The 110,718-nt window shown below is 69.1% G+C and carries 110 protein-coding genes and 1 tRNA gene (2 of these 111 cut by a window edge); 69 read left to right on the top strand and 42 right to left on the bottom strand.

The features are described 5' to 3' along the window. The 3 genes from GGQ96_RS15240 to GGQ96_RS15230 all read left to right on the top strand — a co-directional run. Positions 1–685 carry the 3' end of an MFS transporter gene (locus GGQ96_RS15240; protein WP_184116258.1) on the top strand. 767 nt of this gene lie to the left of the window's left edge, so 685 of the gene's 1,452 nt are visible here — the last part of the coding sequence; the start codon falls outside the window, past its left edge; its stop codon occupies positions 683–685. A 346-nt stretch (positions 686–1,031) separates the two neighbouring features. Further along, complete coding sequence (locus GGQ96_RS15235) at positions 1,032–2,285, top strand: arsenic transporter (RefSeq protein WP_184116256.1); 1,254 nt, start codon at positions 1,032–1,034, stop codon at positions 2,283–2,285. A 37-nt stretch (positions 2,286–2,322) separates the two neighbouring features. Beyond that, a complete protein-coding gene (locus GGQ96_RS15230) occupies positions 2,323–3,579 on the top strand; it encodes an MFS transporter (protein ID WP_184116255.1) in 1,257 nt (418 codons plus the stop codon). Between the two features lie 7 nt (positions 3,580–3,586). Here the strand turns inward: GGQ96_RS15230 and GGQ96_RS15225 are convergent, their stop codons facing one another. Genes GGQ96_RS15225 through serS form a run of 3 tightly spaced genes read right to left on the bottom strand, consistent with a single transcriptional unit; the run spans position 3,587 to position 6,763 of the window. After that, positions 3,587–4,708 carry a M23 family metallopeptidase gene (locus GGQ96_RS15225; RefSeq protein WP_184116253.1) on the bottom strand — a complete coding sequence of 374 codons (1,122 nt, stop codon included), beginning with the start codon at positions 4,706–4,708 and terminating at the stop codon, positions 3,587–3,589. 10 nt (positions 4,709–4,718) lie between these two features. Then, positions 4,719–5,483: a 5'/3'-nucleotidase SurE gene (gene surE, locus GGQ96_RS15220; protein WP_184116251.1), complete on the bottom strand. Its 765-nt coding sequence runs from the start codon at positions 5,481–5,483 to the stop codon at positions 4,719–4,721. Beyond that, complete coding sequence (gene serS, locus GGQ96_RS15215; protein WP_184116249.1) at positions 5,483–6,763, bottom strand: serine--tRNA ligase; 1,281 nt, start codon at positions 6,761–6,763, stop codon at positions 5,483–5,485. Before serS ends, surE begins: the two co-directional genes overlap by 1 nt. Positions 6,764–6,855: 92 nt before the next feature. Here serS and GGQ96_RS15210 point away from each other — a divergent pair, with 92 nt between their 5' ends. The 3 genes from GGQ96_RS15210 to GGQ96_RS15200 all read left to right on the top strand — a co-directional run bounded on the left by GGQ96_RS15210 (position 6,856) and on the right by GGQ96_RS15200 (position 8,824). Next, positions 6,856–7,371 carry a host attachment family protein gene (locus tag GGQ96_RS15210; protein ID WP_184116247.1) on the top strand — a complete coding sequence of 172 codons (516 nt, stop codon included), beginning with the start codon at positions 6,856–6,858 and terminating at the stop codon, positions 7,369–7,371. Between the two features lie 384 nt (positions 7,372–7,755). Beyond that, a complete protein-coding gene (dksA, locus tag GGQ96_RS15205) occupies positions 7,756–8,214 on the top strand; it encodes an RNA polymerase-binding protein DksA (protein WP_184116245.1) in 459 nt (152 codons plus the stop codon). A 232-nt stretch (positions 8,215–8,446) separates the two neighbouring features. Next, a complete protein-coding gene (locus GGQ96_RS15200) occupies positions 8,447–8,824 on the top strand; it encodes a PilZ domain-containing protein (protein WP_184116242.1) in 378 nt (125 codons plus the stop codon). 86 nt (positions 8,825–8,910) lie between these two features. On the opposite strand, the gene GGQ96_RS15195 is transcribed toward GGQ96_RS15200, so the two are convergent. After that, the gene (locus GGQ96_RS15195; RefSeq protein WP_184116241.1) at positions 8,911–9,069 is read right to left on the bottom strand and encodes a YdcH family protein; all 159 of its coding nucleotides are present in this window, start codon (positions 9,067–9,069) and stop codon (positions 8,911–8,913) included. A gap of 183 nt (positions 9,070–9,252) precedes the next feature. Between GGQ96_RS15195 and GGQ96_RS15190 the strand changes: the two genes are divergently transcribed. The 4 genes from GGQ96_RS15190 to GGQ96_RS15175 all read left to right on the top strand — a co-directional run bounded on the left by GGQ96_RS15190 (position 9,253) and on the right by GGQ96_RS15175 (position 12,162). Next, positions 9,253–9,450 carry a YdcH family protein gene (locus GGQ96_RS15190; protein WP_184116331.1) on the top strand — a complete coding sequence of 66 codons (198 nt, stop codon included), beginning with the start codon at positions 9,253–9,255 and terminating at the stop codon, positions 9,448–9,450. Between the two features lie 72 nt (positions 9,451–9,522). After that, on the top strand, positions 9,523–10,035 hold the full coding sequence (locus GGQ96_RS15185) for a DUF1465 family protein (protein WP_246360622.1): 513 nt from the start codon (positions 9,523–9,525) through the stop codon (positions 10,033–10,035). A gap of 32 nt (positions 10,036–10,067) precedes the next feature. Beyond that, positions 10,068–10,589: a peptide deformylase gene (def, locus tag GGQ96_RS15180; protein ID WP_184116240.1), complete on the top strand. Its 522-nt coding sequence runs from the start codon at positions 10,068–10,070 to the stop codon at positions 10,587–10,589. A gap of 136 nt (positions 10,590–10,725) precedes the next feature. Next, positions 10,726–12,162 (top strand): DNA recombination protein RmuC, encoded by a 1,437-nt coding sequence (locus GGQ96_RS15175; RefSeq protein WP_184116239.1) that lies wholly within the window; start codon positions 10,726–10,728, stop codon positions 12,160–12,162. A gap of 250 nt (positions 12,163–12,412) precedes the next feature. Here the strand turns inward: GGQ96_RS15175 and GGQ96_RS15170 are convergent, their stop codons facing one another. The 3 genes from GGQ96_RS15170 to GGQ96_RS15160 are packed head-to-tail and all read right to left on the bottom strand — an operon-like array spanning position 12,413 to position 14,979. After that, positions 12,413–12,793, bottom strand: a complete 381-nt coding sequence (locus GGQ96_RS15170; protein ID WP_184116238.1) for a hypothetical protein — start codon at positions 12,791–12,793, stop codon at positions 12,413–12,415. Between the two features lie 30 nt (positions 12,794–12,823). Next, positions 12,824–13,624, bottom strand: coding sequence for a TrmH family RNA methyltransferase (locus tag GGQ96_RS15165; RefSeq protein WP_184116237.1), 801 nt, complete (start codon positions 13,622–13,624; stop codon positions 12,824–12,826). A gap of 41 nt (positions 13,625–13,665) precedes the next feature. Further along, positions 13,666–14,979, bottom strand: a complete 1,314-nt coding sequence (locus GGQ96_RS15160; protein ID WP_184116327.1) for a replication-associated recombination protein A — start codon at positions 14,977–14,979, stop codon at positions 13,666–13,668. Positions 14,980–15,089: 110 nt separating this feature from the next. Here GGQ96_RS15160 and lipA point away from each other — a divergent pair, with 110 nt between their 5' ends. Beyond that, complete coding sequence (gene lipA, locus GGQ96_RS15155; RefSeq protein WP_184116325.1) at positions 15,090–16,034, top strand: lipoyl synthase; 945 nt, start codon at positions 15,090–15,092, stop codon at positions 16,032–16,034. 15 nt (positions 16,035–16,049) lie between these two features. Continuing rightward, positions 16,050–16,553, top strand: a complete 504-nt coding sequence (locus tag GGQ96_RS15150) for a type II toxin-antitoxin system RatA family toxin (protein ID WP_184116235.1) — start codon at positions 16,050–16,052, stop codon at positions 16,551–16,553. Here the strand turns inward: GGQ96_RS15150 and GGQ96_RS15145 are convergent. Genes GGQ96_RS15145 through GGQ96_RS15135 form a run of 3 tightly spaced genes read right to left on the bottom strand, consistent with a single transcriptional unit; the run spans position 16,469 to position 18,721 of the window. Next, complete coding sequence (locus GGQ96_RS15145) at positions 16,469–17,017, bottom strand: CinA family protein (protein ID WP_184116233.1); 549 nt, start codon at positions 17,015–17,017, stop codon at positions 16,469–16,471. The genes GGQ96_RS15150 and GGQ96_RS15145 overlap by 85 nt on opposite strands. A 10-nt stretch (positions 17,018–17,027) precedes the next feature. Continuing rightward, positions 17,028–17,570, bottom strand: coding sequence for a hypothetical protein (locus GGQ96_RS15140; protein WP_184116231.1), 543 nt, complete (start codon positions 17,568–17,570; stop codon positions 17,028–17,030). After that, positions 17,570–18,721 carry a bifunctional 2-C-methyl-D-erythritol 4-phosphate cytidylyltransferase/2-C-methyl-D-erythritol 2,4-cyclodiphosphate synthase gene (locus GGQ96_RS15135; protein ID WP_184116229.1) on the bottom strand — a complete coding sequence of 384 codons (1,152 nt, stop codon included), beginning with the start codon at positions 18,719–18,721 and terminating at the stop codon, positions 17,570–17,572. Before GGQ96_RS15135 ends, GGQ96_RS15140 begins: the two co-directional genes overlap by 1 nt. Before the next feature lie 88 nt (positions 18,722–18,809). Between GGQ96_RS15135 and dusB the strand changes: the two genes are divergently transcribed. The 9 genes from dusB (at position 18,810) to GGQ96_RS15090 (ending at position 28,317) form a co-directional block, all read left to right on the top strand. After that, positions 18,810–19,808, top strand: a complete 999-nt coding sequence (gene dusB / locus GGQ96_RS15130; RefSeq protein ID WP_184116227.1) for a tRNA dihydrouridine synthase DusB — start codon at positions 18,810–18,812, stop codon at positions 19,806–19,808. Further along, positions 19,795–20,859: an ATP-binding protein gene (locus tag GGQ96_RS15125; protein WP_184116225.1), complete on the top strand. Its 1,065-nt coding sequence runs from the start codon at positions 19,795–19,797 to the stop codon at positions 20,857–20,859. The genes dusB and GGQ96_RS15125 overlap by 14 nt, the downstream gene beginning before the upstream one ends. Next, entirely contained in the window at positions 20,856–22,283 is a 1,428-nt protein-coding gene (gene ntrC, locus GGQ96_RS15120; protein ID WP_184116216.1) for a nitrogen regulation protein NR(I), read from the top strand. Before GGQ96_RS15125 ends, ntrC begins: the two co-directional genes overlap by 4 nt. A 54-nt stretch (positions 22,284–22,337) precedes the next feature. Then, entirely contained in the window at positions 22,338–24,572 is a 2,235-nt protein-coding gene (locus tag GGQ96_RS15115; RefSeq protein WP_184116214.1) for a sensor histidine kinase NtrY-like, read from the top strand. 4 nt (positions 24,573–24,576) lie between these two features. Then, positions 24,577–25,950 (top strand): nitrogen assimilation response regulator NtrX, encoded by a 1,374-nt coding sequence (ntrX, locus tag GGQ96_RS15110; protein WP_184116212.1) that lies wholly within the window; start codon positions 24,577–24,579, stop codon positions 25,948–25,950. A 123-nt stretch (positions 25,951–26,073) separates the two neighbouring features. Continuing rightward, positions 26,074–26,565 carry an RNA chaperone Hfq gene (gene hfq, locus GGQ96_RS15105; RefSeq protein ID WP_184116210.1) on the top strand — a complete coding sequence of 164 codons (492 nt, stop codon included), beginning with the start codon at positions 26,074–26,076 and terminating at the stop codon, positions 26,563–26,565. Then, positions 26,562–27,848 (top strand): GTPase HflX, encoded by a 1,287-nt coding sequence (gene hflX, locus GGQ96_RS15100; RefSeq protein ID WP_184116208.1) that lies wholly within the window; start codon positions 26,562–26,564, stop codon positions 27,846–27,848. The genes hfq and hflX overlap by 4 nt, the downstream gene beginning before the upstream one ends. A 110-nt stretch (positions 27,849–27,958) precedes the next feature. Continuing rightward, positions 27,959–28,138: a hypothetical protein gene (locus GGQ96_RS15095; protein WP_184116206.1), complete on the top strand. Its 180-nt coding sequence runs from the start codon at positions 27,959–27,961 to the stop codon at positions 28,136–28,138. After that, complete coding sequence (locus GGQ96_RS15090; RefSeq protein WP_125993106.1) at positions 28,138–28,317, top strand: hypothetical protein; 180 nt, start codon at positions 28,138–28,140, stop codon at positions 28,315–28,317. The genes GGQ96_RS15095 and GGQ96_RS15090 overlap by 1 nt, the downstream gene beginning before the upstream one ends. A gap of 12 nt (positions 28,318–28,329) precedes the next feature. Here the strand turns inward: GGQ96_RS15090 and GGQ96_RS15085 are convergent, their stop codons facing one another. From GGQ96_RS15085 to GGQ96_RS15065, 5 genes are read right to left on the bottom strand one after another with little or no spacing between them, the layout of a single operon-like run. Then, positions 28,330–28,737, bottom strand: a complete 408-nt coding sequence (locus GGQ96_RS15085; RefSeq protein ID WP_184116204.1) for a hypothetical protein — start codon at positions 28,735–28,737, stop codon at positions 28,330–28,332. After that, positions 28,734–29,075 carry a hypothetical protein gene (locus tag GGQ96_RS15080; protein ID WP_184116202.1) on the bottom strand — a complete coding sequence of 114 codons (342 nt, stop codon included), beginning with the start codon at positions 29,073–29,075 and terminating at the stop codon, positions 28,734–28,736. The genes GGQ96_RS15085 and GGQ96_RS15080 overlap by 4 nt, the downstream gene beginning before the upstream one ends. 42 nt (positions 29,076–29,117) lie before the next feature. After that, positions 29,118–29,393 (bottom strand): hypothetical protein, encoded by a 276-nt coding sequence (locus tag GGQ96_RS15075; protein WP_184116200.1) that lies wholly within the window; start codon positions 29,391–29,393, stop codon positions 29,118–29,120. A 39-nt stretch (positions 29,394–29,432) separates the two neighbouring features. After that, entirely contained in the window at positions 29,433–29,870 is a 438-nt protein-coding gene (locus GGQ96_RS15070; RefSeq protein WP_184116198.1) for a CoA-binding protein, read from the bottom strand. Positions 29,871–29,908: 38 nt separating this feature from the next. After that, on the bottom strand, positions 29,909–30,850 hold the full coding sequence (locus GGQ96_RS15065) for an Mrp/NBP35 family ATP-binding protein (RefSeq protein ID WP_184116196.1): 942 nt from the start codon (positions 30,848–30,850) through the stop codon (positions 29,909–29,911). Between the two features lie 71 nt (positions 30,851–30,921). On the opposite strand from GGQ96_RS15065, the gene hflK reads away from it, so the two are divergent. The 5 genes from hflK (at position 30,922) to GGQ96_RS15040 (ending at position 37,548) form a co-directional block, all read left to right on the top strand. Continuing rightward, positions 30,922–32,049, top strand: a complete 1,128-nt coding sequence (hflK, locus tag GGQ96_RS15060) for a protease modulator HflK (protein ID WP_184116194.1) — start codon at positions 30,922–30,924, stop codon at positions 32,047–32,049. Next, entirely contained in the window at positions 32,046–32,912 is an 867-nt protein-coding gene (gene hflC, locus GGQ96_RS15055) for a protease modulator HflC (protein WP_343059080.1), read from the top strand. Before hflK ends, hflC begins: the two co-directional genes overlap by 4 nt. 107 nt (positions 32,913–33,019) lie before the next feature. Then, complete coding sequence (locus GGQ96_RS15050) at positions 33,020–34,558, top strand: Do family serine endopeptidase (RefSeq protein ID WP_184116193.1); 1,539 nt, start codon at positions 33,020–33,022, stop codon at positions 34,556–34,558. Positions 34,559–34,696: 138 nt separating this feature from the next. After that, positions 34,697–36,304, top strand: coding sequence for a helicase HerA-like domain-containing protein (locus GGQ96_RS15045; protein ID WP_184116191.1), 1,608 nt, complete (start codon positions 34,697–34,699; stop codon positions 36,302–36,304). Between the two features lie 14 nt (positions 36,305–36,318). Continuing rightward, positions 36,319–37,548 carry a M20 metallopeptidase family protein gene (locus GGQ96_RS15040; RefSeq protein WP_184116189.1) on the top strand — a complete coding sequence of 410 codons (1,230 nt, stop codon included), beginning with the start codon at positions 36,319–36,321 and terminating at the stop codon, positions 37,546–37,548. A 375-nt stretch (positions 37,549–37,923) separates the two neighbouring features. Here the strand turns inward: GGQ96_RS15040 and GGQ96_RS15035 are convergent, their stop codons facing one another. Genes GGQ96_RS15035 through GGQ96_RS15025 form a run of 3 tightly spaced genes read right to left on the bottom strand, consistent with a single transcriptional unit; the run spans position 37,924 to position 40,321 of the window. Then, positions 37,924–38,205: a CsbD family protein gene (locus tag GGQ96_RS15035; protein ID WP_184116187.1), complete on the bottom strand. Its 282-nt coding sequence runs from the start codon at positions 38,203–38,205 to the stop codon at positions 37,924–37,926. A 2-nt stretch (positions 38,206–38,207) separates the two neighbouring features. After that, a complete protein-coding gene (locus tag GGQ96_RS15030; RefSeq protein WP_343059079.1) occupies positions 38,208–39,356 on the bottom strand; it encodes an MBL fold metallo-hydrolase in 1,149 nt (382 codons plus the stop codon). Further along, on the bottom strand, positions 39,353–40,321 hold the full coding sequence (locus GGQ96_RS15025) for an isopenicillin N synthase family dioxygenase (protein WP_184116185.1): 969 nt from the start codon (positions 40,319–40,321) through the stop codon (positions 39,353–39,355). Before GGQ96_RS15025 ends, GGQ96_RS15030 begins: the two co-directional genes overlap by 4 nt. Before the next feature lie 105 nt (positions 40,322–40,426). Here GGQ96_RS15025 and GGQ96_RS15020 point away from each other — a divergent pair, with 105 nt between their 5' ends. After that, positions 40,427–41,656, top strand: coding sequence for a multidrug effflux MFS transporter (locus tag GGQ96_RS15020; RefSeq protein ID WP_184116183.1), 1,230 nt, complete (start codon positions 40,427–40,429; stop codon positions 41,654–41,656). Between the two features lie 58 nt (positions 41,657–41,714). Next, on the top strand, positions 41,715–42,059 hold the full coding sequence (locus GGQ96_RS15015; RefSeq protein WP_184116181.1) for a DNA primase: 345 nt from the start codon (positions 41,715–41,717) through the stop codon (positions 42,057–42,059). 60 nt (positions 42,060–42,119) lie between these two features. On the opposite strand, the gene GGQ96_RS15010 is transcribed toward GGQ96_RS15015, so the two are convergent. Continuing rightward, on the bottom strand, positions 42,120–43,412 hold the full coding sequence (locus GGQ96_RS15010) for a hypothetical protein (RefSeq protein WP_184116179.1): 1,293 nt from the start codon (positions 43,410–43,412) through the stop codon (positions 42,120–42,122). 149 nt (positions 43,413–43,561) lie between these two features. Between GGQ96_RS15010 and yaaA the strand changes: the two genes are divergently transcribed. From yaaA to GGQ96_RS14985, 5 genes are all read left to right on the top strand, one after another. After that, on the top strand, positions 43,562–44,302 hold the full coding sequence (gene yaaA / locus GGQ96_RS15005) for a peroxide stress protein YaaA (protein WP_184116177.1): 741 nt from the start codon (positions 43,562–43,564) through the stop codon (positions 44,300–44,302). Next, positions 44,299–44,979: an SDR family oxidoreductase gene (locus tag GGQ96_RS15000; RefSeq protein ID WP_184116175.1), complete on the top strand. Its 681-nt coding sequence runs from the start codon at positions 44,299–44,301 to the stop codon at positions 44,977–44,979. The genes yaaA and GGQ96_RS15000 overlap by 4 nt, the downstream gene beginning before the upstream one ends. A 125-nt stretch (positions 44,980–45,104) precedes the next feature. After that, the gene (locus tag GGQ96_RS14995) at positions 45,105–45,368 is read left to right on the top strand and encodes a hypothetical protein (protein WP_184116173.1); all 264 of its coding nucleotides are present in this window, start codon (positions 45,105–45,107) and stop codon (positions 45,366–45,368) included. Positions 45,369–45,507: 139 nt separating this feature from the next. Beyond that, entirely contained in the window at positions 45,508–48,309 is a 2,802-nt protein-coding gene (gene gyrA, locus GGQ96_RS14990; protein ID WP_184116171.1) for a DNA gyrase subunit A, read from the top strand. Then, entirely contained in the window at positions 48,309–48,662 is a 354-nt protein-coding gene (locus GGQ96_RS14985) for a DUF952 domain-containing protein (RefSeq protein WP_184116168.1), read from the top strand. The genes gyrA and GGQ96_RS14985 overlap by 1 nt, the downstream gene beginning before the upstream one ends. A gap of 52 nt (positions 48,663–48,714) precedes the next feature. Here the strand turns inward: GGQ96_RS14985 and GGQ96_RS14980 are convergent, their stop codons facing one another. After that, positions 48,715–49,179 carry an Lrp/AsnC family transcriptional regulator gene (locus GGQ96_RS14980; protein WP_184116166.1) on the bottom strand — a complete coding sequence of 155 codons (465 nt, stop codon included), beginning with the start codon at positions 49,177–49,179 and terminating at the stop codon, positions 48,715–48,717. A gap of 234 nt (positions 49,180–49,413) precedes the next feature. Here GGQ96_RS14980 and GGQ96_RS14975 point away from each other — a divergent pair, with 234 nt between their 5' ends. From GGQ96_RS14975 to GGQ96_RS14965, 3 genes are all read left to right on the top strand, one after another. Continuing rightward, positions 49,414–51,078, top strand: a complete 1,665-nt coding sequence (locus tag GGQ96_RS14975; protein WP_184116164.1) for a sensor histidine kinase — start codon at positions 49,414–49,416, stop codon at positions 51,076–51,078. Between the two features lie 83 nt (positions 51,079–51,161). Beyond that, on the top strand, positions 51,162–52,106 hold the full coding sequence (locus GGQ96_RS14970) for an NADP-dependent oxidoreductase (protein WP_184116162.1): 945 nt from the start codon (positions 51,162–51,164) through the stop codon (positions 52,104–52,106). 41 nt (positions 52,107–52,147) lie between these two features. After that, complete coding sequence (locus tag GGQ96_RS14965; protein ID WP_184116161.1) at positions 52,148–52,624, top strand: hypothetical protein; 477 nt, start codon at positions 52,148–52,150, stop codon at positions 52,622–52,624. On the opposite strand, the gene GGQ96_RS14960 is transcribed toward GGQ96_RS14965, so the two are convergent. Both GGQ96_RS14960 and GGQ96_RS14955 read right to left on the bottom strand, forming a co-directional pair. Continuing rightward, positions 52,625–53,137: a DUF2141 domain-containing protein gene (locus tag GGQ96_RS14960; RefSeq protein WP_184116159.1), complete on the bottom strand. Its 513-nt coding sequence runs from the start codon at positions 53,135–53,137 to the stop codon at positions 52,625–52,627. Then, positions 53,134–54,048 (bottom strand): hypothetical protein, encoded by a 915-nt coding sequence (locus GGQ96_RS14955; protein WP_184116157.1) that lies wholly within the window; start codon positions 54,046–54,048, stop codon positions 53,134–53,136. The genes GGQ96_RS14960 and GGQ96_RS14955 overlap by 4 nt, the downstream gene beginning before the upstream one ends. Positions 54,049–54,216: 168 nt before the next feature. Here GGQ96_RS14955 and GGQ96_RS14950 point away from each other — a divergent pair, with 168 nt between their 5' ends. Beyond that, complete coding sequence (locus tag GGQ96_RS14950) at positions 54,217–55,032, top strand: DUF2334 domain-containing protein (protein ID WP_246360620.1); 816 nt, start codon at positions 54,217–54,219, stop codon at positions 55,030–55,032. Then, complete coding sequence (locus GGQ96_RS14945; protein ID WP_184116154.1) at positions 55,029–56,186, top strand: glycosyltransferase; 1,158 nt, start codon at positions 55,029–55,031, stop codon at positions 56,184–56,186. Before GGQ96_RS14950 ends, GGQ96_RS14945 begins: the two co-directional genes overlap by 4 nt. Here the strand turns inward: GGQ96_RS14945 and GGQ96_RS14940 are convergent. The 3 genes from GGQ96_RS14940 to GGQ96_RS14930 form a co-directional block, all read right to left on the bottom strand. Beyond that, positions 56,176–56,424 carry a hypothetical protein gene (locus tag GGQ96_RS14940; RefSeq protein WP_184116153.1) on the bottom strand — a complete coding sequence of 83 codons (249 nt, stop codon included), beginning with the start codon at positions 56,422–56,424 and terminating at the stop codon, positions 56,176–56,178. The genes GGQ96_RS14945 and GGQ96_RS14940 overlap by 11 nt on opposite strands. 149 nt (positions 56,425–56,573) lie before the next feature. Further along, a complete protein-coding gene (gene ruvX, locus GGQ96_RS14935; RefSeq protein ID WP_184116152.1) occupies positions 56,574–57,044 on the bottom strand; it encodes a Holliday junction resolvase RuvX in 471 nt (156 codons plus the stop codon). Then, entirely contained in the window at positions 57,041–58,159 is a 1,119-nt protein-coding gene (locus GGQ96_RS14930) for a DUF3089 domain-containing protein (protein ID WP_184116151.1), read from the bottom strand. The genes ruvX and GGQ96_RS14930 overlap by 4 nt, the downstream gene beginning before the upstream one ends. A 118-nt stretch (positions 58,160–58,277) precedes the next feature. On the opposite strand from GGQ96_RS14930, the gene gatC reads away from it, so the two are divergent. The 8 genes from gatC (at position 58,278) to GGQ96_RS14890 (ending at position 65,052) form a co-directional block, all read left to right on the top strand. Then, on the top strand, positions 58,278–58,565 hold the full coding sequence (gene gatC, locus GGQ96_RS14925; protein WP_184116150.1) for an Asp-tRNA(Asn)/Glu-tRNA(Gln) amidotransferase subunit GatC: 288 nt from the start codon (positions 58,278–58,280) through the stop codon (positions 58,563–58,565). Continuing rightward, on the top strand, positions 58,565–60,049 hold the full coding sequence (gatA, locus tag GGQ96_RS14920; RefSeq protein ID WP_184116149.1) for an Asp-tRNA(Asn)/Glu-tRNA(Gln) amidotransferase subunit GatA: 1,485 nt from the start codon (positions 58,565–58,567) through the stop codon (positions 60,047–60,049). The genes gatC and gatA overlap by 1 nt, the downstream gene beginning before the upstream one ends. Further along, positions 60,043–60,561, top strand: a complete 519-nt coding sequence (locus tag GGQ96_RS21790) for a serine O-acetyltransferase (protein ID WP_246360618.1) — start codon at positions 60,043–60,045, stop codon at positions 60,559–60,561. The genes gatA and GGQ96_RS21790 overlap by 7 nt, the downstream gene beginning before the upstream one ends. Before the next feature lie 72 nt (positions 60,562–60,633). Continuing rightward, complete coding sequence (gatB, locus tag GGQ96_RS14910) at positions 60,634–62,100, top strand: Asp-tRNA(Asn)/Glu-tRNA(Gln) amidotransferase subunit GatB (protein WP_184116148.1); 1,467 nt, start codon at positions 60,634–60,636, stop codon at positions 62,098–62,100. 38 nt (positions 62,101–62,138) lie between these two features. Next, positions 62,139–62,432, top strand: a complete 294-nt coding sequence (locus tag GGQ96_RS14905) for a barstar family protein (RefSeq protein WP_184116147.1) — start codon at positions 62,139–62,141, stop codon at positions 62,430–62,432. Between the two features lie 99 nt (positions 62,433–62,531). Then, complete coding sequence (locus GGQ96_RS14900; RefSeq protein ID WP_343059078.1) at positions 62,532–63,269, top strand: hypothetical protein; 738 nt, start codon at positions 62,532–62,534, stop codon at positions 63,267–63,269. Next, complete coding sequence (locus tag GGQ96_RS14895) at positions 63,266–64,435, top strand: M48 family metallopeptidase (RefSeq protein ID WP_343059077.1); 1,170 nt, start codon at positions 63,266–63,268, stop codon at positions 64,433–64,435. The genes GGQ96_RS14900 and GGQ96_RS14895 overlap by 4 nt, the downstream gene beginning before the upstream one ends. An 11-nt stretch (positions 64,436–64,446) precedes the next feature. Then, a complete protein-coding gene (locus GGQ96_RS14890; RefSeq protein ID WP_246360617.1) occupies positions 64,447–65,052 on the top strand; it encodes a hypothetical protein in 606 nt (201 codons plus the stop codon). A 46-nt stretch (positions 65,053–65,098) separates the two neighbouring features. On the opposite strand, the gene GGQ96_RS14885 is transcribed toward GGQ96_RS14890, so the two are convergent. After that, a complete protein-coding gene (locus tag GGQ96_RS14885; RefSeq protein WP_221240016.1) occupies positions 65,099–65,356 on the bottom strand; it encodes a hypothetical protein in 258 nt (85 codons plus the stop codon). A gap of 1 nt (position 65,357) precedes the next feature. Beyond that, positions 65,358–65,519 carry a hypothetical protein gene (locus tag GGQ96_RS14880; protein WP_184116145.1) on the bottom strand — a complete coding sequence of 54 codons (162 nt, stop codon included), beginning with the start codon at positions 65,517–65,519 and terminating at the stop codon, positions 65,358–65,360. A 111-nt stretch (positions 65,520–65,630) separates the two neighbouring features. On the opposite strand from GGQ96_RS14880, the gene GGQ96_RS14875 reads away from it, so the two are divergent. The 5 genes from GGQ96_RS14875 (at position 65,631) to clpX (ending at position 70,573) form a co-directional block, all read left to right on the top strand. Continuing rightward, positions 65,631–65,715, top strand: a tRNA-Leu gene (locus GGQ96_RS14875). Between the two features lie 56 nt (positions 65,716–65,771). Further along, complete coding sequence (gene tig / locus GGQ96_RS14870; RefSeq protein WP_184116142.1) at positions 65,772–67,403, top strand: trigger factor; 1,632 nt, start codon at positions 65,772–65,774, stop codon at positions 67,401–67,403. A 72-nt stretch (positions 67,404–67,475) separates the two neighbouring features. Then, positions 67,476–68,408 (top strand): glycosyltransferase family 2 protein, encoded by a 933-nt coding sequence (locus GGQ96_RS14865; protein WP_184116140.1) that lies wholly within the window; start codon positions 67,476–67,478, stop codon positions 68,406–68,408. A 56-nt stretch (positions 68,409–68,464) separates the two neighbouring features. Beyond that, positions 68,465–69,166 (top strand): ATP-dependent Clp protease proteolytic subunit, encoded by a 702-nt coding sequence (locus tag GGQ96_RS14860; protein ID WP_281392667.1) that lies wholly within the window; start codon positions 68,465–68,467, stop codon positions 69,164–69,166. A gap of 141 nt (positions 69,167–69,307) precedes the next feature. Continuing rightward, positions 69,308–70,573, top strand: coding sequence for an ATP-dependent Clp protease ATP-binding subunit ClpX (gene clpX, locus GGQ96_RS14855; protein ID WP_184116138.1), 1,266 nt, complete (start codon positions 69,308–69,310; stop codon positions 70,571–70,573). A gap of 495 nt (positions 70,574–71,068) precedes the next feature. Here the strand turns inward: clpX and GGQ96_RS14850 are convergent, their stop codons facing one another. After that, positions 71,069–73,363: a glycoside hydrolase family 3 N-terminal domain-containing protein gene (locus GGQ96_RS14850; protein WP_184116136.1), complete on the bottom strand. Its 2,295-nt coding sequence runs from the start codon at positions 73,361–73,363 to the stop codon at positions 71,069–71,071. 161 nt (positions 73,364–73,524) lie between these two features. On the opposite strand from GGQ96_RS14850, the gene GGQ96_RS14845 reads away from it, so the two are divergent. Next, a complete protein-coding gene (locus GGQ96_RS14845) occupies positions 73,525–74,535 on the top strand; it encodes a LacI family DNA-binding transcriptional regulator (RefSeq protein WP_184116134.1) in 1,011 nt (336 codons plus the stop codon). Next, positions 74,532–75,941, top strand: a complete 1,410-nt coding sequence (locus GGQ96_RS14840; RefSeq protein ID WP_184116132.1) for a glucoamylase family protein — start codon at positions 74,532–74,534, stop codon at positions 75,939–75,941. The genes GGQ96_RS14845 and GGQ96_RS14840 overlap by 4 nt, the downstream gene beginning before the upstream one ends. Positions 75,942–76,079: 138 nt before the next feature. Here GGQ96_RS14840 and GGQ96_RS14835 read toward each other — a convergent pair whose 3' ends face one another. Next, positions 76,080–76,250 carry a hypothetical protein gene (locus GGQ96_RS14835; RefSeq protein ID WP_184116130.1) on the bottom strand — a complete coding sequence of 57 codons (171 nt, stop codon included), beginning with the start codon at positions 76,248–76,250 and terminating at the stop codon, positions 76,080–76,082. On the opposite strand from GGQ96_RS14835, the gene GGQ96_RS14830 reads away from it, so the two are divergent. Both GGQ96_RS14830 and GGQ96_RS14825 read left to right on the top strand, forming a co-directional pair. Further along, positions 76,249–79,341 (top strand): TonB-dependent receptor, encoded by a 3,093-nt coding sequence (locus tag GGQ96_RS14830; RefSeq protein WP_246360616.1) that lies wholly within the window; start codon positions 76,249–76,251, stop codon positions 79,339–79,341. The two genes, GGQ96_RS14835 and GGQ96_RS14830, sit on opposite strands and share 2 nt — an antisense overlap. Before the next feature lie 66 nt (positions 79,342–79,407). Then, positions 79,408–81,231, top strand: a complete 1,824-nt coding sequence (locus GGQ96_RS14825; protein ID WP_184116128.1) for a family 43 glycosylhydrolase — start codon at positions 79,408–79,410, stop codon at positions 81,229–81,231. A gap of 169 nt (positions 81,232–81,400) precedes the next feature. Here the strand turns inward: GGQ96_RS14825 and GGQ96_RS14820 are convergent, their stop codons facing one another. Next, positions 81,401–82,162, bottom strand: coding sequence for a class II aldolase/adducin family protein (locus GGQ96_RS14820; protein ID WP_184116126.1), 762 nt, complete (start codon positions 82,160–82,162; stop codon positions 81,401–81,403). A 105-nt stretch (positions 82,163–82,267) separates the two neighbouring features. On the opposite strand from GGQ96_RS14820, the gene GGQ96_RS14815 reads away from it, so the two are divergent. After that, a complete protein-coding gene (locus GGQ96_RS14815; RefSeq protein ID WP_184116124.1) occupies positions 82,268–83,560 on the top strand; it encodes a sugar MFS transporter in 1,293 nt (430 codons plus the stop codon). Here the strand turns inward: GGQ96_RS14815 and GGQ96_RS14810 are convergent. The 5 genes from GGQ96_RS14810 to GGQ96_RS14790 all read right to left on the bottom strand — a co-directional run bounded on the left by GGQ96_RS14810 (position 83,543) and on the right by GGQ96_RS14790 (position 88,788). After that, positions 83,543–84,697, bottom strand: coding sequence for a CaiB/BaiF CoA transferase family protein (locus tag GGQ96_RS14810; protein WP_184116122.1), 1,155 nt, complete (start codon positions 84,695–84,697; stop codon positions 83,543–83,545). The two genes, GGQ96_RS14815 and GGQ96_RS14810, sit on opposite strands and share 18 nt — an antisense overlap. After that, a complete protein-coding gene (locus GGQ96_RS14805; protein ID WP_184116120.1) occupies positions 84,697–85,881 on the bottom strand; it encodes an acyl-CoA dehydrogenase in 1,185 nt (394 codons plus the stop codon). Before GGQ96_RS14805 ends, GGQ96_RS14810 begins: the two co-directional genes overlap by 1 nt. 102 nt (positions 85,882–85,983) lie before the next feature. Further along, positions 85,984–88,173, bottom strand: coding sequence for a TonB-dependent receptor (locus tag GGQ96_RS14800; RefSeq protein ID WP_184116118.1), 2,190 nt, complete (start codon positions 88,171–88,173; stop codon positions 85,984–85,986). Between the two features lie 130 nt (positions 88,174–88,303). After that, on the bottom strand, positions 88,304–88,615 hold the full coding sequence (locus tag GGQ96_RS14795) for a hypothetical protein (RefSeq protein ID WP_184116116.1): 312 nt from the start codon (positions 88,613–88,615) through the stop codon (positions 88,304–88,306). Then, the gene (locus tag GGQ96_RS14790) at positions 88,612–88,788 is read right to left on the bottom strand and encodes a hypothetical protein (protein ID WP_184116114.1); all 177 of its coding nucleotides are present in this window, start codon (positions 88,786–88,788) and stop codon (positions 88,612–88,614) included. Before GGQ96_RS14790 ends, GGQ96_RS14795 begins: the two co-directional genes overlap by 4 nt. 91 nt (positions 88,789–88,879) lie before the next feature. On the opposite strand from GGQ96_RS14790, the gene GGQ96_RS14785 reads away from it, so the two are divergent. Further along, a complete protein-coding gene (locus GGQ96_RS14785; protein WP_343059075.1) occupies positions 88,880–89,503 on the top strand; it encodes a S24 family peptidase in 624 nt (207 codons plus the stop codon). A 42-nt stretch (positions 89,504–89,545) separates the two neighbouring features. Here GGQ96_RS14785 and GGQ96_RS14780 read toward each other — a convergent pair whose 3' ends face one another. Further along, a complete protein-coding gene (locus tag GGQ96_RS14780; RefSeq protein ID WP_184116110.1) occupies positions 89,546–89,908 on the bottom strand; it encodes a hypothetical protein in 363 nt (120 codons plus the stop codon). Between the two features lie 247 nt (positions 89,909–90,155). Further along, a complete protein-coding gene (locus tag GGQ96_RS14775) occupies positions 90,156–90,326 on the bottom strand; it encodes a hypothetical protein (RefSeq protein WP_184116108.1) in 171 nt (56 codons plus the stop codon). A 167-nt stretch (positions 90,327–90,493) separates the two neighbouring features. On the opposite strand from GGQ96_RS14775, the gene GGQ96_RS14770 reads away from it, so the two are divergent. The 7 genes from GGQ96_RS14770 to GGQ96_RS14740 all read left to right on the top strand — a co-directional run bounded on the left by GGQ96_RS14770 (position 90,494) and on the right by GGQ96_RS14740 (position 100,085). Continuing rightward, complete coding sequence (locus tag GGQ96_RS14770; RefSeq protein WP_246360615.1) at positions 90,494–90,730, top strand: hypothetical protein; 237 nt, start codon at positions 90,494–90,496, stop codon at positions 90,728–90,730. Positions 90,731–90,801: 71 nt separating this feature from the next. Continuing rightward, complete coding sequence (locus tag GGQ96_RS14765) at positions 90,802–92,775, top strand: autotransporter assembly complex protein TamA (RefSeq protein ID WP_184116106.1); 1,974 nt, start codon at positions 90,802–90,804, stop codon at positions 92,773–92,775. Next, a complete protein-coding gene (locus tag GGQ96_RS14760; protein ID WP_184116104.1) occupies positions 92,772–96,887 on the top strand; it encodes a translocation/assembly module TamB domain-containing protein in 4,116 nt (1,371 codons plus the stop codon). The genes GGQ96_RS14765 and GGQ96_RS14760 overlap by 4 nt, the downstream gene beginning before the upstream one ends. A gap of 64 nt (positions 96,888–96,951) precedes the next feature. After that, positions 96,952–97,308: a phosphoribosyl-AMP cyclohydrolase gene (hisI, locus tag GGQ96_RS14755; RefSeq protein ID WP_184116103.1), complete on the top strand. Its 357-nt coding sequence runs from the start codon at positions 96,952–96,954 to the stop codon at positions 97,306–97,308. Beyond that, complete coding sequence (locus GGQ96_RS14750) at positions 97,305–97,790, top strand: hypothetical protein (RefSeq protein ID WP_184116102.1); 486 nt, start codon at positions 97,305–97,307, stop codon at positions 97,788–97,790. Before hisI ends, GGQ96_RS14750 begins: the two co-directional genes overlap by 4 nt. 30 nt (positions 97,791–97,820) lie before the next feature. After that, the gene (locus tag GGQ96_RS14745; RefSeq protein WP_184116101.1) at positions 97,821–98,276 is read left to right on the top strand and encodes a MerR family transcriptional regulator; all 456 of its coding nucleotides are present in this window, start codon (positions 97,821–97,823) and stop codon (positions 98,274–98,276) included. A 6-nt stretch (positions 98,277–98,282) separates the two neighbouring features. After that, on the top strand, positions 98,283–100,085 hold the full coding sequence (locus GGQ96_RS14740) for an acyl-CoA dehydrogenase C-terminal domain-containing protein (protein WP_184116100.1): 1,803 nt from the start codon (positions 98,283–98,285) through the stop codon (positions 100,083–100,085). 109 nt (positions 100,086–100,194) lie between these two features. Here the strand turns inward: GGQ96_RS14740 and GGQ96_RS14735 are convergent, their stop codons facing one another. From GGQ96_RS14735 to GGQ96_RS14720, 4 genes are all read right to left on the bottom strand, one after another. Continuing rightward, on the bottom strand, positions 100,195–102,057 hold the full coding sequence (locus tag GGQ96_RS14735; protein ID WP_184116099.1) for a methyl-accepting chemotaxis protein: 1,863 nt from the start codon (positions 102,055–102,057) through the stop codon (positions 100,195–100,197). A gap of 138 nt (positions 102,058–102,195) precedes the next feature. Continuing rightward, positions 102,196–103,518: a cell wall hydrolase gene (locus GGQ96_RS14730; RefSeq protein ID WP_184116098.1), complete on the bottom strand. Its 1,323-nt coding sequence runs from the start codon at positions 103,516–103,518 to the stop codon at positions 102,196–102,198. Between the two features lie 2 nt (positions 103,519–103,520). After that, positions 103,521–104,441 (bottom strand): cysteine synthase A, encoded by a 921-nt coding sequence (gene cysK / locus GGQ96_RS14725; RefSeq protein ID WP_184116097.1) that lies wholly within the window; start codon positions 104,439–104,441, stop codon positions 103,521–103,523. Then, complete coding sequence (locus tag GGQ96_RS14720) at positions 104,438–105,790, bottom strand: MFS transporter (RefSeq protein ID WP_184116095.1); 1,353 nt, start codon at positions 105,788–105,790, stop codon at positions 104,438–104,440. Before GGQ96_RS14720 ends, cysK begins: the two co-directional genes overlap by 4 nt. Before the next feature lie 189 nt (positions 105,791–105,979). Between GGQ96_RS14720 and pdhA the strand changes: the two genes are divergently transcribed. Together pdhA and GGQ96_RS14710 are read left to right on the top strand one after the other, a co-directional pair. Continuing rightward, positions 105,980–107,023: a pyruvate dehydrogenase (acetyl-transferring) E1 component subunit alpha gene (pdhA, locus tag GGQ96_RS14715; RefSeq protein ID WP_184116093.1), complete on the top strand. Its 1,044-nt coding sequence runs from the start codon at positions 105,980–105,982 to the stop codon at positions 107,021–107,023. Between the two features lies 1 nt (position 107,024). Next, on the top strand, positions 107,025–108,449 hold the full coding sequence (locus GGQ96_RS14710) for a pyruvate dehydrogenase complex E1 component subunit beta (protein WP_184116091.1): 1,425 nt from the start codon (positions 107,025–107,027) through the stop codon (positions 108,447–108,449). Between the two features lie 312 nt (positions 108,450–108,761). On the opposite strand, the gene GGQ96_RS14705 is transcribed toward GGQ96_RS14710, so the two are convergent. Next, on the bottom strand, positions 108,762–109,652 hold the full coding sequence (locus GGQ96_RS14705; protein ID WP_184116089.1) for a class I SAM-dependent methyltransferase: 891 nt from the start codon (positions 109,650–109,652) through the stop codon (positions 108,762–108,764). Here GGQ96_RS14705 and GGQ96_RS14700 point away from each other — a divergent pair. The 3 genes in view from GGQ96_RS14700 to GGQ96_RS14690 are tightly spaced (at most 31 nt apart) and all read left to right on the top strand, a layout consistent with a single transcriptional unit that may run on beyond the window. After that, positions 109,651–110,385 carry a double zinc ribbon domain-containing protein gene (locus GGQ96_RS14700; protein ID WP_184116087.1) on the top strand — a complete coding sequence of 245 codons (735 nt, stop codon included), beginning with the start codon at positions 109,651–109,653 and terminating at the stop codon, positions 110,383–110,385. The genes GGQ96_RS14705 and GGQ96_RS14700 overlap by 2 nt on opposite strands. Before the next feature lie 31 nt (positions 110,386–110,416). Continuing rightward, positions 110,417–110,674, top strand: coding sequence for a glutaredoxin 3 (gene grxC, locus GGQ96_RS14695; protein ID WP_184116085.1), 258 nt, complete (start codon positions 110,417–110,419; stop codon positions 110,672–110,674). After that, positions 110,671–110,718, top strand: partial view of a nitrilase-related carbon-nitrogen hydrolase gene (locus GGQ96_RS14690; RefSeq protein ID WP_184116083.1) — the 5' portion only. 780 nt of this gene lie beyond the right edge of the window; the window shows 48 of its 828 coding nt (coding positions 1–48); its start codon is at positions 110,671–110,673; its stop codon lies beyond the right edge, outside the window. Before grxC ends, GGQ96_RS14690 begins: the two co-directional genes overlap by 4 nt.

Below are 110,718 nucleotides of genomic sequence, written 5' to 3'. Positions count from 1 at the left end.
CGCGGGCGCCTTCTACCTGCGTCACGCCCGCCACGCCGCGCACCCCATCCTCGACCTGTCGCTGCTCCGCGTGCCGACCTTCCGCCTGTCGGTGATGGGCGGGTCGCTGACGCGCATCACCCAGGGGGCGCAACCCTTCCTCCTGCCGCTGATGATGCAGATTGGCTTCGGCATGAGCGCGGCGCAGAGCGGATTGATCACGGTGGCGACCGCGATCGGATCGTTCGGGATGAAGGGCGTGGCGCGCCGGATCCTGCGGCGCTTCGGCTTCCGGTCCAGCCTGATCGTGATCGGCATATCCTCGGCATGCAGCTACGCGTTGTGCGGGCTGTTCCGGCCGGGCTGGCCGGTCGCTGGGATGTTCGCGGTGCTGGTGGTGTCCGGCTTTCTCATGTCCTTCCAGTTCACCGCCTACAACACCATCGCCTATGACGAGATCGACAAACGGCGGATGAGCGTGGCGACGAGCTTCTACGCCACCTTCCAGCAATTGATGCTGTCGCTGGGCATCTGCATCGCGGCACTGGTGCTGCATCTGTCGATGCTGGCGCGTGGCCATACGCGGCCGGCCTTTCCCGATTTCACCACCGCCTTCTTCGTGGTGACGGCGATCTCGCTGTTCGCCTTCTTCGTCAATCGCCGGTTCGCGCCCGACGCGGGTGCGGAGATGAGTGGTCGCGGCTGAACGGATAGTATAGTCAGTAATAGTGACGTACTTCCGGATCGCGTGAACAAGAATCGTCGATGTTCCCGCGACATGACGGATTCTTCATTTAAATGAGGGGAGCCATGTCGCCAGCATCGGGTTCTGCACGGACCCGATGGGACGACTGTGCCGATGCTCCTGCCTGCTTGCTGTAACCGCTGCATCGCCTGGCCCCTTTCTGGGTGCCGGCATTGGCTTGGCGCGCCCGGTCGGGCAAGGAGCCGGCGATCGGTGCCATCGCCCGGTCGACCCGAACGGAGGACTCCGCCATTCCTGCCTCTCGCTTTCCCCATGTTCGATCCCCGCTGCCAGGCGTGGCCGTCGCATGATCCTGGCGACCGGTGCGACCTGGGGCATCTGTGCTTTGTCGACAGCGGGGGTGATCGCGCGTCCGTTCCGCTGGCCGGAGGCGATCTGGGCGGTGGCGGGGGCGGGGGCGCTGCTGCTGCTCGGCCTGATGCCGCCAGCCGCCGCGCTTCATGCGGTGGGCGAGGGGATGGACGTCTATCTCTTCCTGATCGGCATGATGCTGCTGAGCGAGACCGCCCGGCAACAGGGGCTGTTCGACTGGGTGGCGGCGACGGCGGCGATCCATGCGCGCGGTTCGACGCCGCGCCTGTTCCTGTTGGTCTATGCGACCGGCATCGTCACCACCAGCTTCCTGTCCAACGACGCGACCGCGGTGGTGCTGACGCCCGCCGTCTATGCCGCCGCGCGCAAGGCCAGGGCCGACCCGCTGCCGCTGCTGTTCGCCTGCGCGCTGATCGCCAACGCCGCCAGCTTCGTGCTGCCCATCTCCAACCCGGCGAACCTGGTGCTCTATGGCGGCCATATGCCGGCGCTCGGCGCCTGGTTCGGCTCGTTCGCCCTGCCGTCGGTGGCGGCGATCGGGGTGACGTTCCTGGCGTTGCGCTGGACGGAGCGGTCGCGGATCGCGGGCACCTGCACTTCGGATGTCGAGCGGGCGCCGCTGACCGGCGGCGGACGAGCGGCGCTGGCGGGAATCGTGGGCACGGCCGTGCTGCTGCTGCTGGTGTCGGCGGTCGACCGGCCGCTCGGCTTGCCGACGGCGCTGGCGGGCGTGGCGACGACCTTGGCGGTGGCGCTGCTCGCGCGCCGCTCGCCGGTCGGCGTGGTGCGCGACGTGTCGTGGAGCGTGCTGCCGCTGGTCGCCGGTCTGTTCGTGCTGGTCGAGGCGCTCGACCGGACCGGGGTGATCGGCATGATCGCCGCCGCCCTGCGCGATGCCGCGACCTCCGACCCCCAGCGAGCGGCGGTCACCTCGGGCACGATCCTCGCCTTCGGGTCGAACCTGGTCAACAACCTGCCCGCCGGGCTGATCGCCAGCACGGCGGTGGCGCAGGCGCATCCGCCGCGACTGGTCGTCGACATGCTGCTGATTGCGGTCGACCTGGGGCCGAACCTGTCGATCACCGGATCACTGGCCACCATCCTGTGGCTCCAGGCGATCCGGCGCGAGGGGGAGGATGTCAACTTCCTCCGCTTTCTCAAGGTCGGTGCGGTGACGATGATCCCCGCGCTCGCCGCCGCCTTCGCCGCGCGGCTGTTGACCGGCTGACGAATATTCCATTCTCCTCCTGGCTTAAGGATCTGTGATGGCGACCGCTTCCGCAACGCTCCGTCCCGGCGGCGCGGCCCCGCATCCGGCGCCGCCGGGCCGCACGCTCGACGCCCTCAACTTTTTCCTGGCGGACGTGCGCGATGGGCTGGGGCCCTATCTCGCCATCTACCTGCTTGCGGTGCGGGGTCCCGCACATGGCTGGAACGAGGCGACGGTCGGCATGGTGCTGACCATCGCCGGGCTGGTCGGGCTGGTCGCGCAGACGCCGGCCGGCGGGCTGATCGATCGCAGCCGCAACAAGCCGCGCATCGTCATCGCCGCCGCGCTGCTGGTCACGCTCAGCAGCCTGTCGTTGCCGGTCGTATCTGGCTTCACCGCCGTCACTATCGGCCAGTCGGTCGCCGCCATCGCAGGGGCGGTGTTCGCACCCGCCATCTCCGCCATCACATTGGGGCTGGTCGGGCCCAGGATGTTCGCCAAGCGGGTCGGCCGCAACGAGGCGTTCAACCATGCCGGCAACGCCGTGTCGGCGGCGCTGGCCGGCGTGCTCGCCTGGAAGTTCGGACCAGTCGTCGTCTTCTGGCTGATGGCGGCGCTGACCGTGGCGAGCGTGTTCAGCGCGATGCGGCTGCGCAATGGGGATATCGACAACGCGGTCGCGCGCGGCCTGGACTGCGAGCCGGAGCATGGGTGCGAGGAGCCCAGCGGCTGGCGGGTCGTGCTGGAGAACCGGCCGCTCCTGATCTTCGCGGTCATTGCCTTCCTGTTCCACCTCGCCAACGCGGCGATGCTGACCTCGGTCAGCCAGCTCCTGTCGCGCACCGTCGGCAAGGACCAGGCCACCTCGCTGACCGCCGCCTGCATCGTCGCGGCGCAGGCGGTGATGGTGCCGGTCGCGATCCTGGTCGGCCGCCATGCCGAACGCTGGGGGACCAAGCCCATCTTCCTCACCGGATTCGCTTTCCTGGCCGCGCGTGGCGCGCTGTACACCGTGTCGAACGACGCCTGGTGGCTGGTCGGGGTGCAGGCGCTGGACGGCGTCGGCGCGGGCATCTTCGGCGCGTTGTTCCCGGTGGTGATCGCCGACCTGACCAAGGGGTCGGGCCGTTTCAACGTCGCGCAGGGCGCGGTGGCGACGACGCAGGGGCTGGGCGCGGCGCTGTCGGCGTCGCTGGCGGGCTGGATCATCGTCGCGGCGGGCTATACCGCCAGCTTCCTGACGCTCGCCGCGATCGCCGGGTCCGGTCTCATCCTCTATCTGGTGGCGATGCCGGAGACGAAGCGCCAATAGGCTCGGGTCAGCGGCGAAGCTGGCCTTGCGGGTCGACCGGCGTGCGGCCCTTGCGCAGTTCGAAGTGCAGCTCGGGCTGGTCGGCGAAGCCCGTATCCCCCGACAGGCCGATCACCTGGCCACGCGTCACGCTTTGCCCGCGCGTGACCAGCAGCTTGGCGGCATGGCCATAGACGCTGGTCCAGCCATCGCCATGCTTGATGATGATCAGGCCGCCCAGCGCCGCGATGCCGTCGCCGGCATAGGCGACGACGCCGGCCGAGGTGGCGCGGATCGGGGTGTTCAGCGGCACTGCGATCTTGATGCCGTCGTTGCGCTCGCCGCTGCGCCCCGGCCCGAAGCGGCGGACGACGCGGCCATCGACCGGCCAGAGGAAGCCGCCGCCCGCCAATTGCCTGGGTGGCGCGACCGGCACCGTGGCGGGCAAAGGCCGTTTCGGCCGGGCGACGGGCCTGACGGGCGCCGCGTTCTTGGCCAGCGCCGGCTCGCCGCCGGTCAGGATGTCGTCGACATCGAGCCGGAAGGCGGCGGCACGCTCGGCGGCGCGACTGCCCGGCGCGACGGCCGCCTCCGGGATCAGGATGCGCTGGCCCGCACGCAGGACATAGGGTTCCTCCAGCCCGTTGGCGGCGACGATGCGCGACCACTCGACGCCGTACGCGCGGGCGATGGCGATGCCGGTCTGCCCGGTGCGGACCAGATGATAGCGACCGGCGGGAATCGTCAGTCGCTGCCCGATGCGGACGACATAGGCGGGTGCGGCGATGCCGTTGGCGCGCGCGATCGCGTCCACGCCGGCGCCGGTCCGCTCGGCGATGCCGCGCAGCGTGTCTCCCGGCCGGACGACATAGGTGGAGGCTTCGACGCTGCGCGCATCCGCCTCGACCGGTCGTGCCTCCCACAAGGGCCGGGCGGCTGCTCCCGGCACCGCGACGCGGGTGACGGGCCGGGTCGGCGCGGTGCCCTGCGCCGCCACGGCCTCGTCATGCGGGGTGAAGTCGGTCGTCGGGGGACCGTGATCGAGCGGTGGCGGCGGCGGGGCGGGCCGGCCATAATCGGTGGGCGGCTCCATGCGCGGGATGCAGCCGCCCAGCATCAGCGCCGTCGCCGCCACCACCGCTCCCCGCATCGCCATCCTCCTACGCGTACACGGCGCGCAGCATATCGAGCGAGGACCGGTGCGTCATGTCCACCTGCAACGGCGTCACCGACACATAACCCTCCGCCGAGGCGTCCAGGTCGGTCTCGCCGGTCACGCTCAGCGGCACCCGGTCCATCGCCAGCCAGTAATAGGGAAAGCCGCGCGGATCGCTGCGTTTCTCCATCCGCGCGCGCCCGTAATCGCGCAGACCCTGTGGCACGACGCGCACGCCCCGGACCTGATCGGGGGCGACCGGCGGGAAATTGACGTTGACCATCGTCCGGGGCGACCATTGGCTGTCAAGCAGCGGCCGGAGCACCCGCTCGCCCCAGGCCTCGGCCGTGGCGAAGGATACGCGCTCGCCCGGCGCATGGTCGGGATAACGCTGGCTGAGCGCGACCGAGCGGATGCCGGCCAGCGCGCCCTCCATCGCGGCGGAGACGGTGCCGGAATAATGCACGTCCTCGCCCAGATTGGCGCCGCGATTGACGCCCGACAGGATCAGGTCGGGCTTACCGTCCTTCATTACCTCGGTCAGGGCCATCATCACCGCGTCGGTGGGCGTGCCGGTCACCGCGAAGCGCTTTTCGCCGAACCGCTTCAACCGCATCGGCCGGGTCAGCGTCAGCGAGCGGCCGGTGCCCGACTGTTCCTCGATCGGCGCGACCACCGTCACGTCGTCGGACAGGGTGGCGGCGATCGCCTCCAGCACCGTCATGCCGGGCGCATGGATGCCGTCGTCATTGGTCAGCAGGATGCGCATCAGCGGGCCGGCTCCAGCAGTTCGAGGTTGCCGATATAGGGTCGTAGGGCGGCGGGCACGACGACCGAGCCATCGGCCTGCTGATAGTTCTCGACCACGGCGACCAGGGTGCGGCCGACCGCAAGGCCGGAGCCGTTCAGCGTGTGGACGAAGCGCGGCGCCTTCTCGCCCTCCGCCCGGAAGCGCGCGTTCATCCGCCGCGCTTGGAAGTCGCCGCAGGTCGAACAGCTCGAAATCTCGCGGTAGCGCTGCTGCCCGGGCAGCCAGACCTCCAGGTCGAAGGTGCGCAGCGAGGTGAAGCCCATGTCGCCGGTGCACAGCTTCATCCGGCGATAGGGCAGGTCCAGCGCCTCAAGCACGCCCTCGGCGGCGCGGGTCATGCGCTCATGCTCCGCGTCCGACGCGTCGGGCGGGGTGATCGACACCATCTCGACCTTCTCGAATTGATGCTGGCGGATCAGCCCGCGCGTATCGCGGCCCGCCGCACCCGCTTCCGAGCGGAAACAGGCGGTGAGCGCGGCGAAGCGCAACGGCAGCTCCGCCTCGCTCAGAATCTGCTCGCGGACGATGTTGGTCAGCGACATCTCGGCGGTGGAGATCAGCCAGCGGCCGTCGGTGGTGCGGAACAGGTCCTCGGCGAATTTCGGTAATTGCCCGGTGCCGAACGCCACCTCGTCGCGCACCAGCAGCGGCGGCGCGACCTCCTCGAAGCCGAAGTCGTTGACCAGCCGGTCGAGCATGAACTGGCCGAGCGCCCGGCTGAGCCGCGCCACGGGCCCGCGCAGCAGCGTGAAGCGCGCGCCGGCGAGCGCGACGCCGGTATCGAAATCCATGCCCAGGGCCGGGCCGATCGCGTCATGTTCGCGCACCGGGAAATCGAACGTGCGCGGGGTGCCCCAACTCTTCTCCTCGACATTGCCGTCCTCGTCCGCGCCCTCGGGCACGTCTGCGGCGGGCAGGTTGGGGATGGCGGCCAGGCGCGCGTCCAGTTCGGCGGCGGTGGCGCGCTCTTCCTCCTCCAGTTGCGGCAGGCGTTCCTTGAGCGCCGCGACCTCGGCCATCAGGCCCTGCGCCCGCGCTTCGTCCTTCTGCGCCTTGGCCTGACCGATCTGCTTGGACAGGTCGTTGCGGCGGGTCTGCGCCTCCTGCGCGGCGGCGATGGTGGCGCGGCGGCGCTCGTCGAGCGCCAGCAGCTCGGCGGCGACGGGGGCGAGCGCGCGGCGCGCCAGCGCGGCGTCGAAGGCGGCGGGGTCGTCGCGGATCAGGCGGATGTCGTGCATGGCCGGGCTATGGCGGGCGCGACCGGGCCGCGCAACCCGTGCCGCCGCGCGCGCGTTACCCGACCCGATAGAAGCCGATAGAGGAGATAGCGATGCAGGTTCCCCATAATGCGTTCGTGCTGGTGGTGGATGGTCGCAAAAGCCTGTTCTTTCGCAACGAGGGCGATGCCGAACATCCGAACCTGAAGGTCGAGCATGCCGAGGAGCAGGCCAATCCGCGTGACGGCGACCAGAAGACCGACGCAGCCGGCAGCGCCCGCTCGACCCAGAGCGGCGCCGGGGCGCCGCCGATCGCGCAGGGGGGATCGAATCAGGCCGGTGGCGGCGGGCAGGGCGCCCAGTTCGCCCCGTCGCGCGGATCGTTCGAGGAAACCGATTACCATCAGCAGGAAGAGGACCGGTTCGCTGCCGAAACCGCCGAGATGCTGCGTCGCCGGGCGCTCGCCAACAAGTTCGAATCGCTGATCGTCGTCGCGCCGCCGCGGACGCTGGGCGAACTCCGCAAGCATTATCATAAGGAAGTCAGCGGCCGACTGGTCGGTGAGCTGGCCAAGGACCTGACCGGCCATCCGGTCGATCAGATCGAACAGGCGTTGCTGAACGCCTGACCTCACGGTCTCCGCACCGGTCATGACGGACCGCCGGGGCTGATTTCGCCCCGGCGGTCCGGCTGGCGTCATGATGACGTGGCCGCATGGCGCAAAGGGTTCGCGCATCCCTCCGCCCCTGCCGTTTCGATCAGGATCAATAACCTGAGAGACGCGCTTCGATCCATTGCGGAGCGATCTGTGCCAAAGCTGGCCAGGCCGAGCGGATCGAACCGGTAAAACGTGCTTTCTGCGCAACTATCCTGTCAAAACCATATCGGGGACAGTGGAACGGTTGCTTGTGACACGACCTTCACGAAGCTATAGGCCGCATCATCTGGGGGTGGCCCGGCGGAAAAGAGACGGTGTCAATCCGCTCCGCGACAGGGCTGTAGGGAGATCGGTATGGCGACGGTGTTGAATCGCGTTGACGACCATTCCACCGGCCACAGGGTGGCCAATGACGACGGCTATCGTCCGACGGCGGACGAGCCGTTCATGAATCCCCGACAGCAGGCCTATTTCCGCAACAAGCTGAACCAGTGGAAAGAGGCGATCCTGATGGAGTCGCAGGGAACGCTGTCGCAGCTTCAGCTCGACTCGCTGCGCGAATCCGATCTGACCGACCGCGCGTCGAGCGAGACGGACTGGTCGATCGAGCTGCGCACCCGCGACCGGCAACGCAAGCTGATCAGCAAGATCGAGGCGGCGCTGCGCCGGATCGACGAAGGCGAATATGGCTATTGCGAAGTGACGGGCGAACCGATCAGCCTGGCGCGGCTGGAAGCCCGGCCGATCGCGACCATGACCGTCGAGGCGCAGGAGCGTCACGAGCGGCACGAGAAGGTGTCGCGGGAAGATTGAGACCGAAACGGCGGCGATCTCGGGCCGTCGGTTATCCTCTCCCATAATGGGGCGGCGGGCGCATGCGCTTCGCCGCCCTTGCTTTATCGGTGCAACGACGTGCCGGGCGGCTCGGCTCGACCTGTCCCATCGCGGGAAGCATGGACGGGCGGCGGGCTTTCCATTAGGGCTTTGTTCAGAAATTCAGCCCCAAGCGCAGGTGGGTCGAATAGTGGACGAAGCGGGATCGGATATGGACGGCGCAACCGGCGATGACAGCAGGAACGATGCCGATGGCGCCGGCAAGCGCAGCAATCGCCGCGACAGCCTGTTCCTGACCGCGCAGCTTCGGTTCGACGGCGTCGACAAGACCTATGACGTTCGCATCCGCAACCTGTCCGAAGGCGGGATGATGGCGGAATATCCGCGCATCGTCGGTATCGGCGCGCGGGTGACGGTGGACCTGCGCAACATCGGCGAATGTCCGGGTCGCGTCGCCTGGTGCGCGGAGGGCCGGATCGGCATCGCGCTCGATTCGCCGATCGACCCGAAAAAGGCGCGGTTGCCGGTGGGCGGTGGCACCAGCACGCCGACCTATGCGAAGTCGCTGCTTGGCGCACCGCGGCGCTGATCCATCTGTCGTGATGCCTGAAAACAAAACGCCGGCCCTGCCATGGTGGCGGGGCCGGCGTCGACCATGGACGTCGATGGCGACGCTCAGTGGCTGACGATCTCGTCCTTCAGTCGTAGCTTCTGCTTCTTCAGTTCCGCGATCAGCGCGGTATCGGGGAGCGGCCGGTGGCTCTCCTCGGCGAGGCGACGGTCGATCGAGGCGTGCTTGGCCTCCAGTGCGGACTGGTGAGCGGTGGACTGCATGGGCAGATTCTCCTTCAGCTAGCGAGAATGAATAGAACATAGGACGCGGCGCTTGTCGCCGGTTAAAAAGCGCCACTGCGACCGTCCGTTGCACTTTTGCGGCGGCGTCCTGTACGGCGGGGCGTCCGTCGTCGGGGGAATCGACGGCGCGGCGGCATGGGCAAGAGGCGCGCGGGGGACAAGATGGACGACAGCGAGATCAACGCCCGGCTGCAGGCGCTGCGAACCGAGCATCGCGACTTGGACACGGCGCTGGCGGCGCTCCAGGCGCAAGGGGCGCCGGACCAGTTGCAACTCGCCCGTTTGAAGAAACGCAAGCTGCGGCTGCGCGACGAGATTTCCGTGCTCGAGGACCAGTTGCTGCCCGACATCATCGCCTGACGCGCCCGCCGCGCCCCGATTCGGGACGCAGGCGCGCGGCATTGGCGCTGGGCAGGCGGGGTGGCGTGTGCCATGCAGCGCGGCATGATCGGCTCGATGACGCCCGCCGGAATCCAGACGCGTCTCGTGAACGCGCTCTACACCGACGCCATGTTGCTGGCCGACGAGGCGCGCAGCTATTTCGACGATCGCAGTCGCCAGGATCGCGATACGTTGCCGCCGGTCGCTCGCGTCGCGTTCAGCTGCGAGTCGCTGAAAGTGACGACGCGATTGATGCACGTCATCGCCTGGCTGCTGGTGCGCCGGGCGGTCGCCGCGGGCGAACTGACCCCGATGGAGGCGCTGACCCCCAACCGCCGGCTGAGCGACGAGATCGCCAGCGAGGACGCGGTGCTGTCCGGCCTGCCCGACGAGGCGCGGCATCTGGTCGAGGCAAGCCAGGCGCTGTTCCGCCGCGCCGCCGCGCTCGACCGGGCGCTGGCCGGAGACGCGGAGATGGCCGCGGCCGCGGGAGCGGCCAGCCCGGTGCGCGCGATGCAGCATGATCTGCTGGCGCGGCTGGGGCGGGGCGGCGTCGCCGCTTGACGCTGCGGGCGGGGGGACTTAGCGCCGCCGCCATGTCCGTACTTCCCATCGTCGAAATCCCCGACCCACGCCTCCGCCTCGTCTCCAAGCCCGTGGCCGCGGTGGACGACGCGGTCCGCCAGTTCGTCGCCGACATGTTCGACACCATGTATGCCGCCAACGGCATCGGCCTCGCCGCCATCCAGGTCGGCGTCGACCAGCGTATCCTGGTCATCGACCTCCAGGCCGAGGAGGATGGAGAGGGCAAGCCGATCCGCGCGCCCAAGGCCTATATCAATCCCGAGATTCTGTCGGTGTCCGAGGAGTTGTCGACCTATAACGAAGGCTGCCTGTCGATACCCGACCAATATGCCGAGGTGCGCCGCCCGGCGCGCTGCCGCGTCCGCTGGCTGGACGAGACCGGCGCGTCGCAGGAAGAGGAATTGGACGGTCTGCTCGCCACCTGCATGCAGCATGAGATCGACCATCTGAACGGCGTGCTGTTCATCGACCATGTGTCGCGGCTGAAGCGCGACATGCTGATGAAGAAGCTGGCCAAGCAGCGCCGGGCCTGACCCCCGCGATCGCCCGGATGGGGGCAGCTGGCGAAAGCCCCTTTGCGGCTGGATGCGTTCGCTGTACGTTCCCGCTCATGTCTGATGCGTCCAAGCCTGCCGCCCGTTCCGTCGCCCGATCGCTCGGAGGCGGCCGATGACGGCCGAACTGGTGATCGCCGCGCTGTTCGCGCTGATGGCCGGCCTTGCGATCGGCTGGCTGCTCGCGGGGCGCAAGGCGGCCGGATTGGCGGCGGACCTGGCGCTGGCCCGGCAGCGTGCGGCCGACGCCGATCTGGTGCGGCAGGCCCGCGACTCGGTCGAGCGCGAGCGCAACCAGGCGATGCAGGACGTGGCGATGCTCCGCGCGCAGGGCGAGGAACGGCACGCCGCCTATCAGGCGCTGACCGCCGAGCTGCACGCCCTGCGATCGGCGGCGCAGGAGCTGGCGGCCTTGCGCGCGCAATCGGCGGAACGCGAGGCGGCGCACCAGCAGACGCTGCGTCAGTTGCACGAGGCGCGCGAGACGATGACCGCGCAGTTCGGCGCGGCGGCGGCCAGGGCGCTCGAGTCGGCGCAAACCCAGTTCCTCGAACAGGCCAATGCCCGCTTCGCCGCATCCGAGGCGGCGCAGGGCGCGAAGCTCAGCGCGCTGCTCCAGCCGGTCAACGATCGGCTTCAGCGTTATGAGGAGGGCGTCGCCCAGGTCGAGAAGGAGCGGCGCGACGCGTTCGGCAACCTGCAGGGACTGATGGAGTCGATGCGCGTCGGCCAGGAGACGGTGCGCAGCGAGGCGGCAAAGCTGGTCAACGCGCTGCGCAACGCGCCGAAGGCGCGCGGGCGGTGGGGCGAGCAGCAGCTGCGCAACGTGCTGGAGAATTGCGGCCTGTCCGAACATACCGATTTCGCGACCGAGGTCAGCGTGTCGGATGGCGAGGGCGGGCGGCTGCGCCCCGACGCGATCGTCCGCGTCCCGGGTGGCAAGTCGCTGGTCATCGACGCGAAGGTATCGCTCAACGACTATCAGGACGCGTTCGGCGCGATCGACGACGAGGCGCGGCAGATCGGCCTGGCCCGCCATGCTGCCTCGATGCGCGCGCATGTGAATGGCCTAGGCGCGAAGAGCTATTGGACGCAGTTCGACGATACGCCGGATTATGTCGTGATGTTCGTGCCGGGCGAGCATTTCCTCTCCGCCGCGCTGGAGCAGGACTCGACCCTGTGGGACTATGCGTTCGACAAGCGCGTGCTGCTGGCGACCCCGACCAACCTGATCGCGATCGCGCGTACGGTCGCGGCGGTGTGGCGGCAGGAGATGCTGGCCGAGCAGGCGCGCGAGATCGGGATGCTGGGCAAGGACCTCTATGCCCGCCTGGCGACGATGGGCGGGCATGTGTCGAAGCTCGGTCGCAATCTCGACACGGCGATGACCGCCTACAACCAGTTCGTCGGCTCGCTGGAGAGCCAGGTGCTGACCCAGGCGCGACGTTTCGAACAGCTCAAGATCGACACCGCCGGCAAGACGATCGAGCCGCTGCCCGTCGGCGAACAGTCCGCGCGGCCGCTGACCAAGTTGGTGACGGCCGCGGAGTGAGCGAGCGAGGCGTGGTCACGCAGATACGCGAGAAGGTCGCATGATCGAGGGGGGGCTCGTTTGCTAACCCCTCGATTTCCGGCAAAGGCCCCGGCCCAGTTGGAAAGGCGGTGGTAACGGGGCGTTGCGCTCCATCACCTTTGTCCCCCACCGAGCCCCGGCCTTCGCCGGGGAACAGGAAGGGGAGGAGGAGAGGCTTCCCGATGCAAAACCCTCTCCACCTCCTCGCGCGGATCCTACCCTATGCCGATCAGCACGCGTCGATCAGCAGGGGCGGCAGCGCCACCCCCTTGGCGTCGCGGCTTTGCAGGCGGACCAGCCCCTTAGCCTTGGTCAGCGCCTCGACGCCCGGCTCGAAGCAGATGCCGCGCTTCATCGTCGTCGCCATGGAGGCGTCGCTATATTGCCCGCGCCAGTCGTCCATGCCGTCGAGCGCGATGGTCAGCGTCCGCCCCTCCGCCGCCGCGCCGGTGATCCTCACGCCGCCACCCAGCGACTTGGGTGCGGAAGCCAGGATCTGAGCGGCGGACGCCTTGGCCAGCGCGACCGGATCGGCGGGCGGCGGCGCCTCGGGTGCGCCCGAACAGGCCGCCAGCATCGCCATTCCCATCATCACCACCATCATCCGCATCGTCGCTCTCCCCGGGCCAGCCGCCCTTGCTCAACCGCGCTGTTGCGCCAGCACTTCATAGGCCATCACCGCCGTCGCCACCGCCGCGTTCAGGCTGTCCGCCTTGCCCAGCATCGGGATCTTGACCAGCAGGTCGCACGCGGCCGCGTAATCGGCCGGCATCCCCTGCGCCTCGTTGCCGGTGAGGAGGAAGGTCGGCGCGGCGTAGCGTGCGGCGCGATAATCATGCTCCGTGTCGAGGCTAAGGCCAACGAGCTGGCCCGGCCCCTGGCGCAGCCAGGCGAGAAAGGGCTGCCATTCGGTCCGGACCACCGGCACGGTGAACAGCGCGCCCATGCTGGCGCGCACCGCCTCCACGGAAAAGGGGTCGACGCATTCGCCGACCAGGATCAGCCCGCCGGCCCCGACCGCGTCGCCGGTGCGCAGGATCGTACCGAGATTGCCCGGATCGCGCAGCCGCTCCGCGACCAGCCAGAGGCCGGCGCGCGACCGGTCGAGTTCGCCGAGCGACGTCTCGAATTCCTCGAACACACCGACCACAGCCTGGGGATTGTCCTTGCCGGACAATTTGGAGAGGATGTCGGGCACTGTCTCGATCGCCTCGCCGCCCGCCGCCTCGACCGCGTCGATCAGGCGCATGACCAGCGGATGCTGCGCGCTGGCGGCGGCGAAGAACAGCAGCGAGGGCAGGCGGCCGCCCTCGCGCGCCTCGGTCAGGATGCGCAGGCCCTCGGCCAGAAAGCGGCGCTGTTCGCGGCGGTGGCGCTTGTCGCGCAGGTCCCGGACGCTTTTGACCAGCGGATTGGAATAGGCGGTGATCTGACGAGGCATGCGGCCGTCCTGCCGTCCCCCGCGCCCGACCGCAAGCGGGCTCAGCGCCGGCGACGCTCGTCCCACCAGGCCAGCCGCTCGCCGATCCGCTTCTCGAAGCCGCGTTCGGTCGGCTCGTAGAAGCGCTGCGGCCCCAGCGCCTCGGGCCAGTAATTGGCGCCGGAGAAGCCGTCCTCGGCGTCATGGTCGTACTCGTACCCCTGGCCATAGCCGATCTGCTTCATCAGCTTGGTCGGCGCGTTCAGGATGTTGTCGGGTGGCATCAGCGAGCCGGTCTCGCGCGCGGTCTTCCACGCCGCCTTCTGCGCCTTGTAGACCGCGTTGGATTTCGGCGCGGTCGCCAGATAGACACAGGCCTGGGCGATCGCCAGTTCGCCCTCGGGCGAGCCGAGGAAGTCGTACGTGTCCTTGGCGGCGATGCACTGGGTCAGCGCCTGCGGGTCGGCCAGGCCGATATCCTCCACCGCCGCGCGGGTGAGGCGGCGCAGCAGGAACAGCGGGTCTTCGCCGGCGGTCAGCATCCGGGCGAGATAGTAGAGCGCGGCTTGCGGGTCCGAACCCCGGATCGATTTGTGGAGCGCGGAGATGAGATTGTAATGCCCCTCGCGGTCCTTGTCATAGACGGCGACGCGGCGTTGCAGGAAGGCTGAGAGGCCCGCCGGGTCGAGCGGCGCGGCCAGGTCGACCGAAAAGAGCGTCTCCGCCTGGTTGAGCAGGAAGCGGCCGTCGCCATCGGCACTGGCGACCAGCGCGTCGCGCGCCGCCTCGGTCACCGGCAGGGGGCGCTCCATCACCGCCTCGGCGCGGGCGAGCAGCAATTCCAGCGCATCCCGGTCGAGCCGGTGGAGGATCAGCACCTGGGCGCGGCTGAGCAAGGCGGCGTTGAGTTCGAAGGACGGGTTTTCGGTTGTCGCCCCGACCAGGGTGACGGTGCCGTCCTCGACATATGGCAGGAAGCCGTCCTGCTGCGCGCGGTTGAAGCGGTGGATCTCGTCCACGAACAACAGCGTGCGCTTGCCGAGCCGGGCATGGTCGCGCGCTTCCGCGAACGCCTTTTTCAGGTCGGCGACGCCGGAGAAGACGGCGGAGATGGCGACGAAGCGCAAGGCCACCGCATCGGCGAGCAGCCGCGCCGTCGTGGTCTTGCCGGTGCCGGGCGGGCCCCACAGGATCATCGACGACAGCCGCCCCGCCGCGACCATGCGCCCGATCGCGCCATCGGGGCCGGTCAGGTGCGTCTGTCCGACCACCTCGGCGAGCGTGCGCGGGCGTAGCCGGTCGGCCAGCGGCGCGTCGGGGGCGGGGTCGGCGGGCGGGGCGGGGGGCGGATCGATACCGGCGAACAGGTCGGCCATCCGCGTGATGTAGGATGTGTGCCGCCGCACGTCACGCGTCCTGCACGAAAGGCGGCGTCGGCATGACGCGGGTGGATGACAATCGCGTGCGCCGCGCCTATCTGGCGGGGATGAACGAGATGACACCGCTCGCCCGTCCGGAACGGGTCCGCAAGCCCGACTGGATCCGGGTGAAGGCGCCGACCTCGGCCGGCTTCGCCGCGACGCGCGAGCTGATGCGCTCGAAAAGCCTGACCACCGTCTGCGAAGAGGCGGCCTGCCCCAATATCGGCGAGTGCTGGTCGAAGAAGCATGCGACCGTCATGATCCTGGGCGACACCTGCACGCGCGCCTGCGCCTTCTGCAACGTGAAGACGGGGATGCCGCGCGCGGTCGATCCGATGGAGCCGCAGAACGTCGCCGACGCCGCCGCGCAGATGGGCCTGCAGCACATCGTCATCACCTCGGTCGACCGCGACGACCTGCCGGACGGCGGCGCCAAGCAGTTCGTCAAGGTGATTGAGGCGATCCGCAAGTCGAACCCGGTCACCACGATCGAAATCCTGACCCCGGATTTTCGCAACAAGCACGAAGCGGCAGTGGAGGCGATCGTCGCCGCCCGGCCCGACGTCTACAACCATAATCTGGAGACGGTGCCCAGGCTCTATCCGACGATCCGACCGGGCGCGCGCTACTACGCGTCGATCCGCCTGCTGGAGAGCGTGAAGAAGCTCGATCCGTCGATCTTCACCAAGTCGGGCATCATGCTGGGCCTGGGCGAGGAGCGACTGGAAGTCCATCAGGTCATGGACGACATGCGCTCGGCCGGCATCGATTTCCTGACCATGGGGCAATATCTCCAGCCGACGCCGCGCCATGCGAAGGTGGCGGAGTTCGTGCCGCCCAAGGCGTTCGACGCCTATGCTGCGATCGCGCGGGCCAAGGGCTTTCTGCTGGTCGCCTCGTCGCCGCTGACCCGGTCCAGCTATCATGCCGGCGACGACTTCGCGAAGATGAAGGCGGCGCGGGACGCGCAGCTCGCGGCGAAAGCCGGACGGATCGCGATCGGCGCCTGAGAGGCCTAGGACCCGATGCCCAAGCATAGCGAAACCCGCCATCTGCCCTATACGGCCGAACAGATGTTCGACCTGGTCGCCGATGTGCGGCGCTATCCCGAATTCCTGCCCTGGGTCAGCGCGATGCGGGTGCGCCAGGATAGCGAGACGGAGACGGTGGCCGACATGATCGTCGGCTTCAAGGGGTTGCGCGAGACCTTCACCAGTCGCGTCGAAAAGAGCCGACCCGAGCGGATCAGCGTCGATTATGTCGACGGGCCGCTAAAGTATCTGCGCAACGACTGGCGCTTCCGGCCCGAGCCGGGCGGCTGCGCGGTCGACTTCTCGGTCGACTTCGCTTTTAAGAACCGGGTGTTCGAGATGCTGGCAGGGCAGGTGTTCGGCACCGCGCTCCGCCGCATGATCGGCGCGTTCGAGACGCGCGCCGCCGCGCTCTACGGCGCGGGATCGGCCTCGACCTCGACGACCGGCGGCACTTCCGACGGCAGCAGCAGCTCGAGCGCGCACAGCGCCGCTTGAAGCCGGATGCCGCCCCGACCAGTGTCGGGGAACAGTTTGCGATCGGCATGAATTTCCGATGCGTCGCCGCCCTTGTCGGCGCGGGCGAAGACCACGGTGCCGACGGGTTTGCGCTCCGAACCGCCGCCGGGGCCGGCGATGCCGGTGATCGACACGGCGATGTCCGCGCCGCTCTTTTCCAGCGCGCCGCGCGCCATGCTCCACGCGACGGCGACCGACACCGCGCCGAACGTCTCCAATATGTCGCCGCCGACCTTCAGCAGGTTGCGCTTGGCCTGGTCGGCATAGGTGACGAAGGAGGCGACGAACACATCGGACGAGCCGGGGATTTCGGTCAGCGCCGCCGCGACCAGCCCGCCGGTGCAGCTTTCGGCGACCGCGATGGTGCGGCCGGCGGCGCGGTTGGCGTCGATCACGCGGCGCGCGGCCTCGACCAGCGAATGGGGGAGAAGGGTATCGGTCATCATGGTCTCGTCACGGCTGCGGGCAAAGCGGGATTTCGGGAAGGCCGGTCTTGCCCGATTTAGCCACGGATTTGGTCTTGTCCGCCTTCAGATAGCGCAGGACGGTGACGATCACGCCGGCCGTGTTGGCGGGCGGCAGCGGTTCGAGCAGCGTGACCAGCCGATCCACCGTGCCGCAATCCTCGATCGCGACGCGGCCGACCACCAGGGGCGCGATCAGGCTGGTCAGCACCGGTCGGGCGTATTCGGACTGCAGCAGCAGTGTGACCGCCGGGTCGCTGAGCTTGACGATCGCGCCCTGCGCCGCCGGCCAGGCCCGGTCGGCGGCGGCCTGGTATTTGGCGATCAGCGGGCCGCTGCCGCTTCGGATCAGGCTGGTCGCGGGCAGGCGCTGCGCACAGACGCGGCCGGTCTCGCGGATCACGTCGGGCAGGGCAACGGTGGCGAGCGACTCGGCCTCCGCGCTGGTCAGGCAGGGACGCTGCGCCGCGGCCGGGCTGGCGAGCAGCGCCGGCGCGACGAACAGGGCGGCGAGACGGAAGCGGACGCGCATCAGCGCGGCGTCCGGGGCAGGCTGACGGTCGCCATCGCCTGGGTCGCGATGCCCTCGCCCCGGCCGGTGAAGCCCAGCCGCTCCGTAGTCGTCGCCTTCAGGCTGATGCGGTCGGCGGGCAGGTCCAGAATCTCGCCGATCCGCGCGACCATGGCGGCGCGGTGCGGGCCGATTTTGGGCGCTTCGCAGATGATCGTCAGGTCGACGAAATCGATTCGCCCGCCCTTGTCGGCGATCAGCTTGGCGGCATGGGCCAGGAACTGGTCGGAGGCAGCGCCGCGCCATTGCGGGTCGCTGGGCGGGAAATGCGTGCCGATGTCGCCCGCGGCGATCGTGCCGAGCAGCGCATCGGTCAGCGCATGGAGTGCGACATCGGCATCGGAATGACCCGACAGCCCCTTGTCGTGCGGGATCCGAACGCCGCCCAGCCACAATTCCTCACCGGCCTCCAGCCGATGCACGTCGAAACCGCTGGCCGAGCGGCTTTCCCATTGCACACGCGACTCCGCGGCAGCGAAATCCTCGGGGTAGGTGACTTTTTCCAGCATGGGATCGCCCTGCACCAATGCGACGCTGCCGCCAAGCCGCCGCACCATCTGCGTATCGTCGGTCGCCTCGTCCCCCTCGGGCCAGGCGGCATGGGCGGCGCGCAGGGCCGCGAGGCGGAAGCCCTGGGGCGTCTGCACGCGGTGCAGCCCGGCGCGCGGCACCACGTCGCCCAGCATCGAGTCGTGCCCCCGCACCAGCGTGTCGGCGACCGCCAGCACCGGCGTCGCGCCGTCATGGTCGTCCAGCGCCGCCACCACCCGGTCGATCACCGCATAGGGGACGAAGGGGCGGGCGGCGTCGTGCACCAGGACCCGCTCGGCGTCCTCGGGCAGGGCGGCGAGGCCGGCGGCCACCGACTCGCGCCGGGTCGCGCCACCTTCGACCAGCGCGGCGTCGCCGATCAGCGCGCGGACCTGCGCCATGCGCTCGGGCGCGGCGACCACGACCACGCCGTCGATCGCCGGGTGGCGGCCGAGCAGCTCGACCGCATGGAGCAGCATCGGCTTGCCGGCGACGGTGGCGAACTGCTTGGGCCAGCGGCCGCCGGCGCGGCTGCCGCTGCCGGCGGCGAGGATCAGGGCCAGGGTGCGGGGCGGTGCCATGGCGCGCCGGTTAGCGGACCGGGGCGGCCGGGGCCATAGCTTGTTGCAAGCCCGGTTTTGCGCTAAGGAGCCGGCGGTTTTCAGCCTTATGCACCATTTCAAGCCCATCCAGATCGGCCCCGTCCGGATCGATTGCCCCGTCGTGCTCGCGCCGATGACGGGGGTCACCGACATGCCGTTCCGCACCCTGGTCCGCCGCTACGGCTCGGGCCTCAACGTCACCGAGATGATCGCGTCGCAGGCCGCGATCCGCGAGACGCGCCAGTCGATCCAGAAGGCGGCCTGGCATCTGTCCGAGGAGCCGGTGTCGATGCAGCTGGTCGGCTGCACGCCCTATGAGATGGGCGAGGCGGCGAAGCTGGCCGAGGATCGCGGCGCGGCGATCATCGACATCAACATGGGCTGCCCGGTGCGCAAGGTGACGAACGGCGATGCCGGCTCGGCCCTGATGCGCGACCTGAAGCTGGCGGCGCAGCTGATCGACGCGGTGGTCAAGGCGGTGTCCGCGCCGGTCACGTTGAAGATGCGGATGGGCTGGTGCCATGACAGCCTGAACGCCCCCGAACTGGCGCGCATCGCCCAGGATCTGGGCGCGAAGATGATCACGGTCCATGGCCGCACCCGCAACCAGATGTACAAGGGCCAGGCCGACTGGCGCTTCGTGTCGAAGGTGAAGCAGGCGATCGACTTGCCGGTGTTGGTCAATGGCGATATCCTGACCATCGACGATTCGATCGCGGCGCTCGAACAGTCGGGCGCGGACGGCGTGATGATCGGGCGCGGCGCCTATGGCCGGCCCTGGCTGCTGGGGCAGGTGATGCATTTCCTGTCGACCGGCGAGCGCCGGCCGGACCCCGATCTGGACGAGCAATATGACGTGGTGGCGGAGCATTATGACGCGATGCTCTCGCACTATGGCACGGTGACCGGCGTCAACATGGCGCGCAAGCATATCGGCTGGTACACCAAGGGACTGACCGGTTCGGCCGAGTTCCGCAACACCGTCAATCAGCAGCCGGACGCAGAGGTGGTGAAGCGGATGCTGGCCGAGTTCTACGCGCCGTGGCGGCGGCGTGAAGCCGCCTGAACCGGGCGTCCGGGGCCGTCCCGGATTCGCCGAACTGTTCGCCGCGCTGCCGGTCGCGGTGCTGGTGGTCGATCCCGACGACCGGATCGCCCATGCCAATGCGCTGGCGGAGCAGTTGCTCAACCTGTCCGAACGGGTGATGCGCGGTCAGCCGCTCGCCGCGATCCTGCCCCCGCCCGAGGCGGCGCAGGCCCATGACGGGCACGGCTTCGCGGTCTACGACACCGAGATCGCGACCGCGCGCGGCGTGCGGATGCGCGTCGATTTCGTCGAGGCGAAAGTCCCCGACCATGCCGGCTGGCGCACCGTGACGCTGCACAATGCGGCCGGCGCGCGCCGCTTTGCGACCGCCGGCGATCGCGGGGCGGGCGCGCGCGCCGCGGTCGGCGCGGCGGCGATGCTGGCGCATGAGATCAAGAACCCGCTGTCGGGCATCCGCGGCGCGGCGCAGCTGCTGGGCGCGGGCGAGCTGACCCAGCTCATCACGACCGAGGTCGACCGGATCGCCGGGCTGATCGACCGGATGCAGGATTTCAGCGACACCCGCCCGCTGCCGATCGCGGGCGAGAACATCTACCCGCTGCTCGCCCATGCGCGCGGGCTGGCGCAGGCGGGCTTCGCGCGCGGGGTGCGGATCGAGGAACGCTACGATCCGTCGCTACCGCCGGCCGCGATCAATCGCGACGCGCTGACCCAGATCTTGATCAACCTGCTGAAGAACGCGCGTGAAGCGGTGCGCGAGGTGCGGACACCCTGCCTGACCATGACCACCGCCTATCGCCACGGCGTCACTCGCGCAGGCGTGCCGGGGCAGCCGCGCGTGCCGCTGCCGATCGAGATCTGCGTGATCGACAACGGCCCCGGCGCGCCCGCCGACATCGTGGAGCATCTGTTCGACCCGTTCGTCTCCAGCCGGCCGGAGGGGCAGGGGTTGGGCCTGGCGCTGGTCGACAAGCTGGTGCGCGACATGGGCGGCATTGTCCAATATGCGCGCGAGGGGGCGCCTGCCGCCACCGTATTCCGCCTCCTGCTGCCGAGAGCCGTGCGATGAGCCATGTCCTGGTCTGCGACGACGACGCCGCGATCCGCACCGTGATCGCGCAGGCGCTGCGCCGCGACGGGCATGTCGTCTCGACGGTCGACAGCCTCACCCAGCTCGACCGGGCGCTGGCGCGCGGCACGCCCGACGTGCTGCTGACCGACGTCGTGCTGCCGGACGGCGACGGCATCGACCGGATGAAGGAGGTGGCGGCGCGGCTGCCCGCCCTGCCGATCATCGTGCTGTCGGCGCGCAACACGCTGACCACGGCGGTGCGCGCGGCGGAACTGGGCGCCTATGAATATCTGCCCAAGCCCTTCGACCTGGACGTGCTGGCCCGCGCGGTGGCGGGGGCGCTGGCACGGGGTGGGACGGCGGCGGAGAGCAGCCAGCCCCCCGAGGACTTGGCCCAGGATCAGACGCTGCCGCTGATCGGCCGCTCGCCGGCGATGCAGCATGTCTACCGCGTGATCGCGCGCGTCGTGTCCACCGATCTGACCGTGCTGGTGTCGGGCGAATCGGGAACCGGCAAGGAACTGGTCGCGCGCGCCATCCACGACTTGAGCGGCCGCCGCGCCGCGCCTTTCGTCGCGATCAACATGGCCGCCATCCCGCGCGACCTGATCGAGGCGGAATTGTTCGGCCATGAGCGCGGCGCGTTCACCGGCGCGGGCCAGCGCAATGCCGGACGGTTCGAACAGGCGGCGGGCGGCACGCTGTTCCTCGACGAGATCGGCGATATGCCGATCGACGCGCAGACCCGGCTGCTGCGGGTGCTCCAGACCGGCGAGTTCACCACGGTCGGCGGAGCGCGCACGATCCGCGCCGACGTCCGGATCGTCGCCGCCACCAATCGCGACTTGGAGGCGCAGGTCGCGGCCGGACTGTTCCGCGAGGATCTGTTCTATCGCCTCAACGTCGTGCCGCTCGAACTCCCCTCGCTGCGCGAACGGGGCGAGGATGTCGCGCTGCTGGCCCGGCATTTCCTCGACCAGGCGGCGGTGCAGGGCCTGCCGCGCCGGCAATTGTCGACGGATGCGGTGGCGTTGCTGATGGCGCATGACTGGCCCGGCAATGTCCGCGAGATGGAGAATCTGATGCGCCGGCTGGCGGTGCTGGCGCGCGACGCGGTGATCGATGCGGAGGCGATCCGCGGGCTGATGGGCGCGCCCCGTACGCCCAGCGAGCCGGCGGAGGCCGGGTTCGACCAGGCGGTGCGCGCCTTGCTCGACCGGCTGGGTCGCGAGGCGCCGGCGGGGCTGGACGACGGCACGCTCTACGACCGGGTGATCGCCGAGGTGGAGCGGCCGCTGATCGCGGCGATGCTGGCGCGCCATGGCGGCAACCAACTGCGCGCCGCCCGCGCGCTCGGCATCAACCGCAATACCTTGCGCAAGCGGCTGGACGATTGGGGCATCGATTTACCCAAATCATGACCACCGGCAATTATGTGGTTTTCATGCAACATCTGACGTTGTAGGGCGGCCGGGATGATCGCTGCCGCGACGCCAGACCTGACCGACGAAGCGCCCACGCGGCGGTTCACGGTCACGCCCGCGATCGAACTCGCGGTGCTGGCGGTAGCGGTCGCGATCGGCATCGCCAGCTATTTCGTCGTCGCGCGCGCGGGCGCTTCGCAGCGCTTCATCGCGCCGCCCCTGCTGGCGCTGCTGCTCGTCGCCAATCTGGTGCCCGGCATCGGCATCTTGATGCTGATCGGCCGGCGGATCGCCAGGCGGCGGGCCGCGCGCTCGCCGATCGGCGGCGCGGGGCAACTCCACGTCCGGCTGGTCGCACTCTTCTCTGCGGCCGCCGCCATCCCGATGCTGCTGGTGACGATCGTCGCCTCCTTGCTTTTCCAATATGGCGTCGAATTCTGGTCGTCGCAGCGCGCCCAGTCGATGCTGAACAACGCCGCCAGCCTGGTCCGTGAAAATTACGAGAAGGAGATCCAGCGCGTCGCCGACGAGACGCGGGCGATGAGCCTCGACCTCGCGCTCTACCTCCGCCAGATGCCGATCGACAGCAAGCGCTTCTCCGAGGGGCTGGCGGTGCAGACCTTCCAGCGCGAACTGTCCGAGGCGATGATCGTCCGCCGCGACGAGAAGGACCCGCTGATCGTCCTCAACCCCTATGGCCGGCCGATGGAGAATATCGTCACCCCGGCGATGATGCAGCAGATCGACCACGGCGCACCGGTCGCGACCGAGCAGTTCGCCGACCGCGCCGCCGCGCTGGTGCCGATCGACTATGGCAAGCACACCTATCTCTACGCGGCGCGCGTCTTCGACCAGCAACTGGCCACCCAGTTGCGGCGCGGTGACGCGATCGTCGCGGATTACCAGGCGCTGCAATCCCGGTCGCGCGCGCTGCAGCTGCGCTTCAACGCGGCGCTGCTGATCCTGTCGCTTCTGATCGTCGGTTTGGCGGTGTGGATCGCGCTCAACATCGCCGATCGGCTGGTGCGGCCAGTCGGCGCGCTGGTCGACGCGGCGCGGCGGGTGGAGGGAGGCGACCTCAGCGCCCGCGTGCCCGGCCCGCACGATCGCGACGAGGTCGGCACGCTGGCCAGCGCCTTCAATCAGATGACCGGGCGACTGGAGGAGCAGAATACCGAGCTCCGCACCGCCAACGACCAGCTCGAATCGCGCCGCTCGCTGATCGAGGCGGTGATGGCGGGCGTGTCGGCGGGCGTGGTGTCGACCGGGGCCGACCGGGTGATCCGCATCGCCAATGCCTCTGCGATCGCGCTGCTCGGCACCGATGCGGACGGGGTGCTCGGGCGCCCGTTGCGCGACGTCGCGCCCGAGCTCGACGCGCTGGTCGATGGCGGCGTGCGCGAGGCGGTGGTGCAGGTCGGGCAGGACGGGCCGCCGCGCACCCTGGCGGTCCGCATCGCGCGCACCGCGACCGGTCCGATCCTGACCTTCGACGACGTGACCCAGCAGCTGGTCGACCAGCGCCGGGCCGCCTGGTCGGACGTGGCGCGACGGATCGCGCACGAGATCAAGAACCCGCTCACCCCCATCCAGCTTGCCGCCGAGCGGCTCCAGCGCCGCTATGGCAGCCGGATCGAGGCGGATGACGGCACGTTCGAACGGCTGACCCAGACGATCGTCCGCCAGGTCGGCGACCTGCGGCGGATGGTCGATGAGTTTTCCTCCTTCGCACGGATGCCCAAGCCCGTGTTCCGCGAGGAATCGCTGCTCGCCGCCGCGCAGGAGGTCATGTTCCTGCACGAGGTCGCGCATCCCGCCATCCGCTTCACGCTGCTGCACGATGCGGACGACCCGGTGATGCTGGTATGCGACCGCCGCCAGATCGGCCAGGCGCTGACCAACATCGTCAAGAACGCGGTCGAGGCGATCGAGGGGCGCGGCGATGTCACCGACGGCACGGTGACGCTGGCGATCCGGCGCGAGCCGCGCGGCGAGATCAGCCTGACCGTCTCCGACAATGGCGTCGGTCTGCCGGCCGCGCGCGAGCGGATCGTCGAACCGTACATGACGACGCGGGCGCGGGGCACCGGCCTGGGCCTGGCGATCGTCAAGAAGATCGTTGAGGAGCATATGGGCACGATCGGCTTCGCCGAGCGCGAGGGTGGCGGCACGGTCGTGACGCTGATGTTCGACGCCGGGCATCTGGCGATACTCGACCAGGGCGATGCCGCGCCCGAACCGACCGGCGAGGGCCCGCTCGCCGCCTTGACCACCAACCGGACATGATGTGATGCCGATCGATATTCTCGTCGTCGACGACGAACTGGACATTCGCGAACTGGTCGCCGGCGTGCTGGAGGACGAGGGATATGGCACGCGCGGCGCCGGCGACAGCGACTCCGCGCTGGAGGCGATCGCGCAGCGGCGGCCGTCGCTGGTGCTGCTCGACGTGTGGTTGCAGGGGTCGCGGCTCGACGGGCTGGAGCTGCTGGACGAGATCAAGCGGCGCGACGCATCGATCCCGGTGCTGGTCATCTCGGGCCATGGCAGCCTGGACACGGCGGTGGCGGCGATTCGCAAAGGCGCGGCCGATTTCATTGAAAAGCCATTCGAAGCGGAGCGGTTGCTGCTGATGGTCGCGCGCGCGACCGAGACCGAGCGCCTGCGACGCGAGGTCGCCTCGTTGCGCAGCCTGGCGGCGCGCGACACCGACCTGACCGGCAGCTCGGGCGCGATCAACGGCGTCCGCGCGACCCTGAAGCGGGTCGCCGGCACCGGCAGCCGGGTGCTGATCATGGGACCCGCCGGCGTCGGCAAGGAAGTGGCGGCGCGGCTGCTGCATGGCTGGAGCCAGCGGGCGACCGGGCCCTTCGTCATCGTCAGCGCCGCCAACATGACCCCGGAGCGGGTCGAGGAGGAATTGTTCGGCGTGGAGGAGGGCGGCGACCTGGTCCGCCCCGGCCTGCTCGAACAGGCGCATGGCGGCACGCTGTTCCTGGACGAGATCGCCGACATGCCGATCACCACCCAGGCGCGCATCCTGCGCGTGCTGACCGACCAGAGCTTCACCCGGGTCGGCGGCAGCCGGGTGGTGAAGGTCGACGTCCGCGTCGTCTCCGCCACGTCGCGCGACCTGACCGAGGAGATCGCCGGCGGCCGGTTCCGCGAGGACCTGTACTACCGCCTGAACGTGGTGCCGGTGGTCATCCCGCCGCTCGCCGACCGGCGTGAGGACATCCCCGCGCTGGTCCATCATTTCCTGACCCATTATGCCGGCGAGCGCCGCGTGCCGACTCCGGAGGTCGCGCCCGACGCGATGGTGGCGCTGCAATCCTATGAATGGCCGGGCAATGTCCGCCAGCTCCGAAACGTGGTCGAGCGCACGATCATCATGGCGCCGGGCGACCGGATCGGCCGCATCGACCTGGACCTGCTGCCCGCCGAGGTGCTCGGCAGCGACCGGGGCGGCGACCATGGCACGTCCGCGATCATGGGCGCGCCACTGCGCGAGGCGCGCGAAAGTTTCGAGCGCGAATATCTGCGCGTCCAGATCCGCCGCTTTTCGGGGAACATTTCGCGCACCGCGAGCTTCATCGGCATGGAGCGGTCGGCGCTCCACCGGAAGCTCAAGCTGCTCGGCATCACCGATACGCGCGACGAGTGACCGGCTGGACGATCCGGCCGCGACGGCGCTAAGGAGAACGGTCCGGCCGCCAGGCCGGGCGTCCGACGCCGGGCAACGGCGCAATCTCGCGGGCCACGGCCCGCCAACAAGAAGGGCTTGTTCATGGCCGAAAAGCAATCCTCGCTGCAGGACCTCTTCCTCAACGCGCTGCGCCGCTCCAAGACCCCGGTCACGATGTTCCTGGTCAAGGGCGTGAAGCTGCAGGGCATCGTCACCTGGTTCGACAATTTCTCCGTGCTGCTGCGCCGGGATGGCCAGTCGCAGCTGATCTACAAGCATGCCATCTCGACGATCATGCCCGGCGGCGCGTTCGACGTTGATCCGATCATCGAGGCAGTCGGCGAGAGCCAGCGCAAGTCGCCGCTGCTCCAGGAGCTGTTCCTGAGCGCGGTGCGCAAGTCCGAAGACAGCGTGACGATGTTCCTGATCAACGGCGTGATGCTGCAGGGCCAGATCGCCGGCTTCGACCTGTTCTGCATGCTGCTCCAGCGCGAGGGCATGGTGCAGCTCGTCTACAAGCACGCCGTCTCGACCATCCAGCCGGCCAAGCCGCTGAACCTGGCCGAGGAACAGGCCGAGGCGCAGGAAGATTGAGTAACGGCTTCGATCGCGATCGCGATGAGTTCGCGCGTGGGGCCCGGGCCGTCGTGCTGCTGCCCGACCGGGGCGACTCGTCGCGCGACGCCGAGGCGCGGCTGGAGGAGAGCGCCGGCTTGGCCGCCGCGATCGGACTGGACGTGGTCGACCGGGTCGCGCTCAAGGTGCGACAGCCACGCCCGGCGACGCTGATCGGCAGCGGCCAGGTTGAGGAACTGGCCACCCGTGTCCGCATGGAGGAGGCGTCGCTGGTGATCGTCGACGCCGCGCTCACCCCGGTGCAGCAGCGCAACCTGGAAACCGGCCTGGGTGCCAAGGTGATCGACCGCACCGGCCTGATCCTGGAAATCTTCGGCGAACGCGCGGCGACCGCCGAGGGACGATTGCAGGTCGAGCTCGCGCATCTCGACTACCAGGCCGGCCGCCTGGTGCGCAGTTGGACCCATCTGGAGCGGCAGCGCGGTGGTTTCGGCTTCCTGGGCGGCCCCGGCGAGACCCAGATCGAGGCGGACCGGCGCATGATCCGCGACCGCATGGCGCGGTTGCGGCGCGAGCTGGACCAGGTGTCCCGCACGCGCGGCCTCCACCGCGAGCGGCGGCAGCGCGCGCCTTGGCCGGTGATCGCGCTGGTCGGCTATACCAATGCCGGCAAGTCGACGCTGTTCAACCGGCTGACCGGTGCGCAGGTCATGGCGGAGGATCTGCTGTTCGCGACGCTCGATCCGACACTCAGGCAGATTTCGCTGCCGGGTCTGGACAAGGCGATCCTGTCCGACACGGTAGGGTTCGTCTCCGACCTTCCGACCCAGCTTGTCGCCGCGTTCAAGGCGACGCTGGAGGAGGTGGTGTCCGCCGACCTGCTCGTCCACGTCCGCGATGTCGCCCATCCCGACACCGAAGCGCAGCGCGCCGACGTCGAGTCGGTTCTGGAAGAGATCGGGGTCGATCCCGCCACGCCCCGCTTCGAGGCGTGGAACAAGCTCGACCTGCTCGATGACGAGCGCCGGGCCGAACTGCTCGCCGATGCCGGGCGACGGAGCGACGTGCTCGCCATCTCCGCGCTGACCGGCGAGGGGGTGGAGGAGCTGTCGGTCGCGGTCGCGGCCAAGCTGACCGCCGGCCATCGTCGTTACCATCTGACGCTCGACGCTGGCGACGGCGCCGGCCTCGCCTGGCTGCATGCGCATGGCGAAGTGGTGCGGCAGGAGACGGACGGGCTGGAGAGCCATGTCGAGGTACGGCTCGATCCTTCCGATTACGAACGCTTCCTCCAGCGTTGACAGGACGGGGGTGGGGCGTGGCCCCCTCCCGTCCCTTTGCGCGATCGTCCGGGTCGCGTTGGCCCGAACGGCGCACTCATGCGTTGAACGAGTTCAGCGAGGAGCGAGTGATGTCGGACGAGCAGAAGAAAAGTCAGGTTCCCGAAGCGTTCGACGACGTGGCGGAGCGCAGCGTCGAGGCCGGGATCGCGGATGAGAGTGCCGCCTATGACAAGGCGATGAAGGATGAGAAGAGCGCCGGATCGTCCGACAATGTCGCCGAGCCCGATCAGATAGGGGATTTCGCCTGATGGCCGCCACGACGATGGAGCGGGCTTTCCAGGTCGCGCGCGCCGGCCAGTGCCGTACCTTGGGCGATTTGCGTCGAACCCTGATTCGCGAGGGCTATGACAGCGTGCACGCGCAGATTTCTGGCGGCAGCTTGACCCGGCAGCTTCGCGACCTGATGCGGGTGGCGGCGCAAGGCTGAGGCGGTTCCGCCTTACGGACTCAGCCTGCCCTCCAAGGGCGGTGGCGGCGAGTCGAGATCGATCGCGACCCGCTCCGACGTGTCGATCCTCGGGGCCAAAGCGCGGCGGATCGCGGCGATTCCCGCCTTTGCGACCGGGATGATCGGCAACATCACGCCGACCTGACAGCCCTGAAAGGCGCAAGCGCCGTTTTGAGCATTCTCCAGTCCGGCCCTAGGGTCCCCGGTCCGCTGACGTGGAATATCGGGCGGCGGGCGTTCGTCGGGGAGCGGCAGACGTGGCAGAGGTGAGCCGTTGCGACCGCAGACGACAATCTGGTCGGTCGACAAAGTCTGCGACGAGCAATCATCAGCCAGGATCGAGAAACGTTGCGGCACGTTCGGTGCAGCCTGCAGCGCCAGGAAGAAGGCGGGGATCATTCCGCCAGGGGTCGCAGGCTGGTGTCACCGTCGCGGCCGCCGGCCGTCACCGTCGCCCCGGCCATCCCGCCGCCGACCAGGAACAGGCTCTGGTCCTGGATGGGGGTGGTGCGGTGGAGCAGCGCCTGCCGCTCTTCGCTCACCGAACGATGCGCGGGGTCACCGGGTACGATCTCGACGAGGGGAACGCGATAGCGATCGGCGGTGCGACGACCACAGACGGTGATCGTCCTTGCCGTCGCGGCTTCGGTACATCGCTGTTCGGCGGCGGTGCGCTCCAGAGCAGTGCGCAACAGCGTGTCGTCGGCCTGGGCGAACAAGAGCAGTACGAACAGCATCCGGGTCTCCTGGCGGAGGATGACGGCGGTGACGTTAGTCGATCAGGGCCAGTCGGTGAAGTCTGTTCGCAGGATCGTGCGCGGCCGGCTGGTGCAGAGCTTGCCACCGACCGTACGGCAGTCGATGCCGGTGTCGCCGAAAGCGCGGGCCTTCATGTCGACCTCCGCCATGGGCTCGGAATCGATGCGGAAACGGGATCGGCGCGGCGGCTCGCCGCAAGTGGCGGTGGCGCAACCGGGGCTGAGCCGCCCCCTGGCCGCCTGGATCAGGTGCGCCGTATCCTGGGGCGCGGCGGTCATGAGAAACAAGGCGAGCATCCGTCCCTCCTGTCGAGGGCATGGATAACGCGGTTCGGGTCAAGATGTTGCCGCGATAGGCGACAGGCCGAGGCGCGGGATGTCCATCGCCGGGCAGCGGTCCATCACCACCTTCAGCCCGGCCGCCTCGGCGCGGGCGGCGGCTTTCTGGTCGATCACGCCGAGCTGCATCCACACCGCCTTGGCGCCGATCGCGATCGCCTCGTCGACCACCGCGCCGGCGGCGGCCGAGTTACGGAAGATGTCGACGATGTCGATCGGATCGCCGAGCTGCGCCAGCTCGCGGAACACGAACTCGCCATGGACATGCTCGCCGGTGATCTGGGGATTGACCGGGATGACGCGGTAGCCATGGTGCTGGAGCGCGGCCATCACCCGATAGGAGGGCCGGTCCGGCCGGTCCGACGCGCCGACCAGCGCGATGGTGCGCGCCGAACGGAGCAGGTCGGCAATATCGTCGTCGCTGGTCAGGGGCATGGCGTCTCTCCGGTTGGAACCCGGACAACGCCCGTCCGTCAGCCCCGGTTGCGCTGCCCCAACCACTCCGCCACCTGCGCGGCGAGCGGCGCGAAGATGCGGTCGTCCGCCGCCGCCGCCGGTGGCCGGCCTGCGTCCGACGCCTGGCGGATGTCGATCGCAAGCGGCACCCGGCCGAGGAAGGGCAGGCCGAGCGCCGCCGCCGTCGACTCCGCGCCGCCGCGTCCGAACGGGTCCGACACGGTGCCGCAATGCGGGCAGGCATAGCCGGCCATGTTCTCGATCAGACCGATGATCGGCACGCCCGCCTTGTTGAAGAAGTCGATCGCGCGGGTCGCGTCGATCAGGGCCAGGTCCTGCGGCGTCGACACGATCACCGCGCCGGCCGGCCGGTACTTCTGCACCATGGTCAGTTGCACGTCGCCGGTGCCGGGCGGCAGGTCCATCACCAGCGTGTCCGCCGCGCCCCAGGCGCCTTCGACCAATTGTCCCAGCGCCCCCGCCGCCATCGGCCCGCGCCAGGCGATGGCGCGGCCCGGCTCGACCAATTGCCCCATCGACAGGAGCGGCACGCCATATGGGGTGGGAACCGGGATCAGCTGCTTCTCGATCGCTTCGGGTCGAATGCCCTCGGCCGCCATCAGGCGGGGCTGCGACGGGCCATAGATGTCGGCGTCGATCAGGCCGACGCGGTGACCGGCGCGGGCGAGGGCGATGGCGAGATTGGCGGACACGGTCGACTTGCCGACCCCGCCCTTGCCGCTGGCGACCGCGATCAGGGCGCGGTTGACGCGCTCGGCGGTGACGATCACCCGGGCTGCGGGCGCGGCGGCGCGAACCTCCGCCTCCAGCCGTTCGCGTTCGGCGGGGGGCAGGCCGGTGGCGTCGAGCACCACGCCCATCCGCTCGCCATCCATGCGGATCGTCGCCCGCGAACCGGCGACGGAAAGCACCGCCGCCCTCATTGCTTCACTGCTCATGCCGGCGGCCTTAAGCCGGCATCCCCGCCTTGGCACTGTTTTTCGTCGAAAGGCCTTCCTATAGAGAAGGCATGAGCATCCTCCCGCGCTGGCCCAAGCGTCCGATTATCCTTGCTGCCGACAACTCCAAGGGACCGTGGGGAGGCGATGGCGGAACCCCCGGCGGCGGCCCGCGCAATCCCTGGTCGGTGCCCCCCGGCGGCCGCAAGCCGGCCGGCGGCCCGGCACGTCCGACCGCACTGGACGATTTCCTGAAGCGCGCGCGGGGCGGCGGTGGCGGCCATGGCGGCGGGGGCGGGGGCTTTCCCGGCCTGCCGCCCGGTGCCAATGCACGGGTGCTGTGGGCGATCGGCGCGGGAATCCTGGTCGTGCTGTGGCTGCTCTTCACCTGCATCCATCAGGTCGGGCCGCAGCAGCGCGGCGTCGTCACCTATCTCGGCCGGTATGCCGGCACGTTGTCGCCCGGCGTGCAGATCACGCCGCCCGCGCCGTTCGCGCGCGTGCAGGATGTCGATGTGCAGCGTTTCCGCACCGAGAACTTTCCGCGGGGCGATGGCGTCAACCTGGCGCTGACCGGCGACCAGAACATCGTCGACCTGACCTATTCGGTGCGCTGGAACGTCGCCAATCCGCGCGACTACGTGTTCCAGCTCGCCCAGCCCGAGGAGACGGTGCGCGCCGCGGCGGAGAGCGCGATGCGCGCGGTGATCGCCACCACGACGCTGGACCAGGCGCTGGGCGGCGGCCGTACCCGCATCGAGCAACGGGTGGCGGAGCTGACCCAGGCGATCCTCAACAGCTATCACTCGGGCGTCCGCATCCAGAGCGTGTCGCTCAACCGCGTCACCCCGCCGGCGCAGATCGTCGACGACTTCAACAAGGTGACGGTGGCGCAGCAGGAGGCGGTGGCGGAGGTCAACCGCGCCAAATCCTATGCGCAGCAGGTCATCGCCCGCGCCCAGGGCGAGGCCGCGCAGTTCGACCGCGTCTACAGCCAGTATCGCCTGGCGCCCGAGGTGACGCGTCGCCGCATGTATTACGAGACCATGGAGGCCGTGCTGGCCAAGTCCGACAAGACGATCATCGAGGCTCCCGGGGTCATGCCCTACCTGCCGATCCCCAATGCGCGCCGCCTGACCGAGGCTGCGCCGGCCCAGCCCGCTGCGTCGGCGCAGACCCAGTCGGGAGGTGGCCAGTGACCGGTCCCGTCTGGAAGAACCCGATCGCGCTCGGCATCGCCGCCCTGGTGTTGGTGATCCTGGCCGCGGCGACCTTCGCGATCGTGCCGGAGACGCAGCAGGCGGTGGTCTATCGCCTTGCCCAGCCGATCCGTGTCGTGAACCGCGCGGCGTTGCCCGGCCAGCCGAGGACGGACGAGGCGGGGCTGATCGTGCGCGTGCCGTTCCTCGACCGGATCGTCCGCGTCGACAAGCGGGTGCGCAACCTGGACCTGGAGAATTCGCAGGTCCTGTCCACCGACCAGCGCCGGCTCAACGTCGACGCCTATGCGCGCTACCGCGTGGTCGATCCGCGCCTGATGCTGGCGACCGCCGGTGACGAGGAGGGCGTGGAGAACCAGCTTCGCCCGCTTTTCGCCTCGACGCTGCGCAACGAGCTGGGCAAGGTGTCGTTCGCCTCGCTGCTCACGCCCGAGCGCACCGAGCTGATGGACGCGATTCAGACCGGGCTGGACCGCCGCGCCCGCCAATATGGCGTTGAGATCGTCGACGTCCGCATCAAGCAGGCCGAGCTGCCGGACGGCACGCCGTTGCAGAGCGCGCTCGACCGGATGCGCACCGCGCGCCAGCAGGAGGCGATCACCATCGCCGCCGAGGGCCAGCGCCAGGCCCAGGTCGTGCGCGCGGACGCGGACGCCCAGGCGTCGCGCATCTATGCGCAAAGCTTCGGTCAGGACGCTGATTTCTATGACTTCTATCGCGCGATGCAGTCGTACCGCCGGACCTTCGGCGCCGATGGCACCCCGGATCAGAAGGGTTCGACCAACTTCATCCTGTCGCCGAACAATTCCTATCTTCGGGAGTTCGAGGGGCGAGGCCGCTGACGGCAGGGCGACCATGATCTTGCGGTCCGTTCATATTCAACCGTCGTTCAGCCATCTTGGGCGATAGATTGCCCGGTTCGAACGACGAACGAGAGGAACTAGCTTCAGTGCGCTACGCCTACGCCATTACCAGTGCGCTTCTCCTCGGCGGCGCGACCGCCACCCTGGCCTTGCAGCCGACCGTTGCGCAGACCGCGCAGAACGAGCCGGGCGCGATCCAGGCCGCGGCGCCGCGCGCGGGCGCGCCGATGAGCTTCGCGGACATGGTCGCGAAGCTGCAGCCGGCGGTGGTCAACATCTCGACCAAGCAGACGATCGTCCAGCAGACCCAGGCCAATCCCTTCGCGGGCACACCCTTCGCCGACCTGTTCGGTGGCGGCGGCGGTGGCGGCGCGCCGGTGAAGCGCGAGGGCCAGTCGCTGGGTTCGGGCTTCATCATCTCGCCCGATGGCTATATCGTGACCAACAATCACGTGGTGGCGCCGGGCGCGCGCGGCGCACAGGTGGAGTCGATCACGGTCATCCTGCCGGACCGCAAGGAATATACCGCCAAGCTGATCGGCCGCGATCCGGATTCGGACCTGGCGCTGCTGAAGATCAACGCGACCAACCTGCCCTTCGTGAAATGGGGCGACAGCTCGCGCACCCGCGTCGGCGACTGGGTGGTGGCGATTGGCAACCCGTTTGGCCTGGGCGGCACCGTGACCGCCGGCATCGTCTCCGCCGTGCACCGCGTGACCGGGCAGGGCGGCGCCAACGACCGCTTCATCCAGACCGATGCCGCGATCAATCAAGGCAATAGCGGCGGCCCGATGTTCGATCTGAACGGCAACGTCATCGGCATCAACTCGCAGATCCTGGGCTCGCAGGGCGGCGGCAATATCGGCATCGGCTTCGCCATCCCGGCGGAAGAGGCCAAGCCGATCATCGCCACGCTGATGAAGGGCGAGCCGATCAAGCGCGGCTATCTGGGCGTGCAGCTCGGGCCGGAGGTGAACGGCGATGTCGCCTCGGCGCTCGGCCTGCCCAAGAACCGGGGCCAGGTGATCGCGGGCGTGACCGCCGGCGGGCCGGCGGCCAAGGGCGGCCTGCGCGCCGGCGACGTGGTGACCGAGGTCAACGGCCAGGCGGTGACGCCCGACCAGACGCTATCCTATCTGGTCGCCAATATCGATCCCGGCCAGACCGCACGCCTGGGGGTGATCCGCGGCGGCAAGCCGACAACCGTTAATGTCGCGGTCGCCGCACGGCCGACCCAGGAGCAGCTCGCCGCCGAGATCAACGGTGGCGCGGACGGCTTTGGCGGTGACGATGACGGCGACGACGATGCCGCCACTACGGCACCCGCGAGCGGCAATCCGCTCGGCCTGGCGGTGCAGCCGCTGACCCCGGGGATCGCCCGCGCGGTTGGCGTCGATGCGACCGTTCAAGGCGTGGTCGTGGCGGCGGTCGATCCGTCGAGCGATGCCGGGCAGAAGCTGAAGCGCGGTGACGTGATCCAGTCGATCAACGGCACGCCGGTCCGCACCGTCGCCGAAGTCGCCGCGGCGGTCACGGCGGCCAAGTCGGCGGGGCGCGACACCGTTCTGTTGCAGATCACGCGCCAGCGGGTCAGCAACTTCATCCCGGTCAAGCTGAAGGGCTGATATCCCGCTCCAAAGCGACCATGGCGGGGCCGTCGTCCGATCGGGACGGCGGCCCCGTTTGGTGTTTGTGATGCTTCAACTTGTCCGGCGGACGTTCTAGGATCACCTCCCACCAACGCCCGTGACAGGAAGACAGGCATGACGGACGGCATCTTCATCGGCCTGGGCGGCGGCCAGTCGCAGCGGCTCGACTTGAAGCGTGCCAATCGCCACGGGCTGATCGCGGGCGCGACCGGCACCGGCAAGACCGTGACCCTTCAAGGCATCGTCGAGGGCTTCTCGGCGGCGGGCGTGCCGTGCTTCGTCGCGGATGTGAAGGGCGACTTATCCGGCCTTGCCATGGCCGGGTCCGCCACCGCCCGGACGCATGAGGCGTTCGCGGCGCGGGCGGCGGAGATCGGCTTCACCGATTGGGCCTATCGCGCCATGCCGGTGCAGTTCTGGGATCTGTTCGGGCAACAGGGCCATCCGGTCCGCACCACCGTCAGCGAGATGGGGCCGCTGCTGCTGTCGCGGCTGATGGACCTGAACGACGTGCAGGAGGGGGTGATGACCATCGCCTTCCATGTCGCCGACGAGGAGGGGCTGCTGCTGCTCGACCTGGACGACCTCCAGGCGATGCTGGCGCATTGCGCCGAACGGGCGGCGGAACTGTCGACCCGCTACGGCAATGTCAGCAAACAGTCGATCGGCGCGATCCAGCGCGCGTTGCTCCAGTTGCGCAGCCAGGGGGCGGAGCATTTCTTCGGCGAGCCGGCGCTGGCGCTGACCGACCTGATCGCCTTGGACGATCGGGGGCAGGGTGTGGTCAACATCCTGGCGGCAGACAGGCTGATGGCCAGTCCGAAACTCTACTCCACCTTTCTGCTATGGCTGATGAGCGAGCTGTTCGAGCAGTTGCCGGAGGTGGGCGACCCCGACAAGCCGGTGCTCGCCTTCTTCTTCGACGAGGCGCACCTGCTGTTCGACGATGCGCCCAAGGCGCTGCTCGACAAGATCGAGCAGGTGGTGCGGCTGATCCGCTCCAAGGGCGTCGGCCTCTATTTCATCACCCAGAATCCGATCGACATTCCCGACAGCGTCGCAGGCCAGCTCGGCAACCGCGTGCAGCATGCCCTGCGCGCCTTCACCCCGCGCGATCAGGCGGCGGTGCGCGCGGCGGCCACCACCTTTCGCGCCAATCCGGGCGTCGACGTGGCGAACGCGATCACCGAGCTGAAGGTCGGCGAGGCGCTGGTGTCGCTGCTCCAGGCGGACGGCTCGCCCTCTCCGGTCGAGCGCACGCTGATCCGTCCGCCCTCCAGCCGGGTCGGGCCGGTGACGCCCGATGAGCGCAAGGTGTTGATCGGAACCGATGCGATCGGCGACCGCTATGATGTGGCGGTCGATCGCGAATCCGCCGAGGAGATGCTGGCGGCCAAGACCGAGGAAGCCGCCGCCTCCGCCGCCGCCGCCAAGGCGCAAGGGGAGGAGGCCAAGGCGGACGCCGTGCGCCAACGCGATGCCGCGCGCGCCGCGCGCGAGGCGGTGCAGGCGCGGCGCGCGGCGGAGCGGGAGTCGGCGGCTTCCCCCTGGGCCAAGGCAGCCAATTCGGCGATGCGCTCCGCTTCGTCCTCGATCGGCCGGCAGGTGGCGAACGAGATCGGCCGACAGGTGTTCGGCACCCGGGGCGGCCGGAAAAGTGATTCGGGCGGCTTGATCGGACAGATCGCACGCGGTGTATTGGGCGGATTGTTCCGCGGATAAGCATGGAGGCGAAGATGTTGGACGGAGACAGCCTAAGCTGGGACGCGGCGGCGGAGGCGGTGTTCGACGAGGTCGTCGCGCTGCGCCGCGCCATCCATGCCGAACCGGAAATCGGCCTCCACTGCCCGTTGACCAGCGCCAAGATCAAGGCGGCGCTCGCCGGCCTGCCGCTGGAAATTCGCGAGGGCAGTTCGACCACCGGGTTCGTCGCGATCCTGCGTGGCGGGGCGGCGGGCACGGGGCCGGGCAGTAACGCGCGCACCGTGCTGCTCCGCGGCGACATGGACGCGCTGCCAATGACCGAGGAGACCGGGCTGCCCTTCGCCAGCACGATCGACGGGCGGATGCATGCCTGCGGCCACGACACGCACACCGCAATGCTGGTCGGCGCGGCCAAGGCGTTGTCGGCGCGGCGCGATGCGCTTGCCGGCACGGTCGTCTTCATGTTCCAGCCGGGCGAGGAGGGCTATCACGGCGCGCGCTTCATGATCGAGGACGGGCTGCTCGTCGATCCCGCGCCCGATGCCGCTTTCGCGCTTCACATCTCGCCCAACGCGCCCTCCGGCCTTGTGGTCGGGCGGCCGGGGACGATCATGGCCTCGGCGGATACGCTCCATGCGCGGATCATCGGTCGCGGCGGCCATGCCGCCATGCCGCATGAAGGTCTCGATCCGATCCCCGTGGCCTGCGAGATCGTCACTGCGCTCCAGGTCTATGTCGCGCGGCAGGTGGCGGTCACCGACCCGGCGGTGCTGTCGATCACCAAGATCCAGGCGGGCACCGCGCATAACGTCGTGCCGGGCGAGGCGACCTTGCTCGGAACGCTGCGCACCTTGTCGGAGGCGACGCGAATGCAATGCCAGGCTGCGTTCAAGCGGATCGTCGAGCACATCGCCGCCGCGCATGGCTGCACCGCCGAGGCGTGGATCGACGCCGGCTATCCGGTCACCGCCAACGACCCGCGCGCAAGCGCGCTGCAAGAGGCCGTGGCGACCGGTCTGTTTGGCGAGGGCGGCTGGCAGACCATGCCCAAGCCGATGATGGGCGCGGAGGATTTCTCCTATGTGCTGCGCGCGGTGCCGGGCGCCTTCGCCTTTATCGGCGCGGCGCCGGAGGGCAGCGACCCCATGACCAACCCACCGCTCCACAACACGCGCATGACGCTGGACGAGCGGGTGATGGCGCGCGGCGTCGCGATGCACTGCGCGACGGCGACGCGGTTCCTGGAGCGGGGGTTCGATTAAGGGCGTGGGTGCATGCGGGGTCGTGACGCCGAGCGGACGCTTGTCTCGAGCTCATGACCGGAAAGGGAGGTTTTCGCCCTTCCGCTGACCGTCCCGGCGCAGGCGACTGGTCAGAGAGGAAGGCCGGTTCGTCACTGAACGCCGCCTCCGCCAGGGTGAAGGCTAGTGGAAGTGGACTGCCGCCCCTCTCATAGGTGCTGCCTTCGCCGAGGTGGATCATGGAGCGGCGACCGACCAGCGCGGCGGCCTATCCATTGTCGAAATCGGGAGCGACGGAAGCACGCGCCCCGCACATAGGCAACGCCGGCCGGCTCCCGTGGGAACCGACCGGCGTCGCCAGGCATCGACTCGGCCGAAGCCTTTGCCAACAGCCGCTTACTTGCCGCGCAGGGTGTTCAGCACCGCCAGGCCGACCACGCCGGCCAGCGCTGCGGTCGCCCAGGGGCGCGCCTGCGCGAAGCCCTTGGCCTTGTCGACGAGCGGGCCGGGATTGGCGATCGCGTCCTTCGCCGAACCCGCGAGCTGCTTGGCGTTGCCGGCGAGCTGATCCGCCAAACCTTCATTCTTCAGCGACTGGTCACCGGTGGCGGTGCCGATCGCTTCCTTGACGTTGCCGCCGAGGTCCTGGGCCTGACCGGAGAAGGTGGTGGTGTTCATGCTCACGCTCCTGATAGCGCCTTCGGAACGGAAGGCTGTTGCGGTGCAGGAACGAACCGATTGCGATTTGGTGCCATGGCGGCCCGATCGGTGACGGACATGTCACCCACCGTCCAGATGGCCCCCGCCTCGGTCGCCCGGAATCGATCGGCGCCGATCCGCCGCTCGGCGAGCGTCTGGCGCAGCACGTCGCGGGGCTGGTCGATTCCCTCGGAGGTCAGCTCGAACGTGCCCCAATGCACGCCCAACGCCCAAGCGGCGCCGAGCTGCTGGAAGGCGGTGACCGCCTGAACCGGGCCGATATGGTTGTCGGTCGCGCCGCCGGTGAAATGGTAGGCACCGATCGGCAGCAGCGCCAACCGGACGGGGCCGTGCGCCCGCGCCTCGACCGCCCAGCGCATGTCGCCCTCACCGGTGTCGCCGGCATAATAGAGATTGCCGCCGGGCAGCGTCACGGTGAAGCCGGTCCACAGCGTCTTGTTGCGGTCGCCGGGACGATATTGGCTCCAATGATGGGCGCGGTCGAGCAGCACGTCGATCCCCGGCCGTACCGCGACCCGCCCGCCCCAGTCGCGCGCGGTCGAGCGGATGCCGTAGCGCCGCAGGATCTGGTCGTTGCCGAGCCCGGTCACGATCAGCGGCCGGTCGCGCCGCCAGAGCCGGCCCAGCGTGCCGATGTCGAGATGGTCGAAATGATCGTGGCTGAGCAGAATGAGGTCGATAGGCGGCAGGTCGGCCAACCGGATGCCTGGCGCGCGGACCCGCTTGACCCCGGCGAACCGCACCGGCGAGGCGCGCTCGGCCCAGACCGGGTCGGTCAGGATGTTGAGGCCCTGGGTCTGCACCAGCACGCTGGCATGGCCGACCCAGGTGACCTGCATCGCCTGCCCCTCGACGCGGCGCGCGGGCACGGCAGGGGTCACCGGCACGACCTTGGGCCAGCTGTGATAGGGCGGCTCCAGCAGATGTTCGAGCAGCGCCAGCGGCCCTTGGTTGCGCTCGCCGACCTTGCCATGGACCCCGTCGGGATTGACGAAGCGCTGCCCGTTGAAATGGTCGCTGCGCGGCACCTGCGACAGGTCGATCGCTGCGCAGCCGCCGGTCAGGAGCGGCAACACGGCGAGCCGCGCCCGACCGACGAACCGGGTCACTTCTTGATCAGCCCGATCTCGACCAGCCGCTCATACAGATAGTCATGCGCGGTGATCGGAGTCGGATAGCGGTTCGGGTTCGCCGCCGTGATCGTCTGCGGCAGCGTCTCGATCAGAAAATCGGGCGCGGGATGGAGGAAGAAGGGCATGGAATAGCGCGAATGGCCGCGCCGCTCCGGCGGGGGATTGACGACGCGGTGCGTGGTCGAAGGCAGGACATGATTGGTCAGCCGTTGCAGCATGTCACCGACATTGACGACCATCGCGCCCTCGGGCGGCTTGATCGCCAGCCAGCGGCCGGTGTCGCGGTCGAGCAGTTCCAGTCCAGCCTCTTCGGCGCCGAGCAGCAGGGTGATGAGGTTGATATCCTCATGCGCACCGGCCCGCACCCCTTCCGCGTCGGCTGGAATGGGAGGATAATGGAGCAGGCGCAACACGCTGTTGCCGTCCTTCACCGCCGGGTCGAACCAGTCGGGCGCCAGACCCAGATAGCGCGCGATCGCCGACAACAGTCGGTCGCCGGCCTGATCGAAGGCGGCGAACAGCTCGACGAACGTGTCGCGGAACCCCTCGGGTCGGCTCGGCCAGATATTGGGGGCCATGACGTCGGCATAGCGGTGCCCAGCGGGCAGTTCGCGGCCGACATGCCAGAATTCCTTCAGGTCGACATGGCGCGCGTCCTTGGCGATCTCGGTCTTGAACGGGGTGTAACCGCGCGCGCCGCCGCCGCCCAGCTGGTGATAGTCGCGCTTCTCGTCGTCGGGCAGCGCGAACAGCGCCTCGGTCTCCGCCCAGGCACGGTCGATCAGCGGCTGCGGCACGCCGTGATCGGCGACGATCGCGAAGCCGAAGCGCTTGAACGAGTCGCCGAACGCGGTCGCGAAGCCCTGCGGGTCGCGCGCCTGATCGGCGAGGCTGAGCGTCGGCACCGCCGCCGGACCGGCGGTGGAGGGGGTATCCAGCATGCAAATGTCCTCTTCTATTCCGGCAACATATCGCCTCGGCGGGGCCGGCGAAAGGGCAAGGCCGGTAATGGCGCGCCCGCGCCGAAGCGGCTAGGGGCCGGGATCATGACCGCACAGGACCAGCCCGCACCCGCCCTGCCGGGCGCACCGATCGGCTTCGTCGAGTTCGTCGCGCTTGTCGCCGCGCTCATGGCGCTTGGCGCGCTCGGCACCGACGCGATGCTGCCCGCGCTGCCGGCGATCGGCGAGGCGCTGCACGTGGCGAGCGAGAATGACCGGCAGTTCGTGGTGGCCGCCTTCCTGGGCGGGTTCGGCGTGGCGCATCTGGTGCACGGCCCGCTGGTCGATCGCTATGGTCGGCGGCGCGTGCTGCTCTGGGCGATCGCCGCCTATATCGTCGCCAATGCGCTGGCCGCGGTGTCGGCGAGCTATCCGCTGCTGATCGCGGCGCGGCTGGCGGGCGGCGCGACGGTGGCGGCGACGCGCATCGCGACCGTGGCGCTGGTGCGCGACTGCTACCATGGCCGGGCGATGGCGCGGGTGATGTCGATCGCCTTCATGGTGTTCATGGTGGTGCCCATCCTGGCGCCGACGGTCGGGCAGCTCGTCCTGCTGTTCGGCAGCTGGCGGACGATCTTCTGGGTGATCGCGGGCACGGCCGCGCTGCTGCTCGCCTGGATCGCGTTCCGCCTGCCCGAGACGCTGACGGCCGAGGCGACCCTGCCGATCCATCCGCGCCGCATTCTGTCGGGCTGGGCACAGGCACTGACCGATCGGGCCTCGATCGGCTATACGCTGGCGGCGACGATGCTGACCGGCAGCCTCTATGGCTACCTGAATTCGGTTCAGCAGATCATGTTCGACGTGTTCCACCACCCCTCGCTGCTGGCCGCGGTGTTCGCGGGGACGGCGGCGACGATGGCGGCCGCGAACCTGCTCAACGCGCGCATCGTGATGCGGCTGGGCACGCGGCGCATCGCCCATTCGGCGACGGTCGCGCTGATTTTGCTGTCGGGCCTGCACCTGCTGCTGGTCGAGCTGGGCCATGAGGCGATCCTGACCTTCGCGGTGCTGCAGGCGCTGACCATGGCGAGCTTCGGTCTCGCCAATTCGAACTTCTCGGCAATGGCGATGGAGAATATGGGCGCGATCGCCGGCACCGCGTCGAGCGTGCAGGGCTTCATCATGATCACCGGCGGGGTGCTGATCGGGGCGGTGATCGGCCAGGCGTTCGACGGCTCCACCGCGCCGATGGTGGCGGGTTTCGTGGTGACGGGCATGATCGCGCTCGCCTGCGTCGCGCTGACCGAACGCGGCCGGCTGTTCGGGGCCTGACGGAACCCGTCCGCCGCCCGCACCGTTCGATCCACCGTCATTGATGATGGAGAGCGAGATGGGCGGACATCAGATTCCGGGGCAGGGCAGCGGCGACGACGGCTGGGACGAAGAAGGCTATGACGAGAGCCAGCGCGCGGAGATCCTGGAGGCGACGCGCGACGGCCCCACCGATGGCCTGGTGCTGACCGATATCGATCCGGATCTGGGCGACGACGATGCCGAGGACGAGGCGATCGACGATCTCGACATGGATTCCGAAGAGGTCGGCGAGGCGGATCCCGATGCGGAGCCGGACGAGGCGGACATCGCCGAAGACGACGTTCAAGAAGAATTGGACGATGGCTCGATCGACGAAGACGAGGACCTGAGCGACGCGGACGATGTCGCGTTGCGGCCCTAGTAACCGCTGAGACCGGGCAATCCGGGGACGACCGGCCGGCCGTCCCCGAACATCATGGGATCACGCCGCGGTTGCGGGCGCGTCCACATAGGCGGTCCACAGCGCCGCGATGCCGGAGCGCGGTGCGCCCTTCACCTCGGCGAAGGCGGCCTTGGCGCCAGCCTTGTCGCCCGACCGAGCCAGCGCGATGCCGAGGCGGGTGTTCACCTCGCCCGCATCGACGCCACCCTTCTGCAGCGCGAGACGATAGAGCGCGATCGCCTTGGGGAAATTGTCCATCCCCAGATAGGCCTCGGCCGTGCTCGCCGCCAGGCGGCCATTGGCGGCGGCACTTGCCTTCGCCTCGATCGGCGCCAGCGAGCCTTCCTGCTTGGCCTTGGTGGTGGAGTCGGCGAGCAGCGCCTTGGCCATCGCATTGCCGGCCGGGATTTTGCCGGCGGCCATGCCTTCCTTCAGCACAGCCGCCGCTTCCGCCGGCAGGCCCTTGCGCGAGACGTCGTCGGCATATTCCAGATAGTCGGTCTGGTCGGCCAGCGAACGGGTCGCGCGCATCAGGCGGAACAGGTCGATCTTCTGCGCCTCGTCCAGCTTGGCGACCGAATTGCCGGCCATGCCGTACGTCACGATCGCGTCACGCCAGTTCTTGGGCGTGGGGTAGGCGGTGACGTACTTGGCGATCCAGTTCACCGTCTGCGGCCCCAGCTTCGCAGCATTGGCGCGCGCGATGCCGTAGCGGTAGTAATCCTCCGACACCGGCTTGCCCGCCGCCGTGTCGGCTGCGACCTGAGCTTCCAGGTCGGACAGGCCGCCATTGACGTCGCCGCTGGCCACCTTGGCCTGCGCGATCTGGAGGTTCACCTCCGGCGGCGCATAACCAAGCTGCTTGGCCTGGTTGAAATACTGGATCGCGACCGGCCACTGCTTGCCGTTATAAGCCAGCGCGCCGCGGCGGTAGGCGTACTTGCCGCGGTCGGCGGCCGGGGTCGCCGGGTTGGCGATCAGCGCGTCGAGGGCGGGCGCCAGCGACGTCTCGTTGAGCGGCGCATTGGGATTAGCCGCCTGCTGGTCGGCAAGCTTCTGATTGGCCAGGTCGTAGTTCAGCGCGGCGACGATATACTTCTCGTCGTCGTTCTTCGCGGCAGCGGTGGCGGCGGCCAGGTTGGTCTCGGCCGTTGCATAATCCTTGGCCTTGATCGCGTCCTGCGCCGGCTTGGCCGCCTTCAGGAAGTCCGGGCTCAGCTTGGGACCGGCAGGCTCTTCCTTCTTCTTGGCGATCGCGGGCGGGGTCAGTGCCAGCCCCGACACACCGGTCGTCAGCGCCAGGGCCAGCGCAAGCTTCGAGAAAGTCTTCAATGGATCTCTCCTGTTGGGCATCGACGCCCATGACGGCCGTCTATAGGGGCGGACGCGCGCCATCAAGCGAGGCGCAACAGCTTGGTTCCATGCCGGCACCGGGCTGAACCGCGATTGAATGACGATCGGCGCGGGCCTAGGGCGAGCGGATGATTGCCGTGATCTCGCCCGCCAAGACGCTCGACTATGACAGCCCGCTGCCGATCCTGACCCCGACGCGGCCACGTTTCGAGGATGAGGCGGGTGCCCTGGCCCGCGCCGCCGCGCGCCTGTCGCAGAAGCGGCTGTCCGAACTGATGCGCATCTCGCCTGCGCTCGCCAAGCTGAACGCGGCGCGGTTCCGCGACTTCGCCGATGCGCCGGAGCGTCCCGCGCTGTTCGCCTTCGCCGGCGACGTCTATACCGGGCTGGATGCCAAGACGCTGGAGGTGCCGGCAGTCGCCTTCGCGCAGGATCACCTTCGCATCCTGTCGGGCCTCTATGGTCTGCTCCGCCCGCTTGATGCGATGCGGCCCTATCGGCTGGAAATGGGCACGCGCTGGGCCCCGCGCGGCGAGAAGCTGACCGATTGGTGGCAGGGCCGCATCGCCGATCGGCTGCTCGCCGATATCGGGCAGGAGGGGTCGGGCACGATCCTGAACCTCGCCAGCCAGGAATATTGGGCGGCGGTCGAGGGGCGGCTGCCCGCCTCGATCCGCGTGATCGGCGTCGATTTCCGCGACGGCGGCCGCTTCGTCAGCTTCCATGCCAAGAAGGCGCGCGGGATGATGGCGCGCTGGCTGGTCGAGCATCAGATCGCCGACACCGACGGCTTGAAGGGCTTCGACACCGACGGCTATCGCTTCGATGCGGCGGAAAGCACCGACACCCAGTGGCGGTTCGCGCGATGAGCGCGGTCGTCATCGGCGCGTCGGGCGGGATCGGCGCGGCGCTGGTCGCGGCCTTGCGCGAGGAGGACGTGCCGGTGCGCGGCTTCGCGCGGCGCTTCGCGGGGGCCGACCGGCTCGACCTGGACGACGAGTCGAGCATCGCCGCCGCCGCCGCCAGCCTGGTCGCGCCGCCGACCCTGGTGGTCGTCGCCACCGGTCTCCTCCATGAGGACGGACAGATGCCGGAAAAGAGCATGGCCGTGCTCGATGCAGGCTGGCTGGCGCGCCAATATGCGGTGAACGCGATCCTGCCGGCGCTGGTCGCCAAGCACTTCCTGCCACGGATGCCGAAAAGCGGCCGTGCGGTGTTCGCGATCCTGTCGGCGCGGATCGGCAGCATCTCCGACAATCGACTGGGCGGCTGGTACGGATACCGGATGGCCAAGGCGGCGGCGAACCAGCTGGTGCGCACGCTGGCGATCGAGGAGCGGCGGCGCAACGATCGCACGATCGTGGTCGGCCTGCACCCCGGCACGGTGCGCACCGCCTTGTCCGCGCCGTTCCAGACCGGGGTGGCGGCGGACCAGCTCTTCGCGCCGGACCGCGCGGCGGTGCAGTTGCTCGACGTGATCGACGGGCTGAAGGTGACCGACAGCGGCAGGCTGTTCGCCTGGGACGGCGCGGAGATCCAGCCCTGATCGGCTGAAGCTGCTGGGGATGAAGGAAATTTCATCCCTTCGCGACATGTCGTACAGGCCGGTGGGCGCAGATCGATCATGGATGGCGGCGCTTCCGACGTCGCCCCGTATCGAGGATGCTGTCCATGACAAAGTCGCTCCCCTTCGCGTTGCTCGCCGCCGGATCGCTGCTGTCGGCCACCGCCGCCATCGCCGCGCCGCAGATGGCCGGGCAGCCCTCCGCCACCAAGGCGACCACCGCCACCCATATGGTCAAGACGACGCGCACCACCACCACGCGTCGCGGTGCCGCGCCCCGGATGGTCACCACCAAGACCAGCACCGGCAAGACCGTGACCTATGACTGCTCCAAGGCGGGCAACGCCACCAAGGCCGCCTGCAAGAAGTAAGCGCATTCGTCGGCGCCGTCGCTCGCTTCCGGCGGCGGTGCCGACCCTGGTCCCTCGCGTGCGCGCGTGCGCGTGACAATGGCGGCCGGACGTCCTACAGGAGTGTGACACTCCCGAAACCACCTGGAAGACAGAGACCTTGGCCGACGAGACCAGCCTCGCCGAACCCTCCGACATTTCGACGATCTCCATCGTCGATGAGATGAAGTCGAGCTATCTCGACTATGCGATGAGCGTGATCGTCGCCCGCGCGCTGCCCGACGTGCGCGACGGGTTGAAGCCGGTGCATCGCCGCATCCTCTATTCGGCCTATGAAAGCGGCTTCGTCGCCGGCCGGCCCTATCGCAAGTCCGCCCGCATCGTCGGCGACGTGATGGGTAAATACCACCCGCATGGCGACAGCGCGATCTACGACGCCTTGGCCCGCATGGCCCAGGACTGGTCGATGCGCGTGCCGCTGATCGATGGTCAGGGCAATTTCGGCTCGATGGACCCCGATCCGCCGGCCGCGATGCGCTATACCGAGGCGCGGTTGGCCAAGGTCGCCAATTCGCTGCTCGACGGGCTGGACAAGGACACGGTCGACTTCACGCCGAACTATGACGGGTCGGAGCGTGAGCCCTCGGTGCTGCCGGCGCAGTTCCCGAACCTGCTGGTCAACGGTGCGGGCGGCATCGCGGTCGGCATGGCGACCAACATCCCGCCGCACAACCTGGGCGAAGTGATCGACGCCTGTTTCGCCTATCTGGACAATGGCGCGATCACGTCCGAGGAACTGACCGAGATCGTCCCCGGTCCCGACTTCCCGACCGGCGCGATCATCCTGGGCCGGGCCGGTGCCAGGTCCGCCTACAGCACCGGGCGTGGATCGATCATTGTCCGATCGCGCCACACGATCGAGAACCATCGCGGCGACCGCCAGTCGATCGTGCTGACCGAGATCCCGTACCAGCAGGGCAAGAACGCGCTGGTCGAGAAGATCGCCGATGCCGCCAAGGAAAAGCGGATCGAGGGGATCAGCGACATCCGCGACGAGTCGAACCGCGAGGGCGTCCGCATCGTCATCGACCTGAAGCGGGACGCGACGGCCGAGGTGGTGCTGAACCAGCTCTGGCGGCACACGCCCGCGCAAGGCTCGTTCCCGGCGAACATGCTGGCGATCCGCGGCGGCCGGCCCGAACTGCTCAACCTGCGCGACATCATCCAGGCGTTCATCCAGTTCCGCGAGCAGGTTATCACCCGCCGCTCCAAGTTCGAGCTGAACAAGGCGCGCGAACGGGCGCATCTGTTGCTCGGCCTGGTGATCGCGGTCACCAACCTGGACGAGGTGGTGCGGATCATCCGTGGCTCCGCCAGCCCCGCCGCCGCCCGCGCCGCGCTGCTCGCGCGCGAATGGCCGGTGGCCGAGATCGCGCCCTATCTGCGGCTGGTCGAAGCGGTCGAGACCGAGGTGGTGGGCGATACCTATCGTCTGTCCGATGCGCAGGTGCGCGCGATCCTCGACCTGCGCCTGCATCGCCTGACCGCCCTTGGCCGCGATGAGATCGGCGACGAGCTGAAGGCGCTGGCGGATTCGATCGCGGAGTTGCTCGAGATCCTGGCCAACCGCGCCAAGCTCTATGAGGTGATGCGCGGCGAGCTGCGCGCCATCCGCGACCAGTTCGCGACGCCGCGCCGCACCGAAATCGCCGCCGCCGCCGACGGGATCGACGACGAGGACCTGATCGAGCGCGAGGACATGGTCGTAACCGTAACGGTCGAGGGCTACATCAAGCGCACGCCGCTCGACGCCTTCCGTGCGCAGAAGCGCGGCGGCAAGGGTCGCGCCGGCATGGCGACCAAGGACGAGGACGCGATCACCAGCCTGTTCGTGACCAGCACGCACACGCCGGTCTTGTTCTTCTCCACCGCCGGCAAGGTCTATCGCATGAAGGTCTGGCGCCTGCCGGAGGGGGGGCCGGCGACGCGCGGGCGACCGATGGTCAATTTGCTGCCGCTGGCGCCGGGCGAGACGATCTCGACCGTGCTGCCCCTGCCGGAGGACGAACTGCGCTGGGGCGACCTGCACGTCATGTTCGCGACCGCGCGTGGCAATGTCCGCCGCAACGCGATGGACGCCTTCACCAACGTGCCGACCAACGGCAAGATCGCGATGAAGTTCGAGGGCGAGGATGCCGATGATCGGCTGATCGGCGTCAAGCTGCTGGAGGAGGGCGACGACGTGCTGCTCGCCACCCGACAGGGCAAGGCGATCCGCTTCGCCGGCGAGGAGGTGCGCGAGTTCCAGAGCCGCAACTCGACCGGGGTGCGCGGCATGCGGCTGGCCGATGGCGACGAGGTGATCTCGCTGTCGATCCTGCACAAGGTCGGCGTCAACGATCAGGACGAGCGTGACGACTATCTGCGTCACGCGCCGTGGAAGGGCGAGGATGCCGATCGCCAGCCGCGCCGTATGGACGATATCCGCTATGCGTATCTGCGCGAGCGCGAGCAGTTCATCCTGACGATCTGCGCCAACGGCTATGGCAAGCTGTCGAGCGCCTATGAGTATCGCCGCACCGGACGCGGCGGCCAGGGCATCACCAATATCGACAATATCGGCCGCAACGGGCCGGTCGTCGCGAGCTTCCCGGCGAGCAAGGCGGACCAGCTGATGCTGGTCACCGACCAGGCCAAGCTGATCCGGATGCCGCTGGAAAGCCTGCGCGTGATCGGGCGCGGGTCGGCGGGCGTGCGCCTGTTCGACGTGGCCAGGGGCGAGCATGTCGTCTCCGCCGCACGAATCGACGAGGAGGACGCGCCGGAGAACGAGGCCGAGGCGCTGGTCGCGACGGAGCTTGGCGCGGCCCCGCCCGTTGATGCCGCCGACACGCTCACCGTCGATGACGGCACCGGTCCGCAGACGATGGACGAGCAGGTCGACGAGAGCGGAGACGAATGATGACCGAGCGCCCCCTGACCGCCTATAAGGTGCTGACGGCCGAGCAGATGGCGACGCTGGAGCGCGACGGCTGCTTCCAGGGGGCACCGGTCGATCTGGCCGACGGCTATGTCCATCTGTCGACCGCCGACCAGCTGACCGAGACGGTGGACAAGCATTTCGCCGGGCAATCCGACCTGCACGTCGCGGCCGTCGACCTTGGCAGCTTCGGCGATTCGCTGAAATGGGAGGAGAGCCGGGGCGGCCAGCTCTTCCCGCACCTCTATGGCCCGCTGCTGCTGGAGACGGTGGTCGCCTATGGCGCGCTCGAGCGGGACGCGGACGGCCGGGTGAAGCTGCCGATCACGGGGTGAGGCGCGGCGGAAGGCGTTTTACGGGCTAGGCGAACTGTCGCGCGGCCTCGCTTCAATCCCCCACGGGCACGCCGGTCTGCGACTTGGCGGTCCGGATCGTCAGCGAGGTCTTGACGCTCGCAACATTGGGGGCGGGCGTCAGATGCGTGGTCAAAATTTCCTGGAAGCTCTTCAGGTCGGTGGCGACAATCTTCAGGATGAAGTCGATCTCGCCGTTCAACATGTGCACCTCGCGCACCTCCGGTATGCGGGCGACATGCTCCTCGAAGGCGTTGAGATCGTGCTCGGCCTGGCTGCGCAGGCTGACCATCGCGAAGACGGTGATGGGATAGCCCAGCTTGCCCGCGTCCAGTTCGGCATGATAGCCGCGGATCGCGCCGGCTTCCTCCAGCGCACGAACACGGCGCAGGCAGGGCGGGGCGGTCAGTCCGACGCGTTCGGCGAGATCGACATTCGTCATCCGTCCATCGGCCTGCAGCAGACCCAGAATCTGCCGATCGATCCGGTCGAAAGTCATTACGCGGAACCTTTTCACTTTTCATTTTGGCCAACCGGCTGCGCCGTCACATAATATAATTGCCGACAAACGCAATTGTCCCACAATGTAACGGTGCGGAATTGATGGTTTCTCCCTACCGCCCGACCGGCTATGGGGCGATGTGCGCCATTCGGCGGTGCGCGCGGAGACTGATTCCCAGTGCGGTTCGATGACAGCCTGACCACCGTTCTATCGGCTGACATGGCGCCCGGCATGGGTGCCCAGACGGCGTGGCGGCAGCTTGTCGACCTGATGGGGCGCGGCCGTGCGCCGACCAACGACACGACGCTGGAGCGATTGGCCAGGCTGCGCGCGATCGTGCCGGTCGCGGTGCGCTCCGCCAGCGCGCGGGCGCTCGCCTTCGCGCGGCCCGATGCGGCCCTGGTCGAGTTCTTCGCGCAGGATGATCTGGCGGTCGCCGCGCCGGTGCTGCGCATGGTGACGCTGCCGGTGGATGCCTGGCTCGACCTGCTCGGTCGCCTGACGCCCGCCTGCCGCGCGGTGCTGCGCCAGCGCCGCGATCTGCCGGCCGAAGTCGAGCGCGGGCTGGAAAGCTTCGGCGCGGTGGATTTCGTCATCACCGATGCGCGGCCGGTCGTCGCGGTCGAGGCGGCCGATCCGGCCGCCGCCGCCGAGCCGCAACGTCCGATGGTCGACACACCGGCCCCCGCCGTCGCGGTCGCGCCGACGGTGGCCGAGCCGGAACCGGAACCGGCCGTGGCATCGGCGGCATCGGATGGCGTGGTGCCGCGGTTCGAGATCGCCGACCTAGTCGCGCGGATCGATGCCTTCCAGCGCCAGCGCGACGAGGACCCCGCCGAACCGCTGCCGGCCGGACCCGAGCTTCTGGTCGAGGCGGCGGAGCGGGCGGAGCCGGGCTTCCGTTTCGAAACCGATGCCAACGGCCTGATCCGCTGGGTCGATGGCGTATCGCGTGCGGCGCTGGTGGGCGTGACGCTGGCCCATGCCAGCCGCCAGGGTTGTGCGCAGGTCGATGCCTCGGTCGCGGCGGCGGTGCGGGGCCGCTCGCGCTTCACCGAGGGGCGATTGGAGGTCGACGGCCTGTCCGACGCGGCCGGCTCCTGGCGCGTCACCGGCGTGCCGATGTTCGATCCCGCCAGCGGTCGCTTCACCGGCTATCGCGGCGTCGCGCGCCTGCCTTATCGGCACGAGACGGCCGCGCGGTCGAGCGCGTCGGACCAACTGCGTCAGCTGGTGCATGAACTGCGCACCCCCGCCAATGCGGTTGCGGGCTTCGCCGAGCTGATCGAGTCACAGTTGCTGGGCCCGGTGCCCGACGTCTATCGCGCCCGCGCGGCGGCGATCCGCTCGCAGGCGGCGGGGCTGTTGTCGGCGATCGACGATCTCGACACCGCTGCCCGGATCGATGGCTGCGCGCTCGACCTGCGAGCGACGATCGTGCCGATCCGTCCGCTGCTGGAGCGGGTGGTGCGCGACCTGACGCCGCTCGCCGCCGAGCGCGGCGCGACATTGGTGATCGTGGGCGAGGGGTCGGTGTCCGCCGACGACCGGGCGGTTGAGCGACTGCTGGCCCGGATGTTGGCGGCACTGCTGTCGGCGGCGCGGCCCGGCGAACGGATCGGCGTCAGCGTTGAGAGCGACGGCGCTCGGGTCCAGATCGTCGCCGACCGGCCTGATGCGCTGGCCGACCTGACCGGCGATGCGCTGTTCACGCTGGACGGCCGCGTCGGCGAGGACGAGCCGGGCGTGCCGTTGCTGGGGGCGGGCTTTACGCTGCGGCTGGTGCGCAACCTTGCCGTCGAGCTGGGCGGCGCGCTGGATATCCTGCCGGGGCGGCTCACCGTGCGCTTGCCGGCGGGCGAGGATCGGCCGGCGGACCAGATCGCCCAGCACTGATCGTCCCGCACGGTTCGTGAGGGTCGCGGGAGCCGGATGGCTTCCTGCGGGTTTGTGCCTCGACCTTTGTTCGAGGACCGGTGATGACCGAGACAGCAAGCGCGATTCAGATCACCCGCTTCGGCGATCCCGCCGAGGTGATCGAGCGGGCCCAGGTCCCGATCCCGCAACCGGTCGATGACGAGGTGCTGGTCCGCGTGCGCGCCGCCAGCATCAATCCGGTCGACTGGAAGATCGCACAGGGGGACTATCCTCCGGTCGGCGCAGACCGCTTGCCGCTGGTGCTGGGCCGCGACGTGGCCGGGACGATCGAGGCGGTCGGCACGCGCGCGCATTACATGCTCAGCCACGGCGACCGGGTTTTCGCCTTTATCGGCCAGGAGCGCGGCGGCCAGAGCGCCTATGTCGTGGTCAAGGCGGTGGAGCTGGTCGCGATGCCGGCCGGTCTCGACTTCGCCCAGGCGGCGGGCGCGGGGCTGGCTTCGATGACGGCGTGGCAGGGATTGTTCGATCATGGCGGACTGGCGGCCGGACAGCGCGTGCTGATCCATGGCGGGGCCGGCGGCGTCGGCCATCTGGCGGTGCAGATGGCCCGGTGGAAGGGAGCGACCGTCTTCGCCACCGCCTCCGCCCAGGATCGCGACTTCGTACGCTCGATCGGGGCGGACACGGTGATCGACTATGCCGCCGAACGGTTCGAGACGATCGCGACGGACTGCGACCTGGTGTTCGATACGCAGGGCGGCGCGGTGCAGCGGCGTTCGTTCGACTGCCTCAAGCCGGGCGGCCTCCTGGTCTCGACCCTGGAGCCGCTGGAGAGCGAGGCGGCCGCGCGCGGCGTGCGGATCGCGCCGCGCTATCACGCCACGCCCAATGCGGCGCAGCTCGGCGAAGTGGCGGACCTGCTGGCGAACGGCACGATCCGGGTCGAGGTCGCCAAGTGCTTCGCGATGGAGGATTTCGCCGCCGCTTATGACTGCGCCCGCCACGCGCACCCGCGCGGCAAGGTGGTATTGACGCTGGACTGACCCGTCCCGACGAGCGGACGGTTCCATGGGAAGGAGCTGATATGATTGCTACGCTGGCAGAGCTGGACCGGGTGCGCGACGAATGCCGCAAGATGGTGACGCAGCGTTCGCTGCTGTCCGCGGGGGCGGCGGTGGTGCCGATCCCGGGCGCCGACCTGGTCGCCGATGTCGGCCTGCTGACCAATTTGCTGCCGGCGATCAGCGCCAAGTTCCAGCTCGACCACGCGCAGGTCGAGAAGATGGACCCGAACATGGCGCAGCAAGTGCTGGTGATGGCGACCAGCCTGGGCAACAACGCGATCGGCCGGGTGGTGACGCGCAAGCTGGTGATCGCGATCCTGCGGCGGATGGGGGTGCGGATCGCGGCGGGGTCGGCGGCCCGCTTCGTGCCGTTCCTGGGTCAGGCGGTGGCAGCGACGATCAGCTTCGGCGCGATGAAGCTGGCCGGCAACGCGCATATCGACGATTGCTACCGCACCGCCCGCACGCTGATCGAGGGCAAGCGGGCTGGCGCCTGATCACGGCGCGGCGACGGGACCGAAGCTGAACAGGCCGCGGCGATAGTTCATCACCACGCGCATCTCGGTCGGGCCGGCACCGACCGTCACGCTGGCGGCCTGGGCGGAGGGTTTGGACAGGCCGATCTTCGGGTTGCCGCCGAACCCGGCACCGTCGCGCGACAGGCTGAACTTGTGACCGCCATCGACATTGTGGATCACCGCCAGCGAATAGGTGCCGGGGCCGGGCACGCGCAGGCAGATCCGAACCGGACCACTGGCGGGCACGTCGACGCTGGCGCGGCGGAAGGTCTTGCCAGCGGCGACCAGCACATTGTCGTCGCCCAGGAAATCGCCGTCGCGCGCCGGATAGAGTTCGGCGCGGACCCGACCCCTTCGCACCTTCAGCCCGGTCACGTCGACGATCAGCGCCGGGCCGCTCTCATCGGGCCGACAGCGGGCGGCGGCGACGCCCAGTTCCGGGCTGGAACGGAGGGCGGGCTCGGCGGCGGCGAGCAGCAGCGCGGCGATCATGCGCGATTCTCCGAGCGGACCAGGTCGGCGACGCCCAGTGCAGCGCCCAGGAAGATATGGGTGGCGAGCGTCAGTCCGGCGACCATCACCAGCATCGCGGTCATCGACGGCGCGTCGCCGATCATGAAGGCGACCAGCCCGGCGAACACGATGTCGCGATTGGGCAGCAGCGGCAGGCGCGAGACCAGCATGCGGAGCGTCGCCAGCACCAGCCACCACAGGATCGGCACCCCCGGCATCGCCAGCCGCCACAGCAGCGCGGTGAGCAGGATGACGACGGCAATGCGGCCGAAATGCACGCCGGCGATCCCCCACAACTCACGCGAGGTGCAGGAGAAGAGACGCCGTCCCATCAGGAGCGCGACCAGCGAGGGCAGGGCGATGATCGCGGTCGCCAGCGCCACCACCCATTCGGTCAGGCCCAGGTTGAGCGCCGACAGCAGCGGCCAGCAGGCGAGCATCAGCGCGACGGTGATGCCGTTGGCGACGGTCGCCGACAGGATCGTCACGTCCTTGATGACGCCGAACGGCGCGGCGGCGAGCCGGGCATGGCGACGCGCCCAGCCATAGAAATAGACCTCGCCGGAATAGCCGAGCACGATCTCGTTGGCGATCCGCTTGCGCAGCAGCGCGCCGAGGCCGGTCACCGGCAATTGCCACAGGCGGCGATAGATCAGCCACTCGCCGATCGGCAGCGCCATGTAGCCGGCGGCGAAGACCAGCCAGAAGGCGGGCGAGGCGGGCAGGTCGTGCAGGACGCCGGCCAGATCGAGATGGCGGAGTTGCCACAAGGCCGCCGCCAGAATCGCGAGCGACAGGACGGGCGCGATCCAGCGACGCAGGCCGCTGCCACGCTCGATCAGCGGGCGCAGCTCCACGGGGGCGGGGGCGAACAGGGCGGACTCGGGCATGGACGGGCTCTAGCGGACCGGTCGGCGCGAGCGCGCGGGCGGGGTTTCGGGCTGGGTCACGACGACAGGACGACGCCGCGCCGCTCGACCCGCAGGGCCGGCGCCGGATTTTTTTCCCGCCCGGTGCGGAAGCCGGCTGGCGGCGCCGTCATCGCCAGTGACATGCCCTTGCCTTCGCTTCCCTTCCGCCCCGCCGCGCTGATCCCCCCCGCGGCGGATCGTCGTCTGCTGGTGTCGATCCACGACGTCTCGCCCGCCTTCACCGCGCCGGTGGAGGCGCTGGCGGCCCGGTTGCGCGTCCTGCTCGGTGGTCCGCGCTTCGCGATGCTGGTGGTGCCCAACCACTGGGGCCGTGCGCCGATCGCGGGCGATGCCGCCTTTGCGCGGCGGCTGCGCGGCTGGGCCGATGAGGGGATCGAGATGTTCCTGCACGGCTGGCTGCACCGCGACGACAGCCGGCACGACGGCGCCGCCGCCGCGTTCAAGGCGCGGCACATGACGGCCGGCGAGGGCGAGTTCCTGGGGCTGAGCGCGGCCGAGGCGGAGCGTCGGCTGCGCGACGGCCGCGACATCGTCGAACAGGCGATCGGCCGGCCGGTGGCGGGCTTCATCGCCCCGGCCTGGCTGTACGGCGAAGGCGCGCACCAGGCGCTGGCGGCGACCGGCTTCGCGCTGGCGGAGGATCACTGGCGCGTATGGCGGCCGCAAGGCGGCGAGACGGTGGCGCGCGGGCCGGTCATCACCTGGGCCAGCCGCAGCACCGCGCGCACCGCCAGTTCGCTGGCGGTCGCGGGCGTGGCGCGGACCGCGCGGCGCATGGTGCCGGTGGTGCGGCTGGCGGTGCATCCGGGCGACATGACCAAGACCTCCATCGTCGCCAGCATCGCCCGCACCGTCCGCGCGCTCGCCGAGGTGCGCCAGGTCGTGCGCTATGCCGACCTCGATCATGGGGTGGGTAGGGGGAAGGGCCGGAAGGCGGCATGAAGATCGTCGATGTCTGCGCCTTCTACGCGCCCAAGGGCGGCGGCGTGCGCACCTATGTCGACCAGAAGCTGATCGCGGCGGCCGCGATGGGGCACGACCTGGTGGTGATCGCGCCGGGCGACGAGGACCGCGTCGAGATGCGCGAGGGCGGGGGCCGCATCCGCTGGATGCGCGCGCCGCTCTTCCCGCTGGACCGCGCCTATCGCTATTTCTCCGACCGCGCGGCGCTCCACCGCGCGCTGGACGAGGAAGCGCCGGCCGTGGTCGAGGTGTCGTCGCCCTGGCGCAGCGCCTCGATGGTCGCCGACTGGGCGGGAGAGGCGCGGCGCGTGCTGGTCGCCCATGCCGATCCGCTGTCCGCCTATGCCTATCGCTGGTTCGGCGGCATCGCCGACCGGGCGGCGATCGATCGCGGCTTCGACTGGTATTGGCGCCACCTCCGCCGGCTCGACGCACGCTTCGACCTGGTGGTCAGCGCCAGCGACAGCCTATCCCGCCGGCTGATCGAGGGCGGCCTGGGCAAGGTGACGACCAATCCGATGGGGATCGAGCCGGGGCATTTCTCTCCCGCCCGGCGCGATCCGGCCTTGCGTGCGCGGTTGCTCGCCGAATGCGGGCTGGGGGCCGACGCGCTTCTGCTGCTCGGGGTGGGGCGGCATTCGCCGGAGAAGCGCTGGGGTATGGTCGCGCGCGCCGTCACCGCCGCCGCGGCCAGCCGCCCGATGGGGCTGGTGATCGTCGGCGACGGACATGACCGGCGCTCGGTGATCCGCGCGGTCGGCGGCAATCCGCATATCCGGCTGGTCGCGCCGATCCGCGACCGGCCACAACTGGCGACGCTGATGGCGAGCGCCGACGCGCTGGTCCATGGCTGCGAGGCGGAGACCTTCTGCTTCGTCGCGGCGGAAGCGGTGGCGTCGGGCCTGACGGTGATCGCCCCCGACCTGGGCGGCGCGGCGGACTGCGCCCGCGCCAATGAAGGGTGGACGTACAAGTCCGCCAGCGCGCGCAGCCTGAGCATGACGCTGCGCCAGTTCGCGGAGTCGCCGCAGGCCCCGCGCGATCCCGGCCGGACCCGCTCGATGGCGGATCATTTCGAAACGCTGTTCGCCGCCTATGCCGGCTTGGACCCGGCGCGGACGATCACGCGCTGAATCGGCTGGGCCTGGTTCCACGGAGCGCCATCGCCAGCCGGACAAGCCATGTCGCGGCCAGGATCAGCACCATCAGCACCGCTCCGACATAGAAGCTGGGCAATTGCCAGGCCGACCGGCCGGTCGCTGGCGTGGCTGGTGACGAAAGCGGCGTCGCACCGTTCGCGACGAAGCTGCGCGGGGACAGCATGTCCTCAATGGCCCGCCGATCATCGATGCGCTCAAGCTCGGTCAGCATTTCCTACCTACTCCCCACATCCTCCATGCGGCCACAGGTGGCGCCGGAAAATGTCCCGCATCTCGTATAGCGAGATATCCTAATCCGGGATAGGTTAAATGCTGGTGTAACGGTCGTGAACAACTTGCAACATCGCTGTCACCGGGCTGTCATTCCTTGGTCATGGTCAGCGCATCGATCGCTCCTTGCAGGATATGGGCGGCGGCGTGATTGTCGATCCGCTCGGCGCGCTTGGCGCGGCTGATATCCTGTTCGATCATCGCGCGTTCGACCGCGACCGTCGACCAGCGCTCGTCCCAGAGCAGCACGGGGCCGAGATCAGCGACGTTGCGGGCGAAGGCGCGGGTCGACTGGCTGCGCGGGCTCTCCGTGCCGTCCAGGTTGAGCGGCAGGCCGATCACCAGCCCGCGCACCGATTGCGGGCCGATCAGGGCGACCAGCGCGGCCTTGTCGGCGGTGAACTTGGTGCGGCGGATCAGCGTCGCGGGGCTGGCGAAGGACCAGCCGGCGTCGCACAGCGCGGTGCCGATCGTCTTGGTGCCGACGTCCAGCCCGATCAGCCGGCCGCCCGCCGGCAGCGCGGCGCGGAAGGCGGCGGCGTCGGTGGTGACGAGGGTCATCGGCGATATCCTTGCAGGCGACGCGCCGCATCGGCGCGGACATTGGCCCAGAACAGGCTGTAGTCGTAGACGTGATAGTTGTTGCCGGGCAGCACATAGGGGCCGACCTCGGGCGGGGCGCCGATCATCAGCAAGCCGCGCGGACCACAGGCCGCCGGCACCCGGCCCGGCGCGATGGTCGCGGTGGCGAGATCGGCGGCGGGGTAGAGCGTGCCGAGATTGGCGCTGGCCGGGGCGGTGGCGTCGGGCGTGCCGGTGAGCGGATTGGTGCAGACCATCGGCGTGTCCTTGCGCGGCTGGCCGTTGAACCCGGTCGTCTTGTCATAGGTGTCGATCACCAGCGACGGATCGGCCGGCGCGGCGAAGCTCTGCCACGACAACAGGCAACCGGCCTGGTCGGCGGTCGCGCATTCGGGCAGGCCTAGGCGCGGCAGATCGGTGGTCCGCGACACTGGCCAGCCGACGACATAGGCGGCGACGATCCGGCGGCGCAGGGCCGGGTCGGTGGCGACGCGGTCGCGCAGCAGCCGGGTCAGGTGCAGCGCGCCCTGGCTGTGTCCCGCCAGGATGATCGGCGTCCGCGGCCCGATCTGGCGCAGGAAGCTGTCGAAGGCGGCGGAGACGTCGCCGTACGCGAGGTGCAGTGCCTGTTCCGAATCGGCGACGCTGGTCAGGAACGCGCCGAACGTCGCCTGGCGATAGCGCGGCGCCCAGACCTCGCCGACCGCGTTGAAGGCGCTGGCCTGTCCCCGCAGGAACAACGCACTCCGGTCGTTGGTCTCCGCGTCGTCGAGCGGCGCGTTCCAATGGTCGCGGCTGACATAGGAGGTGGGATGGATGAAGAAGATCGCCGCCTTGCGCCCCGTGGCGTCCACCGCGCGCGGGGCGTAGCCCTGCGGCCTCCAGAGCGCGGGATTGCCGGCCAGCTCCGGGCGGGCGAGCCACATCGCCGGATCGTCATAGGCGCTGGCCTGGACCGAGGCTTGGCGGCGGAAGGACTCGCCCGGCGTCAGCGCCATTCGCATCAGGTCGGTGCCGAACAGCCGGTAGGCGAGCGCCGCCGCGATCACCAGCACGATGAGTGCGGCGAAGATGTACAGGAACTTGCGCGCCAAAAGGGTCTCCTCGTCCCCCTTCAAGGAAGGCCTCTGCTACAGGACGGCACGGTGCGCGCAAGGCGTACCGTACGCAAGCGCTTGCACCGGGCGGAGCGCGAGTGGTAGCGGGCTGCCCATGGCCGTGGACACCAACACCGTGAAGAAGATCGCCAGCCTCGCCCGGCTCGCGATCACCGACGACGAGGCGGCGCGCATCGCGCCCGAGCTCGACAATATCCTGCACTGGATCGAACAGCTAGGCGAGGTCGACACCGCCGGCGTCGAGCCGATGACCGCGGTCATCCCCAATCACCTGCGCCTGCGCGACGATGTGGTGACCGATGGCGGCATCCGCGACCAGTTGATGACGAACGCGCCGCAGGCCGAGCACGGCTTCTTCGCGGTTCCCAAGGTGATCGAATAATGACCGAACTAGCCGACCTGACGATCGCCGCCATCCGCGACGGCGTGCGCGACGGCGCCTTTACGGCGCGCGAAGTGGCCGAGGCGTTCAACGCCCGCGTCGCCGAGGCGAGCGCGCTCAACGCTTTTCTGGTAGCGACGCCCGATCATGCGCTCGCCGCCGCGGACGCCGCCGACGCGGCGCGGGCCGCCGGCGAGACGCTGAAGCCGATGGCCGGCGTGCCGATCGGCATGAAGGACCTGTTCTGCACCGCGGGCGTGCGGACCACCGCCGCCAGCCACATCCTGGAGGACTTCACGCCGACCTATGAGTCGACCGTGTCGCAGAATCTCTGGAATGCCGGCGCGGGGATGCTGGGCAAGCTCAACCTCGACCAGTTCGCCATGGGCTCGTCGAACGAGACCAGCTATTTCGGCAACGTCATCTCGCCCTGGCGGCGGCGCGACGGCGGCAATGCGGCGCTCGCTCCCGGCGGATCGTCGGGCGGCTCGTCCTCGGCGGTCGCGGCGCGGCTGTGCCCGGGCGCGACCGGCACCGACACCGGCGGCTCGATCCGCCAGCCGGCCGCCTTCACCGGCATCTCGGGCATCAAGCCGACCTATGGCCGCTGCTCGCGCTGGGGCACGATCGCCTTCGCCTCGTCGCTCGACCAGGCCGGGCCAATGGCGCGCACGGTGCGCGACTGCGCGATCATGCTGGAGGCGATGGCCGGCTTCGACGCCAAGGACTCGACCTCGCTCCAGCTCGACGTGCCGGCATGGGAAGCGGGCCTGTCGGGCGACCTGCGCGGCAAGCGCGTCGGCATCCCGAAGGAGTATCGCGTCGACGGCATGCCCGCCGAGATCGAGGCCCTGTGGCAGCAGGGCATCGCCTGGCTGCGCGATGCGGGCGCGGAGATCGTCGAGGTCTCGCTGCCGCACACCCAATATGCGCTGCCCGCCTATTACATCATCGCGCCGGCCGAGGCGTCGTCCAACCTCGCCCGCTATGACGGCGTCCGCTACGGCCTGCGCGACCTGCCGGACGGCGCCAACCTTCAGCAGATGTATGCCGCGACCCGCGCCGCCGGCTTCGGACCGGAGGTCAAGCGCCGCATCATGATCGGCACCTATGTGCTGTCGGCCGGCTTCTACGACGCCTATTACACCCAGGCGCAGAAGGTGCGGGCGCTGATCGCGCGCGACTTCGAGCGCGCCTGGGAGCAATGCGACCTGCTGCTCGCGCCGACCGCGCCCTCGGCCGCCTTCGCGCTGGGCGAGAAGTCGGCCGATCCGATCGCCATGTATCTCAACGACGTGTTCACCGTGCCCTCGTCGCTCGCCGGACTGCCGGCGATGAGCGTACCGGGCGGGCTGGACGCGGCCGGGCTGCCGCTGGGCCTCCAGATCATCGGCAAGGCGCTGGACGAGCAGTCCGTGCTCAACGCCGGGCTGGCGATCGAGGAGCGTGCGGGCTTCACGGCGCGGCCGGAGCGCTGGTGGTAACCGACGGCGTCATCGCGCCGGACTGGTCGCGCGAGCATCGCGCCCGCGGCCAGTGGTCGCCCGACCGGTCGCTGCTGAAGACGATCCGCGACTATCAGCGGCACCGGGCGCGCGGCGGACCGATCGCGGCGGTCCTCCGGCGCTGGGCGGTGCTGCGCCATCGCTTCTGGTCGGCGGTGACGGGGGCGGAAATCCCGATCAACTCGCCGATTGGCGGTGGGTTGATGATCCCGCATCCCAACGGGATCGTGATCCATCCGGCCTCGACGATCGGGCCCAACTGCCTGATCCTGCAACAGGTGACGCTCGCGCGGATGGTCAATGGCTCGCCGACCCTGGGGGCGCATGTCGACATCGGCGCGGGCGCCAAGCTGCTCGGTGGCATCCATATCGGCGACTATGCGCGGATCGGCGCCAACGCGGTGGTGATGCAGGACGTGCCGGCGGGGGCGACCGCGGTCGGCATCCCGGCGCGGATCATCCCCGACAAGCGGCCGGTGCCGAGGCCCTGACGGCTTGAATTACGCCGGGCAACGGGTCATGCCCGCCGGCGATCTCTTTATTCCAGACAAGCGGACGATGTGATGAGCAACTATCGGGTCCAGGGCGCCACGGGCGAGTGGGAGGTCGTGATCGGCCTGGAGGTGCACGCCCAGGTCACGTCCAACGCCAAGCTCTTCTCGGGCGCGGCGACCGCCTTCGGCGCGGAGCCCAATACCCAAGTCAGCCTGGTCGACGCGGCCATGCCCGGCATGTTGCCGGTGCCGAACATGGAGTGCATCCGCCAGGCGGTGCGCACCGGCATGGCGATCGACGCGCAGATCAACCGCTGGTCGCGGTTCGACCGCAAGAATTATTTCTACGCCGATCTGCCCCAGGGCTATCAGATCAGCCAGCTCTACCACCCGCTGGTCGGCGAGGGCGCGATTGAGATCAGCCTGGACGAGAAGGACCCGGAGGGCGCGGTGAAGCGCATCGGCGTCGAGCGGATCCATGTCGAGCAGGATGCCGGCAAGCTGATGCACGACCAGCATCCGACCCGCTCCTATGTCGACCTGAACCGATCGGGCGTCGCGCTGATGGAGATCGTCAGCCGCCCCGACATGGCTTCGCCGGCGGAAGCGGGGGCCTATCTGCGCAAACTGCGCGCGATCCTGCGCTATGTCGGCTCGTGCGACGGCAACATGGAAGAGGGCTCGATGCGCGCCGACGTGAATGTCAGCGTGCGTCGCCCCGGCGACCCGCTGGGCACGCGCACCGAAACCAAGAACGTCAATTCCGTCCGCTTCGTGATGGCGGCGATCGACTATGAGGTGAAGCGCCAGATCGACGTGCTGGAGGAGGGCGGCACGATCGTCCAGGAGACCCGGCTGTTCGATCCGGACAAGGGCGTGACCCGTTCGATGCGGTCGAAGGAGGATGCGCACGACTATCGCTACTTCCCCGACCCCGACCTGCTGCCGCTGGAGCTGGACGAGGCGTTCCTGGCCGAATGCCGCGCTTCGTTGCCTGAACTGCCCGACGCCAAGCGGCACCGGTACGAGGGGCTGGGGATCAGCCCCTATGCCGCCAATGTGCTGACCGCCGAGGTCGAGGCGGCGCGCTGGTTCGATGCGCTGCTGGAAACCGACGCCAAGCCGGTCGCCGCCGCCAATTGGGTGACCTCGGAACTGTTCGGCGCGCTCAACCGGCTGGGGCGGAGCATCGACGACAGCCCGGTCTCGCCGACCCAGGCGGCGGAGCTGCTGGCGCTGGTCGCGGACGGCACGCTGTCCGGCAGCCTCGCCAAGCAGGTCTTCGAGATCATGCTGGAGACCGGCGACGGTGCGGCCAAGGTGGTCGAGGATCGCGGGTTGAAGCAGACCAGCGACACCGGCGCGATCGAGGCGGTGATCGCCGACGTGATCGCCAAGAACCCGAAACAATATGAGCAGTTCAAGGGCGGCAAGGAGGCGCTGTTCGGATTCTTCGTCGGCCAGACGATGAAGGCGATGGGCGGCAAGGCGAATCCGGCGGTGGTCAACGAACTGCTGAAGAAGGCGCTGGCCTGATCGCTCCTGCGGACGGCGGGATCGGCGCGGGCGGGGCGGTGACCCGGATCGACCTCGACGCCAGTCGCTGGCGGACGCGCGCCGACTTCTACGCGGCCCTGCTGCCCCGACTCGGCGCGCCGGACTGGGTGGGCGGCAATCTCGACGCGCTGTTCGACTGTTTGGGTGGCGGCATCCTGTCGCTCGCGCCGCCCTTTCTGGTGATCGTGCATCGGGTCGACGCGATGCCGGCCGGAGAGGCGGCCTATGTGCGCCGCGCCGAACAGGTCTTCGCCGATGCGCGCGCCACGTTCGGCCAGGCGGTGGAGCTGCGCTTCGCCTCGGGAGATTGATCGGTTTCCGATGCAAGGCGATCATGACCGTTGCGTCATGATTTCGGGTTGATCTAAGCTCGAGTCCGGGATCGCGGGGGGCGGTCCGGGGGAAACGCAATGATGCATCGTCTCGCGGCGTGGCTGGGTGCCATGTCGTGCATCCTGTCGCCGGTCGCCGCCTTCGCGCAGGAGAAATCGGCCAGCCGGCCCGGTTTCGCCATGGCGCCGGGCGCCTGCATCCTGCTGTTCCGCCCGGACATATCGGTCGGCGCCCAGTCCACCGGCGGCATCGCAGAGCCCAATGCCGACTGGACGCAGGAGGCGCGCGAGCATCTCGACGCGGCGCTGGGGCGCGCGCAACAGGGGATGGGACACCCCATCGTCACGGCGGCGGCGCCCGTGGGCGAGGCGGCCGCGGCGCTCGCCGCCTATCGCGCGCTCTTCTCCGTGGTCGCCGATTCGGTGATCGAATATCAATTCTTCCCCGGCAATCGCCTGCCGACCAAGAAGCGCGCCGGCCAGTTCGACTGGACCATGGGGCCGGGCGTCGCGGCGCTCGGCCAGGGCAGCGGCTGCGGCTATGGCCTGTTCCTGCTGACCGAGGACCAATTCGGCTCGACCGGGCGGAAGATGCTCCAGATCGTCGCCCTGATGGCGCGGGTGCCGGTCACTTCGGGCGTCCACAAGGGCTATGCGGGGCTGGTCGACTTGCGCACCGGCGAGCTGATCTGGCTCAACGCCGATCGCCAGATGGGCGGCGATGTCCGCACCGCCGACGGCGCCGCCAAGCGGGTCGCGCAATTGCTGGAGGGCTTTCCCGGCGCTGTTCCAGTCCCGGCCGGTTCGGGCCAGTGATCCGCGCCGGCATCGCGGCGCTGCTGGCGGGACTGGCGCTTGCCGGTGCGCCCGTCCGGGCCGGCGCAGCGTCCGGGGCGGGCGCGCTGCCGCCTTATGCCGGGCTCTACCAGCCCAGCACCGTGGACGAGCGCGGGCTGTGGATGAAGGCCGACGAGTACGAACGGCAGTTGCGCGACTCGGCCTTCGTGATCCGCGATGCGGCCCTCAATGCCTATGTGCGGGGCGTTTTCTGCCGCACGGTCGGGCCCGATCGCTGCGCGGCGGTGCGGCTCTATGTGATGCGCGTGCCGCAGTTCAATGCGACGATGATGCCCAATGGTGCGCTCCAGATCTGGAGCGGGCTGTTGCTGCGGGTCCGCAGCGAAGCCGAGTTGGCCGGTATCCTGGGCCATGAGTTCGCGCATTTCGAGCGGCGGCACGGGCTAGGCCGATTGCGCCACGGTCGCGTGATGACCGACATCGCCAGTTGGGCCGGCGTGCTGGGCGGCGTGTCCGGCCTGGTCGTGCAGACCCAGGCGATCGGCTCGATCTTCACGCATAGCCGCGCGGACGAGAGCGAGGCCGACCTGCTCGGCGCGCGCTATGGCGCCGCCGCCGGCTATGACGCGCGGGCGCTGCCTGCGATCTGGATGCGGCTGATGGACGAGGCGGATGCGACCGCGCTGGGACGCCGCCAGCGCAGCCATCGCTACGACCGCGTCAGCTTCTTCGCCAGCCATCCCACCAGTGCGCAGCGCGCCGCCGACCTCCGCGCGGCGGCGGCCGCGCTGCCGCCCGGCGGCGAGTCCGGAGACCAGCGGCTGGTCGGAGCGATCGCGCCCTGGCGATCGGCCTTCCTTGAAGACCAGTTGAAGCTCAACGATTTCGAGGGAACGGACGTTCTGCTGCGGCAGATCGCGGAGGCGGGCTGGAGCGAGGATCTGCTGTTCGCCCGCGCCGAACTGTACCGTGGTCGGGGCCATCCGCGCGATCTGGTGGCCGCCGCCGACCTGTACCGCCAGGCGATCGGCCTGAACGCGGGTCATCCGGAAAGCTGGCGGGGGTTGGGCCTGGCGCTGCTGCGCGGCGGGCAGGTGGACGAGGGGCGGCAGGCGCTGCGCCACTATCTGGCGGCGCGACCCGATGCGGCGGACGCATCGATGCTCGCGGCGCTGCTGACGTGAGGAGAGGGGAGATGATGGGACCGATGATCGGCCGCGTGGCGGCGGCGCTGCTGGTGCTGACGGGGGCGGCCGCCGCCTGGGCCGGCAATACGCTGGTCGCCGCCGGGCAGCGCGTGGCGGTGGCCAAATCGGCGCTGACGGTGGCGCCGGCCTCCGAGTGGAACCGGCTGGGCGCACGACCGGGCCGCCAGACCGAGACATGGACGCTTGACGGCGACCCGCTGAACGACCTGACCTTCTATGGCGGGATCGAGACCGGACGGCCGCTGTTCCGCGAGGTGGCCAAGCGCACCAAGCCGCTGCCGCATTTCTCCTCGACCATGTTGCTGACGGACCTGCCGGCGCTGTTCGAACAAAGCTATCGCATCGCCCTGGACACGCCGCTGGTCACGATCGACGCCAGCGAGCCGGCATCCTTCCTGGGAGAAAAGGCCGTACGTTTCCGCTACGGCTTCACTCGGCAGGGCGAGGAAGTCAAACGGCAGGGCGAGGCCGTCGCCGCGATCGTTGGCGGCCGCCTGTACATGATCACCTTCGAGGCGCCGAGCATCCACTTCTTCGGTCGGGACATTGGCCGGGTGCGGGACCTGGTTGCCTCGGCGCGCCTGGGCGCCTGACCGCGCGAAGTCGGGAGGGCGGCGGGGCCGGGCCCCGCCGCTTGCGTCACTGCTGCGTCAGATCCTGGTTCCGGACCGTCCCGCCGGTGCCCGACGGTCCGTCGAAGCGGCCGGGATCGGTGAAGGTCTCCGGCTCCGGGCCGCCTTCGCCGCGTTCGACCGCATCGGCGCGGGAGGCGACCGCCTGTTCCAGATCGCTGCGCGCGTCGTCGTCGCGCCGCTCGATCGGCGTATTGGGATCGGTGCCGACATGATCCTCGGGCCGGCCCTCGCCGGTCGCATCGCTGCTGGGGGTGTTTGCCACCTCAGATCTCCGCCGGCTGCTGCGTGCCGGGATCGCCTGCCGGCGTGCCGGGTGAGGGCTGATCGATATCGGGGCCCGGCGGCGCGATCTCGGGCGGTGGGGCGTCGGGCTGCACCGGCTGGCTGGACGGCGTCGGCTGTTCGGGGGGTGGTTGGGTCGCCATGATCGTCTCCTTCAGCCCCTCGAACGCGCTGTCTCGCGCACAGGTTGCGTCCCCGCTTGCTAGGTAAGGCTGGACTGGTATAGACGCGCGCCCTACGGCGGGTCCGGACATGCGGGCGTGGCGGAACTGGTAGACGCGCTGGATTTAGGTTCCAGTATCGCAAGATGTGGGGGTTCGAGTCCCTTCGCCCGCACCAGTCCCGCCCGGAGCATGGCGGGTCGCACACAATTTTCTCCAGATCGAAGGCACCCAATGCAGACTGTCGAGACGCTCAACGAGGGGCTGAAGCGCGCCTACACGCTGACCATCACCGCCCAGGATATCGACCAGAAGGTCGAGGCCGAGGTGAAGCGCGTCGCGCCGCAGGTGCGGATGCCCGGTTTCCGTCCCGGCAAGGTGCCGGCCAATCTGGTCCGCAAGATGCACGGCGAATCGCTGGCGCAGGACGCGCTGAACGCCGCGATCCAGCAGGGCATCCAGCAGCTGATCGGTGACAATGGCCTGCGCCCCGCAATGCAGCCCTCGGTTGCGCTGAAGGACGGCTATGAGGCCGGCCAGGACGCGGTCGTGACGGTCGAGATGGAAGTGCTGCCGCAGGTGCCGTCCCCGGCGATCGATGGCCTGACGCTGGAGCGACTGACCGTGCCGGTCGCCGATTCGGCGGTCGATGCGCAGCTCAAGACCTTCGCCGATTCGCAGAAGCGCTGGAACGACGCGGGCGACAAGGCCGCCGAGATGGGCGACCAGGTCACCGTCGATTTCGTCGGCAAGACCGCGGACGGCGTCGCCTTTGAGGGCGGCACCGGCAGCGACATGCCGGTCGAACTGGGCGCCGGCCGCCTGATCCCCGGCTTCGAGGACCAGCTGGTCGGCGTGAAGGTCGGCGAGGAGAAGCAGCTCCAGGTCACCTTCCCCGAGGATTACGGCGCGGCGAACCTGGCGGGCCAGCCCGCCACCTTCGACATCGTCGTCAAGTCGGTGAAGACCGCCGGCGAAAGCGTGATCGACGACGAGATGGCCAAGGGTCTGGGCCTGGAAAGCCTGGAGCAGCTGCGCGGCCTGATCAAGGGGCAGATCGAGCAGGAGCATAACGGCCTGACCCGCACCCATATGAAGCGCAAGCTGCTCGACCAGCTCGCCGAGGGTCATGACTTCGAAGTGCCGCCGTCGATGGTCGAGGCCGAGTTCGGCCAGATCTGGGCGCAGCTGGAGCATGAGGCGACCCACGAGGCCGATCCGGAGGCCGCCAAGGCCGAGATGGAGAAGGAGCGCGACGATTACCGCAAGATCGCCGAGCGCCGCGTCCGCCTGGGCCTGCTGCTGTCGGAGATCGGCCAGGCCAATGGCGTCGAGGTCAGCAACCAGGAGATGAACCGCCTGATCGCGCAGGCCGCGCAGCAGTACGGCCCAGAGGATCGCCAGCGCTTCATCCAATATGTCCAGCAGGAGCCGATGGCCGCCGCCCAGCTGCGCGCCCCGCTCTATGAGGACAAGGTCGTCGACTTCCTGTTCGAGAAGGCGACCGTGACCGATCGCGAGACCACCCGCGAGGAGCTGGAGGCCGCGATCGAGAGCGAGGACGGCTTCGCGACCGGCACGCACGTCCACAACCATGATCACGATCATGACCATCACGGCCACGACCACGGCCATGACCATGCGCATGACGACGCGGCGCAGGCCGAGCCGGCCGGCGAGGACGCGCCGAAGAAGGCCGCCGCCAAGAAGCCGCGCGCCAAGAAGGCTGCACCGGTGAGCGAGGAGACCCAGATCGTCGAGTCCGCGCCCGAGGCGGCCGAAGCGGCGGAAGGCACCGAGGCGGCCGACGCCGCGCCGGCGAAGAAGCCGCGCGCGAAGAAGGTCAAGGCCGAAACCGCCGAGTGATCGGCGACGCGGCGCCCCGGCCCGTCAGGGGTCGGGGCGTCGACGATATCAGGGTAACCCACAAGGCTGGCGATGACCGAACCGACGATTGCCGTCCTGTTGCCTTGCTATAACGAGGAGGCGGCGATCGCGCAGACGGTCGCCGGGTTCCGCGCGGCGCTGCCCGGCGCTGCCATCTATGTCTATGACAACAACAGCAGCGACGGCACGGTCGCCGTCGCGCGACGCGCGGGGGCGATCGTCCGCCGCGAGCGGATCCAGGGCAAGGGCGCGGTGGTGCGGCGGATGTTCGCCGATGTCGACGCCGACGTCTATGTGATGGCGGATGGCGATGCGACCTATGACGCCGCCTCCGCGCCACGGCTGATCGCAGCGTTGCTGGACGAGCAGCTCGACATGATCGTGGGCAGCCGGATCAGCCAGGTCCAGGAAAGCTATCGGCGTGGCCACCGCTTCGGCAATGCGCTGCTCACGGGGATGCTGGCGCGGCTGTTCGGGCGCAGCTTCACCGATATCCTGTCCGGCTACCGCGTCTTCTCGCGCCGGTTCGTCAAGAGCTTCCCGTCGCTGTCGGCGGGGTTCGAAATCGAGACCGAAATCTCCGTCCACGCGCTGGAGCTGAAGATGCCCTGCGCCGAGATCGAGACGCCCTATTTCGCGCGGCCGGAAGGATCGACCTCCAAACTGTCCACCTATGGCGATGGCTGGCGCATCCTATCGACGATCCTGACGCTCTACCGGATCGAGCGACCGCTGCTGTTCTTCGGTCTCGCGGGGGCAGCGCTGCTGGTGCTGGCGCTGGTGCTGGCCGCGCCGCTGGTCGTCACCTATCTCCATACCGGGCTGGTGCCGCGGATGCCGACCGCGGTGCTGGCGACCGGCCTGGTGATCCTCGCCGCGCTCAGCCTGTTCGCGGGGCTGATTCTGGATACGGTGGTGCGCGGCCGGCGCGAGGTGCGGCGACTGGCCTATCTCGCGCACCCGGCACCTTTTGCCGGGGCTTGAACTCCCCGGCCGCCCACGCGACATAGGGGGCCTTACAGGGCATAAGAGAGTGATCCATGCACAATCCGTTCGAGACCGGTGACTTCGCGACCCCGCTGATGAGCGCCGGGCTCGGCCTGCGGCAGACCCAGGCGGGTCTCGTCCCGATCGTGATCGAACAGTCGAACCGCGGCGAGCGGTCGTTCGACATCTTCTCGCGCCTGCTGCGCGAGCGGATCGTGTTCGTGACCGGCGGGGTCGAGGACGGCATGGCCAGCCTCATCACCGCGCAGCTGCTCTTCCTCGAGTCCGAGAACCCGAAGAAGGACATCTTCATGTACATCAATTCGCCGGGCGGCGTCGTCACGGCGGGCATGGCGATCCACGACACGATGCAATATATCCGGCCGCGTGTCGGCACGGTATGCATCGGGCAGGCGGCGTCGATGGGAAGTTTCCTGCTGGCGTCCGGCGAGCCGTCGATGCGAGTCGCGCTGACCAACAGCCGGATCATGATCCACCAGCCCTCGGGCGGTGCGCAGGGCATGGCGTCGGACATTGAAATCCAGGCGCGCGAGATCCTGCGCATGCGCCATTTCCTCAACACGCTCTATGCCAAGTACACCGGCAAGCCGCTGGAGGAGATCGAGCGCGCCATGGACCGCGACAAGTTCATGAGCGCCGAGGAGGCCAAGGAATTCGGCTTGATCGACCAGGTGTTCGACAAGCGCCCGACCCCGGCCGACGACGTGGCCGCGCCGACCGCGCCGGCGGCCTGACGTGGCATCCGGTCGTCCTGTCGCCATCGTGACAAATCGATGTCGTTTAGGACGATTGGACATTGCCGCGCCCCTGACGGCCGGGTTACCATGCCCGGCCCGACATTCGAGGAACGAGCTTCCTCGCGAAGGATGGTTTGAATGACGAAACTGAGCGGTGGCGACTCCAAGAGCACCCTCTATTGCTCGTTCTGCGGGAAATCGCAGCACGAGGTGCGCAAGCTGATCGCCGGACCGACGGTCTTCATCTGCGATGAGTGCGTGGAACTGTGCAACGACATCATCCGCGAGGAGACGAAGTCGGCGCTGGTGTCCAAGAAGGATGGCGGCGTTCCCACTCCGCAGGAAATCTGCAACGTGCTCGACGACTATGTCATCGGGCAGAAGCAGGCAAAGCGTGTTCTGTCGGTGGCGGTGCACAACCATTACAAGCGGCTGAACCACGGCGCCAAGGGGGCCGATGTCGAGCTGGCCAAGTCGAACATCCTGCTCGTCGGTCCGACCGGCTGCGGCAAGACGCTGCTGGCGCAGACGCTGGCGCGCATCCTCGACGTGCCCTTCACCATGGCCGATGCGACGACGCTGACCGAGGCCGGCTATGTCGGCGAGGATGTCGAGAACATCATCCTCAAGCTGCTCCAGGCGTCCGACTATAATGTCGAGCGGGCGCAGCGCGGCATCGTCTATATCGACGAGATCGACAAGATCAGCCGCAAGGCCGAGAATCCGTCGATCACCCGCGACGTGTCGGGCGAGGGCGTGCAGCAGGCGCTGCTCAAGCTGATGGAGGGCACCACCGCCAGCGTGCCGCCCCAGGGCGGACGCAAGCATCCGCAGCAGGAGTTCCTGCAGGTCGACACGACCAACATCCTGTTCATCTGCGGCGGCGCGTTCTCGGGCCTCGAGAAGATCATTGGCGACCGTCTGCAAGGCAAGTCGATCGGCTTCGGCGCTTATGTCGCCGCGCCAGAGGAGAAGCGCACCGGCGAGGTGCTGCGCCAGACCGAGCCGGAGGATCTGCTGAAGTTCGGCCTGATCCCCGAATTCGTCGGTCGTCTGCCGGTGATCGCGACGCTGGAGGATCTGGACGTCACCGCGCTGGTGAAGATCCTGGCGGAGCCGAAGAATGCGCTGGTGAAGCAGTATCAGAAGCTGTTCGACATGGAGCAGGTCGAGCTGAACTTCACCGACGAGGCGCTGGTCACGGTCGCCAAGAAGGCGATCGAGCGCAAGACCGGCGCGCGCGGACTTCGTTCGATCCTGGAGGCAATCCTGCTCGACACCATGTTCGACCTGCCGTCGATGACGGGCGTCGACGAGGTGATGATCGACAAGGACGTGGTCGACGGCCGCAAGGAGCCGATCCGCGTCTATGCCGAGAAGAAGAAGGCCGGCGACGCCGCCTGATCCTTCGGGTGATGTGCGTTGGGGAGGGCGTCGGATCGGGCACGATCCGGCGCCCTTGTTTTTCGAGGGGAGCGGGGGGCGCTTGGTCCAAGAGAAAGCGCCAAGAGGATTGCACGCGGAGTTGCCGAGGCGCGGAGGAGGCAAAGACCTCAGGCGTGCGCGGAAGCGCGCCGCATCAATCCAGAGACAGGAAGTATAAGCCGCTGTCGCGGCAGCGGCACCCGCTCTGCGCGTCCGCGTGCGAAACCACTTCGCGGCTTCGCGCAGAAAGTGCCGCGGCCCTTTCCGAAGCCGCAAAGCACTCAAACCTGCATCCATGCAAGGGCGGGAGCTTCGCTACTCCTGTCCGATCATCCCGGCGAAGCCCGGGGACCATTCGGCAGACGTTTGTCGGTCGCTCGACACGATCCGCGACTGGACCCCGGCCTCCGCCGGGGTGGTGTAGTGTTCAAGGCGGTGTCGGGACTTTGGCGGCGGCGTCACCGCCGCCAACCGTTACGCCTGGGTCAGGTCAAACGTCCCATGCACGCCCTCCGCCTGGGCCGAGGGGGCAATCCAGACGTCGAACGTTCCCGGCTCGACCGTCGGCTGATTGTCGACGCCGTAGAACAGCAGGTCGGCGCGGCGCAGCGTGAAGCGTACCGTCTCGCTCGCGCCCGGAGCCAGCGCCACCTTGCGGAAGCCCTTGAGCTGGCGGACCGGGCGGGTGATGCTGGCGACGCGGTCGCGGATATAGAGCTGCACCACCTCCTCGATCGCGCGCGTGCCGCCGTTGCGGACGGTGGCGGCGATTTCGATCGCGCCGTCCCAGGGCAAGGTGGGGCTGCCCAATGTCAGGCCGGCATAGTCGGGCCGGCCATAGGTCAGGCCATGGCCGAACGGATAGAGCGCCGCGTTGGGCGCTTCGCGATATTGCGTCTTGTACGGCTGGCGTGGTCCCGCCGGCGCGGGGCGACCGGTGGCCTTGTGGTCGTAATGATAGGGTTCCTGTCCGCTCTCGAAGGGCAGGCTGATCGGCAGGCGGGCCGAGGGCGAATAGTCGCCGAAGAGCACGTCGGCGGTGGCATGGCCGCTTTCCGAGCCGAGGAACCAGGTCATCAGGATGGCGGGCGCGTCGCGCACCGCGCCGTGCAGCGCCAGGCCGCGCCCGTTCTTCAGGATCACCACCACGGGCTTGCCGGTCGCCGCCACCGCCTCGGCGAGCGCCTGTTGCGGTGCGGGCACGACGATCTCGGTGCGCGACTGCGCCTCGCCCGACATCGTCTCGCTCTCGCCGATCGCCAGCAGTACGATATCCGCCGCCTGCGCCGCCGCCACGGCGGCGTCGATGCCGCCGGGCAGCGCCGCCTCGACGCCCGATCCGGCGGTGACGCTGAGCAGCGCCGGATCGGCCATCGCGGCGCGCAGCCCGGTGGCGAGGTCCACCGCCTGCCCATTGTCGCCATAGACCACCCACGGGCCGTTCAGGTCGTGCTGGCCGCTGGCGAAGGGGCCGATCAGCGCCAGGCGGCGGCCGGCCTTGGGCAGGGGCAGCAGGTCGCCGTCATTCTTGAGCAGGACGATCGACTTGCGGCCGGCCTCGCGGGCCAGCGCCAGGCTGGCCTTCGTGCGCGACCGCGCCTTTTCCCGCTTCACGTCGATGCGGCGGAACGGATCGTCGAACAGCCCCAATCGATGCTTGACCATCAGCACGCGTCGCACCGAGCGGTCGAGCACCTCCTGTGGCACCAGGCCGTCGCGGACCAGCCCGGGCAGATGCAGCATGTAGAGGTTGCTCTGCATGCACATATCGACCCCCGCCAGGAACGCGATCCGCGCCGCGTCGCGCCCGTCCTTGGCGAAGCCGGCGGCGATCATCTCCTCGTCGCCGGTATAGTCGGACACGATGATGCCGGGGAACTTCCACTCGTCGCGCAGCACCGTCTGCATCAGCCAGGGATTGCCATGCGAGGGGATGCCGGAGATTTCGTTGAACGAGGCCATGCCCGACAGGGCACCGGCATCGAAGCCGGATTTATAGGGCGGCAGATAGACCTCGCGCAGCGTGCGCTCGGACATATCGACTTCGTTGTAATCGAGCCCTGCCGCCACCGCGCCGTACGCGGCGAAATGCTTGACGCAGGCCATCATCGCGTCGTTCGCCTTGAGGTCCTGGCCCTGGAAGCCGCGCACGCGGGCGGCCGCGAACAGGTTGCCGACCAGCACATCCTCGCCCGCGCCCTCCATGGTCCGGCCCCAGCGCTGGTCGCGGGCGATGTCGACCATCGGGAAGAAGGTCCAGTCGATGCCGGCGGCGGCGGCCTCGTACGCCGCGACGCGCGCGGTCCGCTCGGCGAGCGACGGCTCGAAGCTGGCCGCCTCGGCGACCGGCACCGGGAAGATGGTGCGATGGCCGTGGATCACGTCGGCGGCGAAGATCAGCGGGATCTTCAGCCGCGAACCCCGCATCACCGCGCCCTGCATCCGCCGCGCCATTTCCGCGCCATTGCCGTTGAACACGCCGGTCAGCCTGCCCGCCACCGCATCGGCGAGCTGCTGGTCGAAGCTGACGCCGCCGGCCGCGGGCGGGTTGAGCCCGGTGGCGATGCCGCCGCTCCAGGCCGCCGCGTTCAGCGTCAGTTGCCCCGCTTTCTCCTCCAGCGTCATCCGGCCGACCAGCGCCGCCACCTGCGCGGGCATCGCCATCGTATCGGTGGCGGCGAGCAGCGCGCGCGCCGGGCTGGTCGCCCAGGCGGCGATCGCGCCCGCGCCGAGCAGCGCGCCGCGCCGCGTGATCGTCGTGTCGCCCATCTCAAACTCTCTCCCAAGTCGGTCGTCGGACGCGGCGCATTTTACATTTGACCGCCCCGTGTAACCGGTTACCTAGACGCCAATGGCCCGATCTGGCAATCGCCGGGTCAGGGTTTTTACGCCATGATCCGGCCTGGACGGTTCGGACATGAGGAGGGATGATGCGCAAGGCTGGGGCGACGATCCGCGATGTGGCGGCGCGGGCCGAATTGTCGGTGGCGTCGGTGTCGCGCGTGTTCAACGGCCATGCCAATGTCCATCCCGACGCGCGGGAGCGGGTGCTCGCCGCCGCCGAGGCGCTGGGCTATGTCCCCCATGCCGGCGCGCGCAGCCTCAGCATGGCGCGCACCCATGCGGTAGGCGTCGTCATCCCCGACCTGCATGGCGAGTTCTTCTCGGAGATCGTGCGCGGCATGGATCGCGAGGCGGGGCGGCGCGGCTATCATCTGCTGCTGTCCAACATGCATGCCGATGCGGAGCAGGCGGCGCAGGCGATGCGCAGCATGCGGGGGCGCGTCGACGGCATGATCGTGATGGCCCCCGGCCTCGACCCGGCGGCGGTGGAGGCGGTGCTGCCGGTCGGCATCCCGGCCGTGCTGATCGCCAGCCCCAATGCCGGCACGCGCGCGGCGGTGGCGATCGACAATCGCGCTGGCGTCGAGGCGGTGGTCGCGCATCTGGTCGCCACCGGCCGCCGCGCGCTCGTCCATGTCGCGGGGCCGGAGGGCAATATCGACGCCACCGAACGGCGCGAGGCGTTCGTCGAAGCACTCGCCCAGCATCTGCCCGGCCGCCCGCCCCGGATCATTCCGGGCAGCTTCTTCCAGGAAGCGGGGGAGGGCGCGGCGCGCGACCTGCTGGCCTCGGGCGAGAGGTTCGACGCAATCGTCGCCGCCAACGACATGGTGGCGCTGGGCGCGCTGCACGTGCTGCGCGAGGCGGGCGTCGACGTGCCCGGCCGCGTCGCGGTGGCGGGGTTCGATGACGTGCCGCTCGCCCGCTTCCTGTCGCTGACCACGGTGCAGGTCGGCATCGACGAGATCGGCGGCCGTGCGATGACGCGGCTGTTCGACGACATAGAGGGCAAGGCGTCCGACATGATGATCGACATGATCACCCCCCGGCTGATCGTCCGGGCCACCACCGGCGCCGCCGGCGAGCCGCACGCATGATCGCGCTCGATCGCCGCCAGGTCCTCGCCGGGCTTCCGCTGATGGCGGCGGCGACGCGCCTGCCGGCCGCGCCCCGGCCAGCGCTCGACCCGTGGTTCGCCGACCTGGAGAAGCGGACCTTCGAGTTCTTCTGGGAGACGGCGAACCGCGACAATGGCCTGGTGCCCGATCGCTGGCCCGACCCGCCCTTCGCCAGCATCGCCTCGGTCGGCTTTGCGCTGACCGCCTATCCGATCGGCGTGGCTCGCGGCTGGTGTACGCGGGACGCCGCGCGCGACCTGACGCTGACGACGTTGCGCTTCTTCGACCGCGCGCGCCAGGGCGAAGCGGCGAGCGGCACCGCCGGGTACAAGGGCTTCTTCTACCATTTCCTGCACATGGACAGCGGCCTGCGCTATCGCGACGTCGAGCTGTCCAGCGTCGATTCCAGCCTGTTGTTCCTCGGCATCCTGTTCGCCGGCCTGTGGTACGATCGCGCCGATCCGGCGGAGGCGGAGATCCGGCGACTGGCCACCCGCATCGTCGACCGCGCCGATTGGCCCTGGTTCCAGACCGCCAGCGGCTCTTTCTCGATGGGCTGGCATCCCGGCAAGGGCTTCATCGAGCGGTCCTGGGACGGGTATAACGAGGGGATGATGGTGCATCTGCTCGCGCTCGGCTCGGGTGGGCATCCGGCGCGCGACGGCGCGTGGGAGGCGTGGACCAAGCCCTATCCGGCATTCTGGCGCGGCTCCGGTGACACGCGACACCTCGCCTTCGCGCCGATGTTCGGCCACCAGTACAGCCAGATGTGGATCGACTTCCGCGGCATCCGGGACGCGACGATGCGGCGCGAGGGGTTCGACTATTTCGAGAACAGCCGTCGTGCCACCTATGCGGACCGGGCCTATTGCATCCGCAATCCGATGCAGTGGGACGGCTATGGCCGCGATATCTGGGGGCTGACCGCCTGCGACGGGCCCGGCGACTTTCGCCTGGAGTTCAAGGGCGAGATGCGCCAGTTCCACGGCTATTCGGCGCGCGGCCCGCTCGGGCAGCCGGACGGGCTGGACGACGGCACGATCGCGCCGACCGCTGCGCTCGGCTCGCTTGCCTTCGCACCGGAGATCTGCATCCCGGCCGCACTCGCCATGCATCGCCGCTACGGCGGCAACCTCTATGGCCGCTACGGCTTCCGCGACAGCTTCAACCCCAGCTTCCGCTATGCCGACGTCACGGTGACCAGCGGGCGGGTCGATCCGGCGCAGGGCTGGTTCGCGTCGGACTGGCTGGGCATCGACCAGGGCCCGATTCTCGGCGCGCTGGCCAATTACCGCAGCGACTTCATCTGGTCGGTGATGCGCCGGTCGCCGCATCTGCGCCGGGGCCTGACGCGCGCGGGGTTCGGTGGCGGTTGGCTCGGCTGAGCGGCGGCCTGCCTAAACTGTTGCATGTCGGCCACATTCTGGCTTGTTTAACAATCCCGTCATCAGAGTGATTGAACCGCGCCCGCGCCGGATGTAACCGGTTTCCGCGAGCATGTAAGCGGTTACATGCCTCAAGGGTCAGGGGCGCACCGCCTCGGCCGCGTGGGAGAGGATGATGAGGGACAGCATGATGGCCTTCGCTTGGCGTCGCCGATCGACGCGCATCCCGTCCGCTCGCGCGTCGGTCGCCGCTACGGCCCGCACGACAGAACAGAACGGCCTCGGGCCGGACAGGGGAATCTTCGACATGAGCAAGACCATGTTTCGCGCCGCGCTGATCGCCGCCACGACGCTGGCGACCGGCGCGGTTCTGCTGCCGGTCGCCGCCACGGCCCAGGTCGGCCAGGCGGCGCTGCGCGGTCGCATCACGGCGGCCGCCGGCAATCCGGTGCAGGATGTGACGATCGTCGAGGTCGGTACCGGCTATCGCCGCACCGTGCCGCTCGCCGCCGACGGCACCTACAACTTCCCCTCGCTACGCGCGGGCACGTACCGGCTGGAGGTGCGGTCGCAGAACGGCACCCGCAACTCCGACGACTTCACCTTGCGCGTCGGCCAGAATGCCGGGCTCGACATCGACCTGAGCGCGCCCGCCGCCGCCCCCGCCGCGGCGGGCGGGCAGGGTGCGACCGGCCAGGCCGGCACGGGCGAGACGGCGGAGGGCGCGCCGGGCGCGACCGAGGCGGGGCAGGCCGCGCCGGCCGGCGACATCATCGTCACCGGTTCGCGCATCCGCTCGCTGTCGGGCGGGCAGGTCGGCATCAACATCACCCAGCGGCTGATCGAGCAACTGCCGCAGAACAACCGCAACTTCCTGGCCTTCGCCGATCTGGCGCCGGGCGTGCGCTTCATCGAGGGCGCCAATGGAGAGTCGCGCATCCAGGGCGGCGCGCAGGACAGCCGCACCGTCAACGTCTTCATCGACGGCGTCAGCCAGAAGGACTACGTCCTGAAGAGCGGCATCACCGGGCAGGACAGCTCGCCCGGCAATCCGTTCCCGCAGCTCGGCATTGGCGAATATCAGGTCCTGTCGTCCAACTACAAGGCGGAGTTCGACCAGGTGAGTTCGGTGGCGATTACGGCCGTCACCAAGTCGGGCACCAACGAGTTCCATGGCGAGGGCTTTTTCGACTTCACCAACCAGAATTTGCGCGACCGTCGCCCGACCGAGATTTTTCCGACCACGATCCCCAAGGTGAAGACCAGCAACAAGCAGTTCGGCGCGGCGTTGGGCGGCCCGATCATCAAGGACAAGGCGCACTTTTTTTTCACCTATGAAGGGAAGCGGATCGACAGCCCCTATGACGTGCGGCCTGACAATGGCGTGCCGATCAGCACCCTGCCGCAGCAATATCAGCAATATTTCGGCAGCTTCTCGCAGCGGTTCAATGAGGATTTGTATTTCGGCAAGATCGACATCGTCCCGACCGATCGCGACCTGATCGAGCTGACCGGCAAGTATCGTAACGAGTCGGGCAACCAGATTTCGATCGGCATCAACGCGCCCGACACCGCCACGCTGAACAAGGTGATCGACAAGCGCGGGATGTTGCGCTGGCAGCATACCGCCGACGACTGGGTCAACGACGCGCGTCTGTCGTACGAGGATGTGCGCTGGTCGCCGACCCCGGCGACGGACGGCACCACCTATTTCCTCCAGGCGACGCAGCGCACCGGCAGTTCGGCGCAGCGCATCGACCTGCTGCGCTACGGCGCCGGCAGCAGCTTCCAGAACAAGGGGCAGAAGGGCTGGACCTTCCAGGATGATTTCACCTGGACCGGGTTCGAGGGCCATACGATCAAGGTCGGCGGCAAGGGCAAGTGGGTGCAGCTCCGCTCGATCGAGCAGAACCTGATCAACCCGCAATATAGCTATGACGTCAACGCGTTCAGCCAGACCGGCTTCAACGACACGCTGCCCTATCGCGTCCAGTTCGGCGCGGCGGTCGGCGGCGCCGATCCCCAGATCCGTTCCAACAACTTCCAGCTCGGCCTCTATGCGCAGGATGATTGGGATGTCACCAGCCGGCTGACGCTGAACATCGGCCTGCGCTGGGACTATGAGCGGACGCCCGCCTATCTGGACTTCGTGACGCCGGCGGAGAACATCGCCGCCGTGTCGCCGGCCAATTATCCGAACCTCAACAACGCCGATTACAACATCAACGACTATATCTCGACCGGCAACAACCGGAAGACGTTCAAGGGCGCGTGGCAGCCGCGGCTGGGCTTCACCTATCGCCTGGACGAGGCGGGGCGCTTCTCGGTGTTCGGCGGCTATGGCCGGTCCTATGACCGCAACCAGTTCGACTTCCTCCAGCAGGAGTTGACCCAAGGCGTCTTCCAGACGCGCACGTTCAACTTTATCGGCAACGACTCGCTCAACCCCTGCGACCCGGTCGCCAATCCGCAGACCTGCATCGCCTGGAACCCGATCTACCTGACGCCCGAGGGCCGCCAGATCCTGCAGAACGCGGCGGTCGGCGGGGGACGCGAGTTTCGCTTCCTGAAGAACGACCTCAAGGTGCCCTATTCGGACCAGTTCAGCCTGGGCCTGCGCGGCCGCTTCGCGCCGGTCGAGCTGGAGGTCGGCTATTCGCACGTCAAGAGCCGCGACGGCTTCGTCTTCCTGCTGGGCAATCGCCGGCCGGACGGCAGCTTCTTCTTCAACGATCCGACCAGCAGCACCGACGTGCCGCAGTCGCCGTTCAACTTCGCGCCGAACGGCTATGGCTCGATCATCCTCGGCGACAATGGCCTGCGGACCGATGCGGACTCGGCTTATTTCAAGCTGACCAAGAGCTGGTCGCGGTCTTCGCCCTGGAGCCTGGACGCCACCTACACCTACACCCAGGCGACCGAGAACCGGAAGTTCGGCGAGGTCTATTCGCTCGATTTCGCGCAGATCGCCGACTATCCGATCATGCGCTCGTCGGGGGTGCCGCGACACCGCTTCGTTGCGGCGGGCAGCGTCGACACGCCGATCGGCGTCACCATGTCGGCGAAGTTCCAGATCGAATCGCCGACCTTCATCAAGAACTTCCTCGACTCCTCCGATCCATTCCAGCGCGTGCTGATCGGCCGCGAGGCGTACGGCCTGGGCGACCGCTGGGGCCGGCGTCAGCTCGACTTCGCCTTCACCAAATATGTGCCGATCGGCTTTATCAACGACCAGGCCAAGCTGCGTTTCCGCGTCGACATCCTGAACGTCATGAACGATCGCAACTATGTCGACTTCTTCGACAACCCGGCCGAGCCGAATTTCGCGCAGCGCTCGACCAATGCGATCGGCGGCAATCCGCCGCGCACGATCAAGCTGTCGGCGGGCTTCTCCTTCTGACCTCCTTCGGGCGGGTGCTGCCACAGCGCCCGCCCGGCTCGTTCATGCCATCCGGGGGCCGTCGCCATGCTTCGTTCGCTGATCCTGCTCGGCCTCGCTGCCGCGGCGCCGATGGCCCGGGCGGCGACCGCCCAGCACAGCTATGCCAATCCGATCGATGTCGATTACAAGTTCAACTTCGAACAGGAATATGAGGGCGTGTCCTATCGCACCGGGGCCGATCCGGTCATCGTGCGGCACCAGGGCGCCTATTATCTCTTCCAGACCCTGGCGGACGGCTATTGGCGCTCGACCGACCTGATCCGCTGGCGCTTCATCCCCGCCAGCCTGTGGCCGGCCGAGGGCGTGGTCGCCCCAGCGGTCTGGTCCGAGGGCAAGGACCTGTATGTCTGGCCGTCGATGACGCACCAGCAGCCGATCCTCGTCTCCGACGATCCGGCGAGCGGCACGATGCGCTATCTGCTCCGCCGCACCCCGCCCCTGCCGAACGCGGTGCCCTCCGGCTCGGAGGACAAGATCAAGCCGGGGCAGGTCCCCGCCGGTCCCTGGGACCCGGCGGTGTTCGTCGACGATGATGGCGGCCATTATCTCTATTGGAATTCGTCCAACGTCTTCCCGCTCTATGGCATGACGCTCGATGCGGAGAACCGCTTCGCCTATCGGGGCGACACGCGAGCGCTGCTGACGCTGCATCCCGACGTGCATGGCTGGGAGCGGTTCGGGCAGGACCATAGCGGCACCTTGCCCAATGGCACGCCGATCGCGCCCTTCATGGAGGGGGCGTGGATGAACAAGGTCGGCGGCCGCTACTATCTGCAATATGGCGCGCCGGGCACCGAATATAACGCCTATGCCACCGGCGTGTACGTGTCCGACAAGCCGCTGGGGCCGTTCACCTACGCGCCCTATAATCCGGTCGGCTACAAGCCCGGCGGCTTCGTGCAGGGGGCAGGGCACGGCTCCACCTTCCAGGATGCGCAGGGCAATTGGTGGAATACCGGCACACCCTGGATAGGGGCCAACTGGACCTTCGAGCGTCGCGTCGGCCTGTGGCCCGCCGCCTTCGCCTCCGACGGCCAGATGATGGTGTCGACCCGGTTCGGCGATTTCCCGCATTACGTCCCCGACCACCGCGTCGGCGATCCGGAGTCGCTGTTCACCGGCTGGATGCTGCTCTCCTATCGTGCGCGCGCCACCGCCTCCTCGACGCTGGGCGACTTCACCGCCGACCGGGTGACGGACGAGAATCCACGCAGCTTCTGGGTCGCCGCCGATGCCAAGCCGGGCCAGACGCTGACGCTCGATCTGGGCGCAGTGAAGACGGTGCGCGCGGTGCAGGTCAATTTCGCGGACTATAAGGCGGGCCGCTACGCCGATGCGCCGGACATCTACACCCAGTTCCGGCTGGAATCGTCGAGCGACGGCACCCATTGGTCGCCGCTGGCGGAAACCGAGACGGGACAGGGGCGGCGTGACCGGCCCAATGCCTATTTCGAACTGCCCACGCCGGTGCGGGCCCGCTATGTCCGCTATGTCCATGGTCATGTCGGCGGTGCGCATCTGGCGATCAGCGACCTGCGCGTGTTCGGCAGCGCCGGGGGCCGCATGCCCGCCGCGCCGGGCAGGGTCGCGGCAGTGCGCAGCCCCGACCCGCGCGACGCCCGCGTGACCTGGGCGCTGGTGCCGGGGGCGGTCGGCTACAATGTCCGTTGGGGCATCCGGCCGGACCGGCTGGCGCTCACCTATCAGCTCTTCGCCGACGATCCGCGTCTGGCAAAAGGCGGGGCGCTCGACCTGCGCGCGCTGACCAGGGGGCAGGGCTATTCTGTCGCGGTCGAGGCGTTCGACCAGTCGGGCGTGTCGAAGCTGTCGAAGATCGTGCGGATGTGAGGCGTATTTCACTTCGCGCCCCCCTGCAACGGGAGGCGGCAGGCCGCCGGCCTGACGAATGGGCGTCGCCGCTGGCGAGTGGTCCTCACCTCACCAGCGGGCCCCCCCTCCACCACTCTGCGGGCGGTCCCGCTCTCTCTTTATGGGAGGATCGTCAGCAGTTGAACGCTCAATCCCGCCAGCTTCGGTCGCGGCGGTCGACCAGCCGCACCATCGCCGCGAAGTCGGCGGCGCCGGGGCCGCCGGGGGCCTGGGCCTGGTGCAGGTCGCGCTGGTGCGTGGCGATCACCTCTGCCGGCACGGTCAGCGGCGTGCCCATCGACAGCGTGGCGAGCTGGATCTCGCAGGCGCGTTGCAGCGACCAGTGGCGGATGAACGCCTCGGGCAGGGTCCGGCCCATCACCAGGATGCCATGGTTGCGCAGCAGCATCGCCCGCTTGCTGCCGAGATTTTCCAGCAGGCGCGCGCCCTCCTCGTCGCGCACCGTCACGCCTTCGAAGTCGTGATAGGCGATCTGCCCGGCAAAGTTGCAGGCGTAGAAGTTGACCGGCTGCAACCCACCTTCCAGCGAACTGACCGCCATGCCCGCCGTGGTGTGGGTATGCATGATGCAGTGCGCGTCGGGCAGGTGCCGGTGAAAGAGCGCGTGCTGGACGAAGCCGGCGCGATTGACCGGATAGGGGCTGTCATCCAGCGTGTTGCCGTCGATATCGATCTTGACCAGGCTCGATGCCGTCACTTCCGAGAAATGCAGCCCGAAGGGATTGATCAGGAACGCGCCCTCCTCGTCGGGCACCTTCACCGTGATGTGGTTGTAGATCATCTCCGACCAGCCGAGCAGGTCGAAGACGCGGTAGCAGGCGGCGAGCTGCTGGCGCGCCTCCCACTCGGCGGCGGTGCAACGCGCGGCAGGCGAAACGGCGGTAGCCATGGCTCTCTCTCCTGTTTTGCCGGCAGCTTCGCACGAACCGCCCGCCATTGCCAGCATCACCGCCGCCCGTCATAGGCGGCCCAGATCAAGAGGGGACCGGCCCAAATGGCCATGCATATCGACACCCAATCCACGGCTGCGCACGGCGACGCGCAGGCCGGCTATGACGCGCCGGACCTGCGCGTCTTCGTCTTCGCGCTGTTCTTCATCTTCGGCGGCATCACCAGCCTGAACGACATCATCATCCCTAAGCTGAAGGAACTGTTCACGCTCGACCATGCGACCGCGATGCTGGTCCAGTCGGCCTTCTTCTTCGCCTATGCGCTGTTCTCGATCCCGGCCGCCGCGATCGTGCGCAAGGCGGGCTATATGCGCACCGCTTCGATCGGGCTGGTCACGATGACGCTGGGCTGCCTGGCCTTCATCCCGGCCTCGGCCAACGCCAGCTTCCCGCTGTTCCTGGGCGCGCTGTTCATCCTGGGGGCGGGGATCACCATCGTCCAGGTCGTCGCCAACCCGCTCATCTCGCTGCTCGGCAAGCCGGAATCGGCGGCGGGGCGGCTGACCTTCGCGCAAGGCTTCAACTCGCTCGGCACCACGCTCTTCCCGCTGGTCGGCTCGGCGATCATCCTGGGCGGCCTGGCGACGGTCGACCCGGCGACGCTTTCGGGCGCGGCGCTCGATGCCTATCGTGCGGAAAGCTCCCGCACGGTGGTCCACACCTATATCGGCCTGGCCATCGCGCTGCTGGTGATCGCGGGCGTCGTCTGGACGCGACGCAACCGGCTGAACGAGGAGCAGGAGCATCAGGGGGGCATGTTCCACGCCTTTACGCTGCTGAAGCGCCCGCGCTTCGCGATGGGGACGGCGTGCATCTTCCTCTATGTCGGTGCGGAGGTCGCGATCGGATCGCTGATCGTCAACTACCTGATGCAGCCGGGCGTGTTCGGGATCAGCGACAAGGCCGCGGGTGACCATGTGCCCTTCTACTGGGGCGGCGCGTTGGTCGGCCGGTTCATCGGCGCCTACATCCTGACGCGCGTGTCGCCGGGCAAGGTGCTGGCCGGTGCGGCCTCGGGCGCGATCGCGCTGCTGCTGCTCTCCGCCAATACGCAAGGGCTGGTCAGCGGCTGGTCGCTGCTGGCGATCGGGCTGATGAACTCGATCATGTTTCCGACCATTTTCAGCCTGGCGAGCGAGGGGCTAGGCAAGCGCGCGGCGGAAGGATCGGGCGTGATCGCCACCGCGATCGTCGGCGGCGCGGTGATCCCGTACCTGACCGGCAGCCTGGCCGATGCCAGCGATTCGCTGCATTTCGCGCTGGCGCTGCCGGCGGTCTGCTATCTGCTGATCGCGGCCTACGGCCTCTACGCGCGACGGTCAGTCGTCGCTGCCTGATCCCAGCATCGGGGCGGCGCGGTCGGTGACCAGCGCCGCCTCCGAAAAGCGGATCGGGGTGCGGACGCCGGGCACGGTCGAACCGTCCGGGCGGGCCGCATCGATCCGCATGCCGCGCGCGATCACCTGCGGGTCGGCAAAGGCCTGCGCCACCGTGTTGATCGGCCCGGCGGGCACCCCGACGGCCTCCAGCCGGGCGAGCAGATCGGCCTGGACGAACTTTCGAGTCGCCGCCTCGATCGCGGCGAACAGCGGTTCGCGGTTCGCCAGGCGCAGCGCGTTGGTGGCATAGCGCGGGTCGTCCGAGGGCAGGCCGACCGCCACGCAGAAGCGACGATATTGCCCGTCATTGCCGACCGCCAGGATGAACCAGCCATCCGCGCACGGAAAGACGGCATAGGGGCAGACGTTCAGATGCGCGTTGCCGACCCGCGTCGGCACCTGTCCGCTGGCGAACCAGTTCATCGCCTGGTTGGCGAGCACCCCGGTCATCGTGTCGAGCAATGCCAGGTCGATTGCCTGGCCGAGCCCCGTCCGCGCGCGCATCAGCAGCGCCGACTGGATGGCGATGACGGCATAGAGGCCGGTCATGATGTCGGCGAAGGCGACGCCGATCTTCTGCGGCGCGCCGTCCGGCTCGCCGGTCAGGTCCATGATCCCGCTCATCCCCTGGACGATGAAGTCGTATCCGGCGCGCGGCGCATAGGGGCCGTCCTGCCCGAATCCGGTGATCGAGCAGTAGATCAGCCGGGGATGATCGGCGGCGAGGCTGGCGTGGTCGAGCCCGAAGCGGGCGAGGCCGCCGACCTTGAAATTCTCGATCACCACATCGGCATCGGCGATCAGCGCCTTGACCCGCGCCAGATCGGCCGGGTCGGCGAAGTCGGCGACGATCGATCGCTTGCCCCGGTTGCAGGCGTGGAAATAGGCCGCATCCCGCGTGCCGTCCGGATTGGCGATGAAGGGCGGACCCCAGCCGCGCGTGTCGTCGCCCGCCGGCGCCTCGACCTTCACCACCTCCGCGCCCAGGTCTGCGAGCGTCTGCCCCGCCCAGGGTCCGGCGAGGATGCGCGCCAGTTCGACCACCTTAAGGCCGGCGAGCGGGGCGGGGCGGGCCGCGTCGGCGGGGGGCGTCATCAGAAGGCGGCGATGCCGGTGATCGCGCGGCCCAGGATCAGGGCATGGACGTCATGCGCGCCCTCATAGGTGTTGACCGTCTCCAGGTTCATCAGGTGGCGCATCACCTGATATTCGCCCGAAATGCCGTTGCCGCCATGCATGTCGCGCGCAGTGCGGGCGATATCCAGCGCCTTGCCGACATTGTTGCGCTTGACGATCGAGACCATCTCGGGCGCGAACCGCCCTTCGTCCATCAGCCGGCCAACGCGCAAGGACGCCTGCAGGCCGAGGGCGATCTCCGTCTCCATGTCGGCCAGCTTCTTCTGATAGAGCTGCCGCCCGGCAAGCGGGGTGCCGAACTGCTTGCGGTCCAAGCCATATTGGCGCGCGGCGTGGAAACAGAATTCCGCCGCGCCCAGCGCCCCCCACGAGATGCCGTAGCGCGCGCGGTTCAGACAGCCGAACGGACCCTTCAGCCCCTCGACATCCGGCAGCAGCGCATCCTCGCCGACCTCGACCTCGTCCATCATCACCATGCCGGTGATCGACGCGCGCAGCGACAGCTTGCCCTCGATCTTCGGCGTCTCCAGCCCCTTCAGTCCCTTGGTCAGGATGAAGCCGCGGATCTTGCCGTCATGCGCGTCGGATTTGGCCCAGATGACGAAGACATCGGCGATCGGCGCATTGCTGATCCAGGTCTTGGCGCCCGAAAGCACATAGCCGCCATCGACCTTCCTCGCGCGCGTCGTCATGCCGCCGGGGTCGGAGCCGGCATCCGGCTCGGTCAGGCCGAAACAGCCGATATATTCGCCCGACGCCAGCTTGGGCAGGAATTCGCGCTTCTGCGCCTCCGAGCCGTACGCAAAGATGGGGTACATCACCAGGCTGGACTGGACGCTCATCATCGAGCGATAGCCGCTGTCGATCCGCTCCACCTCGCGCGCGACCAGACCATAGGCGACGTAACTCGCGCCGACGCCGCCATAGTCCTCGGAGACCGTCGGCCCGAGCAACCCGAGTTCGCCCATCTCCCGGAAGATCGCGGGATCGGTATGCTCGTGCTGGAACGCCTCGACGATGCGGGGGGCGAGCCGGTCCTGCGCATAGGCTTGGGCCGTGTCGCGGATCATCCGCTCGTCCTCGGTCAGCTGGTCGTCGAGCAGGAACGGATCCGCCCAGTCGAACTTGCCCATGCCTGCCATGTCCCGCTCCTGCTGTGTCGTCGTCTTCGAAATCGCGGTACGGGCTTGGCCCCGCCGCCGCAAGGGGGCGGGGGCGGCAGTCCGCCCCCGTGCGGCGGACGATTACAGCTTGAAGCTGAGCGTCGCGCGCAGGTCGCGCCCGGCGAGCGGGGCGAAGTCCTTGAGGACGCTGGCGTGGCGGCGCGCGTTGACGTCGAAGATGTTGTTCGCCGACAGGATCAGCGCCGTGGCGTTGTCGGTCCCGAACGGCTTGAACGCGACGCTGGCGTTGACCAGCGTGAAGCCGCGCGTCGGGGTCTCGAACGGCGCGACGCGGTCCTGCTGGAAGCTGTGCTCGACCTCGGCGCGGGCGGTGATGCGGTCGCTCTGTGCTTCGAGGCCACCGAGCAGGCGCAGCGGCGGGATGCGCGGCACCGGGCCGGTGTCGACCACCGTGGCATGAACCCAGTCGCCGAGCAGATCGGCGTTGATCCGCGTGCCGCCGATCCGCGCCAGCGTCGCCGACCCCTGCGCCTCCAGCCCGTAATAGCGGGCATCGGCCTGGTTATACTGGAAACAGGGCAGGTCGACGGTGCGGCCCGATGGCGCCGCCGCCGCCGCGCAGGCCTCGGGCGCGACCTGGCTGTCATAGATATAGTTGCTGAACCAGTTGTAATAGGCCGAGGCGTCGAAGCTCCAGTCCGGCCGGTGCGCGTGCAGCGTCGCCTCCAGCCCCCAGCTCTTTTCCAGCCGGAAGTCGGGATTGCCAAGCTCATAGGCCTGGGTGCCGGCATGGGCGCCGTTGGCGAACAGTTCCTCGGCCGAGGGCGCGCGCTCGGTGCGCGAGCCGTTCAGGCCAAGGCGGATGCCGTCCGCCAGCGCGTAGGACGCCCCGAGCGACGCGGATACCGCCTCGAAATGCCGGCCGCCGCGAAAGAAGCGGGCGTCCCCGTCCTGGGTGCGCGCATCGACATTGGTCGTCTCGTAACGTCCGCCTGCCTCGGCGCGGAAATCGCCTAGGTTGAACTGCTGCAGCGTGAACAGGCCGACCTGGCTCGTCTCGTTCCTGGGCAGGAAGGCCTCTTCGCCCTCCACGTCGAAGCGGCGGTTGAAGAACTGCACGCCCGAGGCACCCAGCCAGCCGCCGCGCTCGGCCTGAACCAGTTCCAGCCGGCCCTCCAGCCCCTGGTTGAAGAATTGCGTGCCCACCTCGCCATTCTCCTCCAGCTCGCCATGCTGGTAATCGGCCATGGCGGCGCGCAGGCGGAGTTTGTCGAATACCGCGCCGCCCATGCTCACCTCGGCGCGCAGGTCGACCCGGTCCTGCTTCAACTTGATGCGCGGCGCCTCCTGCTCCTGCCCCGGCTCGGTCGCGTAGCGGACGGGCACGCCATAGAGGCTGTCATAGTGGCTGTACGAAACGCCGAGCGACCCGCCCTGGGTGATCAGCGCGCCGCCGACCCCGACATTCCAGGTCTCCGACGCGGTGTTGGGCAGGCGGCCCCGGATCGCGGCATTGGCGGCGAAGTCGATCGGTTCCTCGGCCGGTTCGGGCGGCAGGGCGGCGCTGGCCAGCGCGCGGGCGCGCTGCTCGCGCGACAGGGCATAGCCGCCGATCTTCAGGTCGTCGGTCTTGAGGTACGAGCCATCGGCATGAACGACGAACTGGTCGCCGATCGCGACGTCAGTCGCGGCCGAGCCGGAGCGCTCGGTCGCCGCCGAGCCGTAGGTGGCGTTGCCGGCGAGGCGGTAGCCCTTGTCTGGGATGGTGCGCGGGATGCGCGTGTCGATGACGTTGACCACGCCGCCGACCGCCGAGGAGCCGAACAGCAGGGCGGAGGGGCCGCGCAGCACTTCGACCCGTTCGGCGATCAACGAATTGATCGCGACCGCATGGTCGACCGAGGTGTTGGAAACGTCGATCGAGCCGATGCCATCGGTCAGGACGCGGATCCGCTCGCCCTGGAAGCCGCGCAGCACCGGGCGCGAGGCGTTGGGACCGAAGGAAGTCGCCGACACGCCCGGCTGCCGGACCAGCGTCTCGCCGATCGTCGGGCGGAGCGCGCGTTCCAGCTCCTCGCCCGAGACGATGGTGGTGCCGGCGAGCACATCGGCCTCGCTCTGGCGGAAGGGAGCGGTGACCACGATGTCGCGGCCCGGCGCTGCCCGATCGTCATCGGCCGCATCGAGCGGCCGCGCCTCGGCCGGCGCGGCCGGCGCGGCCGTCTCGGCCGGACCGCGCGCCTGGACCGGAACGGCCGGCAGGACGAGGGCGAGCGTGGCGACGCCGAGCAGCAAGCGGTGGTGGGACATGGACAAAGGCTCCGCTGGAAGAATGCGCTGCTGCCTACCGACCATGTTACAACATATCAAATCCCATTTGGCGGCCGGATAGGACAGGCCTGCGGACCGTGTCCATTCGGCCACAGCCTTGCCCCCACGCTCATGCGCTGTCGGGGTCCAGCGCCAGCGCGGTCAGGATCAGCCGGTCGCCGTGCCGCGCCACCGCCCAGTCGATGACCAACTGCCCCGGCACCCGCCATTCGCGCGCATCGAGCGTGCCGAGCCAAGCGTCCAGCCTGCCGTCGACACGAGCCTGGAAGTGGAGGTGATGACGGGTTCCGTCGAACCAGGCGCTGCGCCAGGGAACGGCATGGCTGTCCTCGTCCAGTGCCCGGATCGTACAGCCGGCGGCCGCGGCGTCGACGCGCAGCAGTCGCTGGAGCCGGGCGGTCGTGTCGCGATCGCCGGTCATGCCCGATGCTCCCTCATGAACCGCTCGAGGCGGCGGCGCATCGCGGGTCCCGGCCGCCGACCGCGCCGCAGGTCCCGCACCAGCCGGGGATCGCCCACCGCGCGCCGGCCGAAGGTGCTGACCGCCATCCGCGTGATGCGCAGGAAATGATCGATCTTGATGAGCAGCGACACGGATGCGGACCTCCTGATTCCGGTGGTGGGTTCCCGTTCTGTTCCCGTCCTTCGTTCTTGTCTAGGATTTTTCCTAGACTATCTTGGGACGGTGATCGTACAGAATGCCCGCTCCGCGCTCGAGGCGCTGGCGGCGCGGGACGGTGTCAGCCTGTCCGCGCTGTCGCAGATGCTCGGGCGCAATCCGGCCTATCTCCAGCAATATATCCGCCGCGGCTCACCCCGCACGCTGGCGGAGGGCGACCGGCGCCGGTTGGCGGACTTCTTCGGCGTGGCGGAGACGGTGCTGGGCGGCGCGGAGCCGAGCGCCGAGCCGCGCTACCGGCTGCCCCGGCTCGATCTCGCCGCGTCGGCGGGACCGGGGGCTTATGTGGATGCCGAGGTCGCGTCGGGCGTCGAGACGCTCGACCCGCACCTGGCGCGCCGGCTGCGCCTGGCTCCCGGGGCGGGATCGATCCTGCGCGTGCGCGGCACGTCGATGGAGCCCGCTTTATACGACGGCGACCATATCGTCATCGATCGTCACGACCGGCAACCCGCGCGACAGCCCGCGATCTTCGTCATTCGCATCGGCGAGACGCTGATGGTGAAGCGGGTGTCGCTGGAGGGCGGGCGACTGGTTATCCGGAGCGACCATCCCGATGCGCCGCCGGTGCCGGACGGTGAGGTTGGCGTGATCGGCCGGGTCGTATGGCAGATGCGCGCGTGGCGATGACCCGCATCGACGCTCATCAGGAGCGGCGATGCGGGTGCCGGATCAGCACAGGCCGAAGGTTTTCTGGAAGATGACCTTGCCCAACGCGGAAACGGTCAGCTTCGCGCCGCTAGGAATACCCAATTTGGTGCCGATGCTGATGCAGGCTTCCGCCGCCGTGCCGTTGGGAACCCAGGACGGAACTGAAACGCAGAACTGCTTGCTGATCGGCGCTGGCAAGGCCAGGCAAATCTGGCTGTTCGTCACGGTGACGCTGATGCACTCGGCAGTGTAGGAGGCCTCAGTCATAGCAAAGCTGTCGATGTTGCCGCCGCTGAAGGATGCGGCGACCGCTTGATAATTTGCGGAGCCGAGCTTGATCGCTTCGGCGACCGCGTCTTCACTGAATGCTGCGTAGTCCGTCATGATGTGCTCCTGGCGAGTCGCTGATGCGACGTGGACTTGTTTAGAAGCAGCGGTGAGTAGAGTCTTGGATTAGGGCGAGGGCGCATGACTGTTCTTGGTCCGAAGCGGACAGAGATACTGGGCATAATGGAGATTTCGATTGCAGGATGACAATCAACGGACAGCCGGGATTAAGTGCTTGCCGTCGCTTGGCCGAGACGTGCTTGAAGCTCGGCCTGTCTGATCGCTGCCGTAGTGCCAGCCTTCTTCAGCGGCGGTCGCGCAGCAAGAGCAGCAGGGCAGCGGCGATGCCGATGGCGAGGCCGATCAGCACGCCGGGCGTCGCCTGGCCATAGAGAAATCCGATGATCGCGCCCAGGAAGATCCCGGCGACGATCAGGATGCCGCCACCGGCGCGAGAGGGGGTCGGGCTGGCCATGGCTTCTCCTGCCATGTCCCGGCGCGGGACACCAGAGGGGGAAAGCCGTGCCAGGGCGGCACAGGCGGGACAGGGTGATTGCCGCTGCGATGCGGTGATTTACCATTGCCTGTCGCGGCTGAGGCGCTATCCGGCCGTCTGGCGCGGAAGATGAGTGAGTGGACGCGATGACCGACATGCCCGTGCCCGCCGCCGACCTTCTTCCCTATATCGCCGATCGTGCCGAGCTGGCGCTGGCCACCGACCTGATCGAGCAGCTCGGCATGGACGCCGCGCGCGAGGCGCGGGTTCGCGCCAATCGCAGCCGCGATCTGGGCAATCATCTGCACTTTTGCCGCTGGCGGCAGGTCGAGCGGCTGGCGCGGCTGCTCAACGACCCGTCGCCGATGGGGACCGTCCACTAAGCGCTGATCACCGGTCGCTCCGGCGGTTTTCGGGACTGTCGCTCCGCCCCGGTCGCGGCTAGGAACGGCGCATGTCGTTCCGCGCCGGGCGGGCGGGTCGCGGGGCGGCCGCCGCGTGTCTCTGCCTGATCCCGTCCGTCGCCTGGGGCCAGAGCGCGTCGACGCCGGCCGCCGCCGCGAGCCCGTCGGCGCCGGTGCAGGAGGACGAGCTCGATCCCAATTCGCCGCTGGCGCCGTTGCCCGATATCGGCGTCGCCTGGCCCGACCTCGCCACCGCGCCAGACGCGCCGAGCAGCGCGGTCGCCACGACCGACGGCGCCGCCGAACGCCGTTATGGCTGGCGGGTCGAGGGGATCGACGGGGTCGGCTCGCCACTGCTCCGCCAGCGCTTCGACCAGAATTCGACGCTCAAGGCCCATGCCGGCCAGCCCGCCAACGCCGCGCAGCTCGATCGGCGCGCGGCCGAGGATTCGGCGCTGCTGGTCACCTTGCTCCGTGCCGAGGGCTATTATGACGCCCGCGTCAATGTCGCGGTGGAGCCCGGCCCGCGTCCGGAGGTGGTGTTGTCGGCCGATCCGGGCGGCCTGTACCGATTCGACCGGGTGACGCTGGCCGGCGTCGACCACGCCGGGGACAAAGCCGAGGGGCTGACCCGGGCCTTCGGCATCGCGCCGGGCGATCCGGTCGATGCCGACGCGGTGGTCGCCGCCGACACCCGGCTGACCGGCGCGATCGGTCGCGAGGGCTTTCCCTTCGCCGCGGTCGGCGCGCCGGAGATCGTGGTCGATCATGCGACCCGCACCGCGACGCTCGACCTGTCGGTGCGGCCCGGCGGCGAGCGACGCTTCGGCGACATCGTCGCGCTGCCCGGCAACCGTGTGTTCGGGCCGGACCATGTCGCGGAGATCGCCCGTTTCCACCGGGGCGAGCCGTTCGACCAGACCCGCGTCGACGACCTGCGCCGCGCGCTGATCCAGACCGGGCTGGTCTCGGCGGTCGAGCTGAAGCCGGTCGAGGGGCGTTCGCCCGGCACCGTCGACCTCACCGTCAAGCTCGACCCTGCGCCGCCGCGCACCGTGGCCGCCGAACTGGGCTATGGCACGGGCGAGGGCGCGCGACTGGAGAGCAGCTGGACGCACCGCAACCTGTTCCCGCCGGAAGGCGCGTTGACCATCCGCAGCGTGCTCGGCACGCAGGAGCAATTGTCGTCGCTGGTCTATCGCCGCAACAACTACAAGGCCCGCGACCGGGTGCTGACCCTCCAGATCGCGCTCGCTCACCAGAACCGCAGCGCCTATGAGGCACGCACCTATTCGCTGTCGGGCGCGCTGGAGCGGCAGACCAACATCTTCTTCCAGAAGACCTGGACCTGGTCGCTGGGCGCGGAACTGCTTGCCTCGGACGAGCGGGACGTGATCGTGGCGACCGGCCAGCCGCGCCGGCGCACCTTCCTGATCGGCGCGCTGCCGACCAGCCTGGTCTATGACGGCACCGACGACCTGCTCAATCCCAGCCGCGGCTTCCGCCTGGGCGGGCGGTTCAGTCCGGAGGCGTCGCTGCAGGGGTCGGTGTTCGGCTATGCCCGGACGCAGATCGACGCCAGCGTCTATCGGACCGTGCGACCTGGCGTGGTGCTGGCGGCGCGGACGCGGCTGGGCACCATCACCGGCGCGCCGCGCGACGCCGTCGCGCCGTCCCGGCGCTTCTATGCCGGCGGCGGCGCGTCGGTGCGTGGCTATGGCTATCAGGATATCGGTCCGCGCGATCCGAACAACGCGCCGATCGGCGGTCGCAGCCTGACCGAATTCTCGGTGGAGGCGCGGGTCAAGGCGTTCGGCAATTTCGGCGTGGTGCCGTTCCTCGACGCGGGCAACATCTATACCAGCCCGCTGCCGCGCTTCACCGGCCTGCAATATGGCGCGGGGCTGGGCGTGCGCTACTATTCCAATTTCGGGCCGATCCGCCTGGATGTGGGCACGCCGCTCAACCCGCAGCCGGGCGACTCGCGCATCGCCGTCTATGTCTCGCTGGGGCAGGCCTTTTGAGGCGCGTCGCGCGCTGGATCGGCTGGCTGGCCTGCGCGCTGCTGGCGATCGTGCTGGCGGCCCTGGTGCTGGTCGACACGCCCTGGGGCCATGCCCAGGTCGCCGAGCGGATCGGCGCGATCCGCACCGCCAACGGCCTGCGCTTCACGGTCGGGCGGATCGACGGTTCGCTCTATTCGGCGACGCGGATCAGGGATCTGCGCGTCTACGACCTGGACGGGCTGGTGTTCGACGCGCCCGAGGTCGCGCTCGACTGGTCGCCCGCGCGCTGGTTCGTGAATGCGCTCGTCATCCGGCGGCTCGCGATCCCGCAGGCGATGCTGCACCATGTTCCTCGCACTCGGCCGACCGGCCGGCGCGGGTCCATCCTGCCGGGTTTCGACATCCGGATCGGGGCGCTCGCCATCGACCGGCTGGTGCTGGCGCGACCGGTGCTGGGCCGCGCGCGGGTCGGAGCGTTGCGGGGACAAGCCGATATCCGGTCCGGCCGCGCGCTGGTTCGGCTGGACGGGGTGGTCCAGGGCAGCGACCGGCTGCGCCTGCGCATCGATGCCGAGCCCGACCGCGACCGGTTCGACATCGACGTCGAAGCGGCCGGCGCGACCGGCGGCGTGCTGGCGCGGGCGATCGGCGCGCGCGCGCCGGTGCGGCTGACGGTCGGCGGCGACGGCCGCTGGCAGCGCTGGCGCGGGATCGCGACCGCCAGAGCGGGCGCGACGCGGCTGCTGGACCTGGCGTTGGCGGCGGAGGCGGGGCGCTACACCCTGTCGGGCTCGGTCGCGCCATCGCCGCTGCTGACCGGCAAGGCGCAGCGGCTGACCGCACCGCGCCTGCTGGTGAACGGCACGGCGACGCTGGCGGACCGACGGCTGGACGGGCGGCTGTCGCTGCGCTCGGCGGCGCTGGCGCTGGGCGTGGAGGGCGTGGCGGACCTGGGCGCCAATCGCTGGGGCAATCTGAAGATCATCGGCCGGTTGCTGCGCCCGGCGGCGCTGTTCCCCAACATGTCGGGGCGCGGCATCGCCCTGCGCGCGGTGCTCGATGGGCCGTTCGACACCGCTCGCTTCGACTATCGCCTGGCCGCGGAGCGGCTGGCCTTCGACGAGACCGGTTTCGAACAGGTGCGGGCGGCGGGCAGCGGGCGGTTGTCGCCTGCGCCGGTCACGGTGCCGATCCGGCTGGCGGCGGCGCGAGTGACCGGCGTCGGCACGGTGGCGGGCGGCATCCTGCGCAACCTGCGCGTCGATGGAACGCTGAAGGTCACGCGCACGCAGCTGATCGGCGACCCGCTCCAGGTCCGCTCCGACAAGCTCGGCGGTCGCATCGGCCTGGTGCTGGATTTGCGCACCGGTCGCTACGAAGTGGCGGTGACCGGTGGGCTGGGCCGCTACCTGATTCCCGGCCTGGGCGTGGTCGACGTCCAGTCGCAATTGACGCTGGTGCCCGGCGCGAACGGGCACGGCGTGCGGCTGGTCGGACGCGGCCAGGCGGTGGTGCGGCGGCTGGACAACGCGTTCTTCCGCTCACTGACCGGTGGCCTGCCGCGCCTGACCGCCGCGCTGGAGCGGGGGCCGGACGGCATCCTCCACTTCCACGACCTGCGGCTGGTCTCGCCCGGCCTGACGCTGGCGGGCGAGGGCTATCGCCGACGCGACGGTCGTTTCCATTTCGAGGGCGGCGGGCGTCAGGCGAGCTATGGCCCGGTGACGCTGGTGCTTGACGGCGACATCGCGCGCCCGACGCTCGACCTGCGCTTCCAGCGGCCCAACGCGGCGCTCGGCCTCTCGACCGTCGTCGCGCATCTCGACCCGACGCCGCAAGGCTATGGCTTCACGGCGAGCGGCGGCTCGCGACTGGGGCCGTTCCGCGCGACCGGCGCGATCCTGCTGCCGAGCGGCGGCGCGGCGCGCATCGTGATCGGCGCGCTCGACGTGTCGGGTACGCGCGCCAGCGGAACGCTGGGCATCGTCGACGGCGGATTCGACGGCCGGCTGACGGTGGCGGGCGGCGGCCTGTCCGGCACGATCGGCTTCGCGCCGGCGAACGGCATCCAGCGGATCGAGGCGCATCTGACCGCGCGCGACGCGCACCTCGCGGGCGGCAGCGTGCGCCAGGGCCGGCTGGACGCGATGGCGCTGCTCGATCCCGCCGGCACCAGCATCCAGGGCAGCGCCAGCGGCATGGGCCTGCGCTACGGCGCGCTGTCGCTCGCCCGCGTCACCGGCACTGCCGCGCTGACCGATGGCCTGGGCGAGGTGCGCGCGGGTGTCGCGGGTTCGCGCGGTCGGGTCTTCGACCTTCAGACCGTGACGCAGATCGCGCGCGACCGCTATGTGGTGCGGATGCAGGGCACGCTCGACAAGCGGCCGATCCAGCTCACCACCCCCGCCACGCTGGTGCGCGAGGGCGAGGGTTGGCGGTTGCAGCCGACCGGTCTGGCCTTCGCCGGCGGCGAGGCAATGCTGTCGGGCCGGTTCGGCGATGCCGGCCTGGAAGCGCAGGCGGTGGTGACGCGCTTGCCGCTGTCGATCCTTGATATCGGCTTTCCGGGGCTCGGCCTGTCGGGCAGCGCGTCGGGCACGCTGCGCTATGCGGCGGCGCCGGGCGGGCCGCCGACCGGGGCGGTGGATCTGAGCTTGCGCGGCGTGTCGCGATCAGGGCTGGTGCTGACCTCCGCGCCGATCGACATCGGGGTGGCGGGCGTGCTGCGCGCCGATCGGGCGGGGCTGCGCGCGGTGGTGGCGTCGGGCGGCCGGACGATCGGGCGGGCGCAGGCGCAGCTGGCGCCGCTCGGCACCGGCGATCTCGCCAGCCGGATCGGCAATGCCGCCCTGTTCGCGCAGCTTCGCTATGCGGGGCCGGCGGACACGCTGTGGCGGCTGACCGGCGTCGAGCTGTTCGACCTGTCCGGCCCGGTTTCGATCGGCGCGGACGTGACCGGACGGCTGGCGGCGCCGGTAATCCGCGGCGTGGTGCGCGCGAACGGCGCGCGGATTGAGAGCGCGACCACCGGCACGCTGCTGACCGACGTCCAGGCCACCGGTCGGTTCGGAGGATCGCGGCTGGTGATCGACCGCTTCGCCGCCGCCGCCGGCAAGGACGGGCGGGTGACGGGTAGCGGCCTGTTCGACTTCGCCGCGCCCAAGGGCCTGGGGCTCGACCTGCGGCTCGATGCCGACCATGCGGTGATGATCGCGCGCGACGATATTGGCGCGACCGTGACCGGCCCCTTGCGCTTCCAATCGGATGGGGCGGGTGGCACCATCTCGGGCGATGTGGTGCTGAACCGCAGTCGCTACCGCCTGGGCCAGGCGAGCGCCGCCACTGCCGCACCGCAGCTCAACGTCCGCGAGATCAACCTGCCAGGCGGCGACGTGACCGACGACGCGCCGCCCGCGCCCTGGACGCTGGCATTGACCGCACGCGCGAAGAACGGCGTGATGGTCAGCGGCCTGGGCCTGACCAGCGAATGGTCCGCCGACCTGAAGATCGGCGGCCAGCCGACCAATCCGTCGATCACCGGTCGCGCCAATCTGATCCGCGGCGATGTCGAGTTCGCGGGTCGCGATTTCGAGCTGGCGCGCGGCGTGATCCGGTTCGACGGGCAGACCCCCGCCAATCCCGCGCTCGACATCGCCGCCAATGCCGACACCACCGGGCTGAACGCGACGATCCGCGTCACCGGCACCGCGCTGAAGCCGGAGATCGGCTTCACCAGCGTGCCCGCACTGCCGGAGGACGAATTGCTGTCGCGGCTGCTGTTCGGCACCTCGATCACCAACCTGTCCGCGCCGGAGGCGTTGCAGCTCGCGGCGGCGGTGGCGGCGTTGCAGGATGGCGGTAACGGACTGAACCCGATCAACGCGGTGCGCCGCGCGGCGGGCCTGGACCGCCTGCGCATCCTGCCCGCCGATCCGCAGACCGGGCAGGGCACCTCGGTCGCGGCGGGCAAGTTCGTGACCCGGCGGCTCTATGCGGAGATCATCACCGACGGGCAGGGCTATTCGGCAACGCAGGTCGAGTTCCAGGTGACGCGCTGGCTGTCGATCCTGTCGAGCATCTCGACCCTGGGGCGGCAGAGCGTCAACGTCCGGGTGTCGCGGGATTATTGAGGGCGCCTGTCGCGGCATGGCCCTGACGCTTCAAATCCGTCGCCCCGCCCCCTAGAGCGGCGGCATGACCGACAAAGACACCACGCTCCGCTTCGACCCGGCCTTCGACGCCAACGGCCTGGTCACGGCGGTCGTCACCGACCGGACCGGCGCGCTGTTGATGGTCGCGCACATGAACGCCGAGGCGATCGCCGCCACCCAGGCGAGCGGCGAGGCGACCTTCTGGTCGCGCAGCCGCCAGCGCCTGTGGAAGAAGGGGGAGAGCTCGGGCAACGTCCTGCGCGTGGTCGAGCTGCGGGTGGATTGCGACCAGGACGCGCTTTGGGTGATCGCCGATCCGGCTGGCCCGGCCTGCCACACCGGCGCGCGTTCCTGCTTCTATCGCCGGGTGGATGGCGGGGCGCTGGTGCCGCTGGCATGAGGGCGCGCGCGGTCGCGCTGCTGCTGCTGCTGCTCGCCGGATGCGACCGGGCCGCCTCGGTGATCGACCGCAGCGACGGCGCCAAGCTGGAGGCGGCGGCGACTCAGGCGGGGCTGGTGCCCGATCCGCGGCGTCGTGCGATCGAGGGAGCCTGGGCGCTCGACACCGATCGGCTGTGCATCGTCGGCCAGCGCATCGGCGTCGCGATCGACTATGGCGAGGGGCAGAGCTGCTCCGCCAGCGGCACGGTGCGGCGCGATGGCGACGTGTTGAAGGTCGTTCTCGGCCAGGATTGCCGGTTCGATGCACAGTTCGATGGCGAGCGGATCAGCTTCCCGACGACGCTCCCCGCCGAGTGTGAGCGCCTGTGCCTGGGCCGGGCGTCGCTCGCCGCGCTGAGTGTCGAACAGCAGAGCGGCTCACAGGCCGAGGCCGCGACCCTGCGCGGGCGCGGCGGTCGATTCCTGTGCAAGGCATCTTGACGTTTACGTAAGGGGAAGTACCGTCCCCCTATGGCCGATGCAGCAACCTATGCCGCGATCGTCCCGCGCGTCGATCGGGACAGCTTCTCCATTTCCGACCTGTCGGAGGAGTTCGGGGTCACCGCCCGCGCCTTGCGCTTCTACGAGGACGAAGGGCTGATCGCACCCGAGCGGCGCGGCACCACCCGCATCTACACGCAGCGCGACCGGGCACGGCTCGCCTGGATCCTGCGGGGCAAGCGGGTCGGCTTTTCGCTGGGCGAAATCCGCGAGATGATCGACCTCTACGACATCGGCGACGGCCGCCGCATCCAGCGGCAGGTGACGATCGACCGGTGCGAGGCGCGGATCGCCGCGTTGGAAGCGCAGAAACGCGACATCGATGCCGCGATCGCCGAACTGATCCGCTTCGTCGCCGACGTGCGGGAAACGCATCGGCACGACCATGGGGCGGCCACGCACCAACATGATAACGACAAGGATTAGAGAGAGATGCCGAGCTATACGCCCCCCGTCCGCGATGTCCGCTTCGTGCTGGAGCAGGTCGTCGGCCTGTCCGCCCACGCGCAGGTCGAGGGCTTCGCCAATGCCACGCCCGACACGGTCGACGCCGTGCTGGAGGAAGGCGGCCGCTTCGTCGCGGAGGTGCTGTTCCCGCTCAACCAGGTCGGCGACCAGCATGGCTGCACCCGCGCCGAGGACGGGTCGGTGACGACGCCGCCAGGCTTCAAGGAGGCGTATCGCCAGTTCGTCGAATCGGGCTGGGGCACGCTCGCTGCGCCGGAGGCCTTTGGCGGACAGGGGATGCCGCATGTCGTCTCGACCGCGTTCCAGGAATTCATGATCTCCGCCAACATGGCCTTCGCCATGTATCCGGGGCTGGCGCACGGCGCGATCGCCGCGCTGGTCGCCAAGGGGAATCCGGAGCAGCAGGCCACCTATCTGCCTAAGATGGTGTCGGGCGAATGGGGCGGCACCATGAACCTGACCGAGCCGCAATGCGGGACCGACCTGGGCCTGATCCGCACCAAGGCGGAGCCGCAGGCGGATGGCAGCTACCGGATCACCGGCACCAAGATCTTCATCTCGGCCGGCGAGCACGACCTGACCGACAACATCATCCATCTGGTGCTGGCCAAGACGCCGGGCGCGCCGGACAGCTCCCGGGGCATCTCGCTGTTCGTGGTGCCCAAGGTGCTGGTCAACGCGGACGGCTCGCTGGGCGCGCGCAACGCCGTCACCTGTGGCTCGATCGAGCACAAGATGGGCATCCACGGCAACTCGACCTGCGTGCTCAATTACGACGGCGCGACCGGCTGGCTGGTCGGCGAGGAGATGAAGGGGCTGGCGGCGATGTTCATCATGATGAACGCGGCGCGCCTGGGCGTCGGCCTGCAGGGACTGGCGGTGGCGGAGACCGCCTATCAGAATGCGGTCCATTATGCCCGCGACCGGCGGCAGGGCCGCGCCCTGACCGGCCCTGCCGAGCCGGGCGAGAAGGCCGACACGCTGATGGTCCATCCCGATGTCCGCCGCATGCTGATGGAGGCCAAGGCCTGGACCGAGGGGCTCCGCGCGCTGTGCCTGTGGGGCGCGCTGCAGGTCGATCTGGAGCACAAGGCCGGCACCGAAGTGGAGCGGCAGATGGCCGGCGACCTGATCGGCCTGCTGACCCCGGTGATCAAGGGCGTCGGCACCGACAAGGGCTATGAGGTCGCGACCAACGCGCAGCAGGTCTATGGCGGTCACGGCTACATCCAGGAATGGGGGATGGAGCAATATGTCCGCGATGCCCGGATCGCGATGATCTACGAAGGCACCAACGGCGTGCAGGCGATGGACCTGGTCGGTCGCAAGCTGGCGCAGAATGGCGGCCGCGCGGTGCAGGCCTTCTTCCAGATCGTGACCGAGGAGCTGGCGCTCGCCAAGACGGTGCCGTCGACCGCCGATTTCGCCGCAAGGCTGGAGCGGGCGCTGGGCGACCTTCAGGCGGCGACTATGTGGTTCATGGCCAATGGCATGAAGAACCCGGACCATGTCGGCGCGGGCGCGGTCAGCTACATGCACCTGATGGGGCTGGTCGCGACCGGGCTGATGTGGCTGCGCATGGCCACTGCCGCGGCGCGGATGCAGGCGGCGGGCGAGGGCGACGCCGCCTTCCTCGACGCCAAGCTGGTGACCGCTCGCTTCTTCGCCGAGCGTATCCTGCCCGATGCCGGGGCGCTGCGCCGCAAGATCGAAGGCGGGGCTGATGCGGTGATGGCGCTGCCCGAGTCGATGTTCCTGGCGGCCTGAGCCTTTCGGGATCGTTGCAGAACGCCGTCCCATGTTCCCGGGCAGGCAGGAACATGATCGGCGCCACGTCAGGCTCCGTGATGCCGCAACGATCCCCTGCAGGAGGAGCTTAGAATTCCGTCCAGTCGCCGTCATCGCCGGCGGCGGGCGACAGGGCCGGGACGGCGGCGGCGGGCAGGGGGCGGACCGGCCGGTCGAAGTCGGCCGGCACCAGGGGCGGGCGGGCTGAGGGGCGGGACGTCGACCTGCCCATGGGCGCGCCGGTGTTGAACTGCGCCGCCTTGTCGGCGAGGCTGCCGACCTCGCTGGCCAGGTTGCGCGCGGCGGCCGAGGTCTCCTCGACCATCGCCGCATTTTGCTGCGTCGCGCGGTCCATGCTGCCGATTGCGGTCGTCACCTGGCTGATCGCGCTGGCCTGGGCCTGGTTGTCGGCGGCCATGGTCGCGAGCAGGTCGTGCACCTGCGCCACGTCGCCCGAGATGTTGGACAGCGCGCCATCGACCTTCTGCACCGCTCCGACCGCGGTGATGATGTCGCTTTGCGTCGCGGTCAGCTGCTCGCGCGCGCGCTTCGCCTCCTCCTCGGAGCGCATCGCCAGGGCCGAGACCAGGTCGGCGACCACCGCGAAGCCCCGACCCGCATCGCCGGCCCGGCCCGCTTCGACGGCAGCGTTCATGGCGAGGACGCGGGTCTGGAAGGCGATCTTGTCCAGTCCTTCGATCACCGAGTCGATGCCTTTCGCGCTTTCGGAAACGCGGCCCATCGCCTGCACCGCCTCGTCCGCCACGGCGCGGCCGCCATTGACGGTGGCGATCGCCTGATCGGCGCGGGTGACGGTGCGCGACGAGGCTTCGGCGGTCGCGCGGATGCGCTCGTCCATCCGGCTGATCGAGTTGGAGGTCTCCTCCAGCGAGGCGGCGTTGCTCTCGGTGCGGCGGGCTAGGTCCTCGGACGCCTGAGCGATTTCGTCCGAGCCGGTGCGGATCGCCATGGCGCTGTCCGACACCGAGCCGATCAGACCGCGCAGACGCGCCACCGCGTCGTTGTAATGCGCCTTCAGCGCCGCATAGGCGGGCGGGAAATGGGCGGTGATCGAGCTGGTGAGGTCACCGCGCGCGAGCTGCGAGAGGTTGGCGGAGATCGTGTCGACCACCTGTTTCTGTGCGGCGTCGTTCTCCGCCGCGGCCCGCTCGGCCTGCTGCTTGGCGAGACCGGCCTCGCGGAACACGACCAGCGCCCGTTGCAGGTCGCCGATCTCATCGGAACGATCCTCGGCGCGGCAATCCGCGTCGAAATCGCCCTGCGACAGCCGCTTGACTGTGCCAGTCAGGACCTGGACCGGGCGCGCGATCGCGATCGTCAGGATCCAGGCGAGGACCAGCGCGGCGATCACCGCCGTGCCGGCGCCGGTCCAAAGCGCCGCCTTCATCCGGAGCGTCGCTCCGGCGATATCGGTTGTCAATTCGTTGAGCCGCGCCTCCTGTCCCTGCACCAGCACCCGGACACGGGCGCGGACGGGCCCCAGCCGGTCCACGCCACCCAAGCGCTGAGCTTCGTATCGCGTTTGGGGATGCATCGTCATCGCCAGCAACGGTTCCGCGACCGTGCTGCGCCACTCGCGGATCGCCGTGCGCGTGTCGTCCAATCGCTGCTTGGTGACCGGCCGCACCGTGGTCGCAATCGCGCTGTCGATCAACGCATCCAGTGCGCGGCCATCGCGATCATAGCCGGCGCGGAAGCGAGGATCGTTGGCGAGTAGGGCGCCGCGCATATCGCTCGCCTGGATCAACAGGGCATTTTCGATCTTCAGCACCAGCGCCATCACCGCGAAGCCGCGCCCGCGCTGGCCGATGGCGGTCTGCACCGCACCGAAGTTCTGCAACACGAACAGCGCCTGCAAGGTCAGAATGACGATGAGGACGGCGAAGGCTGCGGACAGTTTCCGTGCGATGGGCCAATTACGAAAGGTCATATGAATGGGAATCCTCACCCCATGTGACCAAGTGCATATGGCACCTGGAACCACATCCCATTCTATGCGTTGTGGCGCGCCGACGGTCGGACTTCGTCGAATTAACGACGGTCCGTTCGTCGCGCGCGCTCGCGAAGACTAGGTGGTCGGGTCTCGATCAGCGGCGGCGGGCGTAGCCGTCGGCATCGGCACGGGCGGCCGTCGGCGAATACCGCCCAGTGCGTCCGGGCCACGCGGCGTGGACGGAAGCGTGCTGGCCGCCGGCAGCGCCGCGTTCACCGCCGCGCCCGGATCGCGCCGCATGCAGCCGCCGGGCCGGGTATGCGGGAACTGCGTGCAGTTCCACAAGGTCCGCTCCAGGCCGACCGGCCGATCGCGCAGATAGCTGAACGCCATCGCCGCCACCTGGCCGGGATTGGGATCACCGGACCGGGGCACCGACTTGGCATCGGTCCAGCCCAGATATTTGCAGCGCGGCCGGGTGCCGCAGGCCTTGAGCGCCAGGGCGGGATAGCCGTCCGCCGACAGGCCGGCGGGCAGCGCGACCATGATCGCCTGGGTGTCACCGACATCGGGATCGGTGACCAGCGTCGGCGCGGCCGGGTCCACCGAGGCGATCGCGGAGGCGGCCTCGCTGGTCGCGGCGGCGAGCTCGGCCAGCGCGCCGCCCAGCCGGTGCGCGTCGGACAGCACGGCGATCTTCGCGATCACCGGTTCCTCGGCCGAGACCTGGCGGTTGAAGGCCGCCGGCGTGCCCCACCAGCCGGCCCAGCGGAAGAACAGGTGGCTGTGCACGGCGGCGATCTTGTCCAGGCTGGATTGCCAATAGGGCACGACCCAGTCGGTATGATAATGGGTGGCATAGCCGACCGGACGATAGACCGCGCCGGCCAGCGCCGCCGTCGCGATCTTGCGCGCCGCGGTCCAGAGCGCGGGCGAGGGCGTCCAACGGGTCAGCGCACCGTCGCAGCTGAAGGTGAACTGGCAGCCGGTGGTGCGGTCCTGGCCCTCGAACACGACGCCGCAGACCGTCTTCGGAAAGGCGGGATGGCGGACGCGGTTGAGCACCACCTGCGCCACGGCGCGCTGCCCAGCCGGATCGTTCCCTGCCTCATAGACCAGGGCGGTGGCGAGGCAATCGGTGGCGCGGGCCAGATTGTCGGGCGTGTCGCGCAGGCGGAAAGGTCGCGCGGCGGGGTTCGGTCCCTTGGCGAAGGGCACGCCGGCGTTGAACGCGCGCGCGTCCTGCGGCGTCAGATCGACCAGCTCGACCGGCTCGACGTCCGGCACCACGGTCGGTGGCACGACCTTGCGCGGCGGCAGCCCTGCGCGCCGGGCGACGCGCGCAGGATTGGCGGTGATGGCCGGCGTCCACCGCACGAGCAGCGCGGGGACGACGACCGCCATCAGGGCGAGCAGGAGGAGCAGGCCCCGGAATACGGGTCCGGGGCGGGATGGCATGGTCACGCTTCGGGCAGGAAGTCCGGCACCGACAGGTAGCGCTCGCCCGTATCGTAGTTGAAGCCGAGCACGCGCACGCCGTCGGGCAGGTCGGGCAGCTTCTGGAGGATCGCGGCGAGCGTCGCGCCCGACGAGATGCCGACCAGCATCCCTTCCTCGCTGGCGGAGCGGCGCGCCATGTCCTTGGCGACGGCGGCGTCGACCGCGATCACGCCGTCCAGCACCTGGGTGTGGAGATTGGCGGGGATGAAGCCGGCGCCGATGCCCTGGATCGGGTGCGGCCCCGGCTGGCCGCCGGCGATGACGGGGGAGGCTTGGGGCTCGACCGCGTAGACCTTGAGGTCCGGCCATTCCTTCTTCAGCGCCTCGGCGACGCCGGTGATGTGGCCGCCGGTGCCGACGCCGGTGATGATCACGTCGATCGGCGTGTCGCGGAAGTCGTTCAGGATCTCCTGCGCGGTGGTGCGGACATGCACGTCGACATTGGCCGGGTTCTCGAACTGCTGCGGCATCCATGCGCCGGGCGTCTGCTCGACCAGCTCCAGGGCGCGTTCGATCGCGCCCTTCATGCCCTTCTCGCGCGGCGTCAGATCGAAGGTCGCGCCGTAGGCCAGCATCAGCCGGCGGCGTTCCAGCGACATGCTCTCCGGCATCACCAGCGTCAGCTTGTAGCCCTTGACCGCCGCGACCAGCGCCAGGCCGATGCCGGTGTTGCCGCTGGTCGGCTCGATGATCGTGCCGCCGGGTCGGAGCGCGCCAGAGGCTTCAGCCGCCTCGACCATGGCGAGGGCGATGCGGTCCTTGATCGAGCCGCCGGGGTTCGAGCGCTCCGACTTGATCCACACCTCGCTGTTCGGGAACAGCCGCTGGATGCGGACATGCGGCGTGCCGCCGATCGTCTCCAGGATCGTATTGGCCTTCATGGCTTGGCTTCTCCGTGCTCAGGTTCGGTTTCGAGGATCTCGGGCGGATCAAAGGTTCGCGCGCGGCGGAGTTCCGGGAACAGGCGCGACCAGAGCAGCGTCACGCCGATCGCGCCGACGCCGCCGAACACCACCGCGCCGACGGGTCCGAGCAGCGACGCCATCACGCCGCTCTCGAACTCGCCCAGTTCGTTGGAGGCGGAGATGGTGAGCTGCGACACCGCGCTCACCCGGCCGCGCATCGCATCGGGGGTGTGGAGCTGGATGAGCGACTGGCGCACATAGACCGAGACCATGTCCGCCCCGCCCGCGACGATCAAGGCCAGGAGGCTGAGCAGGAAGGCGGGGTGGATGAACACCGCCATCGTGCCGAGCCGCACCGTGCTGCTGCGTAGACCCAGCGCCCCGGTGATATGCGCGGCGATGCCGAAGGTCAGGATCGACAGGCCGAACACGACCACGGCGGCGAGCATCTTCACGCCGACATTGCGGCTCATCGGCCGGAACGAGAACCAGATCGCGGTGCTCGCCGCGCCGATGCCCATGCCCGCCGCCAGCACGCCCAGCCCCTGCGACCCGACGTGCAGGATGTCGCGCGCATAGACCGGCAGCAGCGAGGTCGCACCGGCCAGCAGCACCGCGAACAGATCGAGCGTGATCGCCGCCTGCACCAGCCGGTTGCGCCGGACATAGCGGAACCCCTCGGCGATGCGGGCGAGCGGCCGGTGATCGGCCTGCGCCGCCGGCTGCGGCACCGGACCGATCAGGAACATGAAGCCGAGCGCGACCACGAACAACAGGGTCGCGACGCCATAGGCCACCTCGGGGTGGATGGCATAGAGTAGCCCGCCGACGCTGGGGCCGGCAATCGTGCCGACTTGCCAGGCGATCGAGCTGACCGCGATCGCCGTCGGCAGGCTCTCGCGCGGAACCAGATTGGGCGCGAGCGCCGAATAGGCCGGCCCGGAAAAGGCGCGCGCGACCCCGAACGCCACCGCCGCCGCGAACAGCGCGCCGAGCGTCAGGTGCCCCGACCAGGTGAGCAGCCACAAGGCGCCCGCCGTCAGCACCAGGAGCGTGGTGGTGCCGCGCACGATCCAGCGCCGGTCGACGCTGTCGGCGACCAGGCCGGTGATCGGGGTCAGAAGGAACAGGGGCACGAACTGCGCAAAGCCGATCATGCCGAGCATGAACGCGGCCTGCCGCACGTCCATCGTCTCGCGCGCGAGATTATAGACCTGCCAGCCGATGACGATCGACATCGCCGAGACGGCGATCGTGCCGCTGAACCGCGACAGCCAGTAGCTGCGGAAGTTCGCGATGCGGAAGGGGTGGATATGGTCGGCCATTCGACCATGGCTTTAGGCGGGGGGCGGGGGCCAGGGCAATGGTGCTGGCCTTTGCGCCCTGAAAGGGGGGCTTGGCGGAAGGCGGACCGGATAACCCAGCGAAAGCCGTTGCATCGCATGATTGCCTCTTTCGCCGGACCCGGCCTATAGGCACCGCCAACTACCCTACGGAAACGAGGTCTTTTGACAGTGGCCAAAGCCCCCCGCGCCTTCGCCGATCCGCCGATTCCCAATCGCGAGCGTCCCGCCGAGCCGAAGCCGTTCGAAGCGACCAAGGAACAGCTGCTCGACTTCTACAAGCAGATGCTGCTGATCCGCCGGTTCGAGGAGAAGGCCGGGCAGCTCTACGGCCTGGGCCTGATCGGCGGTTTCTGCCACCTCTATATCGGTCAGGAAGCGGTCGCGGTCGGCCTGCAGTCGGCGCTCGACGGCGACAAGGATTCGGTCATCACCGGTTACCGCGACCATGGCCACATGCTTGCCTATGGCATCGATCCCAAGGTCATCATGGCCGAGCTGACGGGGCGTGCCGCCGGCATCTCCAAGGGCAAGGGCGGGTCGATGCACATGTTCTCGACCGAGCATAAATTCTTTGGCGGCCACGGCATCGTCGGCGCGCAGGTGTCGCTCGGCACCGGGCTCGCCTTCGGCCACAAGTACAGCAATGACGGCGGCGTCTGCCTGGCCTATTTCGGCGACGGCGCGGCCAATCAGGGCCAGGTGTACGAAAGCTTCAACATGGCGGAGCTGTGGAAGCTCCCGATCATCTTCGTGATCGAGAACAACCAGTACGCCATGGGCACCAGCGTCAACCGCGCCTCGTCGGAGGACCAGCTCTATCGCCGCGGCGAGAGCTTCCGCATCCCCGGCATCCAGGTGGACGGCATGGACGTGCTGGCCTGCCGCGGCGCCGCCGAGGAAGCGCTGGCCTGGGTCCGGGCGGGCAAGGGTCCGGTCATCCTGGAGATGAAGACCTATCGCTATCGCGGCCACTCCATGTCCGATCCTGCCAAGTATCGCAGCCGCGAGGAAGTGCAGAGCGTGCGCGACAAGTCGGACCCGATCGATCACGTCAAGAAGCTGCTGGAAGCGCAGGGCGTGACCGAGGCCGATCTGAAGGTGCTGGAGCAGGACATCCGCAAGACGGTGAACGCGGCCGCCGATTTCGCCGAGCAGACCCCCGAGCCGGATGCGGCCGAACTGTACACTGAAGTGCTGGTGGAGCGTTACTGAGATGGCGATCGAGATCAAGATGCCGGCCCTGTCCCCAACGATGGAGGAGGGCACGCTCGCCAAGTGGCTCGTCAAGGAAGGCGACAGCGTCAAGTCCGGCGACATCATGGCCGAGATCGAGACCGACAAGGCGACGATGGAGTTCGAGGCGGTCGACGAGGGCGTGATCGCCAAGATCCTGGTCGCCGAGGGCACGGATAACGTGAAGGTCGGCACCGCCATCGCCGTGCTGGCCGAAGAGGGCGAGGACGCCTCCGCGGTGACCGAGACGCGCAGCGGCGAAGACGCCAACGCGGCGCCGAAGAACCAGGCGACCGACACCGCCTCGCCGCCGATGCCGGAAGGCGCCGCCGCCGCCGAGCAGGAGAGCGGCACCCAGCAGCTCGTCGCCGCCGCCGAGGCGCACGCCCCCGCCACGCCGGAGATCCCGGAAGGCACCGAGATGGTCAAGCTCACCGTCCGCGAGGCGCTGCGCGACGCGATGGCCGAGGAGATGCGCGCCGACGACCGCGTCTTCGTGATGGGCGAGGAGGTCGCGCAGTACCAGGGCGCGTACAAGGTGACGCAGGGGCTGCTCGACGAGTTCGGCGACCGCCGCGTCATCGACACGCCGATCACCGAATATGGCTTCGCCGGCGTCGGCACCGGAGCCGCGATGGGCGGCCTGCGTCCGATCATCGAGTTCATGACGTTCAACTTCGCCATGCAGGCGATCGACCACATCATCAACTCGGCGGCCAAGACCAACTACATGTCGGGCGGCCAGATGCGCTGCCCGATCGTGTTCCGCGGGCCCAACGGCGCGGCCAGCCGCGTTGGCGCGCAGCATTCGCAGAATTACGGCCCCTGGTACGCCAGCGTGCCCGGCCTGATCGTGATCGCGCCCTATGACGCGGCCGACGCCAAGGGCCTGCTGAAGGCGGCGATCCGTTCGGAAGACCCGGTCGTCTTCCTCGAAAACGAGCTGATGTACGGCCGCTCGTTCGACGTGCCCAAGCTGGACGATTTCGTGCTGCCGATCGGCAAGGCCCGGATCATGCGCGAGGGCAAGGACGTGACGATCGTTTCCTATTCGATCGGCGTCGGCGTTGCGCTGGAAGCCGCCGAGACGCTGGCCGGCGAGGGCATCGACGCGGAGGTCATCGACCTGCGCACGCTGCGCCCGCTCGACACTGCGACGGTGCTGAAGTCGCTGGCCAAGACCAACCGCATGGTCGTGGTCGAGGAAGGCTGGCCGACCTGCTCGATCGCGTCGGAACTGACCGCGGTGGTAATGGAGCAGGGCTTCGACGACCTCGACGCGCCGGTGCTGCGCGTCGCCAACGAGGACGTGCCGCTGCCCTATGCCGCCAATCTCGAGAAGCTGGCGCTGATCGACTCGGCGAAGGTCGTGAAGACGGTCAAGAAGGTCTGCTACAAGGGCTGATCCTTCGACGCGCGCGGCACGACCGGTGGGTCGTGCCGCGCGTTTTATTTGGTTCACGCGGTGGCGCCAGTCGCGGGACGAACGCCGTACCCGTCCCAGACCTGTTCTCCGGCGAAGGCCGGGGCGCCGTTGGGGGACGGGGACGATAAATCGCCGGCACCGCCTTGCCCCGCCAACCGAGGTCGGGCTCCCGCTCAAGCGCCCAGAGGTGGGCTGAGCCGCCCTAGGCGGCGGACCGATCGAACCGGCATTATGACGTGATGCACGTCCCGGCTGCGGCACCCGTCCGCGCCGCCGCGAAACGGCGAGGAATCACTCCGTCTGCGGCGGCCGCTTCAACGCCTGCGCCAGCGATGCGGTCGCGCTGCCGCGCTTCGCCGGCTGCGGTTGCGAGGCATCGGGCGACCAGCCGGTCAGGAAGATCAGGTCGATCCGCTCGCGCGTGCGGCCATCCGGACCGCCGGCCTCGGCGAACGCGGCGGCGGCGGCGGCGAGCGCCGCGCGAGACAGGGAATGGCGTTCGCTCAGCACATTGGTGCCGGCCATGCCGCGCAGATCCTCCAGCAGTCGCCAGAGATCCGGATAGCCGATGTCGAGCGTCTCGATGTCCGCGACCGGCAGCGCGAAGCCGGCGCGGACCAGCAGGTCGCCGGCCGAGCGCACGTCGATCTGCGGATGCAGCCGCGCGACCGGTCGCTGCCGCTCGGCCGCCGCGAAGGCACGGCGCAGCGCGGGAAAGGAGGTGGCCCCGACGAATGCGGCCAGGAACAAGCCGTCCGGCCGCAGCGCGCGGCGGGCCAGCGTCAAGGCGCCCGGCAGGTCGCCGATCTGGTCGAGCACGCCCGCGCTCACCACCAGGTCGAAACTGCCATCGGCGAAGGGCAGGCGGTCCTCGTCGGCCTGCACGCCGCCGGCCCGCTCGGCGAAGCGGAAGCCGGCATCGACCCGCGCGACTCGCGCGCCCGGTGGCGGCTCGAACGCACCGTCGAAACAGCCGAGGTCGAGGATGTCGCTGAACCCGCGCTTCACCGCCAGCAACCGTTCGGCGATGCCGTCGAGCATGGCGGCGCGGAGGAAATCGTGCTCGGCGAAGCGGTTGGCGGCACGGTCGCGGCGATGGCGGCGGGCGGCGCGGTCGAAGATGTCGGGGGTATCCACGCCCGCGCTTGTGCCCCGTCGCGCCCGGCGCGACAAGCGCGCCATGCCGCTTCGTCCGATCGCGGGTGTTGTCCGCACGATCATCGCCCTGCTGCTGCCACCACGCTGCCCCGGCTGCGGCGAGCCGGTGGGCGCGGACCATCGCTTCTGCGCGACCTGCTGGACCGGACTGCGGTTCCTGGCGCCGCCCTGGTGCGCATGCTGCCATGCGCCGTTCGACTATGATCGCGGGGCGGGGGCGCGCTGCGCCGCCTGCCTGGCCCGGCCGCCGCGCCATGCCGGCATCCGCGCCGCGGTCGCCTATGGCCCGGTAGCGGGGGCGCTGGCGGTGCGGCTGAAACATGGCGGGCAGATCGCGCTGGCGGAGACGATGGCGCGGGCGATGGCGCGGCTGATGCCGGAGGGGGCCGACCTGCTGGTGCCGGTGCCGCTTCACCGCTGGCGCTTGTGGCGGCGCGGCTTTAACCAGTCGGCATTGATCGCGGCCGCGCTCGCCCGCCGGAGCGGCGTGCGGCATGATCCCTTCGTGCTGCGAAGGCTGCGCGCGACCCGGCTGCTGCGGGGGTTGGGCCGGCGCGCGCGGGCTCGGGCGGTGCGCGGCGTCTTCGCGGTTCGGCCGGCGGATCGCGACCGGGTGCGGGGCCGTGCGGTGGTGCTGGTCGACGACGTCCATACCACGGGGGCGACGGCGGATGGCTGCACCCGCGCGCTGCTGGCGGCGGGTGCTCGGTCGGTCACGATCCTGTGCTGGGCGCGCGTCGTGGCGAGCGACGATTGACAAGCGCCGGCGCCGCCCACACCTGAGGAGCATGGCCAAAGTTGAAATCTACACCAAGGCATTCTGCCCCTATTGCACCCGGGCGCTGAAGCTGCTCGCCTCCAAGGGCGTCGCGCCGGAGGAGTTCGATATCACCATGGGCGGTCCGCGCCGCGCGGAGATGTTGGAGCGGGCCAATGGCCGCACCACCGTGCCGCAGATCTTCATCGACGGTCGTCACGTCGGCGGGTCGGACGACCTGGCGGCGCTCGAGCGCGCCGGCAAGCTGGACCCGCTGCTCGCGGCGTGACGATCGCGCTGCTCCAGATGACGAGCGGGATCGAGCCCGCCGTC

Source organism: Sphingomonas abaci (assembly GCF_014199625.1).
GTDB classification, from domain to species: domain Bacteria; phylum Pseudomonadota; class Alphaproteobacteria; order Sphingomonadales; family Sphingomonadaceae; genus Sphingomonas; species Sphingomonas abaci.
Note: the sequence above shows the minus strand (reverse complement) of the source record. Positions and strands in the feature narration are given on the sequence as shown.

Excerpts from the sequence above, each read along its gene's own strand:
- GGQ96_RS15170 (WP_184116238.1), bottom strand. The coding sequence starts at position 12,793 with ATGCGGATGATGGTGGTGATGATGGGAATGGCGATGCTGGCGGCCTGT.
- GGQ96_RS15020 (WP_184116183.1), top strand. The coding sequence starts at position 40,427 with ATGACCGCACAGGACCAGCCCGCACCCGCCCTGCCGGGCGCACCGATC.
- GGQ96_RS15225 (WP_184116253.1), bottom strand. The coding sequence starts at position 4,708 with ATGCGGGGAGCGGTGGTGGCGGCGACGGCGCTGATGCTGGGCGGCTGC.
- GGQ96_RS15045 (WP_184116191.1), top strand. The coding sequence starts at position 34,697 with ATGACGGACGGCATCTTCATCGGCCTGGGCGGCGGCCAGTCGCAGCGG.
- GGQ96_RS15165 (WP_184116237.1), bottom strand. The coding sequence starts at position 13,624 with ATGCCTCGTCAGATCACCGCCTATTCCAATCCGCTGGTCAAAAGCGTC.
- GGQ96_RS14960 (WP_184116159.1), bottom strand. The coding sequence starts at position 53,137 with ATGATCGCCGCGCTGCTGCTCGCCGCCGCCGAGCCCGCCCTCCGTTCC.
- GGQ96_RS14975 (WP_184116164.1), top strand. The coding sequence starts at position 49,414 with ATGGGTGCCCAGACGGCGTGGCGGCAGCTTGTCGACCTGATGGGGCGC.
- GGQ96_RS14810 (WP_184116122.1), bottom strand. The coding sequence starts at position 84,697 with ATGACGCCCCCCGCCGACGCGGCCCGCCCCGCCCCGCTCGCCGGCCTT.
- hflK (WP_184116194.1), top strand. The coding sequence starts at position 30,922 with ATGAGCATCCTCCCGCGCTGGCCCAAGCGTCCGATTATCCTTGCTGCC.
- hfq (WP_184116210.1), top strand. The coding sequence starts at position 26,074 with ATGGCCGAAAAGCAATCCTCGCTGCAGGACCTCTTCCTCAACGCGCTG.
- GGQ96_RS14775 (WP_184116108.1), bottom strand. The coding sequence starts at position 90,326 with ATGGCCAGCCCGACCCCCTCTCGCGCCGGTGGCGGCATCCTGATCGTC.
- GGQ96_RS14820 (WP_184116126.1), bottom strand. The coding sequence starts at position 82,162 with ATGGCTACCGCCGTTTCGCCTGCCGCGCGTTGCACCGCCGCCGAGTGG.
- def (WP_184116240.1), top strand. The coding sequence starts at position 10,068 with ATGTCCGTACTTCCCATCGTCGAAATCCCCGACCCACGCCTCCGCCTC.
- gatB (WP_184116148.1), top strand. The coding sequence starts at position 60,634 with ATGAGCAACTATCGGGTCCAGGGCGCCACGGGCGAGTGGGAGGTCGTG.
- GGQ96_RS14705 (WP_184116089.1), bottom strand. The coding sequence starts at position 109,652 with ATGGCGCGCTTGTCGCGCCGGGCGCGACGGGGCACAAGCGCGGGCGTG.
- GGQ96_RS14900 (WP_343059078.1), top strand. The coding sequence starts at position 62,532 with ATGATGCATCGTCTCGCGGCGTGGCTGGGTGCCATGTCGTGCATCCTG.
- GGQ96_RS15035 (WP_184116187.1), bottom strand. The coding sequence starts at position 38,205 with ATGAACACCACCACCTTCTCCGGTCAGGCCCAGGACCTCGGCGGCAAC.
- surE (WP_184116251.1), bottom strand. The coding sequence starts at position 5,483 with ATGCGCATCCTGCTGACCAATGACGACGGCATCCATGCGCCCGGCATG.
- ruvX (WP_184116152.1), bottom strand. The coding sequence starts at position 57,044 with ATGACCCTCGTCACCACCGACGCCGCCGCCTTCCGCGCCGCGCTGCCG.
- GGQ96_RS14945 (WP_184116154.1), top strand. The coding sequence starts at position 55,029 with ATGAAGATCGTCGATGTCTGCGCCTTCTACGCGCCCAAGGGCGGCGGC.
- GGQ96_RS15135 (WP_184116229.1), bottom strand. The coding sequence starts at position 18,721 with ATGGCACCGCCCCGCACCCTGGCCCTGATCCTCGCCGCCGGCAGCGGC.
- GGQ96_RS14850 (WP_184116136.1), bottom strand. The coding sequence starts at position 73,363 with ATGGGCGACACGACGATCACGCGGCGCGGCGCGCTGCTCGGCGCGGGC.
- GGQ96_RS15145 (WP_184116233.1), bottom strand. The coding sequence starts at position 17,017 with ATGACCGATACCCTTCTCCCCCATTCGCTGGTCGAGGCCGCGCGCCGC.
- GGQ96_RS14995 (WP_184116173.1), top strand. The coding sequence starts at position 45,105 with ATGACAAAGTCGCTCCCCTTCGCGTTGCTCGCCGCCGGATCGCTGCTG.
- GGQ96_RS14845 (WP_184116134.1), top strand. The coding sequence starts at position 73,525 with ATGCGCAAGGCTGGGGCGACGATCCGCGATGTGGCGGCGCGGGCCGAA.
- GGQ96_RS14830 (WP_246360616.1), top strand. The coding sequence starts at position 76,249 with ATGAGCAAGACCATGTTTCGCGCCGCGCTGATCGCCGCCACGACGCTG.
- GGQ96_RS15070 (WP_184116198.1), bottom strand. The coding sequence starts at position 29,870 with ATGCCCCTGACCAGCGACGACGATATTGCCGACCTGCTCCGTTCGGCG.
- GGQ96_RS14970 (WP_184116162.1), top strand. The coding sequence starts at position 51,162 with ATGACCGAGACAGCAAGCGCGATTCAGATCACCCGCTTCGGCGATCCC.
- GGQ96_RS14795 (WP_184116116.1), bottom strand. The coding sequence starts at position 88,615 with ATGACCGGCGATCGCGACACGACCGCCCGGCTCCAGCGACTGCTGCGC.
- cysK (WP_184116097.1), bottom strand. The coding sequence starts at position 104,441 with ATGAAGGCCAATACGATCCTGGAGACGATCGGCGGCACGCCGCATGTC.
- GGQ96_RS15080 (WP_184116202.1), bottom strand. The coding sequence starts at position 29,075 with ATGCTGTTCGTACTGCTCTTGTTCGCCCAGGCCGACGACACGCTGTTG.
- GGQ96_RS15015 (WP_184116181.1), top strand. The coding sequence starts at position 41,715 with ATGGGCGGACATCAGATTCCGGGGCAGGGCAGCGGCGACGACGGCTGG.
- GGQ96_RS14890 (WP_246360617.1), top strand. The coding sequence starts at position 64,447 with ATGATGGGACCGATGATCGGCCGCGTGGCGGCGGCGCTGCTGGTGCTG.
- gatA (WP_184116149.1), top strand. The coding sequence starts at position 58,565 with ATGACCGAACTAGCCGACCTGACGATCGCCGCCATCCGCGACGGCGTG.
- GGQ96_RS15085 (WP_184116204.1), bottom strand. The coding sequence starts at position 28,737 with ATGATCCCCGCCTTCTTCCTGGCGCTGCAGGCTGCACCGAACGTGCCG.
- GGQ96_RS15160 (WP_184116327.1), bottom strand. The coding sequence starts at position 14,979 with ATGGCCGACCTGTTCGCCGGTATCGATCCGCCCCCCGCCCCGCCCGCC.
- ntrX (WP_184116212.1), top strand. The coding sequence starts at position 24,577 with ATGCCGATCGATATTCTCGTCGTCGACGACGAACTGGACATTCGCGAA.
- dusB (WP_184116227.1), top strand. The coding sequence starts at position 18,810 with ATGCACCATTTCAAGCCCATCCAGATCGGCCCCGTCCGGATCGATTGC.
- GGQ96_RS15075 (WP_184116200.1), bottom strand. The coding sequence starts at position 29,393 with ATGCTCGCCTTGTTTCTCATGACCGCCGCGCCCCAGGATACGGCGCAC.
- GGQ96_RS14750 (WP_184116102.1), top strand. The coding sequence starts at position 97,305 with ATGAGGGCGCGCGCGGTCGCGCTGCTGCTGCTGCTGCTCGCCGGATGC.
- GGQ96_RS15150 (WP_184116235.1), top strand. The coding sequence starts at position 16,050 with ATGCCCAAGCATAGCGAAACCCGCCATCTGCCCTATACGGCCGAACAG.
- GGQ96_RS14700 (WP_184116087.1), top strand. The coding sequence starts at position 109,651 with ATGCCGCTTCGTCCGATCGCGGGTGTTGTCCGCACGATCATCGCCCTG.
- GGQ96_RS14825 (WP_184116128.1), top strand. The coding sequence starts at position 79,408 with ATGCTTCGTTCGCTGATCCTGCTCGGCCTCGCTGCCGCGGCGCCGATG.
- tig (WP_184116142.1), top strand. The coding sequence starts at position 65,772 with ATGCAGACTGTCGAGACGCTCAACGAGGGGCTGAAGCGCGCCTACACG.
- GGQ96_RS15090 (WP_125993106.1), top strand. The coding sequence starts at position 28,138 with ATGGCCGCCACGACGATGGAGCGGGCTTTCCAGGTCGCGCGCGCCGGC.
- GGQ96_RS14730 (WP_184116098.1), bottom strand. The coding sequence starts at position 103,518 with ATGCCATCCCGCCCCGGACCCGTATTCCGGGGCCTGCTCCTCCTGCTC.
- GGQ96_RS15185 (WP_246360622.1), top strand. The coding sequence starts at position 9,523 with ATGCAGCGCGGCATGATCGGCTCGATGACGCCCGCCGGAATCCAGACG.
- GGQ96_RS15040 (WP_184116189.1), top strand. The coding sequence starts at position 36,319 with ATGTTGGACGGAGACAGCCTAAGCTGGGACGCGGCGGCGGAGGCGGTG.
- clpX (WP_184116138.1), top strand. The coding sequence starts at position 69,308 with ATGACGAAACTGAGCGGTGGCGACTCCAAGAGCACCCTCTATTGCTCG.
- GGQ96_RS15190 (WP_184116331.1), top strand. The coding sequence starts at position 9,253 with ATGGACGACAGCGAGATCAACGCCCGGCTGCAGGCGCTGCGAACCGAG.
- GGQ96_RS15235 (WP_184116256.1), top strand. The coding sequence starts at position 1,032 with ATGATCCTGGCGACCGGTGCGACCTGGGGCATCTGTGCTTTGTCGACA.
- GGQ96_RS14880 (WP_184116145.1), bottom strand. The coding sequence starts at position 65,519 with ATGGCGACCCAACCACCCCCCGAACAGCCGACGCCGTCCAGCCAGCCG.
- GGQ96_RS15200 (WP_184116242.1), top strand. The coding sequence starts at position 8,447 with ATGGACGGCGCAACCGGCGATGACAGCAGGAACGATGCCGATGGCGCC.
- GGQ96_RS15195 (WP_184116241.1), bottom strand. The coding sequence starts at position 9,069 with ATGCAGTCCACCGCTCACCAGTCCGCACTGGAGGCCAAGCACGCCTCG.
- GGQ96_RS14985 (WP_184116168.1), top strand. The coding sequence starts at position 48,309 with ATGACCGAGCGCCCCCTGACCGCCTATAAGGTGCTGACGGCCGAGCAG.
- GGQ96_RS14710 (WP_184116091.1), top strand. The coding sequence starts at position 107,025 with ATGGCGATCGAGATCAAGATGCCGGCCCTGTCCCCAACGATGGAGGAG.
- GGQ96_RS15230 (WP_184116255.1), top strand. The coding sequence starts at position 2,323 with ATGGCGACCGCTTCCGCAACGCTCCGTCCCGGCGGCGCGGCCCCGCAT.
- gatC (WP_184116150.1), top strand. The coding sequence starts at position 58,278 with ATGGCCGTGGACACCAACACCGTGAAGAAGATCGCCAGCCTCGCCCGG.
- GGQ96_RS14765 (WP_184116106.1), top strand. The coding sequence starts at position 90,802 with ATGTCGTTCCGCGCCGGGCGGGCGGGTCGCGGGGCGGCCGCCGCGTGT.
- GGQ96_RS15025 (WP_184116185.1), bottom strand. The coding sequence starts at position 40,321 with ATGCTGGATACCCCCTCCACCGCCGGTCCGGCGGCGGTGCCGACGCTC.
- GGQ96_RS15140 (WP_184116231.1), bottom strand. The coding sequence starts at position 17,570 with ATGCGCGTCCGCTTCCGTCTCGCCGCCCTGTTCGTCGCGCCGGCGCTG.
- GGQ96_RS14860 (WP_281392667.1), top strand. The coding sequence starts at position 68,465 with ATGCACAATCCGTTCGAGACCGGTGACTTCGCGACCCCGCTGATGAGC.
- GGQ96_RS15065 (WP_184116196.1), bottom strand. The coding sequence starts at position 30,850 with ATGAGCAGTGAAGCAATGAGGGCGGCGGTGCTTTCCGTCGCCGGTTCG.
- GGQ96_RS14735 (WP_184116099.1), bottom strand. The coding sequence starts at position 102,057 with ATGACCTTTCGTAATTGGCCCATCGCACGGAAACTGTCCGCAGCCTTC.
- serS (WP_184116249.1), bottom strand. The coding sequence starts at position 6,763 with ATGCACGACATCCGCCTGATCCGCGACGACCCCGCCGCCTTCGACGCC.
- GGQ96_RS14840 (WP_184116132.1), top strand. The coding sequence starts at position 74,532 with ATGATCGCGCTCGATCGCCGCCAGGTCCTCGCCGGGCTTCCGCTGATG.
- GGQ96_RS15000 (WP_184116175.1), top strand. The coding sequence starts at position 44,299 with ATGAGCGCGGTCGTCATCGGCGCGTCGGGCGGGATCGGCGCGGCGCTG.
- GGQ96_RS14720 (WP_184116095.1), bottom strand. The coding sequence starts at position 105,790 with ATGGCCGACCATATCCACCCCTTCCGCATCGCGAACTTCCGCAGCTAC.
- GGQ96_RS14745 (WP_184116101.1), top strand. The coding sequence starts at position 97,821 with ATGGCCGATGCAGCAACCTATGCCGCGATCGTCCCGCGCGTCGATCGG.
- GGQ96_RS15095 (WP_184116206.1), top strand. The coding sequence starts at position 27,959 with ATGTCGGACGAGCAGAAGAAAAGTCAGGTTCCCGAAGCGTTCGACGAC.
- GGQ96_RS14835 (WP_184116130.1), bottom strand. The coding sequence starts at position 76,250 with ATGTCGAAGATTCCCCTGTCCGGCCCGAGGCCGTTCTGTTCTGTCGTG.
- GGQ96_RS15115 (WP_184116214.1), top strand. The coding sequence starts at position 22,338 with ATGATCGCTGCCGCGACGCCAGACCTGACCGACGAAGCGCCCACGCGG.
- GGQ96_RS14800 (WP_184116118.1), bottom strand. The coding sequence starts at position 88,173 with ATGTCCCACCACCGCTTGCTGCTCGGCGTCGCCACGCTCGCCCTCGTC.
- hisI (WP_184116103.1), top strand. The coding sequence starts at position 96,952 with ATGACCGACAAAGACACCACGCTCCGCTTCGACCCGGCCTTCGACGCC.
- grxC (WP_184116085.1), top strand. The coding sequence starts at position 110,417 with ATGGCCAAAGTTGAAATCTACACCAAGGCATTCTGCCCCTATTGCACC.
- GGQ96_RS15210 (WP_184116247.1), top strand. The coding sequence starts at position 6,856 with ATGCAGGTTCCCCATAATGCGTTCGTGCTGGTGGTGGATGGTCGCAAA.
- GGQ96_RS14980 (WP_184116166.1), bottom strand. The coding sequence starts at position 49,179 with ATGACTTTCGACCGGATCGATCGGCAGATTCTGGGTCTGCTGCAGGCC.
- GGQ96_RS14805 (WP_184116120.1), bottom strand. The coding sequence starts at position 85,881 with ATGGCAGGCATGGGCAAGTTCGACTGGGCGGATCCGTTCCTGCTCGAC.
- GGQ96_RS14740 (WP_184116100.1), top strand. The coding sequence starts at position 98,283 with ATGCCGAGCTATACGCCCCCCGTCCGCGATGTCCGCTTCGTGCTGGAG.
- GGQ96_RS14955 (WP_184116157.1), bottom strand. The coding sequence starts at position 54,048 with ATGCCCGAGTCCGCCCTGTTCGCCCCCGCCCCCGTGGAGCTGCGCCCG.
- GGQ96_RS15175 (WP_184116239.1), top strand. The coding sequence starts at position 10,726 with ATGACGGCCGAACTGGTGATCGCCGCGCTGTTCGCGCTGATGGCCGGC.
- GGQ96_RS14770 (WP_246360615.1), top strand. The coding sequence starts at position 90,494 with ATGACCGACATGCCCGTGCCCGCCGCCGACCTTCTTCCCTATATCGCC.
- yaaA (WP_184116177.1), top strand. The coding sequence starts at position 43,562 with ATGATTGCCGTGATCTCGCCCGCCAAGACGCTCGACTATGACAGCCCG.
- GGQ96_RS14865 (WP_184116140.1), top strand. The coding sequence starts at position 67,476 with ATGACCGAACCGACGATTGCCGTCCTGTTGCCTTGCTATAACGAGGAG.
- GGQ96_RS14940 (WP_184116153.1), bottom strand. The coding sequence starts at position 56,424 with ATGCTGACCGAGCTTGAGCGCATCGATGATCGGCGGGCCATTGAGGAC.
- lipA (WP_184116325.1), top strand. The coding sequence starts at position 15,090 with ATGAACGAGATGACACCGCTCGCCCGTCCGGAACGGGTCCGCAAGCCC.
- GGQ96_RS14965 (WP_184116161.1), top strand. The coding sequence starts at position 52,148 with ATGATTGCTACGCTGGCAGAGCTGGACCGGGTGCGCGACGAATGCCGC.
- GGQ96_RS14780 (WP_184116110.1), bottom strand. The coding sequence starts at position 89,908 with ATGACGGACTACGCAGCATTCAGTGAAGACGCGGTCGCCGAAGCGATC.
- dksA (WP_184116245.1), top strand. The coding sequence starts at position 7,756 with ATGGCGACGGTGTTGAATCGCGTTGACGACCATTCCACCGGCCACAGG.
- GGQ96_RS14815 (WP_184116124.1), top strand. The coding sequence starts at position 82,268 with ATGGCCATGCATATCGACACCCAATCCACGGCTGCGCACGGCGACGCG.
- ntrC (WP_184116216.1), top strand. The coding sequence starts at position 20,856 with ATGAGCCATGTCCTGGTCTGCGACGACGACGCCGCGATCCGCACCGTG.